The organism is Nocardioides sp. YIM 152315 (genome assembly GCF_029210375.1).
GTDB lineage: Bacteria > Actinomycetota > Actinomycetes > Propionibacteriales > Nocardioidaceae > Nocardioides.
In genome coordinates, this window is record NZ_JARGER010000037.1 from 231,342 (window position 1) to 346,147 (window position 114,806).

111 protein-coding genes and 3 tRNA genes (1 of these 114 only partly in view) are annotated in these 114,806 nt (G+C 71.9%); 61 read left to right on the plus strand and 53 right to left on the minus strand.

Annotated features, from left to right (window positions below; genetic code table 11):
- Positions 1–47 precede the first annotated feature (47 nt).
- The 4 genes from rplI to rpsF all read right to left on the minus strand — a co-directional run bounded on the left by rplI (position 48) and on the right by rpsF (position 1,833).
- Positions 48–494 (minus strand): 50S ribosomal protein L9, encoded by a 447-nt coding sequence (gene rplI, locus PZ894_RS12675; RefSeq protein ID WP_275745234.1) that lies wholly within the window; start codon positions 492–494, stop codon positions 48–50.
- A 14-nt stretch (positions 495–508) separates the two neighbouring features.
- Positions 509–745, minus strand: a complete 237-nt coding sequence (rpsR, locus tag PZ894_RS12680) for a 30S ribosomal protein S18 (RefSeq protein WP_008355445.1) — start codon at positions 743–745, stop codon at positions 509–511.
- Positions 746–896: 151 nt separating this feature from the next.
- Positions 897–1,442, minus strand: coding sequence for a single-stranded DNA-binding protein (locus PZ894_RS12685; protein ID WP_275745238.1), 546 nt, complete (start codon positions 1,440–1,442; stop codon positions 897–899).
- A gap of 100 nt (positions 1,443–1,542) precedes the next feature.
- Positions 1,543–1,833, minus strand: coding sequence for a 30S ribosomal protein S6 (gene rpsF, locus PZ894_RS12690; protein ID WP_275745240.1), 291 nt, complete (start codon positions 1,831–1,833; stop codon positions 1,543–1,545).
- A 168-nt stretch (positions 1,834–2,001) separates the two neighbouring features.
- Between rpsF and PZ894_RS12695 the strand changes: the two genes are divergently transcribed.
- The 3 genes from PZ894_RS12695 to PZ894_RS12705 are packed head-to-tail and all read left to right on the plus strand — an operon-like array spanning position 2,002 to position 4,679.
- On the plus strand, positions 2,002–2,907 hold the full coding sequence (locus PZ894_RS12695) for a serine/threonine-protein kinase (protein WP_275745242.1): 906 nt from the start codon (positions 2,002–2,004) through the stop codon (positions 2,905–2,907).
- Between the two features lie 9 nt (positions 2,908–2,916).
- Complete coding sequence (locus PZ894_RS12700) at positions 2,917–3,885, plus strand: threonine dehydratase (RefSeq protein ID WP_275745243.1); 969 nt, start codon at positions 2,917–2,919, stop codon at positions 3,883–3,885.
- Positions 3,882–4,679 (plus strand): deoxyribonuclease IV, encoded by a 798-nt coding sequence (locus tag PZ894_RS12705; protein ID WP_275745244.1) that lies wholly within the window; start codon positions 3,882–3,884, stop codon positions 4,677–4,679. Before PZ894_RS12700 ends, PZ894_RS12705 begins: the two co-directional genes overlap by 4 nt.
- A gap of 220 nt (positions 4,680–4,899) precedes the next feature.
- Here PZ894_RS12705 and PZ894_RS12710 read toward each other — a convergent pair whose 3' ends face one another.
- From PZ894_RS12710 to PZ894_RS12740, 7 genes are all read right to left on the minus strand, one after another.
- The gene (locus PZ894_RS12710; protein WP_275745245.1) at positions 4,900–5,226 is read right to left on the minus strand and encodes a hypothetical protein; all 327 of its coding nucleotides are present in this window, start codon (positions 5,224–5,226) and stop codon (positions 4,900–4,902) included.
- A 78-nt stretch (positions 5,227–5,304) separates the two neighbouring features.
- Entirely contained in the window at positions 5,305–6,288 is a 984-nt protein-coding gene (locus tag PZ894_RS12715) for an NAD(P)-dependent alcohol dehydrogenase (RefSeq protein WP_275745247.1), read from the minus strand.
- Positions 6,289–6,397: 109 nt separating this feature from the next.
- A complete protein-coding gene (locus PZ894_RS12720) occupies positions 6,398–7,090 on the minus strand; it encodes a CHAT domain-containing protein (RefSeq protein ID WP_275745248.1) in 693 nt (230 codons plus the stop codon).
- A complete protein-coding gene (locus PZ894_RS12725; RefSeq protein ID WP_275745249.1) occupies positions 7,054–8,856 on the minus strand; it encodes a hypothetical protein in 1,803 nt (600 codons plus the stop codon). The genes PZ894_RS12720 and PZ894_RS12725 overlap by 37 nt, the downstream gene beginning before the upstream one ends.
- A 4-nt stretch (positions 8,857–8,860) precedes the next feature.
- Positions 8,861–10,528 (minus strand): S8/S53 family peptidase, encoded by a 1,668-nt coding sequence (locus tag PZ894_RS12730; RefSeq protein WP_275745251.1) that lies wholly within the window; start codon positions 10,526–10,528, stop codon positions 8,861–8,863.
- A gap of 7 nt (positions 10,529–10,535) precedes the next feature.
- Positions 10,536–10,997 carry a hypothetical protein gene (locus PZ894_RS12735; RefSeq protein ID WP_275745252.1) on the minus strand — a complete coding sequence of 154 codons (462 nt, stop codon included), beginning with the start codon at positions 10,995–10,997 and terminating at the stop codon, positions 10,536–10,538.
- Positions 10,998–11,067: 70 nt separating this feature from the next.
- On the minus strand, positions 11,068–11,682 hold the full coding sequence (locus PZ894_RS12740) for a sigma-70 family RNA polymerase sigma factor (RefSeq protein WP_275745253.1): 615 nt from the start codon (positions 11,680–11,682) through the stop codon (positions 11,068–11,070).
- A gap of 175 nt (positions 11,683–11,857) precedes the next feature.
- Between PZ894_RS12740 and PZ894_RS12745 the strand changes: the two genes are divergently transcribed.
- Positions 11,858–12,991 carry a peptidoglycan bridge formation glycyltransferase FemA/FemB family protein gene (locus PZ894_RS12745; protein ID WP_275745255.1) on the plus strand — a complete coding sequence of 378 codons (1,134 nt, stop codon included), beginning with the start codon at positions 11,858–11,860 and terminating at the stop codon, positions 12,989–12,991.
- Positions 12,991–14,046, plus strand: a complete 1,056-nt coding sequence (locus PZ894_RS12750; protein ID WP_275745257.1) for an alanine racemase — start codon at positions 12,991–12,993, stop codon at positions 14,044–14,046. The genes PZ894_RS12745 and PZ894_RS12750 overlap by 1 nt, the downstream gene beginning before the upstream one ends.
- A 4-nt stretch (positions 14,047–14,050) precedes the next feature.
- On the opposite strand, the gene PZ894_RS12755 is transcribed toward PZ894_RS12750, so the two are convergent.
- Positions 14,051–15,514 carry a glycosyltransferase 87 family protein gene (locus PZ894_RS12755; protein ID WP_275745259.1) on the minus strand — a complete coding sequence of 488 codons (1,464 nt, stop codon included), beginning with the start codon at positions 15,512–15,514 and terminating at the stop codon, positions 14,051–14,053.
- Positions 15,515–15,525: 11 nt separating this feature from the next.
- A complete protein-coding gene (locus PZ894_RS12760; RefSeq protein WP_275745260.1) occupies positions 15,526–17,853 on the minus strand; it encodes a transglycosylase domain-containing protein in 2,328 nt (775 codons plus the stop codon).
- Between the two features lie 196 nt (positions 17,854–18,049).
- On the opposite strand from PZ894_RS12760, the gene PZ894_RS12765 reads away from it, so the two are divergent.
- Both PZ894_RS12765 and PZ894_RS12770 read left to right on the plus strand, forming a co-directional pair.
- Positions 18,050–18,676, plus strand: coding sequence for a PadR family transcriptional regulator (locus PZ894_RS12765; RefSeq protein WP_275745262.1), 627 nt, complete (start codon positions 18,050–18,052; stop codon positions 18,674–18,676).
- Positions 18,677–18,721: 45 nt separating this feature from the next.
- Positions 18,722–19,807 (plus strand): inositol-3-phosphate synthase, encoded by a 1,086-nt coding sequence (locus tag PZ894_RS12770; protein WP_275745264.1) that lies wholly within the window; start codon positions 18,722–18,724, stop codon positions 19,805–19,807.
- Between the two features lie 198 nt (positions 19,808–20,005).
- Here PZ894_RS12770 and PZ894_RS12775 read toward each other — a convergent pair whose 3' ends face one another.
- Positions 20,006–21,424, minus strand: coding sequence for a CCA tRNA nucleotidyltransferase (locus PZ894_RS12775; RefSeq protein ID WP_275745770.1), 1,419 nt, complete (start codon positions 21,422–21,424; stop codon positions 20,006–20,008).
- Positions 21,425–21,524: 100 nt separating this feature from the next.
- Between PZ894_RS12775 and PZ894_RS12780 the strand changes: the two genes are divergently transcribed.
- From PZ894_RS12780 to trxA, 7 genes are all read left to right on the plus strand, one after another.
- Positions 21,525–23,732: a DUF6049 family protein gene (locus PZ894_RS12780; protein ID WP_275745266.1), complete on the plus strand. Its 2,208-nt coding sequence runs from the start codon at positions 21,525–21,527 to the stop codon at positions 23,730–23,732.
- A gap of 7 nt (positions 23,733–23,739) precedes the next feature.
- On the plus strand, positions 23,740–25,410 hold the full coding sequence (gene murJ, locus PZ894_RS12785) for a murein biosynthesis integral membrane protein MurJ (RefSeq protein WP_275745268.1): 1,671 nt from the start codon (positions 23,740–23,742) through the stop codon (positions 25,408–25,410).
- Positions 25,411–25,481: 71 nt separating this feature from the next.
- Positions 25,482–27,401 (plus strand): protein kinase family protein, encoded by a 1,920-nt coding sequence (locus tag PZ894_RS12790; protein ID WP_275745270.1) that lies wholly within the window; start codon positions 25,482–25,484, stop codon positions 27,399–27,401.
- Complete coding sequence (gene sigM, locus PZ894_RS12795; RefSeq protein WP_275745271.1) at positions 27,398–28,093, plus strand: RNA polymerase sigma factor SigM; 696 nt, start codon at positions 27,398–27,400, stop codon at positions 28,091–28,093. The genes PZ894_RS12790 and sigM overlap by 4 nt, the downstream gene beginning before the upstream one ends.
- Positions 28,094–28,133: 40 nt before the next feature.
- Positions 28,134–28,808, plus strand: a complete 675-nt coding sequence (locus PZ894_RS12800) for a hypothetical protein (protein ID WP_275745272.1) — start codon at positions 28,134–28,136, stop codon at positions 28,806–28,808.
- A gap of 83 nt (positions 28,809–28,891) precedes the next feature.
- Positions 28,892–29,917 (plus strand): thioredoxin-disulfide reductase, encoded by a 1,026-nt coding sequence (trxB, locus tag PZ894_RS12805; RefSeq protein ID WP_275745273.1) that lies wholly within the window; start codon positions 28,892–28,894, stop codon positions 29,915–29,917.
- Positions 29,918–29,998: 81 nt separating this feature from the next.
- Positions 29,999–30,331 (plus strand): thioredoxin, encoded by a 333-nt coding sequence (gene trxA / locus PZ894_RS12810; RefSeq protein WP_275745275.1) that lies wholly within the window; start codon positions 29,999–30,001, stop codon positions 30,329–30,331.
- Positions 30,332–30,346: 15 nt separating this feature from the next.
- On the opposite strand, the gene PZ894_RS12815 is transcribed toward trxA, so the two are convergent.
- Entirely contained in the window at positions 30,347–30,973 is a 627-nt protein-coding gene (locus tag PZ894_RS12815) for a GNAT family N-acetyltransferase (protein ID WP_275745277.1), read from the minus strand.
- Positions 30,974–31,034: 61 nt separating this feature from the next.
- Here PZ894_RS12815 and PZ894_RS12820 point away from each other — a divergent pair, with 61 nt between their 5' ends.
- Together PZ894_RS12820 and PZ894_RS12825 are read left to right on the plus strand one after the other, a co-directional pair.
- Positions 31,035–32,249 carry a pyridoxal phosphate-dependent aminotransferase gene (locus PZ894_RS12820; RefSeq protein ID WP_275745278.1) on the plus strand — a complete coding sequence of 405 codons (1,215 nt, stop codon included), beginning with the start codon at positions 31,035–31,037 and terminating at the stop codon, positions 32,247–32,249.
- A gap of 6 nt (positions 32,250–32,255) precedes the next feature.
- The gene (locus tag PZ894_RS12825) at positions 32,256–33,017 is read left to right on the plus strand and encodes a lysophospholipid acyltransferase family protein (protein ID WP_275745279.1); all 762 of its coding nucleotides are present in this window, start codon (positions 32,256–32,258) and stop codon (positions 33,015–33,017) included.
- A 48-nt stretch (positions 33,018–33,065) separates the two neighbouring features.
- Here the strand turns inward: PZ894_RS12825 and PZ894_RS12830 are convergent, their stop codons facing one another.
- The 8 genes from PZ894_RS12830 to rpmH form a co-directional block, all read right to left on the minus strand.
- Positions 33,066–34,058, minus strand: a complete 993-nt coding sequence (locus PZ894_RS12830) for a ParB/RepB/Spo0J family partition protein (RefSeq protein ID WP_275745281.1) — start codon at positions 34,056–34,058, stop codon at positions 33,066–33,068.
- Positions 34,055–34,978, minus strand: coding sequence for a ParA family protein (locus tag PZ894_RS12835; RefSeq protein ID WP_345799156.1), 924 nt, complete (start codon positions 34,976–34,978; stop codon positions 34,055–34,057). The genes PZ894_RS12830 and PZ894_RS12835 overlap by 4 nt, the downstream gene beginning before the upstream one ends.
- A 173-nt stretch (positions 34,979–35,151) precedes the next feature.
- Positions 35,152–35,895, minus strand: coding sequence for a 16S rRNA (guanine(527)-N(7))-methyltransferase RsmG (gene rsmG / locus PZ894_RS12840; protein WP_275745285.1), 744 nt, complete (start codon positions 35,893–35,895; stop codon positions 35,152–35,154).
- A gap of 1 nt (position 35,896) precedes the next feature.
- Positions 35,897–36,472 carry a R3H domain-containing nucleic acid-binding protein gene (locus tag PZ894_RS12845; protein WP_275745287.1) on the minus strand — a complete coding sequence of 192 codons (576 nt, stop codon included), beginning with the start codon at positions 36,470–36,472 and terminating at the stop codon, positions 35,897–35,899.
- Entirely contained in the window at positions 36,465–37,457 is a 993-nt protein-coding gene (gene yidC, locus PZ894_RS12850) for a membrane protein insertase YidC (RefSeq protein WP_275745288.1), read from the minus strand. Before yidC ends, PZ894_RS12845 begins: the two co-directional genes overlap by 8 nt.
- 3 nt (positions 37,458–37,460) lie before the next feature.
- Positions 37,461–37,754, minus strand: coding sequence for a membrane protein insertion efficiency factor YidD (gene yidD, locus PZ894_RS12855; protein WP_275745289.1), 294 nt, complete (start codon positions 37,752–37,754; stop codon positions 37,461–37,463).
- Entirely contained in the window at positions 37,751–38,092 is a 342-nt protein-coding gene (gene rnpA, locus PZ894_RS12860; RefSeq protein WP_275745291.1) for a ribonuclease P protein component, read from the minus strand. Before rnpA ends, yidD begins: the two co-directional genes overlap by 4 nt.
- 25 nt (positions 38,093–38,117) lie before the next feature.
- Positions 38,118–38,255, minus strand: coding sequence for a 50S ribosomal protein L34 (gene rpmH, locus PZ894_RS12865; protein WP_056156542.1), 138 nt, complete (start codon positions 38,253–38,255; stop codon positions 38,118–38,120).
- Between the two features lie 570 nt (positions 38,256–38,825).
- Here rpmH and dnaA point away from each other — a divergent pair.
- From dnaA to PZ894_RS12920, 11 genes are all read left to right on the plus strand, one after another.
- Positions 38,826–40,331: a chromosomal replication initiator protein DnaA gene (gene dnaA, locus PZ894_RS12870; RefSeq protein ID WP_275745297.1), complete on the plus strand. Its 1,506-nt coding sequence runs from the start codon at positions 38,826–38,828 to the stop codon at positions 40,329–40,331.
- A gap of 466 nt (positions 40,332–40,797) precedes the next feature.
- Positions 40,798–41,934 (plus strand): DNA polymerase III subunit beta, encoded by a 1,137-nt coding sequence (gene dnaN, locus PZ894_RS12875; RefSeq protein ID WP_275745298.1) that lies wholly within the window; start codon positions 40,798–40,800, stop codon positions 41,932–41,934.
- Positions 41,935–42,055: 121 nt separating this feature from the next.
- Complete coding sequence (gnd, locus tag PZ894_RS12880; protein ID WP_275745299.1) at positions 42,056–42,958, plus strand: phosphogluconate dehydrogenase (NAD(+)-dependent, decarboxylating); 903 nt, start codon at positions 42,056–42,058, stop codon at positions 42,956–42,958.
- A 10-nt stretch (positions 42,959–42,968) separates the two neighbouring features.
- Positions 42,969–44,084: a DNA replication/repair protein RecF gene (gene recF, locus PZ894_RS12885; RefSeq protein WP_275745300.1), complete on the plus strand. Its 1,116-nt coding sequence runs from the start codon at positions 42,969–42,971 to the stop codon at positions 44,082–44,084.
- Complete coding sequence (locus tag PZ894_RS12890; protein ID WP_275745302.1) at positions 44,074–44,631, plus strand: DciA family protein; 558 nt, start codon at positions 44,074–44,076, stop codon at positions 44,629–44,631. The genes recF and PZ894_RS12890 overlap by 11 nt, the downstream gene beginning before the upstream one ends.
- A 255-nt stretch (positions 44,632–44,886) precedes the next feature.
- Positions 44,887–46,995, plus strand: coding sequence for a DNA topoisomerase (ATP-hydrolyzing) subunit B (gene gyrB / locus PZ894_RS12895; protein ID WP_275745304.1), 2,109 nt, complete (start codon positions 44,887–44,889; stop codon positions 46,993–46,995).
- 54 nt (positions 46,996–47,049) lie between these two features.
- Positions 47,050–49,782 carry a DNA gyrase subunit A gene (gyrA, locus tag PZ894_RS12900; protein WP_275745306.1) on the plus strand — a complete coding sequence of 911 codons (2,733 nt, stop codon included), beginning with the start codon at positions 47,050–47,052 and terminating at the stop codon, positions 49,780–49,782.
- Positions 49,782–50,360 (plus strand): DUF3566 domain-containing protein, encoded by a 579-nt coding sequence (locus PZ894_RS12905; RefSeq protein WP_275745308.1) that lies wholly within the window; start codon positions 49,782–49,784, stop codon positions 50,358–50,360. The genes gyrA and PZ894_RS12905 overlap by 1 nt, the downstream gene beginning before the upstream one ends.
- A gap of 80 nt (positions 50,361–50,440) precedes the next feature.
- Positions 50,441–50,517 (plus strand) — tRNA-Ile (locus PZ894_RS12910).
- A 46-nt stretch (positions 50,518–50,563) separates the two neighbouring features.
- On the plus strand, positions 50,564–50,689 hold the full coding sequence (locus tag PZ894_RS12915; RefSeq protein ID WP_275745310.1) for a DLW-39 family protein: 126 nt from the start codon (positions 50,564–50,566) through the stop codon (positions 50,687–50,689).
- A 25-nt stretch (positions 50,690–50,714) separates the two neighbouring features.
- Positions 50,715–50,790 (plus strand) — tRNA-Ala (locus tag PZ894_RS12920).
- Positions 50,791–51,032: 242 nt separating this feature from the next.
- Here PZ894_RS12920 and PZ894_RS12925 read toward each other — a convergent pair.
- The 3 genes from PZ894_RS12925 to PZ894_RS12935 form a co-directional block, all read right to left on the minus strand.
- Positions 51,033–51,314 (minus strand): hypothetical protein, encoded by a 282-nt coding sequence (locus PZ894_RS12925; protein ID WP_275745312.1) that lies wholly within the window; start codon positions 51,312–51,314, stop codon positions 51,033–51,035.
- Positions 51,315–51,411: 97 nt separating this feature from the next.
- A complete protein-coding gene (locus PZ894_RS12930) occupies positions 51,412–51,825 on the minus strand; it encodes a PIN domain nuclease (RefSeq protein ID WP_275745315.1) in 414 nt (137 codons plus the stop codon).
- A complete protein-coding gene (locus PZ894_RS12935; protein WP_275745317.1) occupies positions 51,816–52,037 on the minus strand; it encodes an antitoxin in 222 nt (73 codons plus the stop codon). The genes PZ894_RS12930 and PZ894_RS12935 overlap by 10 nt, the downstream gene beginning before the upstream one ends.
- 153 nt (positions 52,038–52,190) lie before the next feature.
- On the opposite strand from PZ894_RS12935, the gene PZ894_RS12940 reads away from it, so the two are divergent.
- From PZ894_RS12940 to PZ894_RS12955, 4 genes are read left to right on the plus strand one after another with little or no spacing between them, the layout of a single operon-like run.
- Positions 52,191–52,943 carry an SURF1 family protein gene (locus tag PZ894_RS12940; protein ID WP_275745319.1) on the plus strand — a complete coding sequence of 251 codons (753 nt, stop codon included), beginning with the start codon at positions 52,191–52,193 and terminating at the stop codon, positions 52,941–52,943.
- Positions 52,944–52,952: 9 nt separating this feature from the next.
- Positions 52,953–53,297: a DUF3817 domain-containing protein gene (locus tag PZ894_RS12945; protein ID WP_275745321.1), complete on the plus strand. Its 345-nt coding sequence runs from the start codon at positions 52,953–52,955 to the stop codon at positions 53,295–53,297.
- On the plus strand, positions 53,294–54,142 hold the full coding sequence (locus PZ894_RS12950) for a patatin-like phospholipase family protein (RefSeq protein WP_275745322.1): 849 nt from the start codon (positions 53,294–53,296) through the stop codon (positions 54,140–54,142). Before PZ894_RS12945 ends, PZ894_RS12950 begins: the two co-directional genes overlap by 4 nt.
- On the plus strand, positions 54,139–55,158 hold the full coding sequence (locus PZ894_RS12955) for a 1-acyl-sn-glycerol-3-phosphate acyltransferase (protein WP_275745323.1): 1,020 nt from the start codon (positions 54,139–54,141) through the stop codon (positions 55,156–55,158). Before PZ894_RS12950 ends, PZ894_RS12955 begins: the two co-directional genes overlap by 4 nt.
- Positions 55,159–55,174: 16 nt before the next feature.
- On the opposite strand, the gene PZ894_RS12960 is transcribed toward PZ894_RS12955, so the two are convergent.
- The gene (locus PZ894_RS12960; RefSeq protein WP_275745325.1) at positions 55,175–55,762 is read right to left on the minus strand and encodes a hypothetical protein; all 588 of its coding nucleotides are present in this window, start codon (positions 55,760–55,762) and stop codon (positions 55,175–55,177) included.
- Positions 55,763–55,939: 177 nt separating this feature from the next.
- Between PZ894_RS12960 and PZ894_RS12965 the strand changes: the two genes are divergently transcribed.
- Together PZ894_RS12965 and PZ894_RS12970 are read left to right on the plus strand one after the other, a co-directional pair.
- On the plus strand, positions 55,940–56,452 hold the full coding sequence (locus PZ894_RS12965) for a peptidylprolyl isomerase (RefSeq protein WP_275745327.1): 513 nt from the start codon (positions 55,940–55,942) through the stop codon (positions 56,450–56,452).
- A 16-nt stretch (positions 56,453–56,468) separates the two neighbouring features.
- Positions 56,469–57,386, plus strand: coding sequence for a rhomboid family intramembrane serine protease (locus PZ894_RS12970; RefSeq protein WP_275745328.1), 918 nt, complete (start codon positions 56,469–56,471; stop codon positions 57,384–57,386).
- 181 nt (positions 57,387–57,567) lie between these two features.
- Here PZ894_RS12970 and PZ894_RS12975 read toward each other — a convergent pair whose 3' ends face one another.
- Positions 57,568–58,017 (minus strand): cell division protein CrgA, encoded by a 450-nt coding sequence (locus PZ894_RS12975; RefSeq protein ID WP_275745330.1) that lies wholly within the window; start codon positions 58,015–58,017, stop codon positions 57,568–57,570.
- Between the two features lie 69 nt (positions 58,018–58,086).
- Here PZ894_RS12975 and PZ894_RS12980 point away from each other — a divergent pair, with 69 nt between their 5' ends.
- Entirely contained in the window at positions 58,087–58,863 is a 777-nt protein-coding gene (locus PZ894_RS12980; RefSeq protein ID WP_275745332.1) for a DUF881 domain-containing protein, read from the plus strand.
- 6 nt (positions 58,864–58,869) lie between these two features.
- Here PZ894_RS12980 and pknB read toward each other — a convergent pair whose 3' ends face one another.
- The 7 genes from pknB to PZ894_RS13015 are packed head-to-tail and all read right to left on the minus strand — an operon-like array spanning position 58,870 to position 67,624.
- On the minus strand, positions 58,870–60,606 hold the full coding sequence (pknB, locus tag PZ894_RS12985) for a Stk1 family PASTA domain-containing Ser/Thr kinase (RefSeq protein ID WP_345799152.1): 1,737 nt from the start codon (positions 60,604–60,606) through the stop codon (positions 58,870–58,872).
- Positions 60,607–60,618: 12 nt separating this feature from the next.
- On the minus strand, positions 60,619–62,118 hold the full coding sequence (locus PZ894_RS12990) for a serine/threonine-protein kinase (protein WP_275745334.1): 1,500 nt from the start codon (positions 62,116–62,118) through the stop codon (positions 60,619–60,621).
- Complete coding sequence (locus PZ894_RS12995) at positions 62,115–63,587, minus strand: penicillin-binding protein 2 (RefSeq protein ID WP_275745335.1); 1,473 nt, start codon at positions 63,585–63,587, stop codon at positions 62,115–62,117. Before PZ894_RS12995 ends, PZ894_RS12990 begins: the two co-directional genes overlap by 4 nt.
- Complete coding sequence (locus PZ894_RS13000) at positions 63,584–64,996, minus strand: FtsW/RodA/SpoVE family cell cycle protein (protein ID WP_275745772.1); 1,413 nt, start codon at positions 64,994–64,996, stop codon at positions 63,584–63,586. Before PZ894_RS13000 ends, PZ894_RS12995 begins: the two co-directional genes overlap by 4 nt.
- Positions 64,993–66,423 (minus strand): protein phosphatase 2C domain-containing protein, encoded by a 1,431-nt coding sequence (locus PZ894_RS13005; protein ID WP_275745337.1) that lies wholly within the window; start codon positions 66,421–66,423, stop codon positions 64,993–64,995. Before PZ894_RS13005 ends, PZ894_RS13000 begins: the two co-directional genes overlap by 4 nt.
- Positions 66,424–66,429: 6 nt before the next feature.
- Positions 66,430–66,906, minus strand: a complete 477-nt coding sequence (locus PZ894_RS13010; protein ID WP_275745340.1) for an FHA domain-containing protein — start codon at positions 66,904–66,906, stop codon at positions 66,430–66,432.
- Between the two features lie 10 nt (positions 66,907–66,916).
- Positions 66,917–67,624: a DUF3662 and FHA domain-containing protein gene (locus PZ894_RS13015; RefSeq protein ID WP_275745342.1), complete on the minus strand. Its 708-nt coding sequence runs from the start codon at positions 67,622–67,624 to the stop codon at positions 66,917–66,919.
- Positions 67,625–67,864: 240 nt separating this feature from the next.
- Between PZ894_RS13015 and PZ894_RS13020 the strand changes: the two genes are divergently transcribed.
- Positions 67,865–67,951, plus strand: a tRNA-Leu gene (locus tag PZ894_RS13020).
- Positions 67,952–68,683: 732 nt separating this feature from the next.
- Complete coding sequence (locus tag PZ894_RS13025; protein ID WP_275745344.1) at positions 68,684–69,403, plus strand: fumarylacetoacetate hydrolase family protein; 720 nt, start codon at positions 68,684–68,686, stop codon at positions 69,401–69,403.
- An 8-nt stretch (positions 69,404–69,411) separates the two neighbouring features.
- Here the strand turns inward: PZ894_RS13025 and PZ894_RS13030 are convergent, their stop codons facing one another.
- Entirely contained in the window at positions 69,412–69,765 is a 354-nt protein-coding gene (locus PZ894_RS13030) for a ferredoxin family protein (protein WP_275745346.1), read from the minus strand.
- A gap of 41 nt (positions 69,766–69,806) precedes the next feature.
- Positions 69,807–70,814, minus strand: a complete 1,008-nt coding sequence (locus PZ894_RS13035) for an NAD(P)/FAD-dependent oxidoreductase (protein ID WP_275745347.1) — start codon at positions 70,812–70,814, stop codon at positions 69,807–69,809.
- Between the two features lie 258 nt (positions 70,815–71,072).
- Between PZ894_RS13035 and PZ894_RS13040 the strand changes: the two genes are divergently transcribed.
- Genes PZ894_RS13040 through PZ894_RS13080 form a run of 9 tightly spaced genes read left to right on the plus strand, consistent with a single transcriptional unit; the run spans position 71,073 to position 79,248 of the window.
- Positions 71,073–72,317, plus strand: a complete 1,245-nt coding sequence (locus PZ894_RS13040) for a Rieske 2Fe-2S domain-containing protein (protein WP_275745348.1) — start codon at positions 71,073–71,075, stop codon at positions 72,315–72,317.
- 28 nt (positions 72,318–72,345) lie between these two features.
- A complete protein-coding gene (locus tag PZ894_RS13045; protein ID WP_275745349.1) occupies positions 72,346–73,287 on the plus strand; it encodes a hypothetical protein in 942 nt (313 codons plus the stop codon).
- 39 nt (positions 73,288–73,326) lie between these two features.
- Positions 73,327–74,211 (plus strand): alpha/beta hydrolase, encoded by an 885-nt coding sequence (locus tag PZ894_RS13050; RefSeq protein WP_275745352.1) that lies wholly within the window; start codon positions 73,327–73,329, stop codon positions 74,209–74,211.
- Between the two features lie 37 nt (positions 74,212–74,248).
- The gene (locus tag PZ894_RS13055) at positions 74,249–74,386 is read left to right on the plus strand and encodes a hypothetical protein (RefSeq protein ID WP_275745354.1); all 138 of its coding nucleotides are present in this window, start codon (positions 74,249–74,251) and stop codon (positions 74,384–74,386) included.
- Between the two features lie 29 nt (positions 74,387–74,415).
- A complete protein-coding gene (locus PZ894_RS13060; RefSeq protein ID WP_275745355.1) occupies positions 74,416–75,291 on the plus strand; it encodes an alpha/beta hydrolase in 876 nt (291 codons plus the stop codon).
- Positions 75,288–76,283, plus strand: coding sequence for a zinc-binding dehydrogenase (locus tag PZ894_RS13065; protein WP_275745357.1), 996 nt, complete (start codon positions 75,288–75,290; stop codon positions 76,281–76,283). Before PZ894_RS13060 ends, PZ894_RS13065 begins: the two co-directional genes overlap by 4 nt.
- Before the next feature lie 33 nt (positions 76,284–76,316).
- Positions 76,317–77,117, plus strand: coding sequence for a hypothetical protein (locus PZ894_RS13070; RefSeq protein ID WP_275745358.1), 801 nt, complete (start codon positions 76,317–76,319; stop codon positions 77,115–77,117).
- Positions 77,114–78,424, plus strand: a complete 1,311-nt coding sequence (locus PZ894_RS13075) for a peptidase dimerization domain-containing protein (protein WP_275745359.1) — start codon at positions 77,114–77,116, stop codon at positions 78,422–78,424. The genes PZ894_RS13070 and PZ894_RS13075 overlap by 4 nt, the downstream gene beginning before the upstream one ends.
- A 41-nt stretch (positions 78,425–78,465) precedes the next feature.
- Positions 78,466–79,248, plus strand: a complete 783-nt coding sequence (locus PZ894_RS13080; RefSeq protein WP_275745360.1) for an IclR family transcriptional regulator — start codon at positions 78,466–78,468, stop codon at positions 79,246–79,248.
- Positions 79,249–79,272: 24 nt separating this feature from the next.
- On the opposite strand, the gene PZ894_RS13085 is transcribed toward PZ894_RS13080, so the two are convergent.
- From PZ894_RS13085 to PZ894_RS13110, 6 genes are all read right to left on the minus strand, one after another.
- Positions 79,273–80,061, minus strand: coding sequence for an enoyl-CoA hydratase-related protein (locus PZ894_RS13085; RefSeq protein WP_275745362.1), 789 nt, complete (start codon positions 80,059–80,061; stop codon positions 79,273–79,275).
- Positions 80,058–82,337: a CoA transferase gene (locus PZ894_RS13090; RefSeq protein ID WP_275745363.1), complete on the minus strand. Its 2,280-nt coding sequence runs from the start codon at positions 82,335–82,337 to the stop codon at positions 80,058–80,060. The genes PZ894_RS13085 and PZ894_RS13090 overlap by 4 nt, the downstream gene beginning before the upstream one ends.
- Entirely contained in the window at positions 82,334–83,920 is a 1,587-nt protein-coding gene (locus tag PZ894_RS13095) for an AMP-binding protein (RefSeq protein ID WP_275745365.1), read from the minus strand. The genes PZ894_RS13090 and PZ894_RS13095 overlap by 4 nt, the downstream gene beginning before the upstream one ends.
- Complete coding sequence (gene dmpG, locus PZ894_RS13100; protein WP_275745367.1) at positions 83,917–84,942, minus strand: 4-hydroxy-2-oxovalerate aldolase; 1,026 nt, start codon at positions 84,940–84,942, stop codon at positions 83,917–83,919. The genes PZ894_RS13095 and dmpG overlap by 4 nt, the downstream gene beginning before the upstream one ends.
- Positions 84,939–85,886, minus strand: a complete 948-nt coding sequence (locus PZ894_RS13105) for an acetaldehyde dehydrogenase (acetylating) (protein WP_275745369.1) — start codon at positions 85,884–85,886, stop codon at positions 84,939–84,941. Before PZ894_RS13105 ends, dmpG begins: the two co-directional genes overlap by 4 nt.
- A 111-nt stretch (positions 85,887–85,997) precedes the next feature.
- Positions 85,998–86,777: an IclR family transcriptional regulator gene (locus tag PZ894_RS13110; protein ID WP_275745370.1), complete on the minus strand. Its 780-nt coding sequence runs from the start codon at positions 86,775–86,777 to the stop codon at positions 85,998–86,000.
- 170 nt (positions 86,778–86,947) lie between these two features.
- Here PZ894_RS13110 and PZ894_RS13115 point away from each other — a divergent pair, with 170 nt between their 5' ends.
- Positions 86,948–87,775, plus strand: coding sequence for an alpha/beta hydrolase (locus PZ894_RS13115; RefSeq protein WP_275745371.1), 828 nt, complete (start codon positions 86,948–86,950; stop codon positions 87,773–87,775).
- An 11-nt stretch (positions 87,776–87,786) separates the two neighbouring features.
- Here the strand turns inward: PZ894_RS13115 and PZ894_RS13120 are convergent, their stop codons facing one another.
- Genes PZ894_RS13120 through PZ894_RS13155 form a run of 8 tightly spaced genes read right to left on the minus strand, consistent with a single transcriptional unit; the run spans position 87,787 to position 95,142 of the window.
- Entirely contained in the window at positions 87,787–88,578 is a 792-nt protein-coding gene (locus PZ894_RS13120; RefSeq protein WP_275745372.1) for an IclR family transcriptional regulator, read from the minus strand.
- Positions 88,575–88,703 (minus strand): hypothetical protein, encoded by a 129-nt coding sequence (locus PZ894_RS13125; protein WP_275745373.1) that lies wholly within the window; start codon positions 88,701–88,703, stop codon positions 88,575–88,577. The genes PZ894_RS13120 and PZ894_RS13125 overlap by 4 nt, the downstream gene beginning before the upstream one ends.
- Positions 88,700–89,926, minus strand: a complete 1,227-nt coding sequence (locus PZ894_RS13130; RefSeq protein ID WP_275745375.1) for a Rieske 2Fe-2S domain-containing protein — start codon at positions 89,924–89,926, stop codon at positions 88,700–88,702. The genes PZ894_RS13125 and PZ894_RS13130 overlap by 4 nt, the downstream gene beginning before the upstream one ends.
- 22 nt (positions 89,927–89,948) lie before the next feature.
- Positions 89,949–90,968: a PDR/VanB family oxidoreductase gene (locus PZ894_RS13135; protein WP_275745377.1), complete on the minus strand. Its 1,020-nt coding sequence runs from the start codon at positions 90,966–90,968 to the stop codon at positions 89,949–89,951.
- The gene (locus PZ894_RS13140; RefSeq protein WP_275745380.1) at positions 90,965–92,185 is read right to left on the minus strand and encodes an MFS transporter; all 1,221 of its coding nucleotides are present in this window, start codon (positions 92,183–92,185) and stop codon (positions 90,965–90,967) included. The genes PZ894_RS13135 and PZ894_RS13140 overlap by 4 nt, the downstream gene beginning before the upstream one ends.
- On the minus strand, positions 92,182–93,237 hold the full coding sequence (locus tag PZ894_RS13145) for an asparaginase domain-containing protein (protein WP_275745382.1): 1,056 nt from the start codon (positions 93,235–93,237) through the stop codon (positions 92,182–92,184). The genes PZ894_RS13140 and PZ894_RS13145 overlap by 4 nt, the downstream gene beginning before the upstream one ends.
- Entirely contained in the window at positions 93,237–94,064 is an 828-nt protein-coding gene (locus PZ894_RS13150; protein ID WP_275745384.1) for an alpha/beta fold hydrolase, read from the minus strand. The genes PZ894_RS13145 and PZ894_RS13150 overlap by 1 nt, the downstream gene beginning before the upstream one ends.
- 31 nt (positions 94,065–94,095) lie before the next feature.
- Complete coding sequence (locus PZ894_RS13155; RefSeq protein ID WP_275745386.1) at positions 94,096–95,142, minus strand: LLM class flavin-dependent oxidoreductase; 1,047 nt, start codon at positions 95,140–95,142, stop codon at positions 94,096–94,098.
- A gap of 125 nt (positions 95,143–95,267) precedes the next feature.
- On the opposite strand from PZ894_RS13155, the gene PZ894_RS13160 reads away from it, so the two are divergent.
- The 14 genes from PZ894_RS13160 to PZ894_RS13225 all read left to right on the plus strand — a co-directional run bounded on the left by PZ894_RS13160 (position 95,268) and on the right by PZ894_RS13225 (position 113,467).
- Entirely contained in the window at positions 95,268–96,794 is a 1,527-nt protein-coding gene (locus PZ894_RS13160) for an amidase (RefSeq protein WP_275745388.1), read from the plus strand.
- Complete coding sequence (locus tag PZ894_RS13165) at positions 96,791–97,549, plus strand: aspartate/glutamate racemase family protein (RefSeq protein ID WP_275745390.1); 759 nt, start codon at positions 96,791–96,793, stop codon at positions 97,547–97,549. The genes PZ894_RS13160 and PZ894_RS13165 overlap by 4 nt, the downstream gene beginning before the upstream one ends.
- 34 nt (positions 97,550–97,583) lie before the next feature.
- Entirely contained in the window at positions 97,584–98,234 is a 651-nt protein-coding gene (locus PZ894_RS13170) for a TetR/AcrR family transcriptional regulator (protein WP_275745392.1), read from the plus strand.
- A 206-nt stretch (positions 98,235–98,440) separates the two neighbouring features.
- Positions 98,441–99,895 (plus strand): amidase, encoded by a 1,455-nt coding sequence (locus tag PZ894_RS13175; protein WP_275745393.1) that lies wholly within the window; start codon positions 98,441–98,443, stop codon positions 99,893–99,895.
- Positions 99,895–101,331, plus strand: a complete 1,437-nt coding sequence (locus PZ894_RS13180; protein ID WP_275745395.1) for an amidase — start codon at positions 99,895–99,897, stop codon at positions 101,329–101,331. Before PZ894_RS13175 ends, PZ894_RS13180 begins: the two co-directional genes overlap by 1 nt.
- A gap of 391 nt (positions 101,332–101,722) precedes the next feature.
- On the plus strand, positions 101,723–102,742 hold the full coding sequence (locus PZ894_RS13185; RefSeq protein ID WP_275745397.1) for an ABC transporter permease: 1,020 nt from the start codon (positions 101,723–101,725) through the stop codon (positions 102,740–102,742).
- Positions 102,742–103,605: an ABC transporter permease gene (locus tag PZ894_RS13190; protein WP_275745398.1), complete on the plus strand. Its 864-nt coding sequence runs from the start codon at positions 102,742–102,744 to the stop codon at positions 103,603–103,605. Before PZ894_RS13185 ends, PZ894_RS13190 begins: the two co-directional genes overlap by 1 nt.
- Before the next feature lie 104 nt (positions 103,606–103,709).
- A complete protein-coding gene (locus PZ894_RS13195) occupies positions 103,710–105,254 on the plus strand; it encodes an ABC transporter substrate-binding protein (protein WP_275745400.1) in 1,545 nt (514 codons plus the stop codon).
- Between the two features lie 7 nt (positions 105,255–105,261).
- Complete coding sequence (locus PZ894_RS13200) at positions 105,262–107,172, plus strand: ABC transporter ATP-binding protein (RefSeq protein WP_275745402.1); 1,911 nt, start codon at positions 105,262–105,264, stop codon at positions 107,170–107,172.
- Complete coding sequence (locus PZ894_RS13205; RefSeq protein WP_275745404.1) at positions 107,169–108,584, plus strand: amidase; 1,416 nt, start codon at positions 107,169–107,171, stop codon at positions 108,582–108,584. The genes PZ894_RS13200 and PZ894_RS13205 overlap by 4 nt, the downstream gene beginning before the upstream one ends.
- Positions 108,581–109,579 (plus strand): zinc-binding alcohol dehydrogenase family protein, encoded by a 999-nt coding sequence (locus PZ894_RS13210; protein WP_275745406.1) that lies wholly within the window; start codon positions 108,581–108,583, stop codon positions 109,577–109,579. The genes PZ894_RS13205 and PZ894_RS13210 overlap by 4 nt, the downstream gene beginning before the upstream one ends.
- Positions 109,580–109,641: 62 nt before the next feature.
- Complete coding sequence (locus tag PZ894_RS13215; protein WP_275745408.1) at positions 109,642–110,844, plus strand: M20 family metallopeptidase; 1,203 nt, start codon at positions 109,642–109,644, stop codon at positions 110,842–110,844.
- Positions 110,844–112,118 (plus strand): amidohydrolase family protein, encoded by a 1,275-nt coding sequence (locus tag PZ894_RS13220; RefSeq protein WP_275745410.1) that lies wholly within the window; start codon positions 110,844–110,846, stop codon positions 112,116–112,118. The genes PZ894_RS13215 and PZ894_RS13220 overlap by 1 nt, the downstream gene beginning before the upstream one ends.
- 62 nt (positions 112,119–112,180) lie before the next feature.
- A complete protein-coding gene (locus PZ894_RS13225) occupies positions 112,181–113,467 on the plus strand; it encodes a CapA family protein (protein WP_275745774.1) in 1,287 nt (428 codons plus the stop codon).
- Positions 113,468–113,837: 370 nt separating this feature from the next.
- On the opposite strand, the gene PZ894_RS13230 is transcribed toward PZ894_RS13225, so the two are convergent.
- Together PZ894_RS13230 and PZ894_RS13235 are read right to left on the minus strand one after the other, a co-directional pair.
- A complete protein-coding gene (locus PZ894_RS13230; protein WP_275745412.1) occupies positions 113,838–114,464 on the minus strand; it encodes an anthrone oxygenase family protein in 627 nt (208 codons plus the stop codon).
- A complete protein-coding gene (locus PZ894_RS13235; RefSeq protein WP_275745414.1) occupies positions 114,461–114,652 on the minus strand; it encodes a hypothetical protein in 192 nt (63 codons plus the stop codon). Before PZ894_RS13235 ends, PZ894_RS13230 begins: the two co-directional genes overlap by 4 nt.
- Positions 114,653–114,782: 130 nt before the next feature.
- Between PZ894_RS13235 and PZ894_RS13240 the strand changes: the two genes are divergently transcribed.
- Positions 114,783–114,806: the start of a TetR/AcrR family transcriptional regulator gene (locus PZ894_RS13240; RefSeq protein WP_275745416.1), read on the plus strand. The gene runs 597 nt beyond the window's last position; the window shows 24 of its 621 coding nt (coding positions 1–24); the start codon lies at positions 114,783–114,785; its stop codon lies beyond the right edge, outside the window.

A 114,806-nucleotide genomic window follows, 5' to 3' on the forward strand; every position in this document is an offset into this window, starting at 1 on the left:
CGCGCCGACCCGCCCGAAAGTTTCGGGCGGGTCGACGTGGTGGTGCGTCAGGCGGGGATGACGTTGAGCGCCACGGTGGCGGACACGTCGTCGTGCAGCTTGACCGACACCTCGTGCGTGCCGAGCGACTTGATCGGGTTGGTGACCACGATCGTGCGCTTGTCGACCTTCTCGCCGGAGATCTCGGCCAGCGCGTCGGCGATCTCGCCGACGGTGACCGCACCGAAGAGCCGGCCGCCCGCACCGGAGCGCACCTTCACGCTGACCGACTGGGCCTCGAGCTTGGTCTTGACCTCCTCGGCGTGGCCAAGGTCGCGGACCGAGCGCGTGGCGCGCGCGGCCTTGATCGACTCGATCTGCTTCTCGCCGCCGCGCGTCCACTTCAGCGCGAGGCCACGGGGCACGAGGTAGTTGCGGCCGTAGCCGTCCTTCACCTCGACGACGTCGCCGGGGGCACCGAGGCCGGTGACCTCCTGGGTCAGGATGAGCTTCATGTCCTCGGCTCCCTTCAGCGACCGGTGGAGGTGTAGGGCAGCAGCGCGACCTCGCGGGCGTTCTTGACCGCGATGGCGACGTCGCGCTGGTGCTGGACGCAGTTGCCGGTCACCCGACGTGCGCGGATCTTGCCGCGGTCGGAGATGAACTTGCGGAGCAGGGTGGCGTCCTTGTAGTCGACGCCGGTCGCCTTCTCCTTGCAGAACTGGCAAACCTTCTTCTTCGGCTTGCGAATCACTGCCTTGGCCATTGTGGTGCTTCCTCTCTAGAAGCCCGGCCCAGACTGGGTACTGAGACCGGAATGGTTGAGGGTGTTCGGATGAGTGGTGTTGCTGGTATCAGAACTGGGGCTCCTCGACCTGGTGCCTGGTCATCGCCTCGCTCCGCGAGGCGATGGGCGCTCAGAACGGGGGCTCGTCGGAGCCGCCACCGGCCGGCGCGCCCCACGGGTCGTTGGCCGGAGCGGCCTGACCGCCCCCACCGCCGCCCTGGGGAGCAGGGGTGGCCCACGGGTCGTTGCCGCCACCGGACTGCGGACGCGACTGCTGCCCGCCGCCGGAGTAGCCCCCGCCGCCACCCCCGCGCGAGGCGCGGGTGACCTTGGCGGTCGCGAAGGTCAGCGAGGGGCCGACCTCGTCGACGTCGAGCTCCACGACGGTGCGCTTCTCACCCTCGCGGGTCTCGTAGGAGCGCTGCTTCAGGCGACCCTGCACGATGACGCGCATGCCGCGCTGGAGCGACTCGGCGACGTTCTCCGCGGCCTGCCGCCACACCGAGCAGGAGAGGAACAGCGCGTCGCCGTCCTTCCACTCGTTGGTCTGGCGGTCGAAGATGCGCGGCGTCGACGCGATCCGGAAGTTCGCCACGGCCGCACCCGACGGGGTGAAGCGCAGCTCCGGGTCGTCGACGAGGTTGCCGACCACCGTGATGACGGTCTCGCCTGCCATGGATGCTCCCTAAGCGTTGGTTCTGATCAGAGTCGTCCGACCACGTCCGCACATCGTCGCCGCTGGCGCCGACACTGGGAAGTGGTCGTCCACAAGAGGCTCAGTGAGCGTCGGGACGCATGACCTTCGTGCGGAGGATCGACTCGTTGAGGGTGAGCTGACGGTCGAGCTCCTTGACCGTGGCCGGCTCGGCGTTGAGCGTGACGACGGCGTAGATGCCCTCGGCGTTCTTCTTGATCTCGTAGGCCAGGCGGCGCCGGCCCCACACGTCGACGGACTCGACGGTGCCACCGTCCTTGCGGACGACGTTGAGGTACTTGTCGAGGGACCCTTCAACGGTCCGCTCTTCGATGCTGGGGTCGAGGATGACCATCACTTCATAGGCACGCACAGCGGTCTCCACCTCCTCTGGACTAGGCGGCCACGGACTCTCCGTGGCAGGAGGGCTTTGCGTTGTCGTCCCGGCGCGACCCGGTTGGTCGACGCAGAGAACGCCCAAGGCTAACAGCGCCTCGGCGCCCGGCCATAAATGCCGGTCCACAGGGGTAGGAGGCCCGCGATGACCCACCGTACGACGCCCCCGCTGGCCGGTCGGTACGAGCTGCTCGACCGGATCGGCACCGGCGGCATGGGCACGGTCTGGCGGGCGCGCGACCTGCGCAGCGGCGAGCTGGTCGCGGCCAAGCTGCTCGGTGCCCACGACAGCGGGATGCTGCTGCGCTTCGTCCGCGAGCAGGGCCTGCGGATCCGGCATCCGCACGTCCTCACCCCGACCGGATGGGCGGCCGACGACCACCGGGTCGTGCTCGGCATGGACCTGGTGCGCGGCGGCTCCGTCGACGAGCTGCTCCGCGAGACCGGGCCGCTCCCCACGTCGTACGCCGCGGTGCTGCTCGACCAGCTCCTCCAGGCGCTGGCCGCGGTGCACGCCGCCGGCGTCGTGCACCGCGACGTGAAGCCGGCCAACCTGCTGCTCGAGCCGACCGGCGACGGCCCGCCGTACCTGCGCCTCGGCGACTTCGGCGTCGCCGTGCCGGTGGAGGACGTGCGGCTCACCCGTGGCCCGGCGGTCGTCGGCACGGACGGCTACCTCGCTCCCGAGCAGCAGGACCGCTCCGTGCCCGACCCCGCCCAGGACGTGTACGCCGCCGGCGTGGTCGCCACGCAGCTGCTCACGGGCCGACCACCGCGGGCCGGCCGTCCCCTGCTGGTGCCGGAGGGTCCGCTGCGGCCGCTCGTGACGGCCCTGCTCGACCCCGACCCCGCGCTGCGGCCGAGCGCCGCCGCGGCGCTCGAGAGGCTCCGGCGCGTCGACGTCCCGCGGGACGGACCGTGGCCCGTCGTACCCGACCGGCTGGCGCCGCCGCCCCGCGACGGCGGCCGGGCGGCCACCGTCGCGATCGCGTGCTTCCTGGTCGCCATCGCGCTGTGCTGCGCGGCCGTCGCGTTGCTGATCACCGGCTAGCGTGGCCGCGTGGAAGCCGCCGACCTCGACGCCGCCCGCACCCGCGTCGCCGCCCACGTCCCGCCCACGCCCGTGCGCCGCTGGCCGCTGCTCGAGCGCGCGACCGGCACCGAGACCTGGGTCAAGCACGAGAACCACAACCCGACCGGCGCCTTCAAGGTGCGCGGTGGGCTCAACTTCGCCGCCCGGCTGGTCGCCTCCGGCGATGCCCGCGGGCTGATCTCGGCGAGCCGCGGCAACCACAGCCAGAGCCTCGCCTTCGCCGGCGCCCGCCACGGGTTGCCCGTCACGATCGTCGTCCCCGAGGGAAACTCGCCGGACAAGAACGCCGCGGCCGAGGCGTACGGCGCCGAGCTGGTCGTCCACGGCGCCGACTTCCAGGAGGCGCTCGAGCACTCCCAGCGGCTGGCCGCCGAGCGCGACCTGCTGCCGGTGCCGCCCTTCCACCCCTGGCTGGTCGAGGGCGTCGCGACGTACGCCGCGGAGCTCCACGAGCAGGTGCCGGGGCTCGACGTCGTCTACGTGCCGGTCGGGATGGGCAGCGGCATCTGCGCCAACATCGCGGTCCGTGACCTCGTCGGCGCCGACACCGAGGTCGTGGGCGTCGTCGCCGACCGAGCTCCGGCGTACGCGCTCTCCTTCGCGGCGGGTGAGCCGGTGTCGACGCCGGCGGCCGACACGTTCGTGGACGGGGTGGCGTGCCGGACTCCCGACCCGGAGGCCGTGCGCCGCATCGTCGGCGGCGCGGCCCGGATCGTGCGGGTGAGCGAGACGCAGGCCGCGGAGGCGATGGCGCTGGTCTACCGGGCCACCCACAACCTCGCCGAGCCGGCCGGGTCCCTCGCCCTCGCCGGCCTGCTCGCGGAGCGGGAGGCCGTCGCCGGGCGGCGGGTCGCGGTGGTGCAGACCGGCGGCAACGCGGACTTCGAGGTGCTGGCGCGGGCGCTGTCCGCGGCGCCGCCTACTGTGGCGTCATGAGCACGATCGCCATCGGAGCCCACGTCGACCAGGCCGACCCGATCGCGGAGGCGCAGGCGCGGAGGATGCCGCACGTGCAGTTCTTCCTCGGCGACCCGCAGGGCTACCAGGGGCCCGAGTTCCGGTACGCCGGCGGCGCGGACGGCCTGCGCGCGGACGCCGAGGCGGCGGGTGTCGGGCTCTACGTGCACGCGCCGTACATCGTCAACGTCGCCACCACCAACAACCGGATCCGGATCCCCAGCCGCAAGCTGCTCCAGCAGCACGTCGACGCTGCCGCGTCCATCGGGGCGCGCGGGCTGATCGTGCACGGTGGCCACGTCAACAAGGACGACGATCCGGCGAAGGGCTTCGACAACTGGCGCAAGGCGATCGAGGCCGTCGACCTCAAGCTGCCGCTGCTGATCGAGAACACCGCCGGCGGCGACAACGCGATGACCCGCTACCTCGAGCGGATCGAGCGGGTGTGGGACGCGATCTCGTCGACCGAGCAGTTCGGCATGGTCGGCTTCTGCCTCGACACCTGCCATGCCCATGCCGGGGGGAACGCGCTGGAGACCGTGGTCGACGACGTCCGCAAGATCACCGGGCGGATCGACCTGGTGCACTGCAACGACAGCCGCGACGACTTCGACTCCGGCGCCGACCGGCACGCCAACCTCGGCGCCGGCAAGGTCGACCCCGACCTGCTGGCCGCCGTGGTGCGCGACGCCGGTGCGCCGGTCATCCTCGAGACGCCGGGCGGCGCCCCCGAGCACGCCGCCGACGCGGGCTGGCTGTCCGGGCGGCTGTAGCCGGGCGGTGGCGGGTGACGGGCCGGTGTGATGCGGTTTCATCAAGGGATGAAGACGAACCTCCGGTCGACGGCTCGCCTTCATCCCTTGATGAAACCACGCTCCCCCGGACGAATTCGTCGAGGTAGGCGCGGCTTCACCCTCATCCCGTGATGAGGCGTCGACGCCGACAGGTTCGTCGGCCGGGCACTCCCCCGCAGCGCCCGGCCGACCCCGGCGGTCAGCCGACGCGGACGACCAGGTCTCGGACCTCACCGGGTCCGGAACGGTCGACGCGGCGGCGGACCAGTCGCAACGGCTGCTCATCGGTGGCACCGTCGACGTCGAAGACCAGGAAGAGGAAGCCGTGCGGGCCCTCCTCCAGCGGCAACAGGTAGCCGGGCCGCTCGACGACCTGCCAGCGGCTGAGGCCGAGACCCCGGCGCCGGAACCGCACCGCGAGCCGGGCCCCCGCCGGCACCGACAGCTGCTGGCCCGGGTGCGGGTCGTGGACGACGTGGACGGTGGTGCCCCGCGCGGTGCGGCTGGGTGTGGCCGTGAGCGTCATGGTCGGTGCTCCTCGCAGGTCGGCGTTCTCCCTGTCGTCGGTTGAGGAGCGACGTCGCGGTGCCCAGATACGCCGGGCTCAGCCGACCGTGACCACGACCTTGGCCCGGGCGTGCTCGACCTCGAGATAGCGGATCGCCTCCGCGGCGTCGTCGAGCGCGAAGGTGCGCTCCACGACCGGACGCAGCGAGCCGGCGTCGACGCGCGCGGCCAGCTCGGCGAGGTCGTCGCCGCTCGGCACGGCCATCGGCACCTTCACGCGGAGCCCCGAGAGCCGCGCCACCACCTGCGCACGGGTCATCAGGCCGAGCGGTCCGACGAAGCGGCCCTGGCCGGAGACGCCGCCACCCGAGAGCACGAGGGTCCCGGTCGGCGCGAGCGCGCGCCGCAGGTCGCGCAGCGAGCGGTTGCCGACGAGATCGACGACGAGGTCGTGTCGCTCGCCGGTCGTGGCGAAGTCCTGGCGGCCGTAGTCGACGACGACGTCGGCGCCGAGCGAGCCGACCAGCTCGGCGTTGCGGCCGCTGCACACCGCCGTCACGTGCAGGCCCGCCGACTTCGCGAGCTGGACGGCGAAGGTCCCGACTCCGCCCGAGGCGCCGTTGACCAGCACGCGCTGCCCCGCCTCGGTGTCGACGGCGCGGAGCAGGGTCAGCGCGGTGGTGGCGGCCAGGGGGATCGCGGCCGCCTCCTCCCAGGTCGCCGAGTCGGGCTTCGCGGCGATCACGTCGGCGCGCGCCGCCACCTGCTCGGCGAGGGCCCCGTCGGCCTCCCCGTAGACCCCGTCGCCGGGCCGCCAGGCGGTGACGCCGCTCCCGACGGACTCGACGGTGCCCGCGAAGTCGGTGCCGCGGATCCGGGACCTCGGCGCCCGGAGGCCGAACGTCGTGCGGTCGAGCCGGGCCAGCCGCGGCTCACCGCGCATCAGGTGCCAGTCGCGGGCGTTGACCGACGCGGCCCGCACCCGCACGAGGACCTCGTCGGCGCCGGCCACCGGCGTCGGCACCTCCTGGATCCGAAGGACATTGGGCGAGCCGTACCGATCCTGGACCAACGCCTTCATCGGTCTCCCCTCGGGCTGTCGGGTGCGACCGGGGGTCGCTGGGGCGACGCTAGCGCCGCCGGCGACCCGGCGACATCGGGGAGATCCCGGAGGCCCGCGCCCGTCGGCGCTAGCCGAAGCAGACGAGCGGCACCGGCGCGGTGCCGGCCGAGACGGCCGGCACCGCCTCGGCCAACGCGGCCGCGGGGTCCAGCCCGGCGGACAGGCGCTGGTGCACGGCCACGAGTACGTCGTACGCCGCCTGGTCGTTGATCGCCGCCGGCGACGCGATGACACAGCGGGCGCCCGCGTGCAGCCAGGCGGTGGTCATGCCGATCAGCTCCTCACCCGAGCGCACGGTCGAGCGGCCGACCTCGCAGGACGACAGCAGCACCACGTCGGGGACGTGCCGGAGCCGGTCGATGTCGTAGCCGAACCACGGCCCGTCGACGAGCTGCACACCGGCGAACATCGCGTTCTCGGCGCTGTGCCGGCCGTGCGCCGCGACGTGCAGGACGTCGACGGAGGCCGCGAGCTCGCAGACCGCGTCCGCCGTCGCATCCGAGCCGGTCAGCACCGTGGCGTCGCGCCACTCCTTCGCGGCAGCGGTGACCTCGTCCTCGGCGCGCGCGACGCGCGGGCCGGCGACGAGCCCGGCGCGGGCTGTGCGCAACGGCACCGTACGGCGAGTGAGCCAAGCCGTCGCCGACTGCGCGACCGTCAGCGGGCGGCCGACGAACCCGGTCAGCAGCGTCCACGGCACCCCGGCCAGCACGCCCGACGGCGTCAGCACGACCCGTCGGTCGCCCACCGCCTCGAGCACCGGAGCGACGAGGAGCCCCGCGAGCGTGTCGAGCCGCTGCGCCAGCTCGGCCCGGACGAAGGCGCCATCGCGTCGGGCAGGTCCGAGGCCGCCATGTCGAGGTCGGGCACGAGGCCGCCGAGCAGCGTGTCGAGCTCGTCGCGATGGCCGAGGTCGATCCAGGTCGGGCCCGTCGACGTGACGACGAGGGCGACCACCGCGGCGGCGGTGACGACGTACGCGACGAGCGCGGTGTCGGCGTCCAGCGCACCGACCACCTCGTCGAGGCGCACCGGGTCGGCGACCTCCCCGGACCCGCGGTGCTGCCAGGCCCGCTCGCGCACCCGCTGACGGAGCTCTTCCTCCCGGGCGGTGTCTCGGCGGTCCCCCTCGGCGGCCAGCTCCCGCAGCTCGCTCAGGTCCGCCGCGATCTGCTCGTCCTCGGGCGGGCGCACCGGCTGCACCCGGCTGGCCAGCATCCGCGCGCGCTCCGACCACTCGAAGAGCACGTCCGGCTTGCCGGAGTCGACCGCCAGGGCGAGGCCCCGGACCCCGAGCCGCGTGCCGTGCCCAGCCACCCCGGTCTGCAGGTCGAGCGACCCGAAGGAGCTCTGCCAGGAGTGCAGGTCGCTCAGCCCGGCCCGCAGGTGCTTGAGCGCCTCAGCCCGCCGGCCGTCGGCCGCGGCGAGCTTCGCCCGGATGTCGCGCTCGCGGAGCCGGACGGTGATGGGCGCCTTCCGGACCGATCCCACGCCACGCAGGTGCTCCCGCGCGAGGTCGAGCTCGCCACGGCGGATCCGGACGCGGGCGGCGTCGATGCGGGCGAGGGCCGCCTCCCAGCGCAACCCCTGCTCGCCGAGCTCGTCGGCCAGCGCCAGCCCCCGCCGCGCCAGCGACGGCCCGGAGCCTCCCGTCTCCACCTCGGCGGCGAGCAGCGTGGCGTCGGCACGCACCTCCCAGGCCCGGGCGCCGGTACGCCGGAAGCGGCGCTGCGCGTCCCGGGCCGCCACCCGCGCGCGGTCGGCGTCGCGCAGCACCAGGCTCCGCGCGAGCGCCAGCTCGGCCTCGCCGCGTCGCTGGTAGAGACGGCGGCGACCGTAGGCGTCGGCGGCCGCTGCCAGGGCAGCCGCTCCCTGCTCGTGGAGGCCGGCCGCCATCAGCACCTCGGCCCGGTCCTGGTCCACCATGGCGGTCATGACGGGCCCCTCGGCCTCGAAGACCGGGTACGCCGAGCCCATGTCGCGCAGCGCGGCCACCAGGTCCCCGGCCAGGAACTGGGTGTAGCCGCGGTTGTGGACCGCCTTCGCCGCGCCGTACTCGTCACCGGCCTCGCGGTAGGACAGGAAGGACGCCGCGAAGTCCTGGGTCGCCGCGTTGAGCAGCTTGCGCTGAAGGTGCACGTTGCCGCGGTTGAGATGGACGCGAGCGATCCGTGCGGGCTCGTCCAGCAGGAGCAGCGCGGCATCGAACTGGTCCATGGCCTCAGCCGTCTCCCCCTGCAGCATGTGGAGGAGTCCGAGCTGCGAGTAGAGGACCCCGCGCGTCGGGTTCGCCAGGTCCCCGGTGCCGAGCGAGTCCCGACAGAGATCGATCGCCCGGGTGTGATCGCCGGTCTCCGAGAGGACGTACGCCAGACTGCCCGCGATGCGTGCGGAGAGATCGGCGTCGCGCGGGTCGGTCCGGTCGAGGTCGCTTCGGGCGCGTTCGAGCAGCCGCTGAGCCTCCCGGTGGCGTCCGCGATTCATCGCGCGCACGCCCCGGGCGTGCAGGTCCTGGGCCGAGCTCACCGCCTCATGATCGCGCCAAACCGGTGCACGCGGTGACCGCATTCCACGCATTCGTCACCGCGCTGTCGGCGTCGACCGGCTCGGTCGGGGACTCCAGGGTGTCCAGAAGCGCGGCCGCGATCGTCCCTGCGATCACCGGCGCGCTGAACGACGTGCCGCTCCAGACGGCGTACCCACCGCGGAAGTCGTCCGGGTCGATGGCCTCCCGCACCCGGTCGAAGGCGCGTGTGCGGGCGACCGGCTCGAAGCCTCCCTGGAAGGCCGGCATGGTGCTCATGACCGACGCTCCCGGCGCGTAGATGTGCACCCACGGCCCCGCGTTGCTGAACATCGCGTCGGAGTGTCGGCTGGGGTTCAGGGCGCCGACGGAGACGATCGGCGCGATGTCCGGGTCGAACGGGATCGGGCCCGCGCCGTCGGACCAACGGCCGAACGCGGCGGGGAATGACGGCCGACTGGTGCCGTCGTTGCCTGCCGAGCACACGATGACAACGCCGTTGCGCGCCAGGTCCTCGAGGATGGAGTACATCGTCGGATCGAAGAGCGCGTCCTCGGGAGTCTCGTGGTAGTAGCCCATCGAGAGGCTGAGCACGTCGATCGGGTGACCGCCCGGCTCACCTGCGCGGTGCCGGCGAGCGAGCTCGGCGATCTGGGCGAGCGTCGCCACGAGGTCCGACTCCACGATCGGTCCGTCCGACCCCACGACGCGCCAGGAGATGATGTCCGCGTCCGGGCAACGCTGCCGGATCAGGCCCGCGATGAACGTGCCGTGGCCGGCGAGGGGATCGATCACACCGTCGAGCGGCCCGTCCTGGTCGCCGTCGTCCTCGGGCGAGACCGACGTCGCGTCGGAGTAGCCGATCACGTCCCCGCCCAGCGTGACCGTCTTCTTCACGATGCCGTCGAGCCACGGGTGCTTGCCGCAGCCGGTGTCGAGGACGGCGACCACCGGCCGGCGTCCGGCGATGGCGTCGTCGGGGCACCGGTGCGGCTTGGGTCCGACGTACGCGACCGGCTGGCGCCCACCGAACCCGATCTGGAGATAGCTCACGATGGCACGGGAGCTCCTGGCGTCCGCCGCCGGGTTGGAGTCGTGCAGCGGGTTCGAGTCGTGCAACGGGTTCGAGTCGTGCAGCGGGTTGGAGTCGTGCAACGGGTTGGAGTCGTGCAACGGGTCGCTGTCGATCGTGTCCGAGCCGATCGCCGGCGACACCACGTGGTCGAGGCTCACTCCCATGACGGCATCGACGCCGTACTGGGCGCGGGTCTGCTGCAGCAGTGTCCAGGCGTCCGGGGCGATGCTGGCGCGATTGGTCACCTCCACGCGGACCGGCCGGAAGCCGAACCTCAGGTTGACGGTGCGCGGGTCCTCAGCCTCCGGCACGACGTCCCAACCCAGCTGGTCGGCGACCACCCGGAGCACCTCGAAGGCGACGTCGAAGTCGACGGACTTCGACACCAGCAGCCGCTGTCCGACGTACACCGTGGGACGCGGCACGACGTTCTCGACGATCAACGCGGTGGAAGGGTCGAGGATCCGGCCCTGCACCGTGCTGACGGAGCCCGGACGCGGCGGGACCGGGTCGCGGTCGAGCTGCTTGCGCGGCTTGTCCTCCGGGCGATCCTTCCGCGGCGGCTGCTTCTTGTCGTTCTCGTCGGGGTGCTCGGTCACGGGGTCCTCAGATCTCGAAGGTGGGGGTGGCGAACGCCGGGCGGCCGGCGTCGTGCGGCTCCAGCCGCAGGCGCATCAGCCCGACGGGCAGACCGGTCAGCGAGAACCGCCCCGATTCGGTGGTGACCGCTTCGACGTCCGCCGGGTCCTCGCCCGGCAGGGCACGGATCGTCATCGGCTCCGCGGGCACGATCCAGCCGTCGACGCGGGAGCTGCCGTTGTCGACGGCGACGCGCAGGAGGAGGTCGGTGTCGCCGTGCACGAAGCGGAGCGTGTACGACGTGGAGCCGCGCGCCCCGGCCAGCTCCGTCGACCGCTCGACGAGCTCCATCAGCTCGAGGTCGAGGTCGGAGTCGGCGACGGCGGCAGCGGCCTGCATGGTCGCGACCAGGTGGTCGGGCATCGGGTCGTGACGCTCCCACACGCCCCGCACGATCTCCAGGAGGGCCTCTCGGCTCAGCTCGCTCATGCGGGGCCCCCGCGGAATCGTGGGATGGAGGAGCGCAGCGGGGGAATCCCGCGATTTCGTGGGGTGTTCATCAGACTTCTCCTGCCTCGATCAGGGCCACCCGCAGCTTGGCGAGGCAGCGGCCGCGGGTGGGTCCGATGCTGCCGACCGGCATGCCGAGCTCGGTGGCGAGCTCGCGGTAGTCGGGCCTGTTCTCGAAGGCGACGATCCGCAGCAGCCGCCGGCAGCGCTCGGGCAGTCCGTCGACGGCCGCCCACAGCCGGTCGCCGTCGTCGTGCTGCACCACGCTCTCCTCGGCCGACCGCTGCTGCGGCAGCACGTGCTCGAGGTCGTCGTCCTCGACCGGGGTCGGGGTGGTCTTCGCGCCGGCCGTCCGCCAGGCCTCGCGGCGCGCGGTCGTCGTCAGCCAGCCACCCACGGCCACCGGGTCCAGGATGGCGGCGCGGCGTCGTACGAGCGCGAGCCAGGTGTTCTGGATGACGTCCTCGGCCGCGCTGTCGCTGAGCCGGTAGGCACGCACGACGTGCCAGAGGACGGGAGTCATCACGGCGACGAGGTCGTCGAGGCCGGCGGGGTCGCCAGCGGTCCACCGGTTGAACCCGTCGGTGGCCCGGGCCCAGACGGCGCTCGACCGCTCGTCGTGGGATGGGCCGTCGCCCGCCCGGCTGTGCCCGGTCCTGGTCATGGGACGTCTCGCTCCCCGATGTGTCTCAATCAGGTTCACGCCCCCGAGGAGGGAGGGAACGCGTTCCTGATACGTCCGTGCTGAAGATATGCGGAGAACGGTCCGGTCCGCAGGCGTCCGGGCGGCTGGCCCGCCGGTGGATTCGGGCTCACGGGCGGTCCGATAGCCTCGAGCGGTGTCCAGCGCCGCCCTCACCGTCCGCGAGATCCCGGGTGCCGACCACCTCGAGCTGATCCGGTCGCGACGCGCGGCGAGCTTCCTGCAGACACCCGCGTGGGGGCGCGTGAAGTCGGAGTGGCGCCACGAGTCGCTCGGCTGGTTCCGGGGCTCCGACCTCGTCGGCGCCGGGCTGGTGCTCTACCGGCAGCTGCCGAAGGTGAAGCGCTACCTCGCCTACCTCCCCGAGGGCCCGGTCATCGACTGGGACGACGACGACCTGGCCGCCTGGCTGGCTCCGCTGGCCGCGCACCTGAAGGGTCGCGGCGCGTTCGGCGTCCGCATGGGGCCACCCGTGGTCACCCGCCGCTGGGACACCGCGACGGTCAAGGCCGGCATCGCCGACCCCGACGTACGTCGCCTCACGGACCTCGCGCCCAGCGAGCGCAGCCACGGCGGCGCCCGCGTGGTCGCCCAGCTGCGCGAGCTGGGCTGGCGGCCGCAGGCGGCCGAGGGCGGATTCGCCGCCGGCCAGCCGCAGTTCGTCTTCCAGGTGCCGCTCGCCGGCCGCACCGAGGACCAGGTGCTCGCCGGCATGAACCAGCTCTGGCGGCGCAACATCAAGAAGGCCGCCAAGGAGGGCGTCGAGGTCGCGTCGTACGACGGCCCTGCGCTGATGCCGGAGCTGAAGACGTTCCACGACCTCTACGTGCACACCGCCGAGCGCGACCATTTCACGCCGCGGCCGCTGCGGTACCTCGAGACCATGGCCGACGCCCTCGGCGGAGAGGAGCCGGACCGGATCCGGCTCTACACCGCCCGCCACGACGGCACGCTGGTCGCCGCCACGATCGCGATCCGGGTCGGTGCGCACGCGTGGTACTCCTACGGCGCCTCCTCCACCGAGAAGCGGGAGGTGCGCGGCTCCAACGCCGTGCAGTGGCAGATGATGCGCGACGCGATCGCCGCCGGGGCGGACCTCTACGACCTGCGCGGCATCACCGACACGCTCGCCGCCGACGATCCGCACATCGGGCTGATCCAGTTCAAGGTCGGCACCGGCGGCGAGGCCGTCGAGTACGCCGGCGAGTGGGACCTGCCGCTCAACAAGGCGCTCTACAAGGCCTTCGACGTCTACATGAGGCGGCGCTGATGGCACTCACCCTCACCGTCGACGGCGACCGCTGGCGCTCCCACCTGCGCCAGGTGGCGGACGCCGAGCCCGGGCTGGTGCCGGTCGCCAAGGGCAACGGCTACGGCTTCACCCTCGGACGGCTCGCCCGCAAGACCCAGTGGCTGGGGCTCGACACCCTCGCCGTCGGCACCTACGAGGAGCTCCCCGAGGTCGCGAGCCGGTACGACGGGGACCTGCTCGTACTCACCCCGTGGCGCCCCTTCGGAGCGGCGGCCGAGCTCGACCCGGGGCTCGCCCGGCGCGTGATCCACACGGTCAGCCGGGTCGACGACCTGACCGACCTCCTCGGCCGCCAGCCCGACGCCCGCGTCGTGCTGGAGCGCGCCACCAGCATGCTGCGCCACGGGATGACCGCGCGCGAGCTGTGGTCGACCGCCGAGGTCGTGCGCGCCAACCCCAAGGCTCGGGTCGCCGGCGTGGCGCTGCACCTCCCGCTCGCCAACGGCGCGCACCTCTCGGAGGTGCACCGGCTGATGACCGAGGTCGTGGCGACCGAGCTGCCCCTCGACACCGTGTGGGTCAGCCACCTCAGCGCGGCGGAGCTGACCGCGCTGCGCTCGTCGTACCCCGACTTCACCTTCCGCCCGCGCCTCGGCACCGACCTGTGGCTGGGCGACCGGGGCGCGCTCCGGGTCACCGCGACCGTGCTCGACGTGCACGAGGTCGAGCGCGGCGACGGCTTCGGCTACCGGCACCGCACGGCGCCGAAGGCCGGGCACGTGCTGGTCGTCAGCGGCGGCACCGCCCACGGCATCGGTCTGGAGGCGCCGCTCGGCGAGGCGAGCCTGCGCGGCCGGGCGGCCACCCTCGCCCGGGGTGGCCTGGACGCCGCCGGCTTCGTGCGCTCGCCGTTCTCGATCGACGGCAAGCAGCGGCTCTTCGCCGAGCCCCCGCACATGCAGGCGTCGATGCTGTTCCTGCCCCACGGTGCGCGGGTGCCGGGCGTCGGCGACGAGGTCGACGTGCGCGTGCGGTTCACGGCAACGTCCTTCGACCGCATCGTCGTGACCTGACCTCTCAGGCGATTCCCTCGCTTCTCGGGGGATGCAACACCCGAGAAGCGCGGGAATACCCGGTGAACCGGGTATTCCGCGACTGCCGCACCGGGTCGTGCCGCGGCGACCACAGATCGCGCACGACCATGCCGACCAGGTAGAGCTCGGCGGCCAGGCGGAGCAGGGTCGCGGCCCAGTAGAAGCCCGCGTCGCCGCCGGCGGCCGGCGCAAGGTAGCCGCCGAGGTACCACCAGACCGCCGCGAAGTAGAGGACCTCGCCGGCCTGCCAGACCAGCAGGTCGCGCCAGCGGGGGCGGGCGAGCACGGCGAGTGGCAGCAGCCAGAGCACGTACTGCGGCGAGTAGACCTTGTTGACGAGCAGGAAGCCGGCGACGACGAGGAAGCCGAGCTGGGCCAGCCGCGGCGTCGACGGCGAGGTCACGCCGAGCGCGGCGACGCCGAGACACCATGCGCCGAAGAAGATCCAGGACCCGAGGTTGATCGTGTGCGGGTCGAAGGAGAACGGGTCGGGCACGGTGTCCATCGCCTGCTGCACGACGAGCCAGATCGAGCCGAGGTCGGCCCCCCGGTCGGAGTTGAAGCTCCAGAAGACCTTCCACTCGGACGGTCCCGTGAGCAGCGCGGGGAGGTTCGCGACCACCCAGGCACCCACCGCCCCGGCGGCCGCGACGACGAAGTCCCGGTGGCGGCGCTCCCGCAGGCAGATCACCAGCACGCCGCCGAGCAGGAACAGCGGATAGAGCTTGGCCGCCGTGCCGAGGCCGATCAGCACGCCGGTCAGCAGCGTCCGGTCCCGCGCCCACGCCCACAGCGCGCCGGCCACGAACACCACGGCGATCAGGTCCCAGTTCACCAGGCCGGTGAGCAGCAGTGCCGGGGAGAGGGCGAACGCCGCGGCGTCCCACGGGCGGCGGGGGTTCACGCCCGCGAGCAGCCACGTGCAGAGCAGCGCGAGCACCGCGAACCCGATCGCGTTCACGATCACGAAGACCCGCATCTCGCGGTGGACGTCCGGGCGGCCGGCCACCGTGCCGGTGTCGGCGGCGTAGCGCGGCTCGAGGTCGGGCGACCCGGTGAGCCAGTGGGTGACCCAGGCGGTGCCCCACGCCCAGTAGGCGATGCCGACGGGGTACTCCATCACCTCGAACCGATCGCGCACCTGCTGGTCGTCGCTGTAGGGCCAGTTGAGCTCGGCGAACCCCCGACCCGTGTAGAGGTAGGGCAGGTCTGAGTAGCACATCTGGCTGTAGCGCTGCTGCCCGTCCTGCCAGGTGTCGTCGTAGCACCCGGACTTCTGGATCATGCCGAGCGCCATGCACACCGCCGTCAGGGCGAGCACCACCCGCACCGGCGTCCACCACGGGTGCCGGCCCGCACGCGTGCCGACCGGGCCGCCGACGCTCTCGCTCAGCGAGGCGACGATCGGGTCGTCGACGGTGGGGTCCACCCAGGTGCGATCCCCCACCGGCGCGCTCCTCAGCCCCGTCGCGCGGCTGGCGGGGTCGAGGCCGGCGCGGTCGCCGCCGGCGGAGTCGGAGTCGGAGTGCTCGGCGGCGGGGTCTGACAGCCGACCAGCGGGTCACAGGTCGGCGGCGTCGCCGGTGGCGGGGTCGTCGGCGTGTCGCTGGGCGTCGGGGTGTCCGACGGCTCGTCGGGGGTGTCCGACGGCTCGTCGGGCGTCTTCGACGGCTTCTTCGTCGGCTTCTTCGTCGGCTTCGGCGGTGGCGTGTACGGGTCGTGCCCGTCGTCGGGCGCCTCGCCGTCGAGGTGGGCCGGCTCCGGGAAGTCCTCGATCTCGGCGCCCTCCAGCGCCCGGCCCATCACATCGGTCCAGGTGCGTGCCGGGTAGGAGCCACCGAAGTACTCGGGCAGCCAGTCGTCGAGCTTCTCCTGCCCCTTGCCGCGCACGTACATGACGGCGGTGGCGAGCTGCGGCGTGTAGCCCACGAACCAGGCCGACGCCACGTCGTCGTCGGCGTTGGTCGCGGTGCCGGTCTTGCCGGCCGCGGGACGGCCGAGGTTGAGCGCCGCCGTACCGCTTCCGGACTGGACGACCTGCTGCATGGCGTACGACGTGTCGGCCGCGACGTCCTCGTCGATGGCCTGCTTCGTCGACTGCTTGAACGTGTAGAGGGGCTCGCCGTCCTTGTCCACGACCTTCTGCACGACGTGCGGCCGGGCCGCGCGGCCACCGTTGGCGATGGAGGCGTACGCGTTGGCCATGTTGACCGGGGCGATGGTCGCCGAGCCCAGCGCGATGCCGCTGACCGGCTCGAGGCCCGGGCTGTTGTCGAGGTTGTTGTAGCCGCCGCGCGCGTTCTTGTTCCAGTTCGGGATGCCGAGGTCAACGGCGGTCTCGAGGATCTTCTCGGGGCCGTCGGGCATCGAGACGGTGAGGTCGGCGAAGACCGTGTTGATCGAGTCCTCGGTGCCGCGGAGCAGGCTGATGGCCGAGCCGTAGTCGGTGCCCAGACCGTCGGAGCCGTAGCCCTCGTTGCGCACCCGGTCGCCGGTGCCCTCCTCGTTGTAGTAGAAGGGCGAGTTGCCGTCGAACGTGTCCTCGAGGGAGAAGCCCTCCTCGAGGGCGGCGGCCACCGCGAACGGCTTGAACGTCGACCCCACCATCCCGCCGGTGACGGCCCAGTTGATCTGCGACTGGAGGTAGTCCTGGCCGCCGTAGATGCCGCGGATGGCCCCGGTGCCCGGCTCCACCGAGGCGACGCCGACGTGCAGGTTCTTGTCCGAGAACTCCGGGCCCTCCGGGCGCTGCTCGCGTACGCCGGCCGCCGCGGCGTCCATCGCCTTCTTCGTGAACGTCGTGGTGACGCGGATGCCGCCGCCGTCGATCTGCTGGTCGTCGAAGCCCAGGTCGTGCAGCTCGCTGCGGACCATCGCGAGCATGTGGCCCTTCTGCCCGCCGTACCGGCTCTCGGCCGCGATCTCCGGGAACTTCGGCAGCTTCCGGCCCGCCTTCTCGGCCTTCTCGGCGCTGATGTTGCCGGCATCGGCCATGCCCTCGAGCACGTAGGTGTAGCGCTCCTTGAGCGCCTTCTTGGAGTCCTTGCCGTTCGCCGGGTCGAAGTTCGACGGGTTGTTGAGCACGCTGGCGAGCACGGCGGACTCGCGCAGGCTGAGGCGCTTGGCGTCCTTGCCGAAGTACGCCTCCGCCGCGGCCTGCACGCCGTACGCCGACCGCCCGAAGTAGATGGTGTTGAGGTAGCCCTCGAGGATCTCCGACTTCGACATCTCCCGCTGGAGCTTCAGCGAGAGGATCGCCTCCTTCAGCTTTCGCTCGTAGGAGCGCTCCTGCGTCAGGTAGAGGATCTTGACGTACTGCTGGGTGATCGTGGACGCACCCTGGGTCGAGTTGCCCTGCGCGTTGCTGAACGCGGCCCGCACGATCCCCTTGGGGTCGATGCCGTTGTCGGTCCAGAAGCTGCGGTTCTCGGCGGCGACGACCGCGTCCTGGAGGTTCTGCGGCATCTGGTCGAGCGGGATCGACTGGCGGTTCTGGGTCGCGAAGCTGCCGACCTCGGTCTTGCCGTCGGAGTAGTAGATGAACGAGGTCTGGGTCTCGAACTCGTCGTTGGGGTCCGGGAGGTCGGTCGTCTGGTAGGCGTAGATGAAGCCTCCGACGGCGACGAGCATGCCGACCAGGCCCACCACCAGCAGCCACCGGGCGACGCGCCACACCTGCTGCTTGCGGGTCCGGGGTCGCTTCGCACCGCTGCCCTCGGCGGTGGCGCCCTTCTTGGCAGTGGTGCTGGTCTGTGCGGGGCCGGCGGCCCGGCGCTTGCCACTCACGGTCGTTGGCTCCGCTGGATCGGTGAACACGGGTCCTCCCGGGCGGGAGGCGGGCGCGGACCGGGATCCGGGCCGTTCGACAGAGTACGGGGGCGGCCCGCGCGCGCCCAAGACGACGCTCGGGTGACGTGCGCGATGGAGCGCGTCGACGTGTCCCCTATTCGCAACACGCGGATATATCGCTACGATAGGTCCCATGGCACGTCGTGCGGAGACCATCGAGCTGGCAGTCCTGGGGCTGCTGCACGAGGGACCCATGCACGGCTACGAGCTCCGCAAGCGCCTCAACCTGATGCTGGGCTGGGGCCGCGTCCTCTCCTACGGGTCGCTCTACCCGGCCCTGAAGAAGATGCTCCGCGCCTCGCTGATCGAGGAGACGATGACGACCAAGACGCCGGGGACACCGGTGTCGAAGCGGCCGCGCATCACCTACCAGGTCACCGAGGCGGGCACGCGGGAGTTCGAGCGCCTGATGTCGGAGGTCGGCCCCACCGCCTGGGAGGACGACAACTTCGACATCCGGTTCGCCTTCTTCTCCTCGACCGACATGGAGATCCGGCTGCGCGTGCTCGAGGGCCGGCGTACCCGCCTCCAGGAGCGGCTGGACCGCGTCCAGAGCCAGCTCGCCATGACGCAGAAGGAGGTCGACCGCTACGCGGCCGAGCTCCAGCGGCACGGCGTCGAGTCGGTCGAGCGCGAGGTCCGGTGGCTCTCGGACCTCATCAACGCCGAGCGCAAGGGCGAGCTCGACCGGGCGGGGGCCGACATCCAGGACCCCGGAGCCGACACGACCAGCACCGGCCGGCAGGCCACCCAGAAGTAGATCTCGAAGCAGACCTCGAAGAAGTACAGAAGGAAGGGAATCCCGATGGGTTCGGTACGAGTGGCAATCGTGGGAGTGGGCAACTGCGCCACCTCCCTGATCCAGGGCGTGCACTACTACAAGGACGCCGACCCTGCGGGCACCGTCCCGGGTCTCATGCACGTCACCTTCGGCGACTACCACGTCTCCGACGTGCAGTTCGTCGCCGCGTTCGACGTCGACGACAAGAAGGTCGGCAAGGACCTCTCCGAGGCGATCAACGCCTCCGAGAACAACACGATCAAGATCGCGGACGTGCCGACCCTCGGCATCGAGGTGCAGCGCGGCCACACGCTCGACGGCCTCGGCAAGTACTACCGCGAGACGATCGAGGAGTCGGCCGCCGAGCCGGTCGACGTCGTGCAGGTGCTGCGCGAGACCGGCGCCGACGTCCTGGTGTCCTACCTGCCGGTGGGCTCCGAGGAGGCCGACAAGTTCTACGCGCAGTGCGCGATCGACGCGGGCGTGGCCTTCGTCAACGCCCTCCCGGTGTTCATCGCCTCCGACCCCGAGTGGGCCAAGAAGTTCGAGGACGCCGGCGTCCCGATCGTCGGCGACGACATCAAGTCGCAGGTGGGCGCCACCATCACCCACCGCGTGATGGCCAAGCTGTTCGAGGACCGCGGCGTCACGCTGGACCGCACCTACCAGCTCAACGTCGGCGGCAACATGGACTTCAAGAACATGCTCGAGCGCGAGCGCCTGGAGTCCAAGAAGGTCTCCAAGACCCAGGCCGTCACCTCGAACCTGAACGGCGAGCTGGCCGGCAAGGTCTACGACAAGAACGTGCACATCGGCCCGTCGGACTACGTCCAGTGGCTCGACGACCGCAAGTGGGCCTACGTGCGCCTCGAGGGCCGCGCGTTCGGCGACGTGCCGCTGAACCTGGAGTACAAGCTCGAGGTGTGGGACTCCCCCAACTCCGCCGGCATCATCATCGACGCGATCCGCGCCGCGAAGATCGCCAAGGACCGCGGCATCGGTGGCCCGATCATCTCGGCGTCGTCGTACCTGATGAAGTCCCCGCCGGTGCAGCTCCCCGACGACGAGGGCCGTCGCCGCGTCGAGGCGTTCATCAAGGGCGAGGAGTGACAGTCCCCCGCTGACCCACCGTCGACCCGTCCGAGTCTTCTCGGGCGGGTCGAGGTGCATCCGGGGTGGCGGCGCGTCCTGCAGCCGCGGCTTCATCAAGGGATGTCGGTCAGACCGCGCTTCCCGTGCCGAGCCCGGCGAGGGGAGCGCGGCTCCGCCTTCATCCCTTGATGAAGCGACGCGCGGCCGGGCCGGGCGTCAGCGAGCGGCCCACCACTCCCGCAGCGCGGTCTCGGCTTCCGCGGGGGTCAGCGGTCCCCGGTCGATCCGCAGCTCGAGCAGGAAGCGGTAGGCCTCGCCGACCTCGCGGCCAGGGCCGACGCCGAGGATCTCCATGATCTGGTTCCCGTCGATGTCGGGGCGGATGGCGTCGAGCTCCTCCTGCTCGGCGAGCCGGGCGATGCGCTCCTCGAGGTCGTCGTAGGTGCGTTGCAGCCGCTCGGCCTTGCGCCGGTTGCGGGTGGTCGAGTCTGCGCGGGTGAGGATGTGCAGCCGCTCGAGCTGGTCGCCGGCGTCGCGCACGTAGCGGCGTACGGCGGAGTCGGTCCACTCGCCGCTGCCGTAGCCGTGGAACCGCAGGTGGAGCTCGACCAGCCTGCTCACCGCGTCGATGTCGTCGTTGGAGAAGCGCAGCGCCTTCATCCGCTTGCGGGTCATCTTGGCGCCGACCACGTCGTGGTGGTGGAAGGTCACCGTGCCGTCGTCCAGGAAGCGCCGGGTCCGCGGCTTCCCGACGTCGTGCATCAGCGCGGCGAAGCGCGCGACGAAGTCCGGCCCGCCGGCCGGCAGCCGAGACTCGAGGTCCATCGCCTGCTCCAGCACGGTGAGCGTGTGCTGGTAGACGTCCTTGTGGCGGTGGTGCTCGTCGCGTTCGAGCGCGAGCGCGGGAAGCTCGGGCAGCACCAGCTCGGCGAGCCCGGTGTCGACGAGCAGCGTGAGGCCCAGCCGGGGGTACGGCGCGCACACGAGCTTGACGAGCTCGTCGCGCACCCGCTCGGCCGAGATGATCTCGATCCGTCCCGCCATCGAGCGCATCGCCTCCACGACGGAGGGGTCCACGGTGAACCCGAGCTGCGCGACGAACCGTGCCGCGCGCATCATCCGCAGCGGGTCGTCGGAGAAGGAGTCCTCCGGGCGGCCCGGGGTCCGCAGCACCCGGTGGGCGAGGTCGACGATCCCGCCGTACGGGTCCTCGACCTCGCGGCCCGGCACCCGCACCGCCATCGCGTTGACGGTGAAGTCGCGGCGGCCGAGGTCGCCGGCGAGGGAGTCGCCGAAGTCGACGTCCGGCTTGCGGGAGGTCGGATCGTAGGACTCCGAGCGGTACGTCGTGACCTCGACCAGCCACTCGCCCTTCCGGCACCCGATTGTGCCGAACGCGCGGCCCATGTCCCAGATCGCCTCCGCCCAGCCCTTGAGCAGGCGCTCGGTCTCGTCGGGCCGGGCCGAGGTGGTGAGGTCGAGGTCGTTGTGGTGCCGCCCGAGCATCGCGTCGCGCACCGGGCCACCGACCAGGGCGAGCTCGTGGCCGGCCTCGGCGAACCGTCGGCCGAGCTCGTCGATCACCGGCGCGATCCGGTCCAGCTCGGTCGCGACCGAGCGCTGGACGTCGGCCATGGCGAGCGGGGGCGGCGGGGCGTCGGGCACGGGCGGCAAGTCTAGTGGCGACCGGCCCGGTGGCCTGATCGGCGTGAGGGTCGGCCAGTAGAGTCGCTGCGTGCTTCGCCCGGTGTCGCTGCTGCCTGCCCTCGTGGCGGCGGCGCTCGTCGGGCTGCTGCTCGTCCCGCTGTCCACGCCGATCACACCGGCCGGTGCCGCCGAGTCGGCGCCGAAGAGGACCGCGGAGGTCGCGCCGCTCGAGGTCACCATCGAGAACCTGACGCCGTCCGCGCTCCCCCGGCGCGGCGAGGTCCGGGTGAGCGGGACGGTCACGAACGTCGACGAGCAGGCGTGGACGACCATCAACCTCTACTCGTTCGTGGCCGACGCCCCGATGACGACCTCGGCCGAGCTGGCCGACGCGGCGGTGACCGGGTCCGAGGAGTTCGTCGGCGAGCGCGTCACCGACCCGGGCCCCTACGAGACCATCGACCACCTGGACCCGGGCGAGACCGAGGCGTTCTCCTTCTCGGTGCCCCGTCGACGGATCGCCGCCGAGTCCCCGGACGGCGTCGGCGCCGATGCAGCCGGCGTCTACTGGTTCGGCGTCCACGCGCTGGGCCAGGCCGACGAGCCGCGCGACGACGTCGCCGACGGCCGGGCCCGCACCTTCCTGCCGCTGGTCCCGCCGACCTCGCGCACCGTCGACACCGCGCTCGTGCTCCCGATCCGGCGATCGGTGCAGCACGAGACCGACGGCCGGGTGGCCAACCTGGCCCGCTGGACCCGCGCGCTCGGCGGCAACGGGCAGCTGCGCCGGATGGCCGACTTCGGCGCGGCGGCCGGCGACCAGCCGATCTCGTGGCTCGTGGACCCGGCGGTCGTCGACGCCGCCGTACGGCTCACCGAGGGCAATCCGCCGCGCTCGATCGAGGCGACCATCGAGCCCGAGCAGCCGGACGACGAGTCCGGCTCACCCGAGCCGTCGGAGGACGCGACGGAGCCGGAGCCCGGCGAGGACACCGACGAGTCGCCGTCGGCGGACGAGGACGCCGGCACGACCGACGCCCAGGACGCCGCCGTCACCGAAGCGGCCACCGCGGCCACCGACTGGCTGGGCCGGATGCAGACCGCGCTCTCCGGCAACGAGATCCTCAGCCTCCCGTACGGCGACCTCGACGTGGCCGGCGCCGCGAGCCACGACCCCCCGACGTACGACGTCGCCCGCGAGCGCTCCGGCACCGAGCTCGCCCCGTGGGGGCTGACCACGACGCCGGCGATCGCGTCGCCGTCCGGCTTCCTGCCGACCACGGCTCTCGACCTCGTCGACGACGAGACGCAGGTGCTCGTCTCCGATCGGGTCTTCGGCGACCGGGCCGACCACGCGCCCACCGTGGCGCACACCGACGGCCGGACGATGGTGGTCTCCTCCACCGGCGCCGCGAGCGGCGGGCCCGGCCCGGGCGACACGCTGGCGCCGCTGTCGGTGCGTCAGCGGATCGTGAGCGAGGCCGCCCTGCGGCTGCTGAGCCCCGGACGACGTCCCCTGGTGGTGGTGCTGCCGCAGGGCTGGGCGCCCGAGACGAGCTCCGGGTTCTTCGACGGCCTCGACACCGGGTGGCTGCGGCTGACGACCGTCGACGCCATCTCGCAGCGTCCCGGCCGCGAGGTCGACGGGGAGCGGATCGTCTACCCCGACAGCCAGCGCGACGCGGAGCTCGACAGCGTCGACTTCGCCGCCGCCACGGGGCTCAGCGAGGCCGGCGCCACGCTGCAGAACCTGCTGACGCTCAACGACCGGGTCGGCGGCGCCGTGCAGGACGAGGCCCTCACCGACGTGTCCTACGCCAGCCGCCGCTTCCCGCTGCGCAGCCGGGCCTCGGCCGCCCGGTCCCGCGGATGGATCGAGCAGCACCTGACCGCGGTCAGGGTCGAGGCCCCGAAGGCGGTCATCCTCTCCAGCGGCAGCGGCCGCTTCTCCGCCACCGTCAGCAACGCGCTCGAGGAGCCCGTGACCGTGCGCCTCGACGCCCTGACCGACCCCGCGCTCGAGGTCAGCGTCCCCGACGAGGACGTCGAGATCGGCCCGGGGGCCCGCACGACCATCCTGCTCAACGCGACGTCGTCCGCCGTCGGCGTCCGCAACGTCACACTGTTGCTCACCGACGTCGAGGGCGCGCCGATCGGCTCGGCGGACTCGCTGCCGATCCGCTCCAACCGCGTCAGCAACGTGATCTGGCTGATCCTCGGCACCGGCGTGGCCCTGCTCTTCGCCACCATCTTCGTGCGCCTCTTCCGCCGCATCCGGGCGGCGGCGCGCTCGTGAGCGCACCATGAGCAGCTTCGACGGAGAGGCCCGCGAGGAGGAGCGCGACCGCGTCCTCGTGAACAGCGCGGTGATGGCGGCCGGCACCATCGTGTCCCGCCTGAGCGGCTTCGTGCGCTCGACACTGCTGGCGGCGGCCCTCGGCGCGAAGCTGCACGCCGACCTGTTCAACATCGCGAACACGATCCCGAACATGCTCTACATCCTGCTCGCGGGCGGGGTCGTCAACGCCGTGCTGGTGCCGCAGCTGGTCCGGGCGATGAAGGAGGACCCCGACCGGGGCGACGCCTACACCAACCGGATCATCACCCTCGCCGCGCTGTTCCTCGGCATCGTGACGGTGCTGCTGGTCGTCGCGGCCCCGTGGCTCATCAGGCTCTTCCTCACCCACGACCTGAGCACGGCGGAGTACGCCGCCCAACGGGAGTCGATCGTCGACTTCGCGCGCTACTGCCTGCCGCAGGTCTTCTTCTACGGCATGTACGTCCTCGTCGGCCAGGTGCTCAACGCGCGCGGCAGGTTCGGGCCGATGATGTGGGCGCCGATCGCCAACAACGTCATCTCCATCGCGGTGCTGGTCGTCTACCTGGTCGTGTTCGGCCCGGCCGAGGACGTGTTCGGCCCCTACACCGCCGACCAGGAGCTGCTGCTCGGCGTCGGCTCGACGCTGGGCATCGCGGCCCAGTTCGCGATCCTGGTGCCCTACCTGCGCGCCACCGGGTTCCGCTACCGCCCGCGCTTCGACTTCCTCCACACCGGGCTCGGCCACACGTTCCGGCTGGGCGTCTGGACGGTGCTCTTCGTCGTCGTCAACCAGGTCGCCTACACGGTGGTGGTGCGGCTGGCGTCCGGGGGCACCGCGGCGTCGACCGACGGCACCGGCTACTCCATCTACTCCCAGACGTTCCTCATCACGATGGTCCCGCACTCGGTCGTCACGGTGTCGCTGGCGACCGCGATCCTGCCGCGCCTGGCCGCCCGCGCCTCCGACGGCGACGACGCCGGCCTCGCCACGTCACTCGCCGAGACGCTGCGCGGAGCGCTCTCGCTCATCCTGCCGTTCGCGCTGATCCTGCCGTCCCTGGCGCTCGCGGTCTCCCGCCTGATCTGGGGGTACGGCGCAGCCGCCGACGACTACCCCGACTTCGCGCCCTCGCTGGCGCTCTTCGGCGGCGGACTCCTCTTCTTCACGGTCCACTACCTGGTGCTGCGCGGGTTCTACGCCCTCGAGCAGACCCGCACGGTGTTCTGGATCCAGTGCGCGGTCGCCGGCACCAACATCGTCGCCGCCCTCGTCCTGGTCGGCCTCACCGACGCCGCGGCCACGGCCCCCGCCCTCGTGCTCGCCTACACGGCGTCGTACGCCGTGGGCGCCGTGCTCTCCTACTCGATGCTGTCCCGCCGGCTCGGCGGCCTGCACACCCGCACCCTGGGGCGGTTCCTCGGCCGCCTGGCCGTGGCGGCACTGCTCGCAGCCGCGGCGGCCGCCGGGACGGCGTACCTCCTCCACGACGTCATCGGCGTCTCCCGACTCTGGGCCGCGGTCGTCGGCGTCGGGGCCACCGCTGCCGTGGGCGGCCTCGTCCTGATCGGCACCGCGCGTGCGATGCGCCTCGAGGAGCTCACCTCGATCGTCGACACGATCACTCGCCGGCTGCCCCTCCCACGGAGGGGGTGAGGGCAGCCTACGATGGGCATCGGGGCCACGTGAGCGAAGACCGCACGGGCAGCCGACACGAGGGGAGCTGAGTGCCGAGCTCGATCCGGCCGGGCGACGTGCTCGCCGACCGGTACCGACTGGTCGACCTGCTCACCGAGAGCGGGGGCGGCCGGTTCTGGCGAGCCCACGACCGGGTGCTGGAGAGGTACGTCGCGCTGCACGTCATCGCGGAGGACGACGAGCGCGCGAGCGCCCTGCTCCACGCCGCCAAGCGCTCCGCGACCATCCACGACCGCCGGCTGCTGCGGGTGCTCGACGCCGACCACGCCGACGGGCACTGCTTCGTCGTCAACGAGTGGGGCTCCGGCGACTCCCTCGACATCATGCTCGCGGCGGGGCCGCTGGGTCCGCGCCGCGCGGCGTGGCTGGTCTCGGAGGTCGCCGGCTGTGTCGCCGCCGGACACGAGGCCGGCGTCGCGCACGGCCGGCTCGCCCCCGAGAACGTGCTCATCGACCACACCGGCGCGGTCCGGATCATCGGGTACGCCGTGGAGGCGGCCATGCACGGACTGCCGCCCGGGCGGGTGTCCACCGACGTCGCGGACCTCGGCGGGCTCCTCTACTGCGCGCTGACCGGCAAGTGGCCGGGCGTCTCCTCCTCGGCGGTCCCTCCGGCGCCGCTCGTGCAGGGCCGCGTGCTCCGGCCCCGACAGGTCCGCGCCGGCATCCCGCGCCCGCTCGACGGGCTGTGCGACGAGGTCGTCAACCCCTACTCGGGCCCGGCGGGCGCCCGGCTGCGCGAGTCCCACGACCTCGCCTCCGCGCAGGGCATCTCCGACTACCTGTGCGCGTTCGTCGGCGACGCGACCGGGCTCGTCGAGGCGGAGGCCAAGGCCGGGCACCGCGACACCACCGAGATCGCGGCCCTCCCGGCGGTCCCCGATCCACGGCCCAAGGACGCCGCGCCGGCGCCGGAAGCCGAGCCCGTCCCGGAGCCCGTCCCCGAGCCGGGACCCGCCCCGTCCACGCCGTCCACGCCGTCCGCCCCGTCCGCCCCTTCCGCCCCTTCCGCCCCGTCCACGCGGTCCACGGACCTGCCGACCGAGGCCGGTCTGCCGATCTTCGACGATGCCGCCGACGACGTCTCGTGGCTGGCCCGCCCGGGCGAGCCCGCACCGCCCCCGCCCCCGTTCGAGGAGCCGCCCGAGCGGCCGCTCTTCGCACCCTCGCCGACCGGAGGTGGCCCGGCCCGTACGCCGCGCCCGGGCGCCCGCGCGCCCCAGCCCGCGCCGGCACCGGCCCCGGCCGCAGCCGGCGGCAGCGGCCGGGGGTTCTGGCCCTGGGACACCGGGACCGGTCCGCTGGCGTTCGCCGAGGAACCCGTCGAGGAGGTGCCGGGCCGCAGCTGGCTGCGGCTCGCCGCCATCATCGCGACGGCCGTGGTGCTGCTGCTCGCGGTCGTCGTCGCCTACAACCTCGGCCGCGGACGGACCCCGCTCGGCGCCGTACCGGACGACGACAGCCCGGCCCCGACGCCGGCCACCCAGTCGCCGATCGCGCCGGCGGCCGACCCGATCGCGGGCGTCACCGCCGCCGACTTCGACCCGGAGGGCGACCCGCCCGACGAGAACCCCGACCTCGCTCCCCTCGCCGTCGACGGCGACCCGACCACCGCGTGGCGGACCCTCGACTACGAGCAGAACTTCGGCCCCGGCGGCCTGAAGAACGGCGTCGGTCTCCTGCTCGACCTCGGGTCGGTGCGCAACGTGTCGGCCGTGGACGTCACGGTCCTCGGCGGGTCCACGGGCGTCTCGCTCTACCTGGGCGAGACCGCGCCGACCGACGTCGCCGACCTAACCCCCGCCGCGAGCGCGACCGTCGACGACGAGCAGCAGATCGCCCTCGAGCAGCCCGCGCAGGCCCGGTACGTCGTGGTCTGGCTGACGTCGGTCCCGGCGGTCGGTGCGGAGTTCCGCGGGCAGGTCGCCGAGGTGACGGTCCGGGGATGACCACCCCACCGATGGACGGCGACGACCGGTCCGACCGCGACCTGCTGGCGGCCCACGTCGCCGGCGACGCGGAGGCGTTCGGCATCCTGTTCGCCCGCCATCGCGACCGGCTCTGGGCGGTCGCGGTGCGCACGATGGGCAACCGCGAGGATGCGGCCGACGGCCTCCAGGACGGGCTCGTCGCTGCCTATCGCCGGGCCGGCACGTTCCGCGGCGATGCCGCCGTGACGACCTGGCTGCACCGCGTCGTGGTCAACGCCTGCCTCGACCGCCTCCGCGCCGCGAAGGTACGTCGCGCCGAGGCGCTGCCCGACGACCTCGACGACCACGGGGCCGGACGCGGCTCGCTGGTCTCGGCGATCGACGACGACCCGGCCGACCTCGCGGCCACGCGGGAACGCAGGGAGGTGGTCCTCGACGCCCTGCGCGCCCTCCCCGACGAGCAGCGCGCCGCGCTCGTGCTCGTCGACATGGAGGGCTATCCGGTCGCCGAGGCCGCGACGATCCTCGACTGCCCCGTCGGGACCGTGAAGTCGCGGTGCTCGCGCGGCCGCGCCCGACTGGCTGAGGTGCTCGCGCCGCTGCTCGACGAGTCCGCGCGTGACCCGGGCGACACCCCGCCCCGGAACCCCGCCCGGCCCGCGCCCGTCGAAACCGGCGACGCACCCCGCGGCCCGCCCACGACGGGCTGACCGTCCCGACCACGATCACGACCCGAGGGGGTGAACACCGGTGCCCGAGCCCGACCTGACGCGCGAGGAGGAAGACGTCCGTCGCCTGCTCGCGGAGGCCCGCCACGTCGAGCCGATGCCCGACGACGTCGTCGACCGGCTCGACCGGGTGCTCGCCGACCTCCGCCCGGCGCGAGCCGAGCCCGCCGCGGACCGCCTGCCCGACCACACCGCCGAGCAGCGTCGGCGCTGGCTGCGCAACCTCGTGCTCGCCGCCGCCGTCGTCGTCGTGGTCGGCGTCGGTATCTCGCGCATCGACCTCTCCGGAGCCGACGACGACGCGGGCTCCTCGGCCGACTCGTCGGCGGAGGCGCCGGCGGCCCGCGACCAGGCGGAGGCCGGTGGTGACGCGTCGCCGGACGCCGGCGCGCCACTCGCGCTCCGGTCCGCCACCTTCGAGCGCCAGGTCGCCCACTACGCCGGCACCGGACGGCTCACGAAGCTCTCCCAGCTCCGATCCCTCGACGCCGACGAGGGGAAGGCCGAGGACGGCGCGCCCTCCGCCGCGCGGTGCCCCGGTGACGACCGCGGGCCCGGCCGCGAGGTCGCCGCGACGTACGACGGCGGGCCAGCGGTGCTCGTCGTACGTCCGGCCGCGGACGGCGACCGTCGGGTGGACCTCTACCTGTGCGGCACCGACGAGCCACTCCGGTCGACGACGGTCCCCGCGCCCTGACGGGTGCGCGTGCGGGAAGTTTCCTCACCTACGATCGGTTCTACTGGTCGCAGACCGCATCCATCCGAGGAGAAGCACGCTTCATGTCCGACACCGTTCGTGACGTCGTTCGAGATGTCATCGTCATCGGCTCCGGCCCCTCCGGCTACACCGCCGCGCTCTACACGGCGCGCGCCAACCTCAAGCCGCTCGTCTTCGAGGGCTCGGTGACCGCCGGCGGCGCCCTGATGAACACCACGGAGGTCGAGAACTTCCCGGGCTTCCGCGACGGCATCATGGGCCCCGCCCTGATGGACGAGATGCGCGCCCAGGCGGAGCGGTTCGGCGCCGAGCTGGTCGCCGACGACGTCGTCGAGGTCGAGCTCACCGGCGACGTCAAGACCGTGAAGACCGCCACCGAGACCCACCGGGCCCGCGCCGTGATCCTGGCGATGGGCTCGGGCTACCGCAAGCTCGGCCTGCCGCGCGAGGAGGAGCTCTCCGGCCGCGGCGTGTCGTGGTGCGCCACCTGCGACGGGTTCTTCTTCCGCGACCAGCACATCGCCGTCGTCGGCGGCGGCGACTCCGCGATCGAGGAGGCCACCTTCCTGACCCGCTTCGGCTCGAAGGTGTCGCTGATCGTACGACGCGACGAGCTGCGCGCCTCGAAGATCATGCAGGAGCGCGCGTTCGCGGACCCCAAGCTCGAGATCCTCTGGAACTCCGTCGTGGAGGAGATCAACGGCGCCGACCGGCTCGGGTCGCTCACGCTGAAGGACACCGTCACCGGCGAGACCCGCAACCTGCCCGCGACCGGCCTGTTCATCGCCATCGGCCACGACCCGCGCTCGGAGCTGCTGCCGGGCCAGGTCGAGCTCGACGAGAACGGCTACGTGATCGCCAGCCACCCGTCGACCGGCACCAACCTGCCCGGCGTCTTCGCCGCGGGCGACCTGGTCGACCACCACTACCGGCAGGCGATCACCGCCGCCGGCACGGGCTGTGCCGCCGCCCTCGACGCCGAGCGCTACCTCGCCGAGCTCGACCACGCCGCGACCGGTCCGCGCGACGCGCAGGACCGGGCCGACGCGGAGCTCGTCTCCGAGGTCGCCCAGACCGCGGGCGCCTGATCCCCCGTCCGCGCGGCGGGGAACATCCGTCCGCGCGGTGCTGTTGAGTGTGATCAGACCTCCGAGTTCACCGAAGAAGGGATGCCTGACGTGGGCAACATCAACGCCGTGACCGACGCCGAGTTCGAGGCGCAGGTCCTCAAGTCCGACAAGCCGGTCCTCGTGGACTTCTGGGCGGAGTGGTGCGGCCCGTGCCGCCAGGTCGCCCCGATCCTCGACGAGATCGCCGGCACGCACGGGGACAAGATCACATTCCTGAAGATGAACGTGGACGAGAACCCCGTCACGCCCTCCAGCTACCGGGTGACGGGCATCCCGACGATCAACGTCTACCAGGGCGGCGAGGTCGTGAAGACCATCGTCGGTGCGCGGCCCAAGGCCGCGCTGCTCAAGGAGCTCGAGGACCTCGTCTGAGGTCACCCGAGCTCGTCATCGAGCACTCCTCGAGGCCCGCGTCGACTTCGGCGCGGGCCTCAGTGCTCCCACCAGCCGCTCGATCGCCGCATCGACCTCGGTGCGCCACCGCACCGAGGTGCGCAGGTCCATCCGCATCCGCGGCGTCGTCGGGTGGGCACGATGGGTCTTGAACCCGACTCCCGCGAGGAATCCGACCGCCGGCCGACAGCTGTCGCCGCGTCCGCGCACGTCGCCGTAGGCCTCGATCGCGCCGAAGCCGCCCCGGCGTACCAGATCCGCGGCGGCGGCCTGGATGAGCATCCGTCCCAGCCCGCCGCCGCGGTGGTCGGGGTGGACGTGCACCGAGGTCAGCAGCACCGCGTCGGGTGACGCCGGCGCCGTGGCGAACCCGGCCGCGCCCGGCACGAACGCCTCGGGCGCGTAGACCACGTGGGCCACGGGCACGTCGTCGACCAGCACCACCCGGCCGCACGAGCCCCACTCGCGCAGCACCTCGGACATCCAGGCGTCCTTCTCGGCGCAGGCGTCGGCGACGCGGCCCCGCCGGACGGGATCCATCTCCCAGAAGAGGCACGAGCGGCAGGGCGCGGCCAGCTCCTCGAGGTGGTCGAGGGTGAGGCGGGTGACCTTGCGCGACATCACAGCTCCCGTCGTGGGATCCCGGGAGCCATCGTAGGCCCGCGCCTGTCAGGATGACGGGGTGCGCAAGATCCGACAGAGTCGCAAGCTGCAGAACGTCCGGTACGACGTGCGCGGGCCGATCCTCGTCGAGGCGCAGCGGCTCGAGGCCGAGGGGCACCACATCCTGAAGCTGAACATCGGCAACACCGCGCCGTTCGGGTTCGACGCACCCGAGGCGATCGTGGCCGACATGGTGCACCACCTGCCCGACGCGCAGGGCTACAGCGACAGCCAGGGGATCTACCCGGCACGCACCGCGGTCGCGCAGTTCTACCAGTCGCGCGGCCTCAAGGACGTCTCGGTCGAGGACGTCTTCATCGGCAACGGCGTCTCCGAGCTGATCACGATGGTGCTGCAGACGTTCATCGACGACGGCAACGAGGTGCTCGTGCCGGCCCCGGACTACCCGCTGTGGACCGGCGCCGTGACCCTGTCGGGCGGCACCGCGGTCCACTACGAGTGCGACGAGGGCGACGGCTGGAACCCCGACCTCGCCGACATCGAGTCGAAGATCACCGAGAACACCCACGGCCTGGTGATCATCAACCCCAACAACCCGACGGGTGCGGTCTACACCGAGCGGACCGTCAAGGGCCTGGTCGACATCGCGCGCCGTCACGACCTGGTCGTCTTCGCCGACGAGATCTACGAGAAGATCATCTTCGACGACGCGGTGCACCACCACGCCGCGGCGTATGCCGGCAGCGACGTGCTGTGCCTGACCTTCAGCGGACTGTCCAAGGCCTACCGGGTCTGCGGCTACCGCGCCGGGTGGGTGATGATCTCGGGGCCCAAGGAGATCGCCGAGGACTTCATCGAGGGCCTCACGCTGATGGCGAACATGCGGATGTGCGCCAACGTCCCCGCGCAGCACGCGATCCAGACGGCGCTCGGCGGCTACCAGTCAGTCGAGGAGCTGATCGTCCCCGGCGGCCGGTTCTACGAGCAGAGCAAGCTGGCCAGCCGCCTGCTCAACGAGATCCCCGGGGTCACCAACGTGGAGCCGCGCGGGGCGCTCTACTGCTTCCCGCGCCTGGACCCCGACGTCTACCCGATCGACGACGACGAGGCGTTCGTCATCGAGCTGCTGCGGGCGAAGAAGATCCTCGTCACCCACGGCACCGGCTTCAACTGGACGCGTCCCGACCACTTCCGGCTGGTCACCCTCCCCGACCACGTGGTGCTCGAGGAGGCGATCGGCCGGATCGCCGACTTCCTCGCGACCCGACGCTAGGACCCCATGCGCGACCTCACCTACCCGACCGTCATCGTCGCGGCGCGCACGGCCTTCCGGCTCCTCGGCCAGCGCTTCCAGCTGACCGGCACCGAGCACGTGCCCCGCTCCGGGGGCGTCCTGCTGGCGTGCAACCACATCGGCTACGTCGACTTCGTCTACGGCGGATTCGCCGCTCACCCCTCGCGGCGCCTGGTCCGGTTCATGGCCAAGCGGGAGATCTTCGACCATCGCGTCGGCGGCCCCGTGATGCGGTCGATGCACCACATCGAGGTGGACCGCGGTGAGGGGCTCGCCTCGTTCCACACGGCGGTCGACTACCTGCGGGCCGGTGAGGCGGTCGGCATCTTCCCCGAGGCGACGATCTCCCGGTCGATGGAGCTCAAGGAGTTCAAGACCGGCGCCGTCCGTATTGCCGCGGCGGCGGGCGTCCCCATCGTCCCCGTCACGATGTGGGGCACGCAGCGGATGATGACCAAGGACCACCCGCGCGACTTCTCCCGGGACAGGACGATCGCGATCTCCGTCGGCGAGCCGCTGCACCCCACGGGCGCCGACCCGGTGGCCGAGACCGCCGAGCTGCGCTCGGCGATGACCGGCCTGCTCGATCGCACCATCCGGGCCTACCCCGCCGAGGAGCAGCCGCCGGGATCGTGGTGGCTGCCCGCGTCGTACGGCGGGAGCGCGCCGACGCCCGAGGAGGCCGCCCGCCTCGACGCGGAGGAGCGTCGGATTCGGGCCGAGCGGCGCAGGAATAAGTCGACTTAACGACTTGTCGGCCTACCGACTTGGCGTCTTGTCGTTGCGGGCGGCCGCTCAGATCGGGCGGTCGGACCGGTTGCGCGGGTCCATGATGTCCACGATCCGCTGCAGGTCGTCGAGCGAGGCGAACTCGACGGTGATCTTGCCCTTGGCCCGGCCCAGGTCGACCTTCACCCGGGTCTCGAACCGGTCGGAGAGACGTTCGGCCAGGTCGACCAGGCCCGGCGCCACCGGCTTCCTGCGCACGACGCGGGGCGCCGTCGACTCCTCGGTGTCGCGCAGCGCCACGATCTCCTCGAGGCCGCGCACGCTGATGCCCTCGGCGATCACCCGGGAGGCGAGCCGGTCCTGCACCTCCGCGTCGCCCACGGCCAGCAGCGCCCGGGCGTGCCCGGCCGACAGCACTCCGGCGGCGACCCGCCGCTGGACCGCGGGGCTCAGCTTCAGCAGGCGCAGCGTGTTGCTGATCTGCGGCCGCGACCGGCCGATGCGGCCCGCGAGCTCCTCGTGGGTGCAGCCGAAGTCGTCGAGCATCTGCTGGTACGCCGCGGCCTCCTCCAACGGGTTGAGCTGCGAGCGGTGCAGGTTCTCCAGCAGGGCGTCGCGCAGCATGTCGACGTCGTCGGTCTCGCGGACGATCGCCGGGACGCTGTCGAGACCAGCGGCCTGGGTGGCCCGCCACCGCCGCTCGCCCATGACCAGCTCGTACTCCTCCGGGCCGTGCTTGCGCACGACCACGGGCTGGAGCACGCCGATCTCGCGCACCGAGTGCACCAGCTCCGCCATCGCGTCCTCGTCGAAGACCTGACGGGGCTGCACGTCGTTCGGGCGGATCTGCGCGACCGGGATCTCCGCGAAGTAGGCCCCCGCGACCGGCGCCAGGCCGGTCGTCCCCTCGAGCATCTCGGGCGGAGCCGGGACGCCGCCCGCGACGGTGTCGGCCCCGTCGGCGTCGGCTCCGGGGGCGGGCGCGGACGGCGCGGTCGGGATCAGCGACCCGAGGCCTCTGCCGAGTCCACGACGCTGGGGCGGACGGTTGGCGTTCATCTATTGGCTCCCTGCAGGGCGATCTCGCGCGCGGCTTCGAGGTAGGACAGGGCACCGGGCGAGCCGGGATCGTAGGTCATCACCGTCTGGCCGTAGGACGGCGCCTCCGAGACCCGGACCGACCGCGGGATCGTCGTGCGCAGCACGTGGTCGCCGAAGTGCTCGCGCACCTCGTCGGCGACCCCCGAGGCGAGCCGCGTGCGGGCGTCGTACATCGTCACCAGGATCGTGGAGACGTCCAGGCGCTGGTTGAGGTGCGCCTTGACCATCTCGACCGTCTCGAGCAGCTGGCCGAGCCCCTCCAGCGCGTAGTACTCGGCCTGGATCGGGATCAGCATCTCGTCGCCGGCGACCAGCGCGTTGAGGGTGAGCAGGCCGAGCGAGGGCGGGCAGTCGACGAAGACGTAGTCGAAGCGCTCCTCCCCCACCTCGGCCGCCGCGCCGATGAGGGGGTGGCCGTGGATCGCCTTGCGCAGCCGGCTCTCGCGCGCGACCACGGAGACGAGCTCGATCTCGGCACCGGCCAGGTCGATGGTCGCCGGGACCGCCCAGAGGTTGTCGACCTCGGGACAGGCGCTCACGACGTCGGCGAGAGGCACGCCGTCGACCAGCGCGTCGTACGTCGACGCGACGCCGCGACGGTGCTCGACGCCGAGCGCGGTCGATGCGTTGCCCTGGGGGTCGAGGTCGACGACCAGCACCCGCTGCCCGAGCTGCGCGAGGGCGGCCGCGATGTTCACCGTCGAGGTGGTCTTGCCGACCCCACCCTTCTGGTTGGCGACGACGAAGACCCGGGTCTGCTCCGGTCGGCCCATCGGTGGCCGCATCCGCGCGCCGGTCCTGGCGAGCACGCTGTGCTCCGCGGCCCGTGCCAGCGGGGTCCCGTGGTCGTCCTCGAACGCCGGTGCGGTCACCGCCAGATCTTCGGCGGTCCGTACCCGTGGGGGGGCCTGGGCGTCGGTTTCACGTGAAACCGCCGGCTCGTCCTGGGTCGGGCCGTCCTGTGGAGAAACGGACGGGTTCTGTGGATAAGGACGCTCGGGGGGCGTCTCCGACCCGGTGGAAAACCCATCCCCGGGTCCGGCGTTCTCCGTCACGTCCTGCGTCTCCCCTTCGCTGTGGACCGACCACGACCCGCGGTTCGGCGCGTGGTCGGGCCCGTCGCAAGCGGCCAAGATACCCGGCCCGGGTCGGCCCAAGCCACCCGGAGCGCGACCGTGGGGGAGACAGACAATCCCCGGCCCAGCACGTGCACCTCGGGCTCCGCGCAACGCCACCGAGCCAGCTCCGGACGGGCCGCGTCGATCTCCTCGGTCACCGAGGATCCCTTCATCGCAATCAGGGCACCCTGCGGATCGACGAGCGGCATGGACCACCCGAGCAGGCGCCCGAGGGGAGCCACTGCCCGAGAGGTCACGACAGAGAAGCGGCGTTCGCCGTGCATCTGCTCGGCGCGTCCGCGGACGACCTCGACGTGCGGCAGCCCGAGATCTGCCACCAGCTCGTCGAGGAAGGTCGTGCGCCGCAGCAGCGGCTCCACCAGGGTGACGCGCAGGTCGGGCCGGGCGATCGCCAGCACCACGCCCGGCAGGCCGGCGCCCGAGCCGATGTCGCACACCGTGGCGTCGGGTGGCAGCAGCTCGGCGAGCAGCGCGCAGTTGACGAGGTGTCGGTCCCACAGGCGCGGCGCCTCCCGAGGACCGATCAGGCCGCGCACCACGCCCTCGGTCGCCAGCAGGGTCGCATACCGCTCCGCCAGCGGAAGCCGGGCAGACGGAAACGCCCTCCGCGCCGCGCCAGGCGTGGAGGGCGTTTCACGTGAAACGTCGGACGCCATCTCAGCCGGGCAGCACCACGACGAAGCGGCGCGGCTCCGCACCCTCGGACTCCGAGGTCAGTCCGGCAGCCGCGACCGCGTCGTGCACGACCTTCCGCTCGAACGGCGTCATCGGCGACAGCGACACGCGCTCACCGGTCTGCTTCGCCGTCTCGACCGACTCCGCGGCGACCTGCTCGAGCTCCTCGCGCTTGCGGGCCCGGTAGCCGGAGACGTCGAGCATCAGCCGGGTGCGCTCACCGGTCTCGCGGTAGACAGCCAGCCTCGTCAGCTCCTGCAGCGCCTCGAGCACCTCGCCCTTGTCGCCGACCAGCTGGGAGAGCTCGGCACCCACGATCGAGACCGCGGCGCGATCGCCGTCGACGTCGATGTCCAGGTCACCGTCGAGATCGGCGATGTCGAGCAGCTCCTCGAGGTAGTCGGCGGCGATCTCGCCCTCCTGCTCGAGCTGCTCCGTCCGCGACGGGCCCTCGGACTGGTCCCCGGCCGCGTCGCCGGCCGCGTCCTCGGCCCGCTCACCCGCCGGGTCGACCGTCTCGTCGACCGGCGTCTCGTCCGTCATGGTCTCGTCACTCACTGGTGCCTCCCTCGGGCTTCGGCTTGGGATTGGGTCGCGGCGCGCCCTTCTTGCGCTGCTGACGCGACTGCTTCTTGGGCTGGGCGCGCTGCGGCGGCCGCCGCTCGAGCTCGGGCTCGGGCGTCGACTGCACCTCGGGAGCCTTGCCGTGCTTGGCGGCCCGCAGTCGGTCCCGCTCCTCCTTGGCCTTGGCGGCGGCCGTGCCGGGAGCAGGGTTGTTCCGGATCACGTAGAACTGCTGGCCCATCGTCCAGAGGTTGGAGGTGGTCCAGTAGAAGAGGACCGCGATCGGGAACGCGATGCCACCGACCGCGAAGACGACGGGCAGCACGTAGAGCAGCAGCTTCTGCTGCTGGGCGTAGGGACCGGACAGCGCGTCCGGCGGCATGTTCTTGCTCATCAGCTGGCGCTGGGTCGTGAACGTGGTCGCCGTCATCGCGACCACGAGGAGGGCCGCCACGATCATGACCGCGACGTCGCCGTCCGCCTTGAGGAAGGTCGCCTTGAGCGGGATCCCGAACAGCTCGGCGTTCTGGAAGCTGTGGGCGAGGTCCGTGGTGATGAACGCCTTGCCGTCGCCCTTCGCGGCGTGGTGGTCGAGCAGCCGGAAGAGCGCCAGGAAGATCGGCATCTGGATCAGGATCGGCAGGCACGAGGCGAACGGGTTCGTGCCGCTCTCCCGGTAGAGCTTCATCGTCTCCTGGGCGAGACGCTCCCGGTCGTGGCCGTACTTCTTCTGCAGCTCCTTGACCTTCGGCTGGATCAGCTGCATGTTCCGGCTGGACTTGATCTGCTTGACGAAGAGCGGGATCAGCGCCGCCCGCACGGTCAGCGTCAGGCCGATGATCGACAGCACCCAGATCAGGCCGCTGTCCGGGTCCATCCCGATCGACTCGAGCAGCCAGTGCCACGCGACCAGCACTGCGGAGATCGCGTAGTAGAGCGGCGTCATGATCAGACCGCCGAGGTCGCCGAGGAATCCCACGGATCAGGCTCCTTGCACAGGGGTTGGGGACGTGCCCGCGGTGGGGCGGGAGGACTGGGTCGGGCGGCGACGAGGCGGCACCGGGTCGTAGCCGCCGGCCGCCCAGGGGTGGCAGCGCACCAGCCGGCGTACGGCGAGCCAGGTCCCGCGCACGCTCCCGTGCACGGTCACCGCTTCGAGCGCGTACGCCGAGCACGACGGGTGGTAGCGGCACACCTGGCCGTAGAGCGGACTGATCGTCAGGCGGTAGACGCGCAGGAACGCGATCAGCCCCCATCGCACCGGGTCGTACCTCACCGCGACACCCCCACTCGCGACAGGCAACGTGCGAGATCGCCCTGGAGTTCCGACGAGGACGACCCGGCGGCACCCGGGAGCGCCCTGACCACGAGCACAGCGGAGCCCGGGAGCGACGCGAGGTGCTCCCGGGCCTGGTGTCGGAGTCGGCGCTTCACGCGGTTGCGGACCACGGCGTTGCCCACGGCCTTACTGACCACGAAGCCGACGCGCGCCTCGCTCCCGTCGGGGTCATCGGCCAGGTGGACGACGAGCGTCCGCGAGCCCGCCTTGCGTCCGGTGCGGACTGCCCGCTGGAACGAGGGACCGTCGGTGAGGCGATGCGCGCTGGACAGCACGTGCCGGCCCGGGCGGCGGCGTGCCTCAGACGGCGAGGCTCTTGCGGCCCTTGCGGCGCCGCGAGGAGAGGATCGACCGGCCCGCGCGCGTGCGCATGCGCAGACGGAAGCCGTGCACCTTGTGCCGGCGGCGGTTGTTCGGCTGGTACGTGCGCTTGCTCACGAGGTTCTCTCCATGCTGGTCGGGCCCGAGCTGCTCGAGCGAAGTCCGAAGGCGGCCATCCCGGCCGGCGACGGGTGCCGTAGCCTCTTCGGCAGGCACCGCGCACCCACGACAGCCCCCGCGAGGCGGCTGTCTTCGTGGGCATGCGGCACCGGTCGACACGGGGTGACCGCACAACGGTACGCGCCCGCAATCCACAGGGTCAAACCGGCATCGGGCCGGATCCGGCCGGCCTGTGGATGACGTCTTGCCGGTGCGCTTCCCCGCTTGTTACGTTCCTCGGGACCGAGGTTCCCCGCCGGCTTCGATCCACCCACTTCCCCGCAGGTCGTGTGACCCCCGCCACAACATCCGGAAAAGGCCATCTGACCTGCGGAAACACGGAAGTGCGTGGCTCGGGGACGTGTCTCGGAACCGGCCCTCTCCACAACGAGAGGATCGGGTTCACAACCTGTGGACAAAGTTGTGGACGCAACTCGGCCCGCCACGCCCAGTGCAGCCCGCCGGAGCGATCCGGAGTGCCTCCGAGCTGACCTGTTCCGCTGCGGATCCGGACCAGCGTCCAGGACCATGGGGCCGCACCAGCCCAAACCAGCTCGGACAGCTCGGACAGCAGCGCAGAAAGCGGGAACGGTGGAGCAGCAGACCTCGGACCTCGACCACGCCTGGCGAGGCGTGGTCGACGACCTCCAGCCCAACCAGCGCGCCTGGCTCAAGGCCAGTGAGCCGGTGACCCTGCACGAGAGCACCGCGATCGTGGCCGTGCCCAACGACTTCACGCGCAACCAGCTCGAGGGTCGGCTGCGCGCCCAGCTCGAGGACGCCCTCAGTGAGCGCTTCGGCCGCGAGATCCGGATCGCCGTGACGGTGAACCCCGCGCTGGAGGCGGCCACGCCGCCGGTCGAGAACGCCGCCCCGGAGCAGGTCGGTCGACAAGACGACTTGTCGACAAATCGACAGGCCCCGGCCGCGCCACCGCTGACGACACCCGCCCCCGTGCCGGAGCCCGCGGACGCCGGCCCACGGCCGACCGCGCTCGAGACGCGGCTCAACCCGAAGTACACCTTCGAGACGTTCGTCATCGGCTCGTCCAACCGCTTCCCGCACGCCGCAGCCGTGGCGGTCGCGGAAGCGCCCGGCAAGGCCTACAACCCCCTGCTCGTCTACGGCGACTCCGGTCTGGGCAAGACGCACCTCCTGCACGCCATCGGCCACTACGTCCGCTCGCTCTACACCGCGGCGCGCGTCCGGTACGTCTCGAGCGAGGAGTTCACCAACGAGTTCATCAACGCGATCCGCGACGACCGGCAGGACCGGTTCAAGCGTCGCTACCGCGACGTCGACGTGCTCCTCATCGACGACATCCAGTTCCTGGAGGGGAAGACCCAGACCCAGGAGGAGTTCTTCCACACCTTCAACACGCTCCACAACGCCAACAAGCAGATCGTGCTCACCTCCGACCGCGCCCCGAAGCGGCTCGAGGCGCTCGAGGACCGGCTGCGCAACCGCTTCGAGTGGGGCCTGATCACCGACGTCCAGCCGCCGGACCTCGAGACCAGGATCGCGATCCTGCGCAAGAAGGCGGCCATGGACCGGCTCACCGCGCCTCCGGACGTGCTCGAGTTCATCGCGTCGAAGATCCAGACGAACATCCGTGAGCTCGAGGGCGCGCTGATCCGCGTCACCGCCTTCGCCAACCTCAACCGCCAGGAGGTCGACATGACCCTGGCGGAGATCGTGCTCAAGGACCTCATCCCCGAGGGCGGCGAGCCGGAGATCACCGCCGCGCTGATCATCGCGCAGACCGCGGCGTACTTCGGTCTCTCCATCGAGGAGCTCACCGGCCCGAGCCGCGGCCGGCACCTGGTGATGGCCCGGCAGATCGCCATGTACCTGTGCCGCGAGCTCACCGACCTGTCACTGCCCAAGATCGGCGCGCAGTTCGGCAACCGCGACCACACGACCGTCATGTACGCCGACCGCAAGATCAACCAGCTCCTCGCCGAGCGGCGAGCGGTCTTCAACCAGGTCTCCGAGCTGACCAACCGGATCAAGATGCAGGCCCGTCAGACCTGACGGACACCGGCTCCGTCCTCGACCCGGCACCAGAACCCTGGGCCGGGTCGATCCCATTTCGTGTCGTTCGGTGCCTGTGGACGAGGTGTGCGCGACCACGGCGCCAGCCGGGAGAGACTGTGGACGACGAACGACACTCCTGCGCACGACGCGACGCGCTCCACATCGCCCGTGACTCGTCCATCGGTGGTTCCACACCCCCTGTGCACGGCCGAACCGCGCACTGACCTGCGACGACGCCCGTCATCCACAGTTTCCACCGATGCTGTGACTCCGACGTACCTGTACTCGGACCGATCTCCCGTGAACTTCGAACCGGGCCCCTCCCTGGGGACAACCACCCCGAGCCGAACTCCACGTGCCACAGGTGCGCACGCCAAACCACACCGAACCTCCCGTGCGTCGGCGCCGCATGGCAGGATTCGCATCCCACCCGTCCGTGCCCGACCGATCCGAAGGACCCATCGTGAAGTTCCGCGTCGAGCGCGACGTCCTCGCCGATGCCGTCGCCTGGGCTGCCCGCAGCCTCCCGGTCCGTCCCAGCGTGCCGGTCCTCGCCGGCCTGCTCATCGAGGCCAACGACGCCGGGCTGGTGCTCTCCACCTTCGACTACGAGACGTCCGCACGCGCCACCCTCAGCGCCCAGGTCAACGACGAGGGCCGTGCCCTGGTCAGCGGCCGCCTCCTCGCCGACATCTGCCGCAGCCTGCCGGCGAAGCCGGTCGACGTCGTCCTCGACGGCGCCCGGGTCTCGCTCACCTGCGGGTCGGCCCGCTTCAGCCTCCAGACCATGCCGGTCGAGGACTACCCCGCCCTGCCCGACATGCCGGCCGCGACCGGCACCGTCGACAGCGAGGCGTTCGCGCACGCGGTCGCGCAGGCCGTGACCGCCGCCGGCCGCGACGACATGCTCCCCGTCCTGACCGGCGTGCGCGTCGAGATCGACGGCTCGACGATCTCGCTGCTGGCGACCGACCGGTTCCGTCTCGCGCTGCGCGAGCTCGACTGGAACCCCGGCACTCCCGACGTCTCCGCGGCCGCGCTGGTCCCGGCCCGCGTGCTCGGCGACACCGCCAAGTCGCTGACGGCCGGAGGCGAGGTGACGATCGCGCTCGCGGCGACCGGCACCGGCGAGGGCATCATCGGCTTCGAGGGCGACGCGCCCGGCGGCCGTCGGCGTACGACGACCCGGCTGCTCGACGGTGAGTTCCCCAAGGTGCGCAGCCTCTTCCCGAGCGAGCACCTCACCACGGCGCTCGTCGACAAGACCGCGCTCATCGAGTCGGTGCGACGCGTCTCGCTCGTGGCCGAGCGCAACACCGCGGTGCAGCTGGCCTTCAGCGACGGCGTGCTCACCCTCGACGCCGGCTCCGGAGACGAGGCGCAGGCGTCGGAGTCGATCGAGGCGAGCATCCAGGGCGACGACATCACCACCGGCTTCAACCCGCAGTTCCTCCTCGACGGGCTCACGGTCATCGACCAGCAGGTCGTCGAGCTGGCCTTCACCCAGTCGTCGAAGCCGGTGGTCATCAGCGGGTCCACGGAGGGACAGCCGGAGACGGCGTTCCGCTACCTGCTGATGCCGCGCCGCCTGCTGAGCTGAATGGCCCGCCCAGGATTGGGTTTCGACGCGCCGCCGCGCTCTCGCAAGCTCGGTCGCGGACTTGCTCAGCCTCCCGTCCCACGCCGTGCCCTCCTTCGTCGCGCCCGGCTAGGGTCGTGACATGGACATCGGACTCGTCGGACTCGGCAAGATGGGTGGCAACATGCGCACCCGCCTGCGCAACGCGGGGCACACGGTCGTCGGCTACGACCGCAACCCGGAGGTCGCCGACGTGGACAGCCTCGCCGCGATGGTCGACCGGCTGCCCGCGCCCCGCGTCGTCTGGGTGATGGTGCCCGCCGGCGACCCGACCCGTGACACGATCCGCGACCTGGGCGAGCTGCTCGGGGAGGGTGACCTGGTCGTCGACGGCGGCAACTCCAAGTGGACCGACGACCAGGCGAACGCCGAGCTGCTCGCCACCAAGGGCATCGGGTTCGTCGACTGCGGCGTCTCCGGCGGCGTCTGGGGTCTGCAGAACGGGTACGCGCTGATGTGCGGCGGCACCGACGACGACGTCGCCAAGGCACAGCCGGCCTTCGACGCGCTGAAGCCGGACGAGGGTGGCTTCGTCCACGCCGGCCAGCAGCCGGGGGCCGGCCACTTCGCCAAGATGGTCCACAACGGCATCGAGTACGCCATCATGCAGAGCTACGCCGAGGGCTGGGAGCTGCTCGAGAAGACCGACCTCGTCGACAACGTCGCCGAGGTGTTCGACTCCTGGCGCTCCGGCACCGTCATCCGGTCGTGGCTGCTGGACCTGCTGGTCGCGGCGCTCGAGGAGGACACCCACCTCGAGAAGATCGCCGGCTACGCCGAGGACTCGGGCGAGGGCCGCTGGACCGTCGAGGCGGCGATCGAGAACGCGGTGCCGATGAACGTGATCGCCGCGTCCCTCTTCGCCCGCTTCACCTCGCGGCAGGACGACAGCCCGGCGATGAAGGCGATCGCGGCGATGCGCAACCAGTTCGGCGGTCACGCCGTACGCACCGAGGCTCCTCCCGGCGGGGACGTGAGCTCGTGAGTGACCACCCGTGTACGTCGCGCACCTGACCCTCCACGACTTCCGGTCCTACGCGAGCGTCGACGTCGAGCTCGGGCCCGGGGTCACGGCGTTCATCGGGCGCAACGGCCAGGGCAAGACCAACCTGGTCGAGGCGATCGACTACCTCTCGAGGCTCGCGTCGCACCGTGTCGCCTCGGATGCGCCCCTCATCCGCGCCGGCGCCGAGCAGGCGGTGGTGCGCGCCGCCGTCGTCCGCGACGGGCGCACCGCGGTGCTCGAGGTCGAGATCAACCCCGGCAGGTCCAACCGGGCGCGCGTCAACCGCTCGCCCCTCCCCCGGGCCCGCGAGCTCGTGGGCCTGGTGCGCACCGTCGTCTTCTCCCCCGAGGACCTCACGCTGGTCAAGGGCGACCCGAGCGACCGGCGCAGGTTCCTCGACGACCTGCTCGTGCTCCGGACGCCTCGGCTCGCGCGTGTCCGCTCCGACTACGACCGCGTGCTGCGCCAGCGCAACTCGCTGCTCAAGACCGCACGGATGAGCCGCGGCGCCCTCGACACCCTCGGGGTGTGGGACGCACACCTCGCTCGCACCGGCGCCGAGCTGCTGGCCGAGCGGCTGACGCTCGTCGACGCGCTGCGGCCCTACGTCGGCAAGGCGTACGAGACCGTCGCCCGCGGCGCGAGCCGCGACGACGCCGACATCGAGTACAAGCCGTCCTTCGACCTCGAGGGTCGCACCGAGCGCGACGACCTGACCGAGGCGCTGCTGGCCGAGGTCGAGCGACGCCGAAACGACGAGGTCGACCGCGGGATCTCGCTGGTGGGCCCGCACCGTGACGAGCTGATGCTCCGACTCGGCGACCTGCCGGTGAAGGGCTACGCCTCGCACGGCGAGTCGTGGTCGTTCGCGCTCGCACTGCGGCTCGCGTCGTACGACCTGCTCCGTGCCGACGGCGACGACCCGATCCTCGTGCTCGACGACGTCTTCGCCGAGCTCGACACCGAGCGCCGCGCCCAGCTCGCCGAGCTGGTCGCCGGCGCCGAGCAGGTCCTGGTCACCGCCGCCGTCGGCGCCGACGTCCCGGATGCGCTCGCCGGGGTGCGGTACGCCGTGGGAGGAGGCGAGGTCGCGCGTGAGCAGTGAGCGGCCCGAGGAGGGCGAGGAACGGCCCGGCCCCGAGCCGTCGCATCTGCCCGAGCACGATCCCGACGGCCTGGATCTCGCCCGCTCGCTGACTCGCGCGACGTCGAAGTCGACTCCGGCCGCGCGGCGGCCACGGCGCTCCGGCGACCGGCCGACCCGCGCGCGGGTCACCGGCGCGCACCCCGACGACCGCGACCCGCAGACGCTCGACAGCACGCTCGGCCGCCTGGTCGCCGAGCACGGGTGGGAGCTGGACCTGCGGGTGCAGGGCGTCTTCGGCCGGTGGGCGGAGCTGGTCGGCGCGGAGGTCGCCCAGCACTGCACCCCCGAGACGTTCGCCGACGGCCGTCTGGTCGTGCGCACCGACTCCACCGCGTGGGCGACCCAGCTGCGACTGCTCGCGCCCACCCTGGTGCGGAGGCTCAACGAGGAGCTGGGCCACGGCACGGTGGCCGTGATCGAGGTGCTCGGCCCGCACCTGCCGACCTGGAAGAAGGGACCTCGGTCGGTCCGCGACGGCCGCGGCCCGCGCGACACCTACGGCTGACCGCCGCGGCTCACCGGAGACGATCTGCGGAGCCCTCCGACGTACGGGGACCCGTCGACACCCCTGCGCGGCGCTCGGAACCGCACTCACGGCGCGCTCAGGGCCACTTTTCCTCCACAGACGACCCCACCGGGCAGTGCGTGACGTGGAATGCGGCCTTCTGAGGGCTATCATGGTGATCGGCCGCTGAGCGCCCGCGTTCGCGGCCATCTCCATGTGAAGATCCAGTGCAGACCACCGTCAGAAGAGGTGCGCGTGAGCGACGTCAACCCCGTCGAGCCCGACGAGAACCCCGTCCCCGCCCCATCGACCAACGGTCGGGTCGACACCGAGTACGACGCCTCCGCGATCCAGGTCCTCGAGGGCCTCGAGGCGGTCCGCAAGCGTCCCGGCATGTACATCGGGTCGACCGGCGAGCGCGGCCTGCACCACCTCATCTGGGAGATCGTCGACAACGCCGTCGACGAGGCGCTCGCCGGTCACTGCGACCGCATCGTCGTGACCCTGCTCGCCGACGGCGGGATCCGGGTCGAGGACAACGGCCGCGGCATCCCGACCGGCACGGCCCCCGGCCAGGAGCTGCCGGCGCTGACGCTGGCGCTCACCGTCCTCCACGCCGGCGGCAAGTTCGGCGGCGGCGGCTACAAGGTGTCCGGTGGTCTGCACGGCGTGGGCGTCTCCGTCGTCAACGCGCTGTCCAGCCGGGTCGTGGCCGAGGTGAAGAACCGGGACCACCTGTGGCGCCAGTCGTTCAGCGTCGGCGTGCCCGACGGCGAGCTCGAGCAGGTCCGGCCGATGGAGGACGGCGAGCGCACCGGCACGACGATCACGTTCTGGGCGTCGCCCGAGATCTTCGAGACCACGACGTACTCCCTCGAGACGATCACCTCACGGATCCGCGAGTACGCCTTCCTCAACAAGGGCCTCGAGATCGTCGTCCGCGACGAGCGTCCGCAGGCCGACGACCTCGCCGACGCGGTCGAGGACGACACCGTCGCCGCCGACGTCGACCAGCAGCGGGCCGACAGCATCAAGCGTGGCGAGGGCGGCGGCATCGAGCAGGTCTTCTGCTACGAGCGCGGCCTGGTCGACTACGTCGACTACATCAACCGCAAGAAGCAGGCGGCCAACCCGACGATCATCGCCTTCGAGGCCGAGACGCCGGAGTCCATCGACAACCACATGAGCCTCGAGATCGCGATGCAGTGGAACACCTCGTACACCGAGTCCGTCCACACCTTCGCCAACACGATCAACACCCACGAGGGCGGCACGCACGAAGAGGGCTTCCGCGCGGCGCTGACCTCCCTGGTGAACAACTGGGGCTTCGAGTGGGGCCTGATGAAGAAGCAGGAGGACCGGGTGTCGGGTGACGACATCCGCGAGGGCCTCACCGCGATCATCTCGATCAAGATCGGCGAGCCCCAGTTCGAGGGGCAGACCAAGACCAAGCTCGGCAACACCGAGGCCAAGGGCTTCGTCCAGCGGATCGTCAACGACCAGCTCGGTGCGTGGCTGGAGCAGAACCCGGGCGAGGGAAAGGACATCATCCGCCGCGCCCAGGCGGCGGCGACCGCGCGCATCGCCGCGCGCAAGGCGCGCGACCTGGCCCGCAACCGCAAGGGGCTGCTCGGCGGCGGCGGCCTCCCCGGCAAGCTCGCCGACTGCCAGTCGACCAACCCCGGCGAGTGCGAGGTCTTCATCGTCGAGGGCGACTCAGCCGGCGGCTCGGCCAAGTCCGGCCGCGACCCGCGCGTCCAGGCGATCCTCCCGATCCGCGGCAAGATCCTCAACGTCGAGAAGGCCCGCATCGACAAGGTCCTCGGCAACCAGGAGGTCCAGGCGATCATCTCCGCGCTGGGCACCGGGATCCACGAGGAGTTCGACATCGAGAAGCTGCGCTATCACAAGGTGGTGCTGATGGCGGACGCCGACGTGGACGGTCACCACATCAACACGCTGCTGCTGACGCTGCTCTTCCGCTTCATGAAGCCGCTGATCGAGGGCGGCTACGTCTACATGGCGCAGCCGCCCCTCTACCGGCTCCGGTGGAACAAGCCGCACGAGCACGAGTTCGTCTACTCCGACGCCGAGCGCGACGCGCTGCTGCGCGCCGGCCAGGAGGCCGGCAAGAAGCTGCCGAAGGACAACCCGGTCCAGCGCTACAAGGGTCTCGGCGAGATGAACGCCGACGAGCTGTGGGAGACGACCATGGACCCTGACCAGCGCCTGATGCTGCAGGTGACGCTCGACGATGCCGCCCACGCCGACGAGATCTTCTCGATCCTGATGGGCGAGGACGTCGAGCAGCGCCGCTCCTTCATCCAGCGCAACGCCAAGGACGTCCGATTCCTGGATATCTAGCCGTCTAGCGACAGATCTAGATTCCAGTAGAAGCGATCAGAGAGAACCAGAGACGTGACTGAGCAGACCGAGAACCTGGGTGGCGGCGCCGGCGGCGGCGGCCGCATCGAGCCCATCGAGCTCCAGACCTCGATGCAGCGGGCCTACATCGACTACGCGATGGCGGTCATCGTGGGCCGTGCGCTGCCCGACGTCCGCGACGGTCTCAAGCCGGTGCACCGCCGGGTCCTCTACGCCATGTTCGACGGTGGCTACCGCCCCGACCGCGGCTTCTCCAAGTGCTCGCGCGTCGTCGGTGACGTCATGGGTCAGTACCACCCCCACGGCGACACCGCCATCTACGACACCCTGGTCCGCCTCGCTCAGCCGTGGGTGATGCGCGCGCCACTGATCCACGGGCAGGGCAACTTCGGCTCGCCGGGCAACGACCCGGCCGCGGCGATGCGCTACACCGAGTGCCGGATGGCCCCGCTGGCCATGGAGATGGTCCGCGACATCGAGCAGGACACGGTCGACTTCCAGCCCAACTACGACGGCAGGTCGCAGGAGCCGGTGATCCTGCCGGCCCGCTTCCCGAACCTGCTGGTCAACGGCTCGGCCGGCATCGCGGTCGGCATGGCAACCAACATCCCGCCCCACAACCTGCGCGAGGTCGCCGACGGCGCGAAGTGGTGCCTCGAGCACCCCGACGCGACGCGCGAGGAGCTCCAGGACGCGCTCATCGAGCGGATCAAGGGTCCCGACTTCCCCAACGCCGCGCTCATCGTCGGCCGGCAGGGCATCGAGCAGACCTACCGCACCGGTCGCGGCTCGATCACCCAGCGCGCCGTCATCGAGGTCGACGAGGACGCCAAGGGCCGGACCAATCTCGTCATCACCGAGCTGCCCTACATGGTCAACCCGGACAACCTGGCGCTGAAGATCGCCGAGCTCGCCGACTCCGGCAAGGTGCAGGGCATCGCCGACGTGCGCGACGACACCTCCTCCCGCACCGGCCAGCGGCTGGTGGTCGTCCTCAAGCGCGACGCGGTCGCCCGCGTCGTGCTCAACAACCTGCTCAAGCACACCGAGCTGCAGACCAACTTCTCGGCCAACATGCTGGCGCTGGTCGACGGCGTGCCCCGCACGCTCACCATCGACCAGTTCATCTCCAACTGGGTCGACCACCAGGTCGAGGTCATCCGCCGGCGCACCGAGTACCGCCTGCGTCGCGCCGAGGAGCGCGCCCACATCCTGCGCGGCCTCGCCAAGGCGCTCGACCTGCTCGACGAGGTGATCGCGTTGATCCGCGCGAGCGCCAGCGCCGAGGCCGCCCGCAGCGGCTTGATCGAGCTGCTCGACATCGACGAGCTCCAGGCCCGCGCGATCCTCGACATGCAGCTGCGGCAGCTCGCCGCCCTCGAGCGGCAGCGCATCATCGACGAGCTCGCCGAGATCGAGGAGCTCATCGCCGACCTCAACGACATCCTCGCCAACGTGACGCGCCAGCGCTCGATCGTCGCCGAGGAGCTCGATGAGATCGTCAACAAGTACGGCGACGACCGGCGTACCCAGATCATCGCGGCCGACGGCGACCTCTCGATGGAGGACCTGATCCCCGACGAGGAGCTGGTCGTCTCGATCACCCGCGGCGGCTACGCCAAGCGCACCCAGCGCCAGCAGTACCGCATCCAGAAGCGCGGCGGCAAGGGCGTGCGCGGGGCGACGCTGCGCGGCGACGACGTCGTCGAGCACTTCATCGCCACCACCAACCACCACTGGCTGCTGTTCTTCACCACGGCCGGTCGCGTCTACCGCACGAAGGCCTACAACCTGCCCGAGGCATCGCGGGACGCGAAGGGCGGCCACGTCGCGGGGCTGCTCAGCTTCCAGCCCGACGAGAACATCGCGCAGGTGCTGGCGATCCGCGACTACGAGCAGGCGCCGTACCTCGTGCTCGCCACCCGCAACGGCCTGGTCAAGAAGACCCGGCTCGGCGACTACAACAGCCCGCGGCAGGCCGGCGTCATCGCCATCAACTTCCGCGAGGACGACGACGAGCTGATCGGCGCCGAGCTGGTCAACGCCGAGGACGACATCCTGCTCGTCTCCCGCAAGGGCCAGGCGATCAGGTTCGGCGCCGACGACAGCCAGCTGCGTCCGATGGGCCGGGCGACGTCCGGAGTCACCGGCATGAAGTTCCGCAACGGCGACTCGGTGCTGTCGATGTCGGTCATCCGCGCCGAGCAGGTGGCGGCCGAGGAGGCCGCGGAGGCCCGGGCAGAGGCGGCCGGCGAGTCCACGGCGGCCGGCGACCTGCCTGACGTGAAGGAGCAGTACGTCTTCACGATCACCGACGGCGGCTTCGCCAAGCGCAGCCGCATCTCGGAGTACCGCACCACCAACCGCGGCGGGATCGGCATCAAGGCGATGGCGCTGCAGAACGAGGAGCGCGGCCAGCTCGTGGGCGCGTTCATCGTCGAGGAGGGGGACGAGATCCTCTCGATCACCCAGAACGGCCAGGTCGTGCGCAGCCCGATCAACGCCGACTTCCGGCCCACGGGGCGCTCGACGATGGGCGTGAAGTTCGTCAGCCCGAAGGGCGGTGACGCCGTCGCCGTGGTCGCCCGGTCCGTCGAGGCGCGTGAGGACGAGAACGGCGACCTCGAGGGCGAGTCCGAGGCCGGCGAGGCGTCCGCCGAATCGTCCGATGCGGGTGTGGGTGCAACAATCGAGGGAACTGCAGACGAGACGGCCGACGCCGTCGACGCACCCGAGGCCGACACCGACGGGGAGAGTGAGGCCTGATGTCCGACCGTTCCGCCGAGCGCACCGCCACGCGCAATCCCGCCGTCCGCCCGAGCTCCAGCGCGCCGACCAGCAAGCCCAAGGGCCGTCCCGGCATCGGCGAGCGGATCTCGGCGGCGGTCGGGCAGGCCGCCGACGAGCACCGGGCGAACGCCAACCCGGACTCGAGGACCGCCGCCAAGAAGGCCTCCCCCGCCAAGCGCCCGCCGCGCCGCGCCCGCCTGCGCCTGACCCGGATCGACCCGTGGTCGGTGATGAAGACGGCGTTCCTGCTCGCGATCGCCTTCGGCGTCGTCACGATCGTGTCGGTCTTCATCATCTGGTCGGTGCTCTCCGCCGCCGGCGTCTGGGACTCGATCAACCAGACCGTCCAGGACGTCGTGGGCGGTGAGGAGGCGTCCAACTGGGACGTCGAGAAGTACGTCGGGATGTCCCGCGTCATGGGCTTCACGATGCTCGTCGCCGTGGTCGACGTCGTGCTGATCACCGCGATCGCGACCCTCGGCGCGTTCCTCTACAACATGGCCGCCGCCCTGCTCGGCGGGGTCGAGCTGACGCTCGCGGAGGACCAGCGCTGACCGCTCTTCCGGCGTGATCAGCGAGCCGCCCGCCGTTTTGTCGGGCGCTCCGGGGGTGGGGTAGTGTTCCCCCGGTTCGCGGGCCTATAGCTCAGACGGTTAGAGCGCTTCCCTGATAAGGAAGAGGTCACAGGTTCAAGTCCTGTTAGGCCCACCATCCCGGCCCGACCAGCGGTACTCACCCCGAGCCCATGGGAGTCACCATGAAGAAGATCCTGCTGCTCCTGCTCGCCGCCGGCGCCGCCGTCGTGGTCAAGAAGAAGCTCGACGAGGGCAAGCACGAGCAGGCCCTCTGGGCCGAGGCGACCGACAGCGTCACCCGGTCCTGATCCCGGGCGGCCCAGTCCGCCCGAGGGGGCCTTGGCGCAATTGGTAGCGCACCTGCTTTGCAAGCAGGGGGTTAGGGGTTCGAGTCCCCTAGGCTCCACCACGAGAAACCGCAGGTCACCCTGCGGTTCCGTTCCATTTCCGGTATATCTCTACTAACTCCGATCCCGCTGCGGGCGACCGGTGGGGAGGTTTCGGGACATGCGCCCTCAACTGACGTCGAGGAAGGCTTGGAAGCGCTCCTCGAGTAGCGATCGGTCTGGACGTTGGACCGCCGCGGCCACCGCACGTGCGGCGATCGGACGTCGCTGAGCGCCGTTGGCGGTGCTGGCCCGGGTAGCACTCTCACCGTCGCCGACGCGTCCCGCGATCCCACCAGTCGCCGGCCTGGTCGTCTCGGATGATTCGCGCGGTGAGCTCCACGTTCCCGAGGTTGCAGAACTTCCAGAGCTCCTTCGCCGCGCGTGAGTACTGGAAGACCACCTCGTCGACGTCGAACGCGTCGAGCTCGCCCGCATCGAAGCGCTCGACGGCTGACCTGAGGTGACGGACGAGCTCGCCGAGTTGCTCCTCGTGGTAGGCGCCGACGGTCTCGCGAGCGGCTCGACGCTCGGACCTGGTGGACACGGTGAGAGGCTAGACGGACCGCACCGCCACAGCATCCGTCAGTCGGATGGGTGAAAGCTCCCTGAGTGCAGGGCCGGCGAAATGCCGCAGCGCGCCGTCAAGTCCTCCGCAACCGTTCGTGTGGCTGGCCGGTGATGTGGGCGATCAGCTCGAAGTTCTTGTCGAGGTGGAGCACCGTCAGGCCGGTGAGCTCTGCGGTGGCCGCGATGAGAAGGTCGGGGATCGACGGAGCACGGTGCTGCCCTCGGTCGGCGAGCAACTGCTGGATGTGGAGAGCCCGGTCCTCGATCGCGGGTGTCAGGTACTCGACCGGCATCGCCGAGATCGGCGGCGAGGTGAACGCGACACGTGACTGTTCGGCCGTCCGAGCCGAATAGCCGACCTCGAGCCTGGTCACCGTCGTGATCCTGACCAGACCCCTCTGGATCCGACTCGCCCACTCCTCGGCGTCGGGGCTGGTCCCGAGACGAACGAGGGCCGACTTGTCGATCAACCAGTCGGTCACTGCCACGCCGCGTCCATCACCTCGTCGTCGGCGAGGTCGACGAACGCAGCACTGAAGGCCTGCAAGTTCTCGGATGTGACGCTGGCATTGGTGGTCGCTGCATCAGAGGCGAGCCGTCGCCGGATGTACTCGACGCGAGAGAGTCCGAGTCGCGCGGCGTGGGCGTCCACTCCCGCCAGGACGTCGTCTGGGACGTCGCGGATCAGAACATCGGGCATGACAACACCTCCTGATATCTCATGATATCAGGAGCGAGACGTCTGCCGGGCACAACCTCCTCAACCACCGGCGGCGCGACGTGCGTCACCGGTAGGAGGGCCCACGGCGGGCGGGCTGGATCGGCGCACTTCGCTGCTGCGTACGCTGAGGCCGTGCCCAGCCCGCTCGCCCCGCGCTACTGGGGCGCGCACCTGCTGGCGCTCGTGCTCGTGGGGATCGCCGCCGCGCTGGGCTTCTGGCAGTACGACGCGTGGCGGGCCCATCGCGCCGCCGAGGCGGTCGACCTCAGCCAGGTCGAGCCGGTGCCCCTCGCCGAGGTGATGGGTCCGGACGACCCGTTCCCCGGCAACCGGATCGGGCAGCCGGTGACGGTCGAGGGCACGTGGGTGCCCGACGGCACCGTCTACGTCTCCGGCCGGGTGCACGAGGGCACGGACGGCTACTGGGTCGTGACACCGCTGGCCGTCGATGGAGCCGACGGCGGGGCGCTCCCGATCGTCCGCGGCTGGATCGCGGACCCGGGCGACGCGCCCCCGCCCCCGACGGGCGCCGCCGAGCTCGACGCCTGGCTCCAGCCGCCCGAGGGGACCGGCGAGACCGACGAGGACCCCGGCGACGACGTACTCCCGCAGCTGCGCATCGCCGACCTGATCCAGCACGTCGACCAGGACCTGTATGGCGCGTACGGCGTGGCCGAGGTGCCCGAGGACGGCCTGGCGGCCGCGAGCGTCGACCAGCTGCCGGAGGTGGGCACGTTCACCGGCATCCGCAACCTGCTCTACGCGGTCGAGTGGTGGTTCTTCGGGCTGTTCGCCGCGTTCATCTGGTGGCGGTGGGTGACGGAGACGACAGCGCGGCGCCCCTTGGCCGAGGAGGCCGCGGAGCCCGCCGCGACCGATCCGTAGTCTGGTGCCGTGAAGCTGTTCAACGTCTATCGCGTGCTGGCGTTCGTCGTCGGCGTGCTGCTCGCCTTCTGCGCGCTGGTCGCCGCGCCGCTGAAGTACCTCGCCGAGGACGGCAGCGGCCTCCAGGAGTTCGGCGAGCAGGCCAGCATCATGTGGCTCTTCCACGGCTGGATCTTCATGGTGTACGTCGTGGTCGCGTTCCTGCTGGCGCGCCGCGCGCGGTGGTCGGTGGGCTTCACCCTGCTGATGCTCGTCGCCGGCCTGGTCCCGCTGCTGATCTTCTGGGTCGAGCACCGGGTCACCCGGCTGATGCGCGCCGAGCACCCCGACCTCGTGGGATCCTCACCCATGTGAGTGCCACCTCGGCGACGACCGCCTTCGTGCTCGGGGGCGGCGGCGTCCTCGGCGCGGTCGAGGTCGGGATGCTCCGCGCGCTGTTCGAGCGCGGCATCGTGCCCGACCTCGTGCTCGGCACCAGCATCGGCGCGCTCAACGGCGCGATGGTGGCGCGTCAGCCCGACGCCACGGTCATCGACAAGCTGACCGAGCTGTGGCGCGGGGCCGGCGCCCCCGGCGGAGAGGTGTACGGCGACTCGCCGCTGCGCACGGTGCGTCGGGCCGTCTCGACGGGCACTCACCTGTGGTCGGCGAAGCCGTTGCGCCAGGCCCTCGACGACGAGCTCGACGACCTGACCTTCGAAGACCTGCCGGTGCGCTTCCAGGTCTGCGCGGCGAGCATCGAGCGCGCCGCCGAGCACTGGTTCGACTCCGGCCGCGTCGTCGACGCCGTCGTCGCCAGCGCCGCCGTGCCCGGGCTGCTGCCGCCCGCCAAGGTCGGGGACGAGCACTTCCTCGACGGCGGCATCGTGAACTCCATCCCGCTCGGCCGCGCCGTCCAGCTCGGTGCCTCGCGGGTCTTCGTGCTGCAGGTCGGCCGGATCGACCGGCCGCTGGACGTGCCGCGGCGACCGTGGGAGGTGGCGCGGGTGTCGTTCGAGATCGCGCGCCGGCATCGCTTCAACCGCGAGCTCGAGGAGCTCCCCGCGAGCGTCGAGGCGCACGTCCTCCCGGCCCGCGGCACGTCGGCGAGGGACGACACGCTCCTCGGGACCCGGGACTTCGCCGGCGTCCAGCAGCGGATCGACTTGACCTACGAGGCGACCGCGGCGTACCTCGACGAGCACCTGGGCGACCCGTGATCTGGGTGCTCCGCCGGTGCGTGATCGCCCCGGCGGTGGTCGCGCTGGCGGTCTTCATCTGGTTCACGCTGCCGCTCTGGCTGATCGGTGCGGCCGCGATCTCACCGATCGTGCCGGGATGGCTGCGACCGCTGCGCGTCATGTGGGTGGCGATCTTCTACCTCACCTGCGAGGCGCTGCTGCTGGTCGTGATGCTCGGGCTCTGGCTGGCGTCCGGATTCGGGTGGCGGGTGCGCTCGCCGTACTTCGAGGGCATCCACTACGACCTCGTGCAGGGCACGATGTGGGTGTTCTTCCGCGAGGCGCGGCGGGTGCTGCGGCTGCGGATCGAGACCGAGGGCCCGACCCCGGTCGCCCATCCGGTCCGGCCGATCCTGGTCTGCTGCAGGCACGCGGGTCCGGGCGACTCCTTCGTGCTCATCCACACGCTGATGGCGTGGTACGCCCGTGAGCCGCGGGTGGTGCTCAAGGACACGCTGGCCTGGGACCCCATGATCGACGTCGTGCTCAACCGCATCCCGGCCCGGTTCATCACCCCCAACCCGCGGCCGGGAGCAGACCTCGAGCGGCAGATCGCGGACCTCGCGACCGGCCTGGACGAGAACGACGCCTTCGTGATCTTCCCGGAGGGCGGCAACTTCACCCCGGCGCGGCGGCAGCGGGCGATCGACCGGCTGCGGCGGCTCGGGATGGAGCGGATGGCGCAGCGGGCCGAGCAGATGATCCACGTGATCGCGCCGCGGCCCGGAGGCTTCCTGGCCGCGCTCGACGCCGCGCCCGGTGCCGACGTCGTGCTCGTCGCGCACACCGGGCTCGACCACCTGCTGACCGTCGGCGACGTGTGGCGGGAGCTGCCGATGGACAAGCGCATCGTCATGCGGTGGTGGCAGGTCCCGCGCGAGGAGATCCCGGCCGGTCGCGAGGCGCGGATCGAGTGGCTCTTCGGGTGGTGGGAGCGGATCGACGCCTGGATCGACGAGAACCGGCCGGCGGATCACCCCACCGGCCGGTCCTGAGCGCTGCTCCGAGGCGCTACTTGCTCTTGTCGTCGACCTCGACGACGTCGGACGGGTCTTCGGGCGTGGTCACGGGCCGGGGGCTCTCGGACTGGTCGGCGATCGCCTCGGCGGGCGACGCTCCGGCCGTGTCGTCCTCGGACCGCGGCGCCGGAGCAGGCGTCGGCGTGTACGACGACTGCCAGCTGTCGCTCTCCTTGCTCCCCTTGACCTTGGTGAGGACGAACGCGGCGACCGCCGCGATCCCGGTGAGCAGCAGCAGCTTGCGGAGCTTGCCGCCCTTCTTCTTCTCGGGCTCCGCCACCTCGGCGACCTTCTCCGCGGCGGCGCCGGCTGCCTCGGCTGCCTTCTCGGCGGCCATGCTCGCGCCCACGGCGATCTTCTCGGCCGCGATCGCGGCACCGGTGGCGACCGCGGGCCCGGCCTTCTCGCGGGCGTCGGCGAGGACCGGGGTGGCCTTCTCCCGGACGTCGGCGAGGACGGGTCCGGCCTTCTCGCGCGCCGTCGCCACGGCCGACTCGACCTGTGGCCTGACCTGCTCGACATACCCGTTGACCGTGTCGCCGGCCTGGTCGAGGAGCGACTTCTTCTTCCGCAGACCCATGGGGCTTCCTCTCGTCGTGTCCCTGGCTCATTCGATCATGTCACTGGTGACCGAACCAGTGGCCCGGCCAGCGGGCGGGCTGCTTGCCGACCATGCGAGGATCGGACGGCACGACCCCGCACCGCGCTACGTCCGTGGTGTACCCATCAAGGCACGGACCGACACCGAGAGGCAGTCATGGCTGACCAGCAGGCCATTCTCAAGACCAACCGGGGCGACATCACGCTCAACCTCTTCCCCGACCACGCGCCGCAGACGGTCGCGAACTTCGTCGGCCTCGCGCAGGGCACCAAGGAGTACGACGCCGGCAACGGGCGCTCCGGCCCGTTCTACGACGGCCTGACCTTCCACCGCGTGATCGAGGGCTTCATGATCCAGGGCGGCTGCCCGCTCGGCACCGGCACCGGCGGCCCCGGCTACACGTTCAAGGACGAGCCGCACCCCGAGCTCACCTTCGACAAGCCCTACCTCCTGGCGATGGCCAACGCGGGCCCCGGCACCAACGGCTCGCAGTTCTTCGTCACCGTCGGCGCCACGACGTGGCTGAACTTCAAGCACACGATCTTCGGCGAGGCGGCCGACCAGGCCTCCCGCGACGTGGTCGACGCGATCGCCACGACCCAGACCGGTCCCGGGGACCGCCCGGTCGAGCCGGTCGTGATCGAGTCCGTCGAGATCGTCGGCGCCTGACCCACCCGCGCGACCCGTGACCGACCATCCGGCCCCCGCCGGGGTGCCGACCTGCTACCGGCACCCCGGCCGGGAGTCGCACATCCGCTGCCAGCGCTGCGACCGGCCGATCTGCCCCGACTGCATGCGCGACGCCGCCGTGGGCTTCCAGTGCCCCGAGTGCGTCGCCACCGGCCGGAAGGAGACGCGCACCGGGCGCACGGCGTACGGCGGCCTCCGCCCGACCAACGCGTCGGTGACCTCCGGTGTGCTGATCGCCGTCAACGCCGCCGTCTGGATCGCGATCATGGTGACCGGCGGCTCGGGCAGCCGGCTCGTGGACCTCCTCGGGCTCCGCCCGAGCGGGCTGTGCCTGGTCGGCAACGGCGGGTACGACGTGCCCGAGGCCCTGTGCACCGCGCAGGGTGGCAGCTGGCTGCCCGGCGTCGCCGACGGCGCGTGGTGGCAGCTCGTGACGTCGGGCTTCACCCACGTCACCATCACCCACATCGGGTTCAACATGCTCGCGCTGTGGATGATCGGCCCGCAGCTCGAGATGGTGCTCGGCCGGACGCGCTTCCTCGCGCTCTACCTGGTCTCGCTGCTCGCCGGCTCGACCGTGGTGATGTGGGCGGCCGGGGAGTACCAGCTCACCCTCGGCGCCTCCGGCGCCATCTACGGCCTCTTCGGCGCGCTGATCATCGTCGCCCGCCGGGTCGGCGGCGACATGCGCGCCCTGTGGGGGCTGATCATCGTCAACGTGCTGATCACGTTCGCGGTGCCCAACATCTCCTGGCAGGGCCACCTGGGTGGCTTCGTCGGCGGCGTCCTCGCCACGGGCATCCTCGTCTACGCGCCCCGGCGGCACCGCGCGGCGTACCAGGCCCTTGGCCTCGTCGCCCTGGTCGCGGTGCTCGCGATCGGCGCCGTCGCCCGGATCGCCCAGCTGTCCTGAGCGCGTCGCTGGCGCCGGCGCATCCACAGCTGTGGAATCACCTGTGGAGAACTACAGGCGTGTAGTTCTCCACCATGGGGATAACCGCTGTGGAGACGACCCCGCGGACACGACCCCGGAAATGACGCCGACCCGCCCGAAAGTTTCGGGCGGGTCGGCGGAGGTGGTGGGGCGTCTCGACCTACTCCCAGCGCGTGGCGAAGGTGAAGCCGACGGCCATGAAGGCGATGCCGACGACCAGGTTCTTCTGGCCGAGGTCGTCGAAGACCCAGATGCTGCTCAGGTCGTCGCTGAAGACGTAGTAGGTGCAGATCCAGGCCAGGCCGAGGAGGAAGCAGCCGAGCATGCCGACGACCACGCCGCGGCCGCGACCCAGCGGCGTGGACGGGTGGGCCGAGACGACGAGGCCGACGAAGAAGAGGCCGAAGCCGATCAGGTAGTTCCAGTCGCCGAGGTCGGCCATGAAGGCGGGGGAGCCGTCGTCGTCGGTCGGGAACGACGTCGGGTCGAAGACCACGTAGTAGTAGGCGATCCAGGCGATGCCGACGAGCATCAGGACCAGCGCCAGGATGAAGCGCTTCGACAGCACCGGGCCCCGGGCGGGGGCGAGGGGGTCCTTGACCTTCGACACGGAGGCTCCTGAAGTGGTTCGTTCTCGTCGGTTCCTGCCCTGGCCGGGCTCCGGGCTACCTTAGTCGTCGTGAGCGCCGGATCCCACGCGAGGCCCTCCGGGTCCGAAGACCCGGCGCGCCGGCGACCCCGCTGGTGGCGGCTGGGTACGCCGCTGGTCGTGCTCGCCTGCGGAGCGCTCTTCGTCGTCAGTGCCACCAGCAGCGAGGGCACCGACCTGCGACCGGGCCGCTACACCGACCTCGCGGCCCTCGTGGACGACGAGGCCGAGAGCTACGATGCGCTGCGCGACCGGGTCGCGAACCTCAACGCCGAGGTGACCGAGCTCAGCTCGTCGCTCAGCGACGACGAGGTGAACCGCTACCAGCGCCGGATCGAGCGGCTGCGCGACCCGGCGGGGCTCGAGCCGCGCCGCGGCCCGGGCGTCACCATCGTGCTCTCCGACGCCCCCGAGGACGTCATCAACTCCACGACCGGCGACGTCAACCCGCTGCTGGTGCACCAGCAGGACATCCAGGCCGTGGTCAACGCGCTGTGGAAGGGCGGCGCCAGCGCCGTCACCATCCAAGGTCAGCGCGTCGTGTCGACCACCGGCATCAGGTGCGAGGGCAACTCCGTGCAGCTCCAGGGCGTGCCCTACCCGCAGCCCTACGTCATCCAGGCGGTCGGCATCCAGGCCGCGCTGCTGACCGCTCTCGAGGGCGACTCCTACCTGCAGGCCTACCGCGAGGACGCCGCCGACCCCGAGATCTCGGTCGGCTGGGCGCTGACGCTCGAGAACAGCGTCACCGCGCCGGGGTACGACGGCCTCCTCGACCTCAACTACGCCACGCCGCTGCGCAGCTGAGCGGCGCTACAGCGCCGGTGGCGTGACCGTCGGCGTCTCGGGTGGCGGGGTGGTCGCCGGCGGCGTCGGGGTCGGCGTCTCGCTCGGCGCGGCGTAGGTCGACACCACGATCGTCACCGTCGAGCCCGCCGACGGCGTCTCGCCCGAGCGCGGACTCTGGTCGATCACGGTGCCGGCCGGCTCGGTGGTGTCGGCGGACTCGATCACCCGCGGCTCGAAGCCCGCGTTGCGGATCGCCTCCTCGGCCTTGGCCTGCTGCTTGCCGACCACGTCGGGCACCTTCTCGCGGCCGTCGGAGTAGAAGACGACGATCCTCGTGCCCTCGGCGACGGTGGTGCCCTGCGACGGCTCGGTGCGCGTGACGGTGAACTTGTCCTCGTCGGACTCCTCCTCCTCGAGCTTCACCTCGAAGCCCTGGGCGACCAGCGCCGCCTCGGCCTCGTCGCGGTCCTGGCCGATCACGAACGGGACCTCGACCTGCGGCTTGCCCAGCGAGATCGTCAGGTCCACCGGGGTGTCGGGGTCGCGGTACTCCGACGGGTCGGGCGCCTGGGTGATCACCCTGCCGGAGCGGACGTCGCTGCTGGCCTCCCGCTCGATCGAGCCGACCGCGAGGCCGGCGTCGCCGATGAGCGCGCGCGCCTGGTCCTCGGTCTTGCCGATCACGTTGGGCACGGGGACCTGCTCGGGTGCCTGCTCGAAGAGCCGCGGCAGCAGGTAGGCGGCGCCGGCGATGAGCACGATCAGCAGCAGGCCCAGGGCGACGAGCAGCCCGGTGCGGCTGCGGGGCTCCTCCTCGGCGTACGTCGGCTGCGGCGCGACGGCCGCGGTGGCGGCGGTCGGCTGCGGGTCGGGCGCCATCGGCGGCGGCAGCGGCGCCTGCACCGGACGCCCGGCGAGGTAGCGCTCGATGTCGCTGCGCATCGCGGCCGCCGACTGGTAGCGGTCCTCGAGGCGCTTGGCGAGGGCCTTGAGCACGATGGCGTCGACCTCGGGCGGGAGCTCGGTGTCGTGGTCGGACGGCGGCATCGCGGGCTCACGGACGTGCTGGTAGGCGACCGCGACCGGGCTGTCGCCAACGAACGGCGGACGACCGGTGAGCAGCTCGTAGAGCAGACAGCCCGCGGAGTAGACGTCGGAGCGGGAGTCGACGGTCTCGCCGCGCGCCTGCTCGGGCGAGAGGTACTGCGCGGTGCCGACCACGGCCGCGGTCTGGGTCATCGTCGAAGCCGCGTCGCTGACCGCGCGGGCGATGCCGAAGTCCATCACCTTCACGTCGCCGCTCGGCGTCAGCATCACGTTGCCGGGCTTGATGTCGCGGTGGATGATCCCCGCGCGGTGGCTGTAGTCGAGGGCCGAGAGCACGCCGCTGGTGATCTCCAGCGCGCGCTCGGGGAGGATCTTGCGTCCTTCGCGGAGGATGTCGCGCAGCGTGCGGCCCGCGACGTACTCCATGACGATGTAGGGCTGGGAGATGCCGGACCCGTCGGTCGCCGGCTCCTCGCCGGTGTCGTAGACGGCGACGATCGCCGGGTGGTTGAGCGAGGCGGCCGACTGCGCCTCGCGTCGGAACCGGGCCTGGAACGTCGCGTCGCTGGCGAGGTCGGTGCGGAGCCGCTTGACGGCGACCACCCGGCCGAGCCGGGTGTCGGTGCCCTTGCGGACCTCGGCCATGCCGCCGCGGCCGAGGAGCTCACCGAGCTCGTAGCGCCCGCCGATCAGGAGCGGCTGCTGGTTGTTCACGATGCCTTGCCCTTAGCTGTTCGGAGACGTGGTGTCGGCCGGCGACTGGAGGTCGGCCGGCGACTGGGTGTCGGACGGGGTCGGGCTCTCGGTGGCCGTCGGCGACGCGGTCTCGGACGGCGTCGGCTCGTCGGGGACCGGGCCCCAGACGCCGAGCGTCACGGTGTCGCCGACCTCGAGGGCGCCCGTCGGGTTGACGCTCGTCACGTCGCCCTCGATGCGGTCGCCGGGGTTGTCGACCTGCTCGGTGACGACGCGGAGGCCGAGGTCGGCGAGCTCGCGCTGCACGTCGCCGACCGGACGACCGACGTAGGCCTGCTCGTCGACGCGGACGGTCGTGTCCTCGGCCTCGCTCGTCGGCGAGCTCGGCTCGGACGCCTCGCTCGTGGCCTTCGTGGGCGTCGCCCTCGTCGTCTGCTCGTCGCCCGGGTCCTCGTCGCCGTCGCCCGACGTGAGCAGCACGACGACGAGCACCACGGCCGCCACGAGCGCGATCACGCCGACGACCGGCCAGACCCAGGAGCGTCGGCGCCGCTCCTCCTGCGGGGCCGGCCCGCCGGTCGTCGCCACGGGCACCGGTGCGAGCACCTGGGTGCTCGAGGCGTCGGCGGCCGGCGCCGGTGCCGGCACCACGCGGGTGGCCTCGGTGGCCGGGTTGCGCAGCGCGTAGGCCAGGGCCCGGCCGTCGGCGAACCGCTCGGCGGGATCCTTGGCGAGCGCCCGGCGTACGACGGCAGCGAGGTCGGCCGGCACCGACGGCGGCAGCTCGGGCACCGGCTCGCGCAGGTGGGCGAGCGCCGTGGCGACCGCGGTCTCCCCGACGAACGGCCGCCGCCCGGCCAGGCACTCGAAGGCGACGACGCCGAGCGAGTAGACGTCGGACGCCGACGTCGCGGTCTGGCCCTGGGCCTGCTCGGGCGAGAGGTACTGCGGCGTGCCCATCACCTCGCCGGTGCCGGTCAGGCCGACACCCTCCGCGGCGCGGGCGATCCCGAAGTCGGTGACCTTGACCTGCCGATCGGGGGTGACGAGCAGGTTGGCGGGCTTGACGTCGCGGTGCACGATGCCGGCCGCGTGGGCTGCGCCGATCCCGTCGGCGGCCTGGGCGAGCAGCTCGCGGACCGCGATCGGGTCCATGGGCACGTCGGGGCGCAGGAGCGCCGAGAGCGGCTGGCCGTCGACGAGCTCCATCACCAGGAACGGGCGGTGGGTGCCGGACCCGTCGGTCATGACGGACTCGCCGAAGTCGTAGACCGTCGCGATGTTGGCGTGGTGCAGCGAGGCCGCGTGCTGGGCCTCGGTCTCGAAGCGCACGCGGAACGACGAGTGGTCGGCGTACTCGGCCTTGAGCAGCTTGACCGCGACCGGACGGTCGAGGACCGTGTCGGTCGCCCGCCACACCTCCCCCATGCCGCCGGTCGCGAGCCGCCCGTCGAGCCGATAGCGCCGGGAGTCGTCGGCGTAGCCGTCTCCAGCTCCGCTGCCTGGTCCGTTGCCTGGTGTCTGGGTCACCGGATCACCGCCTCCATCACTGCCTTGGCGATCGGACCGCCGAGCAGGCCGCCGGCAATCTCGTCGCGCGGGATGTCGGACTTCTGGATCATCACGGCCACCGCGACCTCCGGGTTGTCGGCCGGGGCGAACGAGATGAACCAGGCGTACGGCGAGCGCTCGCTCTGGCCGGTCTGCGCGGTGCCGGTCTTGCCGGCGACGTCGATGCCGGGGATCGCGGCGGGGGACGCCGTGCCGCTGTCGACGGTGGAGACCATCAGCTCGGTGACCTCGTTCGCGGCCGTGGCCGACACCGCCTGCGAGAGCTCCTCCGGGTCGGTCTTGTCGAGCACGTTGAGGTCGGCCGCCTGCTCCTCGTCGACGAGGTAGGGCTTCATCACGGTGCCGTCGTTGGCGAGCCCGGCCGCGACCATCGCCATCTGCAGCGGTGTCGCGGACACGTCGAACTGCCCGAAGCCCGTCATTCCCAGCTGCGCCTCGTCGACGCCCTCGGGGAACTGGGAGATCGCCTGCGGCGACAGGTCGTCGAAGTAGTGCTGGTTGAAGCCGAAGCCCTCCGCGGTCTTCTCCATGTCCTCGGCCCCGACCTCGCCGGCGATCTGGGCGAAGGAGGTGTTGCAGGAGTTCTCCATCGCCTGGGCGAACGGGATCTTGCTCCCGTTGGCGCCGCACGAGCGCCCCTCGTTGTCGATCTGGCCGGTCGGGCCGTGCGTCAGCGGGAGCTGGTAGGTCACGCCGCCGGGCACCTGCGAGTCGGCGTCGTAGAGCCCCTTGTCGATCGCGGCAGCCGCGGTCACGACCTTGAACGTCGAGCCCGGTGGCAGGCGGGTCTGGATCGCGCGGTTGAGCAGCGGCTCGGACGGGTCCTCGTTGAGCTGCTTGGACTTCTTCGTCACGGCGCCGAGGTCGTGGGAGGCGAGCTGGTTGGGGTCGTAGGTCGGGAGCGAGACCATCGCCAGGACCTTGCCGGTGTTGGGCTCCAGCGCCACCACGGAGCCCTCGATGTCGCCGCCGAGCGCCTTCAGCCCGTCGTACGCCGCCTGCTGCGCCGCCGGGTTGATCGTCAGGCCCACGTTGCCGCCCTGGGCCGGCTTCCCGCCGAGCAGGTCCAGCAGGTTGGTCACGAACAGCCGCGGGTCGTCGCCGGAGAGCACGCCGTTCCTGGTCTGCTCGATGCCGGTGGCGCCGAAGTAGGAGAAGTAGCCGGTGATCGGCGCGTAGACGAACGGCTTGGGATAGGTGCGCTGGAACTTGTACTCGTCGTCGGCCTCGACGCTCTCGGCGACGGGCGTGCGGCCGACCAGGATCGCGCCGCGCTCCTGGGAGTACGACGCCACCTGGACCCGCCGGTTGCGCGGGTCGTCGTTGAGGGCGCCCGCCTTCCAGTACTGCACGTAGGTCGCGTTGATCATCAGCGCGAGGAAGAGCAGCAGGCAGAAGATCGAGACGGTGCGGATCGGCTTGTTCACGACGTTCCTCCCAGACGCACGACCTGGGTGGCGTCCTCGCTGAAGGCCGCGGTGTCGTCGGAGACGGTGGGCAGCGGCCGCCGCGCCTGGTCGGAGATGCGCAGCAGCACCGCGACGATCACCCAGTTGGCGACCAGCGACGAGCCGCCGTACGCGAGGAAGGGCGTGGTCAGGCCGGTGATCGGGATCAGCCCGGTGACGCCGCCGGCGACAACGAAGACCTGCAGCGCGATCGCACTGCCCAGGCCGGTGGCGACGAGCTTGCCGAAGCCGTCGCGGCAGATCAGCGCCGTGCGCAGAGCCCGCTCGACGATGAGGCCGTACATCATCAGCACCGCGATCAGGGCGGTCAGGCCGAGCTCCTCGCCGATGGAGGCGAGGATGAAGTCGGACTCCGCGAACGGCACCCGGTCGGGGTCGCCGTTGCCGAAGCCGCGGCCGATGAGACCGCCCCAGCCCAGGCCGAACTTCGCCTCGATCGGCTGGAAGCTCTCACCGGAGTCGTAGAAGTCGAAGGGGTTGAGCCAGATGTCGAACCGCTCCCGGACGTGACCGAAGAGGAAGTAGGCGAGGGCCGCGCCGCCGACGAACAGCAGCCCGCCGACGACCAGCCAGCCGGGTCGCTCGGTCGCGACGTAGAGCATGATCAGGAAGAGGCCGAAGAACAGCAGGCTGGAGCCGAGGTCGCGCTGGAAGACGAGGATGCCGAGGCTGACCAGCCACATGACGAGGATCGGCCCGAGGTCGCGGCCGCGGGGCAGGTCGACGAAGAGCACCCGTCGCCCGGCGAGCGCGAGGGCGTCGCGGTGGAGCACGAGGTAGCCGGCGACCGCGATCACCAGCAGCACCTTGGCGACCTCGCCGGGCTGGAAGCTGAAGGGGCCGAGCCGGATCCAGATCCGCGCGCCGTAGACGGTCCGGCCGAGGCCGGGCAGCAGCGGCAGCAGCAGCAGCACGATCGCCGCGAGGCCGCTGGTGTAGGTGAAGCGCTGGAGCACGCGGTGGTCGCGGACCGCGATCAGCGTCACGACGAAGAGCACGACGCCGAGCGTCATCCACGTCAGTTGCTGCTGGGCGAACTCGTGGAAGCGACCCTCCGCCTCGCGCGCGAGGTCGATGCGGTGGATCACGGCCAGACCGAGCCCGTTGAGGGCCGCGACGACCGGCAGCAGCACGGGATCGGCGTACGGCGCGACGAAGCGGATCACGAGGTGGGCGCCGATCACGAGGCCGGCGAGCCAGGCGCCGTACCCGAACAGGTCGGGCGGCACCTCCTCCTCGACGCCGATGCCGACGGCGGCGTACGCCCCGACGCCCACGACCAGCGCGAGGACGAGCAGGAAGAGCTCCGCACCCCGCCGGCGGCGGTGCACGAACCCGAGGAGAGACGACGGCTGGGCCACGCTCAGCTCTCTCCCGAACTCTGGGCCGAACTCTGGGCCGAGCTCTGGGCCGAGCTCTGGGCCGGACTCTGGGCCGAGCTCTGGGCCGAGCTCTCGTCGGTGGGCTGGTCGGACGGCTGGGTCTCCTGGTTGTCGGCCAGGTTCTGCACGGTCTGGCGGGCGTCGTCGAGGTCCTCGGCGGAGATGCCCTCCTGCACCTTCCCGGAGTCGAAGTCCGACAGCCGGTCCAGGGCGAGGTCGGTGGTCTCGTACGGCTCCGACAGGTCGAAGCCGCCGACCGAGGCGTTGACGCCGCGGAAGATGACGACGGTGCCGTCCTCCTCGCCGACGTAGTACTGGTGCTGCGACCACGACCAGAGCGCCGCGACCGCCAGCCACGCCAGCCCGACCAGGGTGACGGCGCCGAAGACGCGCCGGGCCCACGTGTATCGGCGCGGCCCCCGCGGCGCGTAGCGGGCCGCCTCGGGGTCGATCGGGTCGGCGGTGATCGCGTACGGCACGTCGTCGGGGAGGTCGGCCGGGATCGGGTCGAGCTCCCCGGTGTCACCCGAGCGGTGCCCGCGGAAGAGGCCACCGGTGCGGCCGCGCTGGACCCGGCGGTCCGCCGCCGCGCCCACGACGAGCGGCTCCACCGGGGCCGGGTCGGCCCCGGTGGCCTCGAGCACGTCGGCGACCACGCAGGTGACGTTGTCGGTGCTGCCGGCCTCGAGGCTGGCGCGGACCAGTTCGACCGCGGCGTACTCCGGGCTGCCGGTCGAGAGGATGTCGGCGAGCCGCCCGTCGTCGAGCGCGCCGCTCGCCCCGTCGCTGCAGACCAGGAGCCGGTCGCCGGGGACGACCTCGAGCACGGACAGGTCCGGCTCGCTGTCGCTCACGGCGTCGACGGCCCGCAGGATCAGGTTGCGGTGGGGGTGGACCTTCGCCTCGTCCTCGGTGATCCGGCCCTCGTCGATGAGGGTCTGCACGAACGTGTGGTCGGTGGTGAGCTGCCGGACGGTGCCGTCGCGGAAGAGGTAGGCTCGGCTGTCGCCGACGTGGCCGACACCGATGCGGAACCCGTCGAAGGCGAGCAGGGACGCGGTCGTGCTGGTGCCGCTGAGCGCGGGGTCCTCGTCGACGAGCTCGACCAGCCGGTCGTGCGCGCGGTGCACGGCGCCGGCGATCCGGCCGAGCAGGTCGTCGGCGGAGTCGCTGGTCGGGGGCTGGTCCAGCCGGCGCAGCTGGCCGATCGCGGTCGACGAGGCGAGGTCGCCGCGGACCGCGCCGCCGACGCCGTCGCAGACCGCGAGCAGCCAGGGGCCGGCGTACCCGGAGTCCTGGTTCTCCCGGCGCACCCGGCCGACGTCGGAGACGGCGCCGTAGTCGAGTCGGAAGCGCGGAGCCGGTTGACCCGTCGGCTGGCCCGTCGGCTGCCCTGTCGGCTGGTCGGTCATCGGCAGCTACTTCCGGAGCTCGATGATGGTCTTGCCGACGCGCACCCGCGTGCCGAGGGTGATGGTCGTGGGCTGGGTGATCCGCACGGTCCCGACGTACGTGCCGTTGGTGGAGCCGAGGTCCTCGACGAACCACTGGTCGCCGGAGGCCGCGATGCGCGCGTGCCGGGTGGACACGTAGTCGTCGTCGAGGCGGATCGCCGCGTCGGTGCCGCGGCCGATCAGGATCGGTGCCTGGGCGAGCTCGGCGCGCTCGCCGACGTTGGAGCCCTCGGTGACGATCGCGTGCGTGGGGGCGCCGCGGCGCTTGCCGGGCTTGGGCTCCTTGGGCGGCTTGGGCGCCTTGCCCCCGCCGCCGCGGGCCGCCTCCGGGACGCGCGCACCGAACATGTCGGAGCGGATCACCGAGATCGCGGAGAGCACGAAGATCCACAGGATCGCCAGGTACGCGATGCGCACCAGGAACAGCGTCAGCTCGGACATGCTGCCTGCCTCACCGGTCCTCGAGGATGCGGACGACGAGCTTGGTGTTGCCGACCCGGACCTCCGAGCCGTCGCGGAGACCGGTGGCCGTGATGCGGTGGCCGTCGACGAGCATCCCGTTGGTCGACCCGAGGTCGTGCACCTCGACGGCGATCCCGCGCGAGCCGCCGCCGGTCACGAAGAACTCGACGTGCCGCCGGCTCACGCCGGGGTCGTTGATGCGCAGGTCGGCCTCGGTGCCGCGCCCCACCACCAGGCCCGGCGGCTGGAGCGGGTGGCGCGTGCCGTTGACCTCGAGGAACGCGCGCGCCCGGCCCACCTGGGTTGCCGTCGCGTCGCTGGTGATCTTGGCCTGGGCCTTGCTGAGGATCCGGAACCGCCCGGTCGTCAGGTCGCCCGCGGCGTCGAACGCGATGCTCACCGGGCCCGGGAACACGTAGCTCTGCTCGTCGGCGTGGTCGCGCAGCTGCCGGACCAGGTCGTCGGCGAGGGCGCTGTCGTAGGGCGCGAGCCGCTCGAGGTCGGTGGCGGAGAGCTCGACGTGGAAGTCGTTGGGCACCAGCCGGCGGTCGCGGGAGAGGATCTGCGCGTTGTTGTCGCACTCGCGCTGGAGCGCCGCGGCGATCTCGACCGGCTGCACCGCGGAGCGGAAGGCGCGGGCGAACGCGCCCGAGATCATCTGCTCGAGCTTGTCCTCGAGTCGCTGGATCCCGCCCACGTGCCCTCCTTCCGTCCCAGTCGTCCGGCCCCGGCGTCGGTGCAGCCCGGGGTCGGTCCCGGTCGTCGTGCCCGCTGCCCGGGCAGCAGAAACCGGAGCCACCCGACCGGGAGGCCGAGTTTCGACGATCGTATCGGGGTCGCGCAGCCGGTCGGGGGACGGCGGGGGCGCGCCCCGCGGGAGGCCCTCGCCCCGGTTTGGGCGCACGCGCGCGACTGGGATAGCCTGACCCCGCTTCACGCGCGAGTGGCGGAATAGGCAGACGCGCACGGTTCAGGTCCGTGTGCCCGAAAGGGCGTGGGGGTTCAACTCCCCCCTCGCGCACCACGACGGTGGTTGAGGCGGCGCGCCAGTGCCGTCTCGAACCGGCCCCGGATCCGAAGATCCGGGGCTTGGTTCATTTCGGCAACGTTATTTTCCGCGGGGGCTTGGATTGCCTCGCGACGTTCTGTTGCCAGACCACAGAGAGGAGGCCCGTGGTCGGCGACGGCCGCGGATCCGGACGGCCATGTCCCGCAGCACCTGGGTGCCAGCCGACAGGCCTCCAGTCAGCCGGTCACACGACCTGGTGCGCAACGCGATGGCCTCACCGCAGTCCAGCCTGGCGGGCGACTGGATTGATCTGCAGTCACTGACGACCAGGCTCGACGCCTGGGCCTGCGCGAGTCCGGACCCTCGACCTACCGGGCGGCTCCTGGTCGTTCTCGACGACGGCCGCGGAGACGTGCCCGGTCCCACGTGCGACCTCGGACATTTCGCGATCAACGGACAAGCCCACTGCGTTCAGCGAGCCCCCTCGCTGGGTTGTGGGGGCCTCCGCTAGGAGTTCGAGATCAAGGCGGTGCGCTAGCGGCGGCGGCCCGACAGCGGGACGTTCCGGTGAGTGAGCCCGGCGCCTTCGCCGCCGACACGTCCCGGCTCTAGCGTTCAGGCTCGCCGACTACTGTCTGTGTAAGGAGCCGCTCGATGTCCGTACATCCCGCCGTGTCCACTGCCGCCGTCTGCCAGGCCGCGCGCCGGTTGGGAGCCGCATCCGCAACCGGTACACCGTGCCCGCCGGTGCGGGATCTGATCGGAGCCGCGGACGTCGCGGCGGCGTACGCCGTCCAGCGACTGTTGGCCGAGGAGCGGCTAGGCGCCGGCGGGGTCGCGGTCGGCCGCAAGATCGGGCTGACCAATCCGGCCGTGCAGCGCCAACTCGGCGTGGAGCGCCCCGACTTCGGGACGTTGTTCGCAGACATGGAGTGCGCAGAGGACGCGCCGGTGCCGATGGATCGGTTGCTGCAGCCGAAGGTGGAGGCGGAGATCGCCTTTGTGCTGGCACGTGACCTCGGTGACGACGAGATCGACGTCGAGGTCGCACGGGCCGCGGTCGGCCACGCCGTGGCGGCGCTGGAGATCGTCGACAGCCGGATCGCCGACTGGGACATCACCTTCGGCGACACGGTGGCCGACAACGCCTCCAGCGGCCTCTACGTGCTGGGTGCGACCGCCAGGGCCCTCGAGGACGTCGAGCCGGTCGACGTCGAGATGACGATGCGGGTCAACGGGACGACCGCGTCGACCGGCGAGGGCCGGGCCTGCCTGGGCGATCCGCTGGCGGCGCTGGCCTGGTTGGCGTCGACCGCCCGCGATCTCGGCGAGCCGCTGCGGGCCGGCGAGGTGGTTCTCTCCGGAGCGCTCGGACCGATGGTCGCCGTCCGGGCCGGCGACGAGGTCGAGGCGGACGTGACCGGGCTGGGCTCGGTGCGGGCGGTCTTCGGGGGCGCCGTCCGCTAGACGGAGCTTCAGGCAGAGTGCTCGGCGACGAAGTCCGCGACGAACTCGGTGTCGTCGCCCACGTCGCCCACCAGTTGCGCGCCGCCCGGGTTGCCCAGGGGGGCGTCACGACCCGGCAGCGGCAGCTCGAAGAACGCCACGGAGTCCTCCAGGAACGCCTTGAGATCGGGGTCCTTGCGCGCCCGGCGGTCGACGGAGATCGCCTCGACCGGGCACTCGACCTCGCACGCGCCGCAGTCGATGCACTCGGCACCGTTGATGTAGCTCTTCCGGCTGCCGACGTAGATGCAGTCGACGGGGCAGACCTCGATGCACGACCGGTCGAGGACGTCGATGCAGTTGGCGCCGATGATGTAGCTCATGGTTCGGGTTCCTGTCCTACGGGTGCGGGAGTCGCCGGGACTCAGGCGGCATCGGTCGAATGACCGGGGAAGAGGGTGAGGTCGGGGTCGAGCTCGACCGCCGCGTGGTTCATCGCGGTCGCGACCTCGCCGAAGCCGACGGACATCAGCTTGACCTTCCCGTCGTAGTCGGTGAGGTCGCCGGCGGCGTACACCCGCGGCAGGTTGGTGCGCCCGGCTCGGTCGACCGCGACCGAGCGCCCGGACAGCTCGATGCCCCAGTCGCGCAGCGGACCGAGGTCGCTGATGAAGCCGAGCGCGGCGATGATGTGGTCGGCGGGTACGACGGTCTGCTCGCCTGACTTCGCCTCCAGGGTGACCTTTTCGAGCACCCCGGCCTCGAGGTCGCCGCCGAGGTCGACGACCTCGGTGTCAGTGTGGATGACGGTGTCGCCGGCGCGCACCCGGGCCAGCGTCGCCGCGTGCCCCCGGAACGCCGCGCGCCGGTGCACCAGGGTGACCGAGCTGGCGATCGGGGCCAGGGCGTCGGCCCAGTCCAGGGCGCTGTCGCCGCCCCCGACGACCACCACGTTCTGCCCGGCGTGCGCGGCCGGGTCGACAACGAAGTAGGAGAGTCCCCGGCCGTGCCACTCGCCGCCGGCCACGAGCGGTCGCGGCGTCGGGGTGCCGATGCCGGCGGTGAGCACGACGGCGCGGGCGCGCACGAGTGTCCCGTCGCCCAGGGTGATCACCGGCTCGCCGTCCTCGTGGGCCAGGGCGACCGCCTGGCGGCCCAGGAGGTACGTCGGCGCGTAGGCGCCCGCCTGCTCGACGAGGTTCGCCACGAAGTCGCGGCCGCGGATCGCAGGCAACCCCGCGACGTCGCGGATCTCCTTCTCCGGGTAGAGCGCCATGACCTGCCCGCCGGGCTGCGGGAGCACGTCAACCACGACGGTGGAGAGTCCGCGGAAACCCGCGTAGTACGCGCCGTACAGGCCGGTGGGTCCGGCGCCCACGATCAGGACGTCGGTGCTGACATCGACGGGTGTTGTGGCGGATATTGCGGTCACGGTGCCTCCTCGAGACGGGGGTGTCACGGCGCAGGACTGTAGGTGTCGCGACGTCGCGCCGCGCCCGTGCCGATTCGCTCACCGAAATCGCGGTGCGGATCCGGCCTGGATTCCGTTAGGCGAACCGGTCTCGTTGTCGGCGCTCGGACGGCAGTGGTGTTCTGACGACCCCGCGCCGGGGCCGGCCGCCGGTGGGCGAAGGCCGCCGCCGGCACAGATCGACCGACACGCGCCGACCGCGCGAGACGTGGAGTGACGATGACTCAGACAGTGGGCGACAAGCCCGGCGCCGCCCGCGCGGAGAGGCCGACCCGCAAGGTCGCCGCCAAGAAGACGCCGCCCCAGCTGCCGGGCCGACAGGACTGGCGGACGTGGCCGCACTACCAGGCCGCGAGCGCGGGGTTCCGGGGCTACTGGTACCCGGTGCTCTTCGCCGACCAGGTCGGCGAGCGGCCGGTCCGGGTCAAGCTCCTCGGCGAGGACATCTTCGTGATCCGCGACGGCGACCGGGTGCGCGGCATGGCCAACCGGTGCCCGCACCGCGGGGTGCCGCTGAGCTACGGCAACAAGCAGTTCCCGGGCACCATCTCCTGCGTCTACCACGGCTGGACCTTCGACTTGGAGAGCGGCGAGCTCAAGGCCGCCATCACCGACGGACCCGAGTCGCCGATCTGCGGCAAGGTGACCCAGCCGGTCTACCCGGTCGAGGAGCGCCTCGGCATGGTCTGGATCTTCGTCGGCGACGGCGAGAAGCCGCACCCGATCGACGAGCAGCTCCCCGAGGAGCTCGTCGAGAACGCCGCCGTCCTCGGCGCCCGCATCCAACCGCGTGAGGGCAACTGGCGCTTCGCCTGCGAGAACGGCTACGACGAGGGCCACGCGAAGTACCTGCACCGCACCGCGCTCTGGCGGCTGTTCAAGGCGATGCCGGTGTGGAACACCACGAAGATCGTCAAGCGCGGCCGATGGATCTACCGGGTGCAGGAGGAGCAGTTCTGGGACGCGGACTTCCCCGGCCTCGGCCCGTGGTCGGGCCAGCGTTGGTACAAGATCAAGCCGCCGAAGGACACGACCAACATCGGCAACACCCCGTCGCACCGCGAGACCAATCCGGTCATCGCCGCCCAGGAGTTCCCCGGCTTCGCGAGCGTGAGCATGCCCGGCGTGCTCCGGATCGCCTACCCGACGTTCATCCACTACGAGTTCTACGTGCCGACCGACGCGGACAACCACCTCTACGTCGGCATGATGGCCAACTTCGCGCACGGCGTCCGGACCCTGCCCTTCTACGCCAAGTACCTCGGCGCGATCCGGTGGCTCTTCCACGGCCAGTTCTCCGGGCAAGACAAGTGGATGGTCGAAGTCACCGACGCACCCCCCGAGAAGCTCTACCGCCCCGACGACGCACTGCTGCAGTGGCGCAAGCTCGCCGAGGACGTGACCGAGGACCGGATCGACGCCCTGGCCGAACAGGGCATCACCGTCCCGGACCCGTCCGCCTGAGCTCGCCGCCGACGAGGAACGAGGTCCGATGGCATCGATCGTACTGGGAGTGGGCGCCTCCCACTCCACGCTGATGAACACGCACTGGGACGCCGTGGTCCACAGAGACCGCGCCGATGCGTTCCGCGACGCCCTGGCCGCGGCCCGTGACCGGATCGTCGAGGCGCGGCCCGACGTGGTCGTCGTGATCGGCTCCAACCACTTCCGCGGCTTCTGGCTCGATCTGATCCCCTCGTTCACGATGGGGGTCGGCGAGGTCATCGCCGCCGGCGACGGTGGTACGCCGAAGGGCGCGCAGCGCACCGACCCGGAGTTCGCCCGCGCGCTCGCCGCCGCACTGGTCGACGCGGGCACGGAGGTCGCGATCTCTGCACGGATGACCATCGACCACGGACAGGCGCACGCCATCCAGTGGCTGCTCGGCGACCTGGACGTGCCCGTCGTACCGCTGGTCGTCAACGTCTTCGCGCCGCCGCTCCCGACCCTGCCGCGGGTGGCGCAGCTCGGCGCCAACATCGCGACCGCGATCGAGGAGATGGCCGAGGATCGCCGGGTCGTGATCGTGGCCTCGGGCGGACTCTCCCACCAGCTCCCGTGGCCCAGCGACTGGACCGAGCCGAACGGCGAGGACGAGGAGTTCCTCGTCGAGGCCTGGCTCAACGGCCGCGGCGAGTGGGAACGCTACGACAAGCGTCGCCGCGAGATCATCGTGGCCGCCCAGCCGACCATCTTCGAGGACTTCGACGAGCGCTTCCTCGCCGACCTCGAGAAGGGCGAGCTGCAGCCCTACACCGAGCTGACCACCGAACGCATCCTCGAGGTCGCCGGCAACGGCGGCCAGGAGCTGCGCACCTGGATCGCGATGGTCGCAGCCCTCCGTTTCGCGCCCGGCAAGGCGCTCGCCTACTCCCCGATGCCCGAGTGGCTGACCGGCATGGGCGTGGCCGTCATCGAGCCCGCCACGTCCTGACCCGGCGTTCCGAGACCCTCCCGACAAGGAAAGCACTGCATGAGCACCGCACCGTTCACCTCCCCCGCCGCCGGACCGCCGCCGGAGAGCCGGTTCGTCAAGGCCGACGGCGTCGAGTACCACTACCACGATCTCGGCTCCGGCCCGAACACGATCTTCCTGCACGGCGGCGGACCGGGCTGCACCGGCTGGAGCGACTTCGGCCCCGTGGCGCCGTACTTCGCCCGCGACCGGCGCTGCCTGCTCGTCGACATCCTGCAGTACGGCCGGTCCGAGAAGTGCCGCATCGCCGGCCCGATGTGGGACTTCCACGCCGCCAAGACCATCGCCCTGATGGACGAGCTCGGCATCGAGCGCGTCGACTTCGTCTGCAACTCCTGGGGCGGCACGATCGCCCTCAACGCCGCGGCCCTCTACCCCGACCGGGTGCGCTCGCTGGTGATCACCGGCAGCATGCCGGTCTTCTACGGCCCGCTCGCCCCGCTGCCCGAGCGCGGCCACCGCGGCCGCACCGCCCGCGACATCTATTACGGTGGCGAGGGTCCGAGCCGGGAGAAGATGCGCGAGCTGCTCACCCGCCTTGAGTGGTACGACGCCGACCGGCTCCCCGACGAGACCCTCGACCTCCGCTACCAGCAGAGCCTCGACCCCGAGGAGCGCGAGCTCGCCGCGATGTCCGACTCGCCGCGCGGCGACTGGCAGGACCTGACCGAGCAGCTGGGCCGGGTCGCCGCGCCCACGCTGTTCATGTGGGGCCGCGAGGACGCGTTCCTCACCCCCGACTACCCGCTGATGCTCTCGCGGATGGTGCCGCGAGGCAGCCTGCACGTGATGGACCACGTGTCGCACCACCTCCAGGAGGAGCGACCCGCGGCGTACCACGCCGTCGTGTCGGGCTTCCTCGCGTCCGCCGAGCTCCTCTGAGTCACGACCCACTGCGCCACGATCCAGGGAGAAGACCATGAAACCCCTCGCCGCCCTCGTGCTCGGCATCCTCGCCCTCCGGGCCGTCAGCCAGCGGCTCGCCACCCATCAGGCGCTGCTGCCCGAGATGAGCAGCCGCGTCAACACCCGCGTGATCCGCATCAACCAGCGCTGAGCCTGCTCGCGCCACGACAAGGAGACACCATGACGGACGACCTGCCCCGCTCGATCTGGACCGAGCTGGCCGACCTCGACTTCTCGCTCAGCACCGTCGACGCCGGCGGGGTCCCGACGCGGTCGCTGCAGGCCGGGCACGGCGACGAGACGATCATCTTCCTGCACGGCACGAGCGGTCACCTCGAGGCCTTCATCCGCAACCTGCGGCCACACGCCGAGAAGTACCGCGTGCACGCGATCGACATGCTCGGCCACGGCTACACGGGCAAGCCGGACCACCGCTACGAGATCCCGCTCTACCGCGACCACCTGCTCGCCTACATGGACGCCGTCGGTGTCGAACGGGCCCACCTCGGCGGTGAGTCGCTCGGCGGTTGGGTCGGTGGCCGGACGGCGATCGACAACCCCGATCGGGTGGCGTCCCTGCAGCTGCTGTGCGCGGGCGGCACCGTCGCCAACCCGGAGGTGATGGAGCGGATCCGCACCAGCACCCGCCTGGCGGTGGAGACCGACGACCTCGAGCTCACTCGCAAACGGATGCGGCTGCTGATGGCCGACCCGATCAACGCCACCGAAGAGCTCGTCGCCATCCGGCACGACATCTACCACCGGCCCGACTTCGTCCAGAATATCGACAACCTGCTGTCACTGCAGGACATGGAGACCCGGCTGCGGAACATCCTCAAGCCCGAGGACCTGGCTCGGATCACCACGCCGACGCTCATTGTGTGGGGCCGCAACAACCCGTTCGGAGACGTGCCCGAGGCGAGCGCCATGCACGACAACATCCCCGGGTCGGAGCTGGTGATCTTCGACGACTGTGGCCACTGGCCCCAGCACGAGCAGGCCGAGAGATACAACCAGATCAGTCTGGACTTCCTGGCCAAGCACCCGGTCGCGTGAGCGGGAGCGGCGGCACCATGCAGGCGGTCCGCATCCACCGGTGGGGCCAGCCCCCGGCCGTCGACGAGGTGCCTCGACCGGTGCCCGGTGAGGGGGAGACGCTGGTCCGGGTCGAGGCTGCCGCGGTCGCGCACCTCGACCTGACCGTCGCGGGGGGCAGCTTCGGGATCAAGCCGGAGCTGCCGTACGTCGGCGGCGTCGAGGGCTGCGGCGTGGTCGTCGATTCCGATGCGCTCGAGCCCGGCACCCGGGTGGTGCTGCGCGGCGGCGGTCTCGGACTCGTGCGTCCGGGGACGTGGGCGGAGTACGTCACGGTCAAGACCGCTGCGCTGACCCCGGTGGTCGACGGGCTCGGTCCCGCGCTCGGCGCGACGTTCTGGGTGCCGACCACCACGGCCCACACCGCACTGCACGCGGTCGGCCGGCTCGGCGACTGGTTGGACGGCGTCGACGCTGCAGCCGAGCACGTCGTGGTGGCCGGAGCCGCGGGCGCCGTGGGCTCGGTCGCCGTGCAGCTCGCCCGGCGGGCCGGCGCCACGGTGACCGCCCTGGTGCTCGACGAGGAGCAGGCCGCCGCGCTGTCCGACGGCGTGGCCGCAGTGGTGACGACCGACGCGGACGCGCTGAAGGCCTTCGCCGCCGACCGGCCCGCCACGCTGCTGGTGGACACCGTCGGTGGCACCGGGCTCCTCGAGCGACTGCGTGCGGTGCGCGCGGGCGGCCGGGCGGTGCTCGTCGGCTACGTCGGCGGCACCGAGGTCAGCCTCGAGCTGTCGAACTGGCTGCTCGACGACGTGGCGATGTTGCCGGTCAACATGATCCGTCGCGATCGGGAGAGCCGTGAGCTCGCTCCCCGACTCGCCGAACTGCTGGTCTCCGGTGAGCTGTCCCTGGGCGTTGAGGAGTTCGAGCTCGGCGAGGCTGGTCGCGCCGTGGAACTGCTCCGGTCCGGCCGGTTGCGCGGCCGGGGCGTCCTGGTCCCGAGGGCCTGAGGTCCGCACGACGTGGGCGCGCAGCAACCCGGAATGCCGGACGAGGTCCAGGCGGCAGCCGAGCGACTCCGCCAGGCGGGGACGCTGCGTCGACCGTGTCCCTCGCTGCGCGACCTCATCGGGGACGACGTCGCCCGCGCGCTCGCCGTACGCCGCCATGTCCTGGAGCTGCAGTTGATCGGTGGTGCGGTCCGGGTCGGCGCCAAGGTTGGGCCGCATGCGTCGGGCGGCGATGCGCACCGGAGCACTGGCGTCCTGCTCGACGACATGCTGGTAGCCAACGGCGCCCACGTGCCGACAAGCCGCTTGCTGCAGGCACGCGTCGAGCTGAAGCTCGCCTGCACCGTGCTCGGCGAACTCCGCGCCGATCCCGACGACGCCGACGTCCCGACGCTGGAGGAGGTGCGCGCCGGCGTGGCTGTCTCCCTAGCGCTCGAGGCCACCGACCGCCGGATCGTCGGCACCGAGTCGTCCCTGGTCGATGACATCTGCGACAACGCGGGAGCCGGGGTGTTCGTGATCGGCGTCGACCGGGCCGCCGTGGACCTCGGCCCCGGGCCACTGCCGGCCCGGCTCGAGCTCGACGGTGAGCTCACCTGGCGGCTCAACGTGTCGATCGACGCGGCGCTCGTCGACGTCCGATCGCTCGTGCTGGCCTGGGCGGCCGAGGGCCAGGTGCTGCGCCCGGGCGAGGTCGTGCTCGCCTCCCCGGTCGGGCCGGCACTCCCGGTGACCGCAGGCCAGCACTACGCGGCGTACGCAGACGGGCTCGCACCCGTCACGATGGGCTTCACCACCTCCTCCAGACTCGCGACGACGGAAGGACATCAGTGAGCACCCAGCGTGAGCTCGACGCCACGGTCGCGGCGGTCATGGAGCATGTGACCCGGGAGCGGCTCGCCGAGCTGGTGGTCGGCGTGGTCGACATCCCCAGCCCGACCGGTGGGGAGGGTCCGCTGGCCGCCTGGATCGCCGCCCGGCTCAGGGCGCAGGGCGTGCGGGGCCAGCTCCAGGAGCTCGACGAGCGGCAGGCGAATGCCGTGGGCGTGCTGGCGGGCTCCGGCGGCCCGTCGCTGCTGCTCTACGCGCCGCTCGACACCTTCACCGTCGGGGACCCCGCCCACGACGTGCCCTGGGCCGCCACGGTCGAGCGGCCCGACATGGCGCCGCACGCGGTCGTCCATGGTGACCTGGTCGAGGGCCTCGCGGCCGGCAACCCGAAGGGCCACGCCGCCACCATCATGGCGGTGGTCGAGGCGTTCGCGGCCGCGGGCGTCGTACCCCCCGGCGACCTGGTCGCCGGCTTCGGCGCGGGCGGCATGCCGTCCTTCGCCGTTGACGGTGCCGGCGTCCCCGGCCGGGCGAACACCGGCCACGGGGTGGGCGCGACGTTCCTGCTCGAGCGAGGGTGGACCACTGACTACGCGGTGATCGCCAAGCCCGGCTGGACGGTCTCCCACGAGGAGGTCGGTCTGGTCTGGATCGACGTCGTGATCCCGGGCTGGCACACCTATGTCGGCAGCCGGCACCGGATGCCCTATCGCAATGCGGTCGCGCTCGCCGCTCGGGTTGCGACCGACCTGGAGGAGTGGTTCGGGGAGTACGCCGAGCGGCACGAGCACGCCACCATGCGGCCGCAGGGCATCGTGGCCGGCGTCCACGGCGGCGACGACCGGCTGGCGGCGGCAACCCCCGCGGTCGTCCGCCTCCGACTCGACGTGCGCCTCACCACCGAACAGACCGGGCCAGGCGTCGTTCGGGAGGTCCGAGCCGAAGTGCAGCAGATCTGCGAGGAGCTCGGCGTGGACGAGGTCTCGGTGGAGCAGGTGGCCTACGTGCCGGCGACGCGCACCGCCCACGACTCGCCTGTGGTGCGCGCGGCCACGGAGGCGTTCGAGACCGTCTCCGGCGGCCCGCACATCCCGATCGGGCAGAACAGCGGCGCGACCGACGCCAACATCCTGCGGATGCGCGGCGTCCCGACCGCGCGGGTCGGCATGCCCAAGGTGCCGCGAGCGCCCGACGGCGGCGAGGTCGACTTCACGCTCGGCATGAACCTGGTCGACCTCGGCGAGATGCGACGATTGGCGGAGATCCTGGTGCGAACGGTCCTCGCCCTCCCGCACCACGCGCCGGGCTAGACGGCAGAGACGGCACCAGACAGACGGAGAGCAGGGCACACGTGCCAGAAGGAGCGGCCGGCCGCACGTACGGCGCGGGGCAGGGCCGGGGCGCCAACAGCGTCCTCGGCAAGGCCCGGCTGATCCTGGAGTGCTTCGAGATCGACGATGTCAACCTGTCGCTGGCCGAGATCTCCCGACGCACGGGGATCTCCAAGCCGTCGGTGCACCGGCTCAACCAGGAGCTGCTCGAGTGGGGGATGCTCGAGCGGTCCGGCCAGGAGTACCGCCTGGGCCTGCGCGCCTTCGAGCTCGGCAGCCGGGTCCCGCGGTTCCGGGTGCTGCGGGACGCGGTGCGGCCGTACATGGAGAGCATTAGCTTCGCCACCAAAGAGACGGTGCACCTCGCGGTGCTCGACGGGCTCGACGTCCTCTACCTCGAGAAGATCGTCGGGACCCCGCAGGCCGCGCGGCCCTCCCGCATCGCGGGCCGGATGCCGCTGCACGCGACCGCCACCGGCAAGGTGCTGCTCGCCTTCGGCCCGTCCACAGTGCTCGAGTCGGTCCTCGCGCGCGGGCTCGACCGGGTCACTCCGGCGACCCTGGTCGTGCCCCAGCTGCTCGCCGAGCAGCTGGCCAAGGCCCGCGAGAACGGCTACGCCAGCGAGTTCGAGGAGCTGACCGTCGGCTACTGCTCGGTCGCGGTGCCCGTCTTCGGGCCGACCGGGATGCTGCTGGCGGCGCTGTCCATCACGGCACCGACCTTCCGTGCCGACGTCGCGAAGTACGCCGCGTCGCTGACCGCGGTCAGCCGGAAGGTCGCCCTCGACCGGTCCGTCAACTGAGCGATAGCCCGGGAGGCGACGGGCTCACCGGCCGGTGAACTCCGGCGCTCGCTTGTCGAGGAAGGCCTGGATGCCCTCGGCGGCATCGGCCAGGGCGATGTTCTCAAGGACGTACCTCTCCTCGACCGCCATCGCTTCGTCCAGGCCGACCTCCAGGCCCTCGGCGATCACCCTCTTGACCAGTCCCAGGGTCGCGGTCGGTCGCGCGGCAAGCCGTGCGGCCTCGGCGGCCACAACGTCCTCGAAGTCGTCGCCGGCCACCAGGTCGACGAGTCCCTCGTCCAGGGCCTGCGTGGCGGTGAGCCGGGTCGCGTCGAAGATCAGCCGCTTGGCCCGGTGCGGGCCGATCAGCCGCGGCAGGCGCTGCGAGCCGCCGGCGCCGGGGAAGATGCCCAGGCCGGACTCGGGGAAGCCGAACGTTGCGTCGGCGTGCAAGATGCGGAGGTCGCAGGCGAGGGCGAGCTCGGCGCCACCCCCGAGCGCATGGCCGTTGAGGGCCGCGACCACCGGCTTCGGCGCGAGCTCGAGCATTCGCTGGACGACGACCCAGCGGCGCATCGCCCGGTAGGTGTCCGGGTCCAACCTGCGCATCACCCGCAGGTCCGCGCCACCGACGAAGATCCGGTCCTTGCCGCGCAGCACGACGCACCGCACCTCCGGGTCGTCCAGGACGTCCGGGAGACCGGCGATTAGCGACTCGATGAGCTCGGGGTCGACGATGTTGACCCGACCGTGGTCGAGGGTGACGACCGCGACCGAGCCCTCGCGGCGGGTGCGGAAGCCGAGGTACTCGGTGGTGGTCTCGCGGGTCACGACAGGATCCCTTCCTCGTGCAGGTCGGCGAGCTCGGGCCCGGACAGGCCGAGCAGCTCGGTGAGCAGCTCGTCGGTATGCTCGCCCAGCAGCGGCGCCGGTCGCCACAGCCCGCCCGGGGTCTCGTGGAGGTGCTCGACCACCCCCTCGTGCCGGACCGGCCCCGCGATCGGGTGCTCGATCGGGGCGTAGAAGCCGCGGGCGGTGAGCTGCGGGTCGGACTCGACGAGGTCCCGGCCGTCTCGGACCGGGTGGGCGGGGATGCCGAGCAGCTGCAGTCGGCCGGCGAGCTCGTCGGCGTCGTGGTCGGCGGCCAGTGCTCGAAGCGCCGCGGCGGTGTCCGCCGAGGAGACCGGCGCGGTCGTGCCGGCCAGCGTGCTGAGGGCGGCCCGCAGCTGCTCGGGGGGACAGTCGCCCACCGCCAGCCAGCGGTCCGCACCGCGGGTCCGCACCACCGTCGGGACCACACCGGGCGACGCCTGAGCGCCCAGCTGCGCCTCCAGTGCCGCAGGGCCCAGGTTGGCCGCCATCGCCTCGAGCTGCGAGAGGTCGAGGTGCCCGCCCACGCCGGCGTGGAGCAGCTCGAGGGCGCCGGCCACCGCCGCGTTCGCAGCGACCATGTCGCCGAGTCCGAAGGTCAGGCCCTGGGGCGCCCGGTCCTGCCGCCCGGTCTCGGAGGTGAGTCCGGACATCGCTGAAAGGGTATCGGCGAACGTCACCGCCGAGCGCCATGGTCCGTCCTGCCCGACGCCGGCCATAGAGACCAGCACGACCCGCTGGTTGAGAGCGCGCACCTGGTCGTAGGCCAGGTCCCATCTGGCCAGCACGCCGGGGCTGAAGTTCTCGACCACGAGGTCGACGTGGGGCACCAGTGCCCGGAGCAGCTCCTGGCCTCGAGGGGTGCGGAGGTTGAGCGCCAGGCTGCGCTTGTTGCGGTTGAAGTTCAAGAAGTAGCCGCTGTCGTCGTACGACGCCCCCGGGCGCAGCCGCATGCCGGGCGCGAACCGGGTCGGGTCCTTGCGGTGGGAGGACTCCACCTTGACGATGTCGGCGCCGTGCTCGCCGAGGATCTTGGTGACGTAGGGTCCGGCCAGCACCCAGGTCAGGTCGAGGACGCGCACGCCCGCGAGCGCGCCGGGGCCCTGCTCCGGCGCGGTCGGTCGGGACGGTTCGAGGACCCGAGCGGGCGCGGCGAGCCAGGCGACCGTGGTGGCGGCGCGACGCGGCGGGCCCAGCCGCACGGGACGCGGCAGGCCCGGGGACTCGAAAGGGAAGCCGACGTCGTGCAGTTCTCCCCGGGGCGTGTCGATCGTGACCGGGAACCGCCGATCGGCGAGCTGGGGGTTCTCCGCGAGCCTGGCGGGCGGGACGACCTCGGCCCAGGGCAGCGCCCGCGCCAGCGCCTGCTCGGCGATCTCGGCCGTCGTGCGCCGGGCCGCGAACCGGGCGACCACCTCGTCCACGTGCGGTCGCTGCTTCCAGCGGTGCTCGACGTCGTCCCAGACCGGCTGGTCGAGATCCTCGGCCTCCCCCTCCTCGACCATCCAGGCGAGCAGGTCGTCCCACATCCGCGGGCTGCCGGAGTAGCCGCCGGCGACGTGGCCGTCGGCGGCCGCGAAGACCCGGTGGGCCACGTGCCCGTAGACACCGGAGGTGCGACCTGGGATCGACTGAGCATGGATCCAGGAGATCGCCCCGGTCTCGAGCGTCGCCGCGACCGCCTCCTGAGCCGAGATCTCGACGAGCTGCCCGCGCCCGGTACGACGCCGGGCGACAAGTGCGAGCAGCGCGCCGATGGCGGCATGGGCGCCCGCGAGCTGGCCCGCCTGGTCGCGCGGCGGCGGCTCAGGTGCCTCGCCCGGGTCGCCGCCGAGCCAGGCCATTCCGCCCGCGGCGGTGAGCACCAGGTCGCCGGCGAGCCAGTCGCGGCGGGGGCCGGTGGGTCCGAACGGGGTGACGACCACGTGGGCGACGCGCGCCCAGGCGCTTGGGTCGGCGGCGCGGAGGCAAAGGGTCCGGATCCGGCGCAGCGGCCCCGACTCGAGCACCACGTCCGCCCCGGCCGCAAGCCGGGCGACGACCTCGTCGTACTCCTCCTCCGAGCGCACCGTGACGACCCGCTTGCCGGCGTGCCAGTGCAGGTCGCTCGCCTCGTCGACGACGGGCGCGTCCGGCCGCTCGACGCGGAGGACGTCGGCACCGGTGCCGACGAGGACCCGCGCCGCGTGGTGGGCGAGGGGGTCGGTCAGGTCGAGGACACGCAGGGCAGCGGTCATCCGAGCTCCTGTGCTGAGGTGGTCAGGCGGGTCTCGGCGTCCCAGGAGGACGCGGGCAGGCCGCGATCGCGCAGGTCGCGGCGTAGCACCTTCAGGTTGGCGCTGCGAGGAAGGGCGGGCTCGACGCTCACGTAGCGGGGTACGGCGTGCCGGGGCAGCACCGACCGGCAGTGGCGGTGCAGCGCCTCCGGGTCGAGCGAGTCGCCGCAGGGCACCACCACGACCAGGACCTCGTCCTCGGTGAGCTCGGAAGGGACCGCCACCGCGGCCACCTCGGCGACCCCGTCGAAGGTCGCCACCGCGTCCTCGACGGCAACCGCGCTGATGTTGTGGCCCCGGCGCCGGATCACGTCGGCGCTGCGGCCCTCGAAGAACAGCCAGCCGTGGTCGAGGCGGACCTGGTCGCCGGTGCGGAACCAGCCGTCCTGCCAGGCGCGTCGCGTCGCCTCGGGGTTGCCGACGTACCCGGTGAACGTGAGGTGCGGGGCTCGCGGGCGGACCACGAGCTCGCCGGTGTCACCGTCGGGGACCGGCGTGCCGGCGTCGTCGCGGACCTGCAGCTCGTACTCCGGGACCGGGACCCCCGCGGCGCCGGGACGGACCCGCACGCCCGTGGTGGCCACGTCCCCGAGCTCGGTGCAGGCGTAGGCCTGGCGCAGCTGCACGTCGAACCGCGCGGCCATCTCCCGCACCAGCCAGGCCGGCGCCGGGCCGCCGTACGCGCGGGTCACTGCGTGGGCGCGGTCGAGCTCGCCGGCCGGCCGGCGCAGGAGCATCGCGCAGACCGCGCCCATGAAGTTGAAGGCGGTCACGCCCTCGACCGCCGCGATCTCCCAGAAGCGGGACGCGGAGAACCGCCGGCCGATCACCACGCGCGCCCCGGCGAGGGCGGCGGGCAGGAACGCGGCGTGCCGGGCGTTGATGTGCTGCCAGGGGAAGAAGCTGAACACGACGTCGTCGACGCCGTAGGCCATCGCGCGCTGGACCCGCCGGGCCTGGCCGATGGCGGCGCCGTTCGGGAGCAGGGCGCCCTTCACCCGGCCGGTGGTGCCGGACGTCGGCACCACCAGAGCCGGCGTGGCCAGGATCGGCTCGTGGCGCGGGAGGGGCCGCGGCTCGGCGGCGAGGTCGTCCAGCGTCACCTCCGACCAGGTCGAGCCGGTCGGCCGGGTGCGGACGACTCCCAGTGGCGAGAGCCGCTCCAGGGGATCGAGCGCGTGTTCGGTGGCGAGCCGGGACGGGTCGGCGACCGCGAGCACGCTGCCGCTGTCGCGGGAAAGCCGCTCTGCCCACCCGGGATCGGTCCCGTCGGGCAGCGCCACCTCCACCGCGCCGATCAGGGACAGCGCCGTGGTCAGCGCGATCGTCTCCGGCCCCGGGTCGACCGAGGTCACCACCGCATCACCCGGGCGTACGACACGGGCCAGGCCGCGGGCCAGGGTTGTGGCGCGGTCGTGGAGCGCCGCTGCCGTCCAGGCCGGTCCGCCGACCAGCCGGACCAGCTCCCCATCGGGATCCCGCTCGGCCCGCTCGCGGACCGCCTCGGCCAGGGACCGGGGCGGCCCGGACCGGGCAGGGGTCACGCGGACGCGTCGCTGCGCTGCGCGACGAGGTCGAGGGTGATGTCGACGATCATGTCCTCCTGGCCACCCACGAGCCGGCGCCGGCCGCACTCCATCAGGATGTCGCGCACGTCCACCCCGTACCTCTCGGCGGCCACCTCGGCGTGCCGGAGGAAGGAGCTGTAGACGCCCGCGTAGCCCAGCGTCAGGGTCTCCCGGTCGACGCGGACCGGCCGGTCCTGGAGCGGCCGGACCAGGTCGTCGGCCGCGTCCTGGAGGGCGAACAGGTCGCACCCGTGCTTGAAGTCGACGAGATCCGCGACCGCCACGAAGGCCTCGATCGGGCAGTTGCCCGCACCGGCGCCGTGGCCGGCCAGCGACGCGTCGACACGGTAGACGCCGTGCTCCACCGCCACCACGGAGTTGGCCACCGACAGCGAGAGGTTCTCGTGTGCGTGGATGCCGACCTCGGTCCCCGGGTCGAGCACGTCCCGGTAGGCGCGGATGCGGGCGGCGACGTCGTTCATGGTCAGCCGTCCGCCGGAGTCGGTGACGTAGACGCAGTGGGCGCCGTAGGACTCCATCAGCCGCGCCTGCGCCGCGAGCTCGGCGGGCGGCGCCATGTGCGAGAGCATCAGGAATCCGGAGACGTCCATGCCGAGCTCGCGCGCGGCCGCGATGTGCTGCGCGGAGATGTCGGCCTCGGTGCAGTGGGTGGCGATCCGGACCGAGCGGACGCCGAGCTCGTAGGCGGTCTTGAGCTCGTGGATGGTCGCGACCCCGGGAAGCAGCAGCGTGGTGAGCCGGGCGTCCTGCAGGACCGAGGCCGCCGCCTCGATCCACTCCCAGTCGCGGTGCGAGCCGGGCCCGTAGCTGAGCGAGCTCCCCGCGAGACCGTCGCCGTGCGCGACCTCGATCGCGTCGACGCCGGCCGCGTCGAGGGCGGCGACGATGGCGGTGACGTCGTCGAGCGAGATGCGGTGGCGTACGGCGTGCATGCCGTCGCGCAGCGTGACGTCCTGGACGAAGATCGGGGTGCTCATTCTGATGCGCTCAGCTTCCAGGCGGCGATCCGCTCGGCCACCTGCAGTGCGGCGGAGGTCATGATGTCGAGATTGCCGGCGTAGGCCGGGAGGTAGTGCGCGGCACCCTCGACCTCAAGGAACACCGTCACCTGGTGGGTGGGCCGCGCTCCCACGTCGACCAGCGTCCGGAGGGGCTGGTCCTCGGGGATCTCGACGACCTGGACCTGCTGCTTGAGCCGGTAGCCCGGGACGTACGCCGCCACGTCGGCCACCATCTTCTCCACCGACGCCACGACCTGATCGCGCAGGTCGGCGTCCGGGGTGTGCACGAGCGCCAGGACGGTGTCGCGCATGATCAGTGGCGGCTCGGCCGGGTTGAGGATGATGATCGCCTTGCCGCGCGCGGCACCGCCGACGCCGGCGATCGCGGCCGACGTCGTCTCGGTGAACTCGTCGATATTGGCGCGGGTGCCCGGACCGGCGCTCCTGGAGGCGATGGAGGCGACGATCTCGGCGTACGCCACCGGCGCTACCCGGGCGATCGCGGCCACGATCGGGATGGTGGCCTGACCGCCGCAGGTGACCATGTTGACGTTCGGCGCGTCGAGGTGCTCGTCGAGGTTGACCGCCGGGATCACGTAGGGGCCGATCGCGGCCGGGGTGAGGTCGATCAGTCGCTTTCCCAGCGGGGCCAGGGCGGCGGCGTTGGCCTCGTGGGCCTTGGCCGACGTCGCGTCGAAGACGATCTCGATATCGGCGAGCTCCGGCATCGCGAGCAGGCCCGCGACGCCGTCGGCGGTGGTCGCCACACCCATCCGGCTGGCCCGGGCGAGCCCGTCCGAGTCCGGGTCAATGCCCACCATCGCCCCCATCTCGAGGTGCTCGGAGGTGCGTATCACCTTGATCATCAGGTCGGTGCCGATGTTGCCGGACCCGATGATCGCGACCTTCGTGCGCGGCATCCTCACTCCCTTTCAGCGCCACCCGGGTCGAACTCGCGGGGTGGAGACCAGCAGCATGGCCCGCCGGACGGCCCCCGTGACCCCCGGGTCCCGTGGGGCGGGACGGCCCGGTCAGACCGCCCGACCGAGCGCCGGCGCCTGGGCGAGCTTGCCGGCCAGGTTGGTCGCGGCCTTCTTCACTGATCCGGCCAGCGCGGGGAGGTTGTAGTGGTGGATCGGCACCGAGAGCGAGATCGCCGCCACCGGCGCCCTGTCGACGATCACGGGACTGGCGATGCAGCCCTGGCCGGTCGCGATCTCGCCGCGCTCGTAGGACAGCCCGGTGCACCGTACCTCGGCCAGGTCGAGCGCCAGGCGTCCCGCGTCCAGGACCGTGCCGTCGATGATCCGCCGCGTGGGCCGCGCGAGGGCCCGCCGCTGGACCTCCGGCTCGCTGAACGCCAGGAGCGCCCGGCCCACGCCCGTGCACACGAGCGGGAGCCGGCCGCCCACCCGTGAGGGCAGGCCGAGGTCGGAGTGGCCGTGGATCTTCTCGACGTACACGCTGTCGTTGCCCTCGCGCACCGCGAGGTGGACCGTCTGATGGGTGGCCACGAAGAGGTCCTGCAGGAACGGCAGTGCCTCCTCGCGCAGGTGCCGGCTCAGGGGCACCAGGCTGCTCAGCTCGAAGAGCACGATCCCCGGGCGGTAGCCGCGCCGGTCGTCGTGCTCGAGCAGCCCGTGGTCGAGGAGTTCGGTGACCAGGCGGTGCACCGTCGACTTCGCCATGCCGGTCCGCTCGACGAGCGAGACCAGGCGGAGGTGGTCGTCCTCGGGGCGGAACGCCTGGAGGATCCGCAGGGCCTTCTCGAGCATGTTCGAGGCGTCGCGGTCGAGCTGGTTCCGTGTCACGGGACCGTCCTTCCAGCAGGTGTTCCCATCGGGCTAGAACGATGTGCCGCGGACACGGACCGCGCCACCTTCCTGGTCCGCCCAGCAGACCAGCGGCCCGCGGCCGCCCGGTCGGGGGCTCCCGCTGGAGACCGGCCGGTGGAGATCGGCCCTTGGCAGATGGAGAGCACATGACGTCCTCGACCACGTCCCCCGGGCCCATCCGGATGGGGTACGCCGACACGTCTCTCGGCCAGTTGCACTACGCCGAGTGCGGGTCGGGGTCGCCCGCGCTGCTGCTGCTGCACCAGGCCCCTCGGTCGTGGGACGAGTTCCGCGAGGTGCTCCCGCTGTTCGGTGCCGCGCGCCGGACCGTCGCGATGGACATGCGCGGCTTCGCCGGGAGTCCGGGCCTGCCCGCGCCCCAGAGCATCGAGCAGTACGCCGAGGGCGCGCTCGCCCTCCTCGACGCGCTGGGCATCGACGAGGTGACGGTGCTCGGGCACCACACGGGTGCCCTGGTCGCGCTCGAGGTCGCCGCCGCCGTACCCAATCGGGTCAGCACGCTGGTGCTGTCCTCCTCGCCCTACAACGACGCGGCGTGGCGCTCCGAGCGGGACAGCTCCGACCTGGGTGTCGACGACGCCGAGATCCAGGAGGACGGCTCGCACCTGACCACCCTGTGGGCCCAGCGGCTGCCCTACTACCCGGCCGGGCGGCCGGATCTGCTGGACCGGTTCGTCCGGGACGCCCTGGCGCCGGGGATCGATCCTGCCGAGGGCCACCGCGCCGTACACCGCTACGTGATGGAGGACCGGATCGGCCTGGTCCGCGCCCGGACCCTAGTGTTGTGCGCGGCCGGCGACCCGTTCGCGATGCCGCATGTCCCGCGCCTGGCCGGCGCCCTTACCGAGGCGGCCGAGGTGCGCAGCGAGATCGTGGCCGGCGCCCACATTCCGGTGATGGAGGAGCGTCCGGCGGAGGTGGTGGCGGCCGTGGAGCGGTTCCTGGCCGGGTAGCGGCCGGTGGCTCAGTTGACGATGTGCATCGTCTGCAGCCGGCGGACCCCGTCGAGCAGCGTGGTGGCGTAGCGGTCGATGTCGGCGCGGTAGGTCGGCGCGGTGATGGAGAGCGCGGCCAGCAGCAGCCCGCTGTGGCCGAAGACCGGCACCGCGACCGAGCAGTAGCCCACGACCGTCTCCTCGTGCTCGGTCGCGTAGCCGCGCTCACGCGCCCGGGCCACCTGCTCGCCGAGCAGGCGCGGCGAGACGACCGTGGCCGGCGTACGTCGCGGGAGGCCGCTCTCGACCACGTCGTCCAGCAGCTCGCGGGGACCGTAGGCGAGCAGCGCCTTCCCGGTGGCGGTGCAGTGCAGCGGCATCCGACCGGCGATCGTGGACGGCCGGGTCGCGTGGGGACCGCTGGCGACCTTCTCGATGTAGACGACCTCCAGGCCGTCGAGCACGCCGAGGTGGACGGTCTCGCCCTGGCTGTGGAACAAGCTCTCCATCAGCGGCCGGATGCCGTCGCGCAGCACCCGGATCCGGGGTGCGCGGCTGCCGAGCTCGAAGGCGCGCAGGCCTAGGCGGTACTCCTGCCCGGACCGCTCGAGCATCCCCCACTCGAGCAGCTCCTGGTTGAGCCGGTGCACCGACGCCTTCGCGAGGCCGGTGCGTCGCGCGATCTCGGTGAGGGAGAGGTCCGCGTCGCCCAGCTCGAAGCACTCCAGGATCAGCCGCGCCTTGCCGAGGACGCTGTTGGCGGCCTCGTGGTGGCTGGGCGCCGGCGTCCCCGGGGTGTGCTCGGTCGACCCCCCGGTCATCGCGATCGGCGCTCCTCCCGGACGACGGTCCCGGTCAGCCGCAGCAGCACCTTCTGTACGACGACCGGGAGCAGCGCGAGCAGCGCGAGCACGATGAGTACGCGGACGACGAGTCGCGGGTTCATGACATCTCCCGGGCGGCCGGCTTGCGGGTCCGCTTCGAGCCCGGCGTGCGGTCGACCTGCACGGTGGGCGCCACCTGCTCGATGTGGCGGCGGATCGCGGTCAGCGAGAGGTCGGGCCGGTAGAGCTTCTCCGGCGGGGCGTCCATCACGTCGACCATCCAGGCATCCTGTCCGGTGAACTGGCCGTGGAACAGCCAGCGGATCGCACCGAGGTACTTCGCCTTGAACGCGCCCGCCTTCAGGCCCTCCTCGTAGCGGACCATGATCTGCACGTAGCGGACCTGGTCCTCGTTCACCGGGACGTACCACTCGTAGTGGATGAACTGCGGGTAGGCGACCCGCAGCAGCCCGGGGAGCCGGAACGAGACGAAGCCCGGGATGTTCAGGCCCGCGATCACCGGGTTGATGTTCTTGCCCTTGCCGGGGGCGTCGGGCAGCGGCATCCGCTTCCACCAGCGCTTGTTGGTCCAGGTCCCGAGCTCGGGGAACTCCGCCTCCCAGTGCACCTCGTCCTGCACCCGGATCAGCCAGCCGTCCTCCTCCACGACCCGGGTGACGTTCCAGGCGGGCATCACCTTGAACAGCCGCCACAGCGCGGTGTTGTGGAGGTACTTCGCGTGGCCCTCGTCGAAGCCGTTCTCGGCGGCGAAGCGCCAGTTGCCCTCGCGGATGTCCCAGCGTCCGCCCATCACGAAGTCGTGGTCGAGGAGCTCGCGCGGGATGTCTCGTTCGACCGGTGGCGCCTCCTCGTCGCCGACGTAGACCCAGACCAGGCCGAGACGCTGCTCGACGGGGTAGGTCGAGACGCTCACCCTGTTGTTGATCGGGGACTCGGGGCCGTCGGTGAGCGCGGCGCACATGCGGCCGCTGTCGAGGCGGTAGGTCCAGCCGTGGTAGGGGCAGCTGATGGTGCCGTCGTACTGGCGGCGGCCCAGCGAGAGCGGTACGCCGCGGTGCGGGCACCGGTCGTGCAGGGCGTAGATCTCGTCGTGGTCGCGGACCAGCACGATCCGCTCGCCGAGCAGCTCGATCGGGACCGGCTTCTGGCCCACCTGCTCGGCCCACATGATCGGGTACCAGTAGTTGCGCAGGCCGAGCTCGGCCGCGTCGTAGGTCGGCCAGGTCGACCAGTCCTTGCCGTGGTCGGGGTCGGTGCTGCCGGTACGACGCGACCGGGGTGCATGCCGGCGGGTCGCCTGGCGTGGCTCCTGGGTGTGGGTCATCGGGTTGCCTTCCTGTGTCGGCTCAGATGTCGAGGACCAGCGAGGGTGTCTTCGCGCGCGAAACGCAGACGGCCATGGCGCCGGTGTCGTCCTGCTCCTGCGGGGAGCGGTAGGAGTCGCGGTGGTCGGGTACGCCGTCGAGGACCGCCAGGTCGCACGAGCCGCACACTCCGTCGCGACAGGCGTTGGCGACGCTGAGCCCGGCGTCCTCGAGGGCGTCGAGGATGGTCGTCGAGCCCGGCACCTGCAGGTCGAGTCCCGAGCGGGCGCAGTGCACCGCCACCGGCGCCGAGACCAGGCCGCTCAGGTCCTTGGCCACGAACCGCTCGGTGTGCAAAGCGCCGTCGGGCCAGTCGGCGCAGGCCGACTCGACCGCCTCGATGAGGCCCGTCGGCCCGCAGCAGTAGACGGCCAGGCCGGGCACCGGGTCGGCCAGCAGGCTGGCGACGTCGATCGGCCCGAGCTCGTCCTGGGGCTGGAGCCGGACGTCGCCGTCCCCGGCGAGCTCGGCCAGCTCCGCGACGAAGGTCATGCTCGCGCGACTGCGGCCGCCGTACACCAGGCGCCACGGCGACCCGCTCGCCCGGACCTCCCGCACCATCGCGAGGATCGGTGTGATCCCGATCCCGCCCGCGATGAAGAGGTACTGCTCGGCCGGCTGCAGCGTGAAGTGGTTGCGCGGGCCACCGACCTCGACCACCTCACCCGGGCGCAGCTCTTCGTGCACGTACGACGAGCCGCCGCGCGAGCGCTCCTCGCGCAGTACGGCCACCCGGTAGCGGTCGTGATCGCGGGGATCGCCGCACAGGGAGTACTGGCGCACGGTGTCGGCCAGCCCGAGGTCGATGTGCGCGCCGGGCGTCCACGACGGGAGCAGCCCGCCCTCGGGATCGACCAGCTCGAGGACGAGCACGCCGTCGGCCGCCGCGGTCATCGAGTGGACCGCGAGGTCCATCACGCCGTCCTCGAGCGTGTCCTCGAGCGTGTCCGCGAGGGAGTCGACGAGGAGGTCCTGGTGGCGGTCCACGGAGGTGGGGTTCATGCTGCTCCTTCTGCCAGGCCGACTGCCCTCGACCACCGCTGCTTCGCGACGGTGAGGGAGGCGGCCGCTATCACGGCGATGCCGGCCGTGGTGCTCCAGGCCAGGCGGTAGCCCCCGACTTCGAGTAGTCGGGAGAAGAGGAAGGGACCGGCAGCGCCACCCAGGAAGATCCCGCCCTGGGTGAGGCCGGTGGTGGCCGCGACCCGCCCGGGCCGCGCCTTGGTGATCGCGAGGTTGAACAGGCCGTTCCAGCCCCAGCCGCAGGTGTAGGCGAGCAGGGCGCCCAGGCCGAAGACCAGGCCGCCCACCGTCGAGAGCGAGAGCAGTACGAAGCCGGCGCCGCCGGCGAGGACGAGCACGGCGACGGTCAGCAAGTTGGCCGGGCCGGGGTGCGAGCCGGCGCGGTGGCTGACCGCGATCCGGGTCACGGCGCACGCGGTGCTGCCGACGACCTGGGCGAGTGCGATGCCGCCGGGGGCGAGCCCGGCGTCGTCGCCGGTGCTGGCCAGGAAGGCGGGCAGGGTGGTCGCCGCGGCCGAGCCCGCGAACGCCGCGACCACCAACAGGGCCAGGAGCGGCCGGCCGCCGAGGGCCGGCAGGTCCGCGGGTGCCGCGGTCGCGTCGTCGTGCACGGCCGCCGTCGTCCGCGCCCAGCCGATGACAAGTTGGGCCAGCACGGTGATGCCGACGACGACCCACATCGCGACGCGCCAGGTCTCGCCCGAACCGAACAGCGCGAGCAGGGCACCAGCGATCAGCGTGGAGAGGGGGATCGCCGACTGGACGAGCCCGAAGGAGAGGCCCTGCGCCCGGGCGGGAATGGTGACCAGGACCTGGTTGGCGCACGGCTGCACGACCGCGTTCGGCACCCCGAGCACGGCCAGGGCGGCGACGATCACGGTGCCCGACGGAGCGGTGGCGATCGCGACGATGCCTAGGGTGGCGGCGGCGGTGGCGACCCGCATGCAGGCGACCGGTCCGAACCGGACCACCAGGGCGCCACCCGTGGGCGAGAGCAGCGCGGAGACCAGGTAGTAGGCCGCGACGCCGATGCCCAGGTCGGCGGCGGAGAAGTTCACGGCCCGGCCGACCTGGACCGCCACCGCACCCACCGCGAACGGCGGGATGGCGGCGGAGACCATCACCGCCACGACCGCCGTGACCGGACGGAGCGCGGCCGCGGTCGGTCGGGACGGAGCCACCTGGACTCCGGTCACGCGTCGCCCTCCAGCAGCGCCGGCGTGGCGAGCAGGGCCTGGAGGCCGGCGCGGTCGAGGCCGACCGCGAGGCCCACGGACAGGGCGAGCCTGGCCTTCTGGGGAGTGAGGCGGTCGCTGAGCAGCACCGCCGGGTCCAGCGTGGTGCGCGACGGCTCGTTGACCGACCCGAACGGCGTCCGCGTCGCCTGGCAGACGACGACCCCGGCGGTGATGGCCCGGCGTACGGCGTCACGCTCGGAGGCGGTGCCGAAGCCGCCCCCCATGCCGGCGCAGACGACGGCGCGGGCGCCCGCCGCCACGGCGGCCTCGATGGCGGTGCCGTCGGCGCCCAGGTAGGAGTAGCTGATGTCGACGCGGGGCAGGTCGCCGGTCACGGTAGCCCCGGCGACGGGGGACCGGCTGGTCCGGGCCCGCAGCGAGACGCCCTCGCCCGGCCAGACCTTGCCGATCGGCGCGGCCGAGGCGCTGAAGGAGTCGCGGCGGGTGGTGTGGGTCTTGAAGGCGGCGGCGGGGTGCAGCACGACCCCGTCGGCGACGATCATCACCGGCGTCGGGCCGGAGAGATCGCCGGGGCCGACCGGCCCGTAGCCGGTGTCCGGCGGAATCGCCCGCGCGGCGGCGATCGAGCCGACGAGGTTGCCCAGGGCGTCGCTGCCGACGGCGGTGGGCGGCCACATCGACGAGGTCACCACCAGCGGCTCGGGGCCCTCGTGCAGCAGCCAGAGTAGGTAGGCCAGCTCCTCCATCCCGTTGGAGCCGACGGAGACGACGTAGCCGACCGGTGCGGCGCCGAGGTCGGTCGAGCGCAGCCGACGCACCCGCCCGAGCAGGTCCAGGACCGCGGCCGGCGCCAGGTCGTGGCTCGGGGTGCCGCTCACCTCCTCCGAGGTGACCGTGCCGACGAGCTCGGAGACCGGGGTGATCAGGTCGACCGGCCGCAGCGTGCCGCCAGTGAGGTGGTAGCGGTCGATGTCGAGAGGGTCCTCGCCGAGGCACTGGATCGTGCCGCCGAGGGCGAGCCAGTGGACGCGGCCGTCGTACTCAGGCACTACGCACCCTCGATCCCGAGCCGACCGACGAAGTCGTTGACCGCCGCGGCGAATGCGGCCGGGTGGTGGTCAACCGAGGGGACGCCGGTGTCGGGCAGCACCGTAGAGGTCGCCTGCGGCAGTCGCTTCAGGAACCTCGGCACGTCGGGCAGCGAAAAGGAGTCGAGCTCACCGCAGGCCACCAGGACCGGGCAGGCGACCTCGCCGATGCGGTCCTCCATGCGGTAGTGGTTGACCGCCTGGTGGCCCTCCTCGACGCGGTCGATCACACGGAGGGCGTCGAGGACGACCCGGTTCAGCACGGCGGCGTGGCCGGCGGGGTAGAAGGCGCCGCGCCGCTGCCACAGCTCCAGCAGGTGCGAGCCGTCCTCGGCCACGGTGACCAGGTCGATCGGGGGCCGCGAGGTCGAGACCTGCTCGCGGCGCGCGGCGTCGACGTACGGCGTCCCGGAGAGCACCAGGCCGCGCACGAGGTCGGGGCGGCGGGCCGCCACCTCGACCGAGATCACGCCGCCCGTGTGGTGACCCACCAGCACGAGCTCGGTGAGCCCGAGACCGGAGACCAGGTCCTCGACGCCGTCGGCGAACCGCTCGATGCTCATCGGCTCGTCGGGGCGTACGGAGGCACCGAAGCCCACGGTGTCCATGGCGATCGCCCGGGTGTGCGCGCCGACCAGCGGCAGCACGTCGCGGTACTCGTCCGAGGACCGCGGGGTCTGGTGCAGCATCAGGACTGGCGGGCCGCCGGTGCCGGTCTCGACGTAGTGCAGCTGTCCGAAGCGGGAGTCGGCATAGCCCTTGCGGATGGCCTGGTGCGGCACGGTCATCGTCGGATCTCTCCTGTCGTGGTGGGCAAGCTCAGGCGGCGAGCAGGGGGAGGACCCGTCCGGCGATGTCCTCGGCGAGGCGCTCGGGGAGGTCGTAGGATCCGACGTGCTGGAGGTAGAGGGTCGAGGCGCCCCGGGCTCGCGCGTCCCGGATCCGCTCGGCGATGTGCTCGGCGCTGCCGAAGAGGCAGAACTCCTCGGCGTACCGCACGGCGTCCGCGTCGGAGATCCAGCGCGAGCAGTGCTCGACGGCGAGCGACCAGTCCTCGGCGTGCACCAGGTCGGGGTAGATCTCCGGGACCTGGGCGGGGACGTCGGCGTGGATGCCCACGGTCTCCAGCACGGCGCGGGCGCCGTGCTGGGCCATCCCGGCGAGCACGGGCTTGAGGATCCGGGCGTCGCGCTCGACGTCGTCGGTGACCATCGCGTAGGCGCTGACCACCAGGTCGACCGAGGCCGGGTCCCTCCCGGCGTCCGTTGCGCCCTGCCGGACCAGCGAGACGCCGCGGTCGAGCAGCGCGGGCGAGACGCCACTGAGCAGGATCGCGCCGTCGCCGATGGCGCCGGCCAGGCCGAGGTTCTGCGGGCCGCTGGCGGCGACGTAGACCGGGACGCCGGGGTGCGCGTCGCGCTGCCGGGCGATGCAGCCGTTCACCTGGACGTCCGCGCCCGAGAGCAGGCCGCGGATCTGGGCGATCCCGTCGCGCAGCTCGGCCTGCCGGCTGGGCCGCAGCCCGATCGGCTCCACCGAGCTGTTCCCGACGCCGAGGCCGAGATGCACGCGGCCCGGTGCGGCCTCGGCCACCGAGCGCACCACACCCGCGACCACACTCGGGTGCCGCGTGACGACGTTCGTCACCGCCGTGCCGAGGACCAGGTCCGACGTCGCGCTGGCCGCCGCGAACATCGTGAGGTAGGGGTCGCGCCAGAGCAGCTGGGAGTCGGGGAAGTAGACACGGTCGAAGCCCAGACCCTCGACGTGACGGGCGAAGGCGGCGACCTCCACCGCCGGTCGGCAGGGCGGCACGCGGAGTCCGATGGCCGGCCCGAGGACGTCGCTCGTGCTCGTGGTGGTCATGGGACTCCTCGCGCGGACGTTGACATCGACCGCGCCACCATACAAAGTGGAATCACTTAGCACCATACTTAGTACGAACCTTTTCGACCGTATCCCGAACCGGTCCGCGAACTACAGGAGCGACCTTGGACGAGGAGGAGTTCGCCACCGCCGATGCCACCGCGCTGGCCGGTTCGGTGCGCGACGGTGCGGTTTCGGCGACCGAGCTGGTGGACCTGGCGGCCGCCGCGATGGAGCGGCTCAACCCGTTGATCAACGCGGTCACCTACGAGTGCCTGGACCAGGCCCGCGCGGAGAGCAGGGGCGAGCTGTCCGGCCCGTTCGCCGGGGTGCCGATCCTGCTCAAGGACCTCGGCGCCGCGGTCGCGGGGCACCCCGACCACCAGGGCAATCCGACCCTGGCGGCGGCCGGGCGCCGGCACCAGGGCGACTCGTGGCTGGTGCAGCGCCTCCGCGCCGCGGGCTTCCTGGTGGTCGGTCGCACCAACGTGCCCGAGCTGGGACTGTGCTCGGACTCCCAGAACGCCGCCTTCGGGGTGACCCGCAACCCGTGGCACCTGGCGCGCACGCCGTCCGGGTCGTCGGGTGGGTCGGCGGCGGCGGTGAGCAGCGGCATGGTCCCGCTCGCCCACGGCAACGACGGCGGCGGCTCTATCCGGATGCCGGCGGCCCAATGCGGCCTGGTCGGGCACAAGGCGAGCCGGGGGCTGGTGAGCGACGGACCCGGTGAGGCCGACAGCCTGTTCGGGCACGCGGTCCAGGGCTTCCTGACCCGGAGCGTACGCGACACGGCGGCGGTGCTCGACCTGGTGGCGGGTCCCGGTGTCGGCGACCCGGTGGTCGCGCCGCGGCGGCGGCCCAGCCTGGTGGAGGCACTCGGCGAGACCGCTCCGCTCCGGGTCGGTTACGTCGCGCAGACTCCGGAGGCGAGCGCCTGGTCGGTGGACCCCGCGGTCGCCGTCGCCGTCCACGAGACGGTCGGGGTGCTGCGCGGTCTCGGTCACGAGGTGGTCGAGAGCCACCCGGGCGTGATGTTCGACCCCACCTACTGGGAGCGCTGGTTCGACCTGCTGAGCCCGGCCGTGGCGCTCGCGGTCGAGGACCTCGAGGAGACCGCGCGCGGGACGGACGGGACCGAATGGCACGACGTGGTGACGGAGCACTGGGCCCGCCGAGGTCGCGAGATCAGCGCCGCCGACCACACCCGCGCGCTGCTGTGGCTCGACCGGTTCCGCCGCGACATGGCGACCTGGTGGGCCGACGGCTTCGACGTCCTGCTCTCCCCGGTGACCGTGCAGCTCCCGCTCGAGCTCGGCTCCTTCTGGTCCTACCCCGAGGGCGTGGTCGACAGCGTCCACATGCTGCAGTTCACGCCGCAGTTCAACAGCACGGGCGCACCGGCGGTCTCCGTCCCGGCGACCTGGACCGACGAGGGTCTGCCGGTCGGCGTGCAGCTCGCTGGCAGGTACGGCGAGGACCACGTCGTGCTGCGCCTCGCGGCCCAACTGGAGGCGGCCCGGCCCTGGGCGCACCGCTACCCCGCGCGCTCCTCGGTCGGCGTCCCGGCCGAGCGGCGCCCCGGGCCGGGCGCGGAGCACGCCTACCAGGGGCCGTTCCGGTCCCGGTCGCCGGAGGAGGTGGCACAACGATGAGCCAGGGCTTCGGCACCCGGGCGCGGGTCGGCCACCTCTATCCCTCTGGCGGGCTCTGCGACTACGAGATCCAGATGATGGCGCCCGAGGGGGTCCAGTTCGTCACCACCCGGGTGCCGTTCCGACGCACCGGGGTCGCCGACGACCTGCGGTTCGCCGAGCACGTCGGCGCCCAGAGCGAGCTCCTCGCCGACGCCGCGGTCGAGCTGGTCGCGGTCAACTGCACGGCGGCGACCATGCTCGCCGGGCCGGAGCGGATCCGTGAGGTGGTGGCCGAGCACGCCGGCGTACCTGCCGTCACGACGATCGAGGCGGTGCTGGGGGCGCTCGAGCATCTCGACGTCCGTCGCGTCGCCCTGGTCACGCCGTACCTCCCCGAGGTCGTGGAGGCCGAGTCGGCCTACCTGGCCGACCACGGGGTCGACGTGGTCGAGGTCGGCGGTCGCCCGTGCGGCACCCCCGTCGAGCAGGGCGAGATCCCGCCGCAGGCGTGGGTCGACACCGTCGCCGGCCTCTGGTTGGACGGCGTGGACGCGGTGCTGCTCAGCTGCGCGGGGGTGCAGGTGGCGCCGGTGATCGACGAGATCGAGCGGCGCACCGGGCGGCCGCTCGTGACCAGCAACCAGGCCCTGCTGTGGTGGGTGCTGCGTGCCCTGGGACTGCCCGAGGAGGCGCCCGGATATGGCACCCTTCTCTCACGTGACGCCGAGCGGCGGTCGCTGACCGTGGAGAGCGAAGACGACCACCATGTCTAAGTCAACAGGGACGAAGGGCCGCAACGGCTCTCGCATGCTGACGACAGAAGCCATCGTGGAGATGGCCGTGCGGATCTGTGACAGCGAGCGCATCGACTCACTCACCATCCGCCGACTCGCGTCCGAGCTCGGCGTCGGCCCGATGACCCTCTACAGCTACTTCCGCAGCAAGGAGGAGATCCTCGACGGCGTCGCCGACCACGTGCTCGGCAACTTCCAGGTGCCGGAGGTCGAGGGCCACGACGCCGCGGAGACGATCCGCTCGCTCGCGCACGCGCTGCTCGGCATGATGCGCCGGCACCCGAGCGTCGTCTACCTGATGGCCAGCCGGACGACCACGAGCGCGAAGTCGATGAAGGGCGCGATGGACGATGTCATCGGCTGCCTGCGGGCGGCCGGCTTCGACGACGACGCGGCGGTCCGCGTATACGCCGCGCTGATGATCTACGCGCTCGGCTTCGCGAGCTACCAGCTGCCCCGGCAGTGGGGCCTCGGCGGCGACGAGGCCGCCGAGCTGCGCCGCCAGCGCACCCACTTCTACGCCTCGTTGCCGCGCGACGAGTTCCCCAACCTGGTGGACCTGAGCCCGATGGTCACCACGATGGCCTCCGACGAGCAGTTCGAGTTCGGTCTCGACGCACTGGTCGCCGGCCTGCGCTCGACCGTCGGTGGGCCGCTGACCTGAACCGGCGCGGGCGATACCTCGGCCGCAGGTCCGCCCGCCAGTCCTGTTCCGTGTCCCGGCCCGCGACCCGCCCTGGGTCCACTGAGCGAAACGGTGGCGGGGACAGGCGTCCTCGCGACGGTGTCTGCTGCGCTGCGTCTGCGGCACCGCGCTGCCGACCCCGACAGCGCCGATGGCGCGCGACCCCGTAGGAGCCGTGACCACAGATGAGCCTCGCGACCGAGACCGCCGAGCTGGACGCCACCGAGCAGGCCGCCCTGGTGCGGAGCGGCGAGGTGACGCCGCGCGAGCTCGTCGAGGCCGCGATCGAGCGCATCGAGGCGCTCGACGGCACCATCAACTCCGTCGTCCACCGGCGCTTCGAGCGGGCCCTCGCCGAGGCGGACGGCCCGCTGCCCGACGGACCCTTCCGCGGCGTGCCCACGCTGCTCAAGGACCTCGGCAACCCGATGGACGGCGAGCCGCACCACATGGGGAACGAGCTGCTGAAGCGGATCGGGCGCACCGCCGACGAGGACAGCGCACTGACCCGCTCGATCCGCGAGTCGGGGTTCGTCGTGCTCGGGCGCACGAACGTGCCCGAGTTCGGCCTGGTGTGCACGACCGAGCCGGCGGCGTACGGCGCGACCCGGAACCCCTGGAGCCTCGACCGGTCACCGGGCGGCTCGTCCGGCGGTGCGGCTGCTGCCGTCGCCGCGGGGATGGTGCCGATGGCTCAGGGCACTGACGGCGGCGGCTCGATCCGGATGCCCGCCTCGCACTGCGGACTGCTCGGGATCAAGCCGACCCGTGGCCGGATCAGCATGTCGCCGGGCGGCGACGGCATGGAGGGCCACACGACCAACGGCTTCCTGACCCAGACGGTGCGCGACGCCGCGGCCGGCCTGGACCTCGCGGCGGGCTACCGGCCCGGGGACGCGTTCGTCCCGCCGCCGCCCGCCCTCCTTTACGCCCAGCTCGCCACCCAGGCGCCGCCCCGGTTGCGGATCGGGCTGCTCGACCTAGCGGAGGTGAACGGGTATCCCGTGGACGACGACGTCCGCGCCGCCACCCGGGCCGGCGCAGAGCTGATCGCCTCGCTCGGCCACGAGGTCGAGGAGGCCTACCCCGAGGCGCTGCTCGACCCTGAGTACCTCCAGCGCTGGCAGCAGCTGCTGAGCCCCAGCGTCTCCGCGCTCTTCGAGGAGCTCGAGCGTCTGGCCGGCCGTCCCGTGGCACGGGACGAGGCCGAGGAGATGGCCTGGTGGTGGCGCGACGAGGGCGCCGCGCTCACGGCCACCCAGCACTCCCAGAACCAGGCGTGGCGCGACGCCTTCACCCGCCGGATGGGGGCGTGGTGGGCCGGCGGCTTCGACCTCCTCCTCTCCCCGGTCCTGCCGCACGCCGCGACGCCACTCGGCCTCTTCGGACGGGAGGACGGGCTGCGGCGGTCAGTCGACATCTTGTGCTTCACCCCGCAGTTCAACACCACCGGACAGCCGGCGATGTCGGTCCCGCTCGGGATCAGTCCCGACGGGCTGCCGGTCGGGCTGCACGTCGGCGCGGCGTACGGTCGCGAGGACCTATTGCTCCAGCTCGCCGCGCAGCTCGAGCAGGCCGCGCCCTGGGCGGACCGCCGCCCACCCGTGCATGCGGTGACAAGCGGGCGGGTGGACGCCTGATGGAGCCGACGATCGAGGAATGGGCGAAGCGGCTGCGCGAGCGGGAGCTGTCGGCCGTCGAGCTGTGCCGGCACTACCTGGGCCGGCTCGACGACGCTGCGCACCTGAACGCGGTCGTGGCGCGCGACGACGAGGCGGCGCTGGTGGCCGCGGCCGAGGCCGACGCACGCCGGAGCGCCGGCGAGGACGGTCCGCTGCTGGGGATCCCGATCACCGTCAAGGACGCGCTCGACGCGGTGGGCATGCCGTGCCGGAGCGGGTCGCTGGCCCGCCTCGACGATCCGGTCCGCGACGCCGAGGTGGTCCGCCGGGTCAAGGACGCCGGCGCCGTCGTCGTGGGCAAGACCAACATGCCCGAGATCGGGCTCTCCTACGAGACCGACAACCGGGTCTACGGCCGGACCGACCACCCGTTCGACCCGACCCGGACGCCCGGCGGCTCGAGCGGTGGCGAGGGCGCCATCCTCGGCGCCGACGCGTCGCCGATCGGCATCGGCACCGACGGCGGCGGCTCGATCCGGGTGCCGTCCGCATTCTGCGGCCTCTTCGGGCTGCGCCCGACCACCGGCCGGGTGCCGACGACCGGCGCCTGGCCTCCCGGCCGCGCCGGCAGCATGTTCGACCTGACCTGCGTCGGGCCGATGGGCCGCAGCAAAGCGGATATCGCCGCGTTGCTCCGGGTGCTGGCGGGCCCGGACCTGGTCGACCCGTTCGTGCCACCGGTGCCGCTCGGCGACCCGGCGGCGGTGGACGTGACAAGGCTCCGCGTCGGCTGGTACGTCGACGACGGGATCGCCGCGCCGCTGCCCGTCGTCCGCGCGGCGGTCGAGTCCGCCGCGACGGCGATGGAGCGGGCCGGCGCCGCGGTCGCCGAGGTGCGTCCCCCGGACGCCGTACGACGGGCCACCGAACTGTTCTTCCGGGCCACCGCCGCGGATGGTGGGGACGGCATCCTCGGCCTGGTCGGCGACCGGCCCGAGGACCACGTGCCGCAGTTCATGGACCTGGTGCTGAACCCGCCGTACGGCGGCTCGACGAGCGCCGTCGACTACTTCGGGGTCCTGCAGGCGATGTTCGACCTACGCGCCGACGTACGCCGTTGGATGAGCGGGTACGACGTGGTGCTGGTACCGGTCTGCGCCGGGCCGGCGCCACGGCACGGTGAGCCGCCGGCCGGGGTGCCCCGAGAGCGCTACCTGCGCTACGAGTCGTTCAACTACACCCACACCTATAGCGTGGCCGGCCTCCCCGCCGGTGCGGCTCCCGTCGCCGTCGCCGACGGGTTGCCCATCGGCGTCCAGGTGGTCGGGCCGGCCTGGCGCGAGGACCTCGTCCTGGCGGCCCTGGGCGTGCTCGAGAGCGCCTTCGGGGGATTCGCCCTCACCGACGGGCTGCGGCCCGCGGTGGCATCGGCGGCCGATCGCGCCGGCGCGTGACGACTCACGCAGCGTGCCGGTCCCGCGACGCGGGACAGCCACTTCCGTCGTGGACAGGTTGCGCAGCATCGTGTGCGCACGGTCACAGTCGATGGTCGACGTGCCCAGCCGGAGCCTTCGGTCCGGGCCGGCGAGGACCTCTCCCGACGGGGCCGCTGAAGCTGAGAACCCACTCGGAGATGGGCTTTTTCGAACGTCATCAAGACGTAACAGATGAGAAGGGAAGAGGCCTTGACCCGGAGTCCGTACTGCGTACGATACGTAGAACGATTCAGGGGCCGGTCGGCCTCGGGGAGGGATCGGTGCCGTGTGGCGGCACTCCACCCGACCGTCGTCGTCCGGACCAGCGCCCCGCTCGCGCGACCGTCCCGATCGGCAGGAGCTCACTGACATGACCGACGTCGCACCAGGGGCCATGGGCTCGATCCGTGTGGGTCGCACCCGTCGAGTGGCGGGTCTGCCGCCCTTGCTGACCTTCATCATCTGGCGCATGCTGCGCGGGCTCGGCGTGCTCTTCGCCCTCTCGCTGCTCGCCTTCGCGCTCGTGCACATGCTGCCGGGCAGCCCGGTCGACACCCTGGCCGGCCCCTACAGCGACGCCGCGACCCGGGCCCAGCTCACCGAGGACCTCGGGCTCAACGAGCCGCTGCCGGTCCAGTACGTCACCTGGCTGGGCAACATGCTGCACGGCGACCTCGGCACCTCGGTGTTCAACGGCCTCCCGGTCAGCGAGCTGATCGGCGAGCGGTTGCCCAACACCTTCGAGTTGGCCATCTTCGCCACCCTCATCTCGATCGCCTGGGGCGTGCCAGCCGGGGCGATCGCGGCGCTGCGCCGCGGCCGCGCCTTCGACGTGACCGCCCGCTCGGCCACGTTCGCGGGCCTGGCGATCCCGGTGTTCGTCTTCGGTGTCGGCCTGGTGCTCCTCTTCTCCGTGTTCTTCCCGAGCTGGCCGACGCTGGGCTTCGTCTCGTTCGCCGACGATCCACTCAAGAACCTCCAGACGATGATCCTGCCGAGCATCGCGCTGGGCCTGCCGCTGGGATCGACACTGTGCCGCTACATGCGCAGCTCGATGCTCGAGGTCTACGAGCAGGACTTCATCCGCACCGCGCTCGCCACCGGCAGCACCAAGCTCCAGGCGACGATGCAGCACGGCATCCGCAACGCCGCCGCACCGGTGGCGACCGTGGCCGGTCTGCAGATGGCCGCGATCGTGGGCAACTCGATCCTGATCGAGAACGTGTTCGCGATCCCGGGCATCGGCCAGCTCACGGTCACCGCGATCACCCAGCACGACTACGCCGTGGCCCAGGCCTGCATTCTCGTGCTCGGCGCCACGTTCGTGCTCCTCAACTTCATCGTCGACCTACTCCTGCCCCTGATCGACCCGAAGATCGGACGCGACTGATGACCGACATCGTCGAGAGCCCCGCGACGCCGACCGCCCGCCGGGGTGGGCGCCTGTCCGCCATCCGCTCCCGCAAGGAGGTGACTGCCGGCGTCGTCATCCTGGCGGTGATGATCCTGCTGTCGCTGACGGTGCCGCTGTGGGCCGACTACACCCCCTCGCAGGTGGCCGGTCCGCCTTTCGACCCGCCCAGCAGCGCCCACTGGTTCGGCACCGACGACCTCGGTCGCGACTACCTCGTCCGGCTGCTGACCGCCGGCCGGACCTCGCTCGGGATCTCCGTCGCGGTGGCCGTCCTCGCGATGGTCGTGGGGGCCGTGATCGGCATCGCCGCCGGCCTGCGCGGCGGCTGGCTCGACTCGATCCTGATGGCCGGCATCGACCTCGTGCTGTCCTTCCCGTCGCTGCTCCTCGCGCTCAGTGCGGTCACCGTGCTCAACCCCACCAAGACCATCCTGATCCTGGTGCTCACGCTGATCTCGGTGCCCCAGTTCGCCCGGGTCGTCCGCACCTCCTGCATGGAGCTGCGCAGCCGGGAGTTCGTCCTCTCGGCCCGGGTCTCCGGCGTGTCCTCCGTCGCGATCGCGACCAAGCACCTGGTCCCCAACGTGCTGCCGCTGCTGACGGTCCAGTTCGCCAACACCGCGGCTATCGCGATCCTCGTCGAGTCCTCCCTCAGCTACCTCGGCCTCGGTGTCCAGCCGCCCGAGCCCAGCTGGGGAAACATGATCTTCGCCTCCCAGAACTACATGACCGAGTGCCCCTGGCTGCCACTGGCGCCGGCCGCGGCACTGCTCTTGGCCTCCGTCGGCTGGGGCCTCATCGGTGAGGGCTTCAACGCCGGAAAACGCTCGCTCATCTGACCCCTCGGGACCGCATCACCACGAACCGTCTCCGCCCCGGCGACGGCCACAGAGAAAGGGCGCGACCCATGTCGCATACTCGTAGAATCCGCCGGCTCGGCGCGATGGTCGCAGCCGCGGCGCTGGCGACCTCGCTTGCTGCCTGCGGCGGCACGTCGGGGTCCAGCGGGGACGGCCCGTCCTCGGGCGGCACCCCGCAGGCCGGTGGCACCCTCATCATCGGTGAGGACAGCCAGCCGCTGAGCGGCTTCGACCCGATCATGGCGCAGGCGTTCAACGCCAAGCGGATGGTCTCCCAGTTCTACGAGGGCCTGCTCTCCCTCGGTGAGGACGGGCAGAGTCTCGAGCCGGCGCTCGCGACCGACTGGAAGCAGACCGACGAGCTGACCTACGAGTTCACCCTCCGCGACGGCGTCAAGTTCCATGACGGCTCCGACGTGACCGCCGACGACGTGGTGTTCAGCCTCGAGCGGATCGTCGACCCCAACCAGCACTCGCCGTACGCCTCGCTCTACAACTTCAACAGCATCTCGGCTCCCGCCGACGACAAGGTCGTCATCAAGCTCTCCGCGCCGCAGGCGTCGCTGCTACACCTGCTCGCCCAGCCCTGGAGCGCCGGCATCGTCAGCAAGGCCTGGGTGCAGAGCACCGACGAGGAGGCGCAGAAGACCCAGGAGAACGGCACCGGCCCCTTCATGCTGAAGGACTTCCGTGAGGGCTCGCTGATCAGCACCGTCCGCTTCGACGACTACTGGGACGAGGGCAAGCCCTACCTGGACGGCGTCGAGTACCGCCTGATGGCCGACGAGTCCACCCGCATGGCGGCGTTCACCTCCGGCTCCATCGACATGATGCAGGCGCGGGTGCCCAAGAACGCCCAGACGGCCGAGGCCAAGGGACTCAACGTCGGTCCGGGCTACAACCTGTCGTACTGGGTCGGCCTCAACATGGACCAGGGCCCGCTGGCCAACCCGATGGTCCGCCAGGCCATCAGCGTCGGCATCGACCGGCAGCAGCTCATCGAGATCGGCTCGCAGGGCGTCGGCGAGCTCGCCTACACCGTGCCGCCGGCCGACCCGCTGGGCGCACCGGCCACCGAGGAGACGCCGAACTACAAGTACGACCCGGACCAGGCCAAGCAGCTGCTGGCGGAGTCGGGTGAGAGCAACATCCACCTCAAGCTGATCCTGCAGTCGGAGAACCAGAACGCGCTGCCGACGGCCCAGTTGCTGGCCGAGCAGCTCGGCAAGATCGGCATCGACCTGCAGGTCGTGCCGACGCCGTTCGCCACACTGGTGAGCAACCTGCTCTCCGGCAAGTGGGACGCCGACATGATCGTCCTCAACGCCGCCCTCAATGCCGACGCCAGCCAGTACCTCGCGCTGTGGTTCGACGAGGGCAGCACCGCGACCAAGGTCGACGACCCGAAGCTGTGGCAGATGATGGCCGACGCGATCAGCACGCAGGACGGCGACGAGGACAGGAAGGCGCGCTACCAGGAGATCGGCGACTACATCGCCGAGAACGTCTACCAGATCGTGCCGTACGCCGCTCCGAGCGCCTATGACATGTGGGACACGGAGCTGCACGACTTCTTCGCAGACGCGACCAGCACCCGCATCTTCCTCAAGAACGCCTGGATGGGATGACCTACCCGTGACTGACAACTCTTCCCGAACAGCAGAGGGCCAGCCCCTCGGGACGGCAGCGACGGATACGACCGACACGCTGCTCGACGTCCGCGGCCTGACCATCACCTACGGTGACGCCGCTCCCAGCGTCACCGGGGTGAGCCTGACGGTCTCACCCGGGGAGATCCTCGGGCTGATCGGGGAGAGTGGCAGTGGCAAGAGCACGATCGCGATGGCCGCGCTCGGGTTGCTTCCCCGCAACGCGACCACCACTGCCGAGCGGTTCGACGTCTGCGGCGTCAACGTCCTCTCAGCGCCGCTGCAGCACCTGACCAAGCTGCGCGGACGCAAGATCGCCATGGTGTTCCAGGACGCCATGGGCGCCCTCGACCCGTGCATGCGGGTCGGGGCGCAGGTCGGCGAGGTCGTCAAGCGGCACCAGCAGCTGTCCGGACAGCGGTGCCGTGAGGAGGTGCTGAACCTCATGCGTCAGGTGGGGCTGCCGGAGCCGGAGCGCCGAGCCCGGCAGTACCCCCACCAGCTCTCCGGCGGTCTGCGCCAGCGGGCCGCGATCGCGATGGCCCTGGCGGGCAAGCCCGACGTCCTGCTCGCCGACGAGCCGACCACGGCGCTCGACGTGACCGTCCAGGCCGGGATCCTCCAGCTCTTCCGGTCGATCCGCGACGACCTCGGCGTCGGTATCGTCCTGATCTCCCACGACATGGGGGTCATCGCGCAGACCGCCGACCGGGTCGCGGTGATGCTCAACGGCGAGATCGTCGAGCAGGGCTCGGTGAACGAGGTCCTGCTCTCTCCGCAGACCGAGTACACCCGCAAGCTGCTCCACGCGGCCCCAGACCTCGAAGCGGTGTCCATCGAGGACGCACCGGGCATCGGGACCGGCGCGGAGCCGGCCGAGCCCGCCGACGTGGTGCTCGAGGCCGCGCACGCCACCCGACGGTTCCGCTCCAAGGGCCAGCACGTGACCGCGGTCGACGACGTCTCGCTGGAGGTGCATCGCGGCGAGGTGCTCGGGATCGTGGGGGAGTCCGGCTCGGGCAAGAGCACGCTGGCCAAGCTGCTGGTCCGGTTGGACCGGCCCTCTGCCGGCCACCTGCGGATGGAGGGCGTGGGCTACGAGAAGCTGAAGGGCTCGCTCGGCCGGAAGATCCGCGGCAAGATCCAGATGGTCTTCCAGCACCCGGGCGGCTCGCTGAACCCGCGGATGAAGGTGGGTCGCTCGATCCGCGAGCCCCTGGCCGTGGAGGGGGTCGACCGCCGGGCCGCCGAGGCCCGGGTCCGGGAGCTGCTCCAGGAGGTGGGCCTGCCCGAGGACAGCGGCGAGCGTCTCCCGCACGAGTTCTCCGGTGGCCAGAAGCAGCGCATCGCGATCGCCCGTGCGGTGAGCTCCTCCCCCGAGGTGGTCATCCTGGACGAGCCGACCTCGGCCCTCGACGTGTCGGTCCAGGCCCAGGTGCTCGACCTGCTCGACCGGGTACGCCGGCAGCGCGACCTGACCTATGTCTTCATCTCGCACAACCTCTCGGTGGTGCGCCTGATCAGCGACCGCGTCGCGGTGATGTACTCCGGCCGGGTCGTCGAGGTCGGGACCAGCCAGGACGTGTTCGCCAACGCCCAGCACTGGTACACCAAGGCCCTGATCGCGGCCGTCCCGTCGACGGACCCGCGTCGTCGCGACGACGACCCGGTGACCGAGCAGCCGCGCGAGCCGGAGCCCTCGGACTACGAGCCGAGCGCGGAGGAGCGGGCTGAGCCCGCCTGCGCGTTCGCGCCGCGGTGCCCGATGGCCAAGCAGCGCTGCTGGAGCGAGGTGCCGCAGCTCATCGAGCTCCGCCCGACCCAGCTGGCCGCCTGCCACTTCCCGACCTCCGGCGCAGAGCCGGTCGTCCTCGAGCGCGAGAAGGAGCTGGCGTGAGCGGCCTGATGGACCTCGACGCCCACGACCAGGCCCGGCTGGTCCGCGACCGCGAGGTCAGCGCCGAGGAGCTGGTGCAGGCGTCGATCGACGCCATCGAGGCGCACGACGGCGAGATCAACGCCGTCGTGCACAAGCGCTACGAGCAGGCCCTGGCCGAGGCACGTGTGGTGCCGCTGGACGCCCCGTTCGCCGGCGTACCGACCCTGACGAAGAGCATGGACCCCCTGGCGGGAGCCCCGCACGACCTCGGGTCGCGCTACCTGGCGAAGCAGGGTCGGGTGGCAAAGGCGGACAGCCCCCTGGTGCAGCGGCTGCGCCGGGCCGGGTTCGTCATCCTGGGCACGACGGCGGCGCCGGAGTTCGGCGTGCTGTCGACCACCGAGACCGCCGTGCACGGCATCACCCGCAACCCGTGGAACCTCGAGCACACCTCCGGCGGGTCCTCGGGCGGCGCCTCTGCAGTGGTCGCCGCGGGGATGGTGGCGGTGGCCTCGGGCGGCGACGGTGGCGGCTCCATCCGGATGCCGGCGGCGTTCTGCCAGCAGGTCGGCCTCAAGCCGAGCCTCGGGCTCGTCCCCGGCAAGGGGTCCCCGGCGGACCGTTGGGGGCACAGCGTGTCGGCGGTCGTCAGCCGCACGGTGCGCGACACGGCGGGAGCCATCGAGGTGATGGCCGACCGCCAGCACCGCAGCCCGCGGCTCCCCGACTTCGCCCACGGTGACCTGCGTGACGCCGTCGGCCGCGACCCCGGCTCGCTCCGGATCGGAGTGGTCGCCTCCGCGCCCGAGCACGCCCCGCAGGTCGAGGCGGAGATCCGGGACGCCGTCGTCGCGACAGGCGAGCTGCTGCAGTCGCTGGGTCACACCGTCGAGGAGAGCCACCCCGCGGCGCTCTTCGACCCCGACGTGCTGCCGACCTTCTTCGACGCGCTCAGCGTCACCGTCGGGCTCACCCTGGAGAACCTCGTCGCCGAGACCGGCGTCCGACCGGAGCCCGGCGACCTCGACGTGGTCACCCAGCTGTGGCTGGACCGCAGCGCGGAGATGACCGGCATCGACCTCATCCGTGCCTTGACCTGGCAGGAGGACTACCGGCAGGAGATGGCGCGCTGGTGGGAGGAGTACGACCTCCTCCTCAGTCCGGTGTTCGCGAGCGTCGTGCCCCGGCTGAGCTGGCCCTGGACCGAGCCCGACGGGGTGCAGAGGTCCGTCGACGTGCTGACCTTCACCGCACCGTTCAACACCACCGGGCAGCCGGCGATCTCGGTCCCGGCCGGGACCACCGGGACCGGGCTGCCGATCGGCATCCAGCTCGCCGCGGCGTACGGCCGCGAGGACCTGCTGCTCTCCGTCGCCGGACAGCTCGAGGAGGCGCGCCCCTGGGAGTCGGTCGCTCCGGCGTACCGATGATGCGGGCCGCACGGTTCCACGAGTGGGGCGGCCCGCCGCTGGTCGAGGACGTACCCGAGCCGGCCGCGGGTGCCGGTGAGACGCTGGTCAGGATCACGGCCGCCGCGGTCTCGCACCTGGACCTGACCGTCGCGAGCGGCGACTTCGGGATCCGTCCGGAGCTCCCGCACGTCGGCGGGGTCGAGGGCGCAGGGTTGGTCGTCGCGTCGGCGACCCACGCGGCCGGGACCCTCGTCAACGTGCGCGGCGACGGGCTCGGCCTGCACCGCGGTGGCAGCTGGGCCGAGCTCGTGGTGGTGCCGGACGAGTGCGCGACGCCGGTGCCTCCGGAGATGCCGGCGCCGATCGCCGCGACGTACCGACAGCCGGTGACCACCGCCGCGGTGACCCTCTGGGACGTGGCCGGACTCGGCCGGTGGCACGCGGCCGGCGTCTCCGCACCCGACGGCGAGACCGTGCTTGTCACCGGCGCCGCGGGAGCGGTCGGTGCCGCCGCGGTCCAGCTCGCCCTGCGGGCGGGGTGCCGGGTGCACGGCCTGGTCAAGGACGAGCACCAGGCGGCGCGGCTGACCGAGGGCGGGGTCCCGGTGCTGCTCGAGGACCGGGACCGGCACGAGGACCTCGCGCGCGAGCGTCCCTTCACGTTGCTCGTCGATACCGTCGGTGGGCCCGAGCTGGCCGACCGCAGTCGCTGGGTCGCGCCGGGCGGTCGCGTCGCCGTCGTCGGGTACGTCGCCGGGACCGAGGTGACCCTCGACCTCCCGGGCTGGTTGCTGGACGACGTGGCGCTCCTGCCGGTCAACATGATGCGGCGCCAGGAGGCGTCCCGGCGGTGGGGTCCGGAGCTGGTGGCGCTGGTCGCCTCCGGCGAGCTGACCGTCGACGTCGCCACGTTCGCGCTCGAGGACGCCCCCGCCGCCGTCCGCCGGCTGCGCGTCGGCGGGGCCTGCGGCCGCGTCGTCCTGCTACCCGGGTCCGCCGAGCGGACTCCCTGAGTTCCCGGCGGCGCCGCGGTCACCGCCCCGCCGTACCCCGTCACCCCAGGAGGATCATGTCCGTGTCCACGGAGACCACCGAGCGCTCGACCGAGGACGAGCGGCAGCTGCGCGACGGGCTGGCCCGCCTCCAGGACCAGCTGCTCGACCTCAGCCACCGCATCCATGCCCGACCGGAGCTGCGCTATGAGGAGCACTTCGCCAGCGCCCTGCTGGTCGAGGCGCTCGCCGGCGCGGGCTTCGCGATCGAGCAGTGCGTCGCCGACCTGCCGACCGCGTTCCTCGCCACCCACGACACCGGACGTCCGGGCCCGACCGTTGCGATCTTCTGCGAGTACGACGCCCTCGAGGAGATCGGCCACGGCTGCGGGCACAACCTGATCGCCGCCGCCGGGCTCGGCTCCGGCCTGCTCGCGCGGGAGTGGCTGGTCGCGCACCCCGAGATCGGCGGCCGGCTCGTGGTCGTCGGCAGTCCGGCCGAGGAGGGCGGCGGCGGCAAGATCGCCATGCTGGAGTCGGGCTGCCTCGACGGCATCGACGCGGCGATGATGATCCACCCGTCGGGGGAGAACCTCTCGGCCATGCGCACCCTGAGCCGCGCCGGGCTCGAGATCGAGTTCGAGGGCCGGGCCGCCCACGCCGCGGTGAGCCCCCAGCTCGGCATCAACGCCCTCGACGCGGCCGTGCTGACGCTCAACGCGATCGGGCTGCTGCGCCAGCAGCTGCCGAGCGATGCTCGCGTCCACGGGATCATCACCGACGGCGGCGAGGCGCAGAACATCATCCCCGAGCGGACCCGGATCGTGGCCAGCGTCCGGACCGAGGATCCGCAGCTGCTGCTCGAGAACGTCCAGCCCCGGGTCGAGAACTGCGCGCGGGGGGCGGCGCTCGCGACCGGCGCCACGGTCGAGATCCGGCCGACCGCCCCGGTGTACGCCGCGATCCGGCCCAACCCCGTCCTCGGCGATCTGGTCGAGCACCACTTCGCGCGACTGGGGCGCCGCACCGAGCCGCCCCGGACCGAGGTCTACCCCGGCTCCACCGACATGGGCAACGTCAGCCAGGTGATCCCCTCGATCCATCCGACCGTCGAGATCGTGCCCGGGCTGGACATGCACAGCCGGCGCGCGGCCGAGCTGGCCGGCGGACCGGACGGCGACCGGTGCGCGCTGGACGGCGCTCTGCTGCTCGCGATGACGGCCGTCGCGCTCTTCGCGCGGCCGGAGCTGGTGGACGAGGCCCGACGTACCTTCGAGGAGCGGTGATGGACCCGGTGATGGACATGGACCAGACCACGGTGTCGACCAGGATCGTCAGGCTCTCCGGCGCGCGCCTGATCGACGGGACGGGTGCCGGCCCGGTCGAGGGGCTGACGCTCCTCATCCGGGACGGCCGGTTCGCGTACGTCGGGCCGGCCGAGGGCTGTCCCGACGTCGAGGTGGACGACGACATCGACCTCGGCGGGCGCACGGTGCTGCCGGGCTTCTTCGACGTGCACGTCCACTTCCTGATGGACAACAACGGGGACTTCCGGAACCGGCTGCTCTCGAACTTCCCGACCGTCACCGTCTTCGAACGGGCCCAGCGGATGCGCGAGACCCTACACGCGGGCGTGACGACCGTGCGCGACCTCGGTGGCATCGACGCCGGCTACCGGGAGGCGATCTCCCGGGGGCTCATCGAGGGCCCGCGGCTCCAGGTCGCCGTACGACTGATGAGTCACACCGGAGGTCACGCCGACTTCCGGCTGCCGAGCGGCTTCGACCCGTGCGCGATCCTCGAGCCGTTCAACGAGCTCGCCGACACGCCGGACGAGGCGCGCCTCGCGACGCGACGCCTGCTGCGGGACCAGGCCGACGTCATCAAGATCTGCGCCAGCGGCGGCGTCAACAGCCCGAGCGACCAGCCCGAGGACGAGGGCATGACCGTCGAGGAGATCGCGGCGGTGGTGGAGGAGACCCGCCGGCACCGGGGGGTCCCGGTCGCCGCGCACGCCCAGGGCACGCAGGGGATCAAGAACGCCGTCCGCGGTGGTGTGACGAGCATCGAGCACGGCTACCTCCTCGACGACGAGGCCATCGACCTGATGGTGGAGCGCGGCACCTTCCTGGTGCCGACGCTGTCGACCTTCCACGCCCCCGGCCAGGACTTCGCCGCGAGTGCGGCGGCCAAGAAGCAGCGGCTGCTCGACGTGGCGATGGAACGCCTCAGCGAGGCGGTACGCCGCGACGTGAAGGTCGCGCTCGGCACCGACTCGGGGGTCGGCGCCCACGGGCACAACCTCGCCGAGCTGGCCCACCTGACCGACATCGGTCTGAGCCCGCTCGCCGCGATCACCGCGGGTACCCGCACCGCCGCCGAGCTGATGCGCATGGACGCCGACTTCGGCAGTGTCGAGGTGGGCAAGGTCGCCGACCTCGTCGTGTGCCAGGGCGATCCGATCGATGACATCGGGCTGCTCGCCGATGCCGCGAACGTGCTCCTGGTAATGCAGGGAGGACAGGTCGTGAAGGACTCGATGCCGGCCGCCATCGGATGATGCCCGGCACGGACGTCGAGATCGACGACGTCCCGCGCGACCCGATCCGCCCCGGATTCCGGATGGGTGCGGTCGGCGACCTGATGTACCTGCGCCCGATGTCCGCGACGCTGGCCGCGACCCGGCCGGATCTCGTGGCGCTGCTCGGGTCGGTCGACCTGCTGTTCGGCAACCTCGAGACGATGCTGCTCGACCTCGCGGGGTCGGACTGCGCTCCCGCCGCCGAGTCCGGAGGGACCTGGTTGGTGGCGGAGCCCTCCGTGGCGCCGGACCTCGCCCGCCTCGGCTTCGGGCTGCTCAGCCTGGCCAACAACCACGCCGGAGACTGGGGCGCTCGCGGGCTCCTCGACACGATGGCGGCGGTGCGGGCCGCGGGAATCGTCGCAGCCGGCGCGGGACGCTCTTGGAGCGGCGCGGTCGCGCCCCGCTACGTCGACACCCCGCACGGCCGGGTCGCCCTGGTGGCCGCGACCACGACCTTCACCGCCGCGTCGCGCGCCGGCGATGCCCTCGGCGAGGTGCCGGCCCGCCCGGGCGTGGCGGCGATCCGCTCGAGCCCGGTCGCGTCCGTTCCGGAGGGACTCTGGGACGAGCTCGCCCGGTTCGTCGCCGACAACCCGAGCTTCCTCAACGAGAGCGGCGCCGAGGAGCTGCGCGCGATGGGTGGGCGGTTCCGGCACGGCGCGCCAGACGGTCGTTCCGGTGAGGTGCGCTACGAACCCGATCCCGAGGACGTGGCCGCCGTGCTGCTCGCCGTGCGGCAGGCTCGGCAGAACAGCAACCTGGTGATCTTCTCGTTGCATTCCCACGAGCCGTCGAACGATGACACCCGACCCGCACCGTTCGCGGCCGACTTGTGTCGCCGCGCCGTCGAGGCCGGGGCAGACCTGGTCGTCGGGCATGGTCCGCATCAACTGCGAGGTGTCGAGGTCCACAAGGGGGTGCCGATCCTGCACTCGCTGGGCGACTTCGCGATGATGTCCAACAGTCTCGATGTAGTTCCACTTGACACGTGGCGCTCATGTCGGACGGAGCCAGGGACGGCTACCGTGCCTGAGCTGCTCAACTCACGCAACCGCGTAATCTTCAGCAGCGACAATGTGCTGGAGTCCGCCTTGGCGACACTGCGTTGGGACGAGAGCGGCATGTGCCTCGTGCTTCATCCGTTGGATCTGGGTCGCGATCGTGCCGGAGCCGCTCGAGGGGTGCCGGACCTCGCCGGCGGCCCGCGCGCCGGACGCATCATCGACCGACTGGTGCGGCTCAGCAACGAATTCGGGACCACGCTCACTCGCGAAGGACACCGAGCCGTGCTTGAGCTCCCAGCGACCGCGCGCTTGTCCGGGTGAGCCGCTCGACGGACGAGTCGAGAACACCCTCAGGGGCGGCCGATCGGCGAATCATGGCGATGGTTTCGACATCGCCGTCTGTCTCGCATGGGCAGGTCTAACAGAGCCGACGCAGATGCCTCCCACCAGACGCCCTCTGCAGCGCTGCGATCTGCGGCGCAAGACGCGGTCGGGTCGGTGCGTGAGGAAGTCGACCCAGGCTTCTTCCTACGGCTGCACCGAGCTCTTGTGGACCAGGCGCCTGCCAAGTACGGCGGCCTAGTCGGTTCGGTACGGCGATGGCGCAACCGGGAGCGGCGGTCGAGGCCCCGCGTGCGCGGGATAGCGGCCCCGGATCCGAGGATCCGGGGCCTCGTCCACTTCAATCTCCTCACCGTGGACGTCCGGCGGCGCTGGTCCGGGCCGCGACGGCAGGTGAGTCCGCAGCGGCCGGATCGTGCAGGGCACCGGGCGAGCCCGTGTGCCGCTGTGCAGGTGACTCGGTGGACCGACCGGCGGGCAGGGCGTGTGCGCCGTACACGAGCAGCGCCCAGGCCATGCACGCGAACGACGCGGTGTGCAGCACGGCGCGGACGATGTTCGAGGCGACCCACTGGTGCTCGAAGTCGCTCCGGACCGTGGCCAGGCGCCTGACGTGGTCGGGGTCGCCGGCCTTCGCGAGCTGGTCGTTGAGCGGGACGTTGACCCCGCTGGTGACCATGAAGGCGATCAGGTAGCAGGCGAGCGCGGCGATCAGCCAGGCCACGGCGGGGCGGCCGGGTGTCCTCCAGGCGAGGACGATCGCCAGGCCGAGCAGCGGGATCGAGCCCATGAAGGGGAGCATGAAGACCGGGTTCAGGATCGCCTCGTTGATGCGTTGCATGGCGTCCACGAAGGTGTGGTCGGAGGACCGGGCCAGACCCGGCATCACCGAGTAGGCGAAGGCGGCGAACAGTCCGGCCATCAGGCCGGTGGACAGGGTTGCGGCGAGCAGGGTGCCGTGCTGCAGGTGCTTCATGCGACGTCCTCCCGGCTCCAGATGCCGGTGGCCGCGGTGTCGCGGGCGTAGGCGGTGAAGTCACGCGCCGGACGACCGAGGACCTGCTGGACGCCGTCGCCCACCTCGGCTGCCATGAGCCGCTGGACCAGCCGTCGTCCCGTCTTGCCGGTGCCGCCGAGGACGAGCGTCGATGCCTCTCGTTGCATGGGTTGCTCCCTTGATCTCCATGGAATGTCGTGACGCCCCGTGTCGGAACGGCACGTGCCGTGTCGTAATCCTGACCTCGGACGCGCGGGGCGTCAATACGGCACGTGCCGTTCCGGTTAGGCTGGCCCCATGGGAGCCGAGTGGACCGGAACG

Coding starts and splice junctions, on each gene's coding strand:
- rplI (WP_275745234.1), bottom strand. CDS start 494: ATGAAGCTCATCCTGACCCAGGAGGTCACCGGCCTCGGTGCCCCCGGC.
- rpsR (WP_008355445.1), bottom strand. CDS start 745: ATGGCCAAGGCAGTGATTCGCAAGCCGAAGAAGAAGGTTTGCCAGTTC.
- PZ894_RS12685 (WP_275745238.1), bottom strand. CDS start 1,442: ATGGCAGGCGAGACCGTCATCACGGTGGTCGGCAACCTCGTCGACGAC.
- PZ894_RS12695 (WP_275745242.1), top strand. CDS start 2,002: ATGACCCACCGTACGACGCCCCCGCTGGCCGGTCGGTACGAGCTGCTC.
- PZ894_RS12705 (WP_275745244.1), top strand. CDS start 3,882: ATGAGCACGATCGCCATCGGAGCCCACGTCGACCAGGCCGACCCGATC.
- PZ894_RS12710 (WP_275745245.1), bottom strand. CDS start 5,226: ATGACGCTCACGGCCACACCCAGCCGCACCGCGCGGGGCACCACCGTC.
- PZ894_RS12715 (WP_275745247.1), bottom strand. CDS start 6,288: ATGAAGGCGTTGGTCCAGGATCGGTACGGCTCGCCCAATGTCCTTCGG.
- PZ894_RS12735 (WP_275745252.1), bottom strand. CDS start 10,997: ATGAGCGAGCTGAGCCGAGAGGCCCTCCTGGAGATCGTGCGGGGCGTG.
- PZ894_RS12740 (WP_275745253.1), bottom strand. CDS start 11,682: ATGACCAGGACCGGGCACAGCCGGGCGGGCGACGGCCCATCCCACGAC.
- PZ894_RS12750 (WP_275745257.1), top strand. CDS start 12,991: ATGGCACTCACCCTCACCGTCGACGGCGACCGCTGGCGCTCCCACCTG.
- PZ894_RS12765 (WP_275745262.1), top strand. CDS start 18,050: ATGGCACGTCGTGCGGAGACCATCGAGCTGGCAGTCCTGGGGCTGCTG.
- PZ894_RS12770 (WP_275745264.1), top strand. CDS start 18,722: ATGGGTTCGGTACGAGTGGCAATCGTGGGAGTGGGCAACTGCGCCACC.
- PZ894_RS12775 (WP_275745770.1), bottom strand. CDS start 21,424: ATGGCCGACGTCCAGCGCTCGGTCGCGACCGAGCTGGACCGGATCGCG.
- murJ (WP_275745268.1), top strand. CDS start 23,740: ATGAGCAGCTTCGACGGAGAGGCCCGCGAGGAGGAGCGCGACCGCGTC.
- sigM (WP_275745271.1), top strand. CDS start 27,398: ATGACCACCCCACCGATGGACGGCGACGACCGGTCCGACCGCGACCTG.
- trxB (WP_275745273.1), top strand. CDS start 28,892: ATGTCCGACACCGTTCGTGACGTCGTTCGAGATGTCATCGTCATCGGC.
- trxA (WP_275745275.1), top strand. CDS start 29,999: ATGCCTGACGTGGGCAACATCAACGCCGTGACCGACGCCGAGTTCGAG.
- PZ894_RS12815 (WP_275745277.1), bottom strand. CDS start 30,973: ATGTCGCGCAAGGTCACCCGCCTCACCCTCGACCACCTCGAGGAGCTG.
- PZ894_RS12825 (WP_275745279.1), top strand. CDS start 32,256: ATGCGCGACCTCACCTACCCGACCGTCATCGTCGCGGCGCGCACGGCC.
- PZ894_RS12830 (WP_275745281.1), bottom strand. CDS start 34,058: ATGAACGCCAACCGTCCGCCCCAGCGTCGTGGACTCGGCAGAGGCCTC.
- rsmG (WP_275745285.1), bottom strand. CDS start 35,895: ATGGCGTCCGACGTTTCACGTGAAACGCCCTCCACGCCTGGCGCGGCG.
- dnaA (WP_275745297.1), top strand. CDS start 38,826: ATGGGGCCGCACCAGCCCAAACCAGCTCGGACAGCTCGGACAGCAGCG.
- gnd (WP_275745299.1), top strand. CDS start 42,056: ATGGACATCGGACTCGTCGGACTCGGCAAGATGGGTGGCAACATGCGC.
- PZ894_RS12905 (WP_275745308.1), top strand. CDS start 49,782: ATGTCCGACCGTTCCGCCGAGCGCACCGCCACGCGCAATCCCGCCGTC.
- PZ894_RS12915 (WP_275745310.1), top strand. CDS start 50,564: ATGAAGAAGATCCTGCTGCTCCTGCTCGCCGCCGGCGCCGCCGTCGTG.
- PZ894_RS12935 (WP_275745317.1), bottom strand. CDS start 52,037: ATGCCCGATGTTCTGATCCGCGACGTCCCAGACGACGTCCTGGCGGGA.
- PZ894_RS12960 (WP_275745325.1), bottom strand. CDS start 55,762: ATGGGTCTGCGGAAGAAGAAGTCGCTCCTCGACCAGGCCGGCGACACG.
- PZ894_RS12965 (WP_275745327.1), top strand. CDS start 55,940: ATGGCTGACCAGCAGGCCATTCTCAAGACCAACCGGGGCGACATCACG.
- PZ894_RS13005 (WP_275745337.1), bottom strand. CDS start 66,423: ATGACCGACCAGCCGACAGGGCAGCCGACGGGCCAGCCGACGGGTCAA.
- PZ894_RS13010 (WP_275745340.1), bottom strand. CDS start 66,906: ATGTCCGAGCTGACGCTGTTCCTGGTGCGCATCGCGTACCTGGCGATC.
- PZ894_RS13030 (WP_275745346.1), bottom strand. CDS start 69,765: ATGAGCTACATCATCGGCGCCAACTGCATCGACGTCCTCGACCGGTCG.
- PZ894_RS13040 (WP_275745348.1), top strand. CDS start 71,073: ATGACTCAGACAGTGGGCGACAAGCCCGGCGCCGCCCGCGCGGAGAGG.
- PZ894_RS13045 (WP_275745349.1), top strand. CDS start 72,346: ATGGCATCGATCGTACTGGGAGTGGGCGCCTCCCACTCCACGCTGATG.
- PZ894_RS13050 (WP_275745352.1), top strand. CDS start 73,327: ATGAGCACCGCACCGTTCACCTCCCCCGCCGCCGGACCGCCGCCGGAG.
- PZ894_RS13055 (WP_275745354.1), top strand. CDS start 74,249: ATGAAACCCCTCGCCGCCCTCGTGCTCGGCATCCTCGCCCTCCGGGCC.
- PZ894_RS13060 (WP_275745355.1), top strand. CDS start 74,416: ATGACGGACGACCTGCCCCGCTCGATCTGGACCGAGCTGGCCGACCTC.
- PZ894_RS13070 (WP_275745358.1), top strand. CDS start 76,317: ATGCCGGACGAGGTCCAGGCGGCAGCCGAGCGACTCCGCCAGGCGGGG.
- PZ894_RS13090 (WP_275745363.1), bottom strand. CDS start 82,337: ATGACCGCTGCCCTGCGTGTCCTCGACCTGACCGACCCCCTCGCCCAC.
- dmpG (WP_275745367.1), bottom strand. CDS start 84,942: ATGAGCACCCCGATCTTCGTCCAGGACGTCACGCTGCGCGACGGCATG.
- PZ894_RS13105 (WP_275745369.1), bottom strand. CDS start 85,886: ATGCCGCGCACGAAGGTCGCGATCATCGGGTCCGGCAACATCGGCACC.
- PZ894_RS13115 (WP_275745371.1), top strand. CDS start 86,948: ATGACGTCCTCGACCACGTCCCCCGGGCCCATCCGGATGGGGTACGCC.
- PZ894_RS13120 (WP_275745372.1), bottom strand. CDS start 88,578: ATGACCGGGGGGTCGACCGAGCACACCCCGGGGACGCCGGCGCCCAGC.
- PZ894_RS13125 (WP_275745373.1), bottom strand. CDS start 88,703: ATGAACCCGCGACTCGTCGTCCGCGTACTCATCGTGCTCGCGCTGCTC.
- PZ894_RS13130 (WP_275745375.1), bottom strand. CDS start 89,926: ATGACCCACACCCAGGAGCCACGCCAGGCGACCCGCCGGCATGCACCC.
- PZ894_RS13135 (WP_275745377.1), bottom strand. CDS start 90,968: ATGAACCCCACCTCCGTGGACCGCCACCAGGACCTCCTCGTCGACTCC.
- PZ894_RS13150 (WP_275745384.1), bottom strand. CDS start 94,064: ATGACCGTGCCGCACCAGGCCATCCGCAAGGGCTATGCCGACTCCCGC.
- PZ894_RS13155 (WP_275745386.1), bottom strand. CDS start 95,142: ATGACCACCACGAGCACGAGCGACGTCCTCGGGCCGGCCATCGGACTC.
- PZ894_RS13165 (WP_275745390.1), top strand. CDS start 96,791: ATGAGCCAGGGCTTCGGCACCCGGGCGCGGGTCGGCCACCTCTATCCC.
- PZ894_RS13170 (WP_275745392.1), top strand. CDS start 97,584: ATGCTGACGACAGAAGCCATCGTGGAGATGGCCGTGCGGATCTGTGAC.
- PZ894_RS13175 (WP_275745393.1), top strand. CDS start 98,441: ATGAGCCTCGCGACCGAGACCGCCGAGCTGGACGCCACCGAGCAGGCC.
- PZ894_RS13180 (WP_275745395.1), top strand. CDS start 99,895: ATGGAGCCGACGATCGAGGAATGGGCGAAGCGGCTGCGCGAGCGGGAG.
- PZ894_RS13185 (WP_275745397.1), top strand. CDS start 101,723: ATGACCGACGTCGCACCAGGGGCCATGGGCTCGATCCGTGTGGGTCGC.
- PZ894_RS13190 (WP_275745398.1), top strand. CDS start 102,742: ATGACCGACATCGTCGAGAGCCCCGCGACGCCGACCGCCCGCCGGGGT.
- PZ894_RS13195 (WP_275745400.1), top strand. CDS start 103,710: ATGGTCGCAGCCGCGGCGCTGGCGACCTCGCTTGCTGCCTGCGGCGGC.
- PZ894_RS13210 (WP_275745406.1), top strand. CDS start 108,581: ATGATGCGGGCCGCACGGTTCCACGAGTGGGGCGGCCCGCCGCTGGTC.
- PZ894_RS13220 (WP_275745410.1), top strand. CDS start 110,844: ATGGACCCGGTGATGGACATGGACCAGACCACGGTGTCGACCAGGATC.
- PZ894_RS13225 (WP_275745774.1), top strand. CDS start 112,181: ATGGGTGCGGTCGGCGACCTGATGTACCTGCGCCCGATGTCCGCGACG.
- PZ894_RS13230 (WP_275745412.1), bottom strand. CDS start 114,464: ATGAAGCACCTGCAGCACGGCACCCTGCTCGCCGCAACCCTGTCCACC.
- PZ894_RS13235 (WP_275745414.1), bottom strand. CDS start 114,652: ATGCAACGAGAGGCATCGACGCTCGTCCTCGGCGGCACCGGCAAGACG.